The 115,343-nt window shown below is 59.5% G+C and carries 97 protein-coding genes (2 of these 97 cut by a window edge); 68 read left to right on the top strand and 29 right to left on the bottom strand.

All coding sequences use genetic code 11. From position 1 onward, the window contains the following. Nucleotides 1-385, top strand: the final stretch of a protein-coding gene (locus tag HMPREF2787_RS07485) for a class II 3-deoxy-7-phosphoheptulonate synthase (protein ID WP_005510339.1). The gene continues 1,001 nt to the left of window position 1, outside the view; only the last 385 of its 1,386 coding nucleotides appear in the window; its start codon lies beyond the left edge, outside the window; it ends in the stop codon at nt 383-385. Nucleotides 386-456: 71 nt separating this feature from the next. On the opposite strand, the gene HMPREF2787_RS07480 is transcribed toward HMPREF2787_RS07485, so the two are convergent. After that, nucleotides 457-2,829, bottom strand: a complete 2,373-nt coding sequence (locus HMPREF2787_RS07480; protein WP_070858911.1) for a Stk1 family PASTA domain-containing Ser/Thr kinase — start codon at nt 2,827-2,829, stop codon at nt 457-459. A gap of 79 nt (nt 2,830-2,908) precedes the next feature. Between HMPREF2787_RS07480 and HMPREF2787_RS07475 the strand changes: the two genes are divergently transcribed. After that, nucleotides 2,909-3,283 carry an Rv2175c family DNA-binding protein gene (locus HMPREF2787_RS07475; protein WP_070595616.1) on the top strand — a complete coding sequence of 125 codons (375 nt, stop codon included), beginning with the start codon at nt 2,909-2,911 and terminating at the stop codon, nt 3,281-3,283. Nucleotides 3,284-3,313: 30 nt separating this feature from the next. On the opposite strand, the gene HMPREF2787_RS07470 is transcribed toward HMPREF2787_RS07475, so the two are convergent. The 4 genes from HMPREF2787_RS07470 to HMPREF2787_RS07455 all read right to left on the bottom strand — a co-directional run bounded on the left by HMPREF2787_RS07470 (nt 3,314) and on the right by HMPREF2787_RS07455 (nt 8,835). Beyond that, nucleotides 3,314-4,294 (bottom strand): phytoene/squalene synthase family protein, encoded by a 981-nt coding sequence (locus HMPREF2787_RS07470; RefSeq protein WP_049170403.1) that lies wholly within the window; start codon nt 4,292-4,294, stop codon nt 3,314-3,316. A 6-nt stretch (nt 4,295-4,300) separates the two neighbouring features. Continuing rightward, nucleotides 4,301-5,917: an alpha-(1->6)-mannopyranosyltransferase A gene (locus tag HMPREF2787_RS07465; protein WP_048731201.1), complete on the bottom strand. Its 1,617-nt coding sequence runs from the start codon at nt 5,915-5,917 to the stop codon at nt 4,301-4,303. 86 nt (nt 5,918-6,003) lie between these two features. Further along, a complete protein-coding gene (gene crtI, locus HMPREF2787_RS07460; RefSeq protein WP_070858910.1) occupies nt 6,004-7,704 on the bottom strand; it encodes a phytoene desaturase family protein in 1,701 nt (566 codons plus the stop codon). Nucleotides 7,705-7,722: 18 nt separating this feature from the next. After that, the gene (locus tag HMPREF2787_RS07455) at nt 7,723-8,835 is read right to left on the bottom strand and encodes a polyprenyl synthetase family protein (protein WP_048731197.1); all 1,113 of its coding nucleotides are present in this window, start codon (nt 8,833-8,835) and stop codon (nt 7,723-7,725) included. 66 nt (nt 8,836-8,901) lie between these two features. Between HMPREF2787_RS07455 and metF the strand changes: the two genes are divergently transcribed. Beyond that, nucleotides 8,902-9,888 (top strand): methylenetetrahydrofolate reductase [NAD(P)H], encoded by a 987-nt coding sequence (metF, locus tag HMPREF2787_RS07450; RefSeq protein ID WP_048731195.1) that lies wholly within the window; start codon nt 8,902-8,904, stop codon nt 9,886-9,888. A gap of 3 nt (nt 9,889-9,891) precedes the next feature. Here the strand turns inward: metF and HMPREF2787_RS07445 are convergent, their stop codons facing one another. Further along, nucleotides 9,892-10,566, bottom strand: a complete 675-nt coding sequence (locus tag HMPREF2787_RS07445) for an LppM family (lipo)protein (RefSeq protein WP_016423011.1) — start codon at nt 10,564-10,566, stop codon at nt 9,892-9,894. Next, on the bottom strand, nt 10,547-11,137 hold the full coding sequence (locus HMPREF2787_RS07440) for a GNAT family N-acetyltransferase (RefSeq protein WP_048731193.1): 591 nt from the start codon (nt 11,135-11,137) through the stop codon (nt 10,547-10,549). Before HMPREF2787_RS07440 ends, HMPREF2787_RS07445 begins: the two co-directional genes overlap by 20 nt. A gap of 206 nt (nt 11,138-11,343) precedes the next feature. Between HMPREF2787_RS07440 and HMPREF2787_RS07435 the strand changes: the two genes are divergently transcribed. From HMPREF2787_RS07435 to HMPREF2787_RS07330, 22 genes are all read left to right on the top strand, one after another. Beyond that, a complete protein-coding gene (locus HMPREF2787_RS07435; protein ID WP_048731236.1) occupies nt 11,344-11,832 on the top strand; it encodes an SAV_6107 family HEPN domain-containing protein in 489 nt (162 codons plus the stop codon). A 230-nt stretch (nt 11,833-12,062) separates the two neighbouring features. Then, complete coding sequence (locus HMPREF2787_RS07430; protein ID WP_048731191.1) at nt 12,063-12,506, top strand: DUF3040 domain-containing protein; 444 nt, start codon at nt 12,063-12,065, stop codon at nt 12,504-12,506. A gap of 708 nt (nt 12,507-13,214) precedes the next feature. Further along, nucleotides 13,215-13,646: a division/cell wall cluster transcriptional repressor MraZ gene (gene mraZ, locus HMPREF2787_RS07425; protein WP_005510286.1), complete on the top strand. Its 432-nt coding sequence runs from the start codon at nt 13,215-13,217 to the stop codon at nt 13,644-13,646. Between the two features lie 260 nt (nt 13,647-13,906). Then, entirely contained in the window at nt 13,907-14,947 is a 1,041-nt protein-coding gene (rsmH, locus tag HMPREF2787_RS07420) for a 16S rRNA (cytosine(1402)-N(4))-methyltransferase RsmH (protein ID WP_016423007.1), read from the top strand. Between the two features lie 64 nt (nt 14,948-15,011). Then, nucleotides 15,012-15,827 (top strand): cell division protein FtsL, encoded by an 816-nt coding sequence (locus HMPREF2787_RS11085; RefSeq protein WP_016423006.1) that lies wholly within the window; start codon nt 15,012-15,014, stop codon nt 15,825-15,827. Between the two features lie 341 nt (nt 15,828-16,168). Further along, nucleotides 16,169-18,079, top strand: coding sequence for a peptidoglycan D,D-transpeptidase FtsI family protein (locus tag HMPREF2787_RS07410; RefSeq protein ID WP_048731186.1), 1,911 nt, complete (start codon nt 16,169-16,171; stop codon nt 18,077-18,079). Nucleotides 18,080-18,217: 138 nt separating this feature from the next. Continuing rightward, nucleotides 18,218-19,792, top strand: a complete 1,575-nt coding sequence (locus tag HMPREF2787_RS07405) for a UDP-N-acetylmuramoyl-L-alanyl-D-glutamate--2,6-diaminopimelate ligase (protein ID WP_016423004.1) — start codon at nt 18,218-18,220, stop codon at nt 19,790-19,792. 132 nt (nt 19,793-19,924) lie between these two features. Then, nucleotides 19,925-21,451, top strand: a complete 1,527-nt coding sequence (murF, locus tag HMPREF2787_RS07400; protein ID WP_070858909.1) for a UDP-N-acetylmuramoyl-tripeptide--D-alanyl-D-alanine ligase — start codon at nt 19,925-19,927, stop codon at nt 21,449-21,451. After that, nucleotides 21,452-22,558: a phospho-N-acetylmuramoyl-pentapeptide-transferase gene (mraY, locus tag HMPREF2787_RS07395; RefSeq protein ID WP_016423002.1), complete on the top strand. Its 1,107-nt coding sequence runs from the start codon at nt 21,452-21,454 to the stop codon at nt 22,556-22,558. Next, nucleotides 22,555-24,033 carry a UDP-N-acetylmuramoyl-L-alanine--D-glutamate ligase gene (gene murD, locus HMPREF2787_RS07390; protein ID WP_049190466.1) on the top strand — a complete coding sequence of 493 codons (1,479 nt, stop codon included), beginning with the start codon at nt 22,555-22,557 and terminating at the stop codon, nt 24,031-24,033. Before mraY ends, murD begins: the two co-directional genes overlap by 4 nt. Beyond that, complete coding sequence (ftsW, locus tag HMPREF2787_RS07385; RefSeq protein ID WP_070429549.1) at nt 24,026-25,834, top strand: putative lipid II flippase FtsW; 1,809 nt, start codon at nt 24,026-24,028, stop codon at nt 25,832-25,834. The genes murD and ftsW overlap by 8 nt, the downstream gene beginning before the upstream one ends. A 4-nt stretch (nt 25,835-25,838) precedes the next feature. Continuing rightward, the gene (gene murG / locus HMPREF2787_RS07380) at nt 25,839-27,011 is read left to right on the top strand and encodes an undecaprenyldiphospho-muramoylpentapeptide beta-N-acetylglucosaminyltransferase (protein ID WP_069359188.1); all 1,173 of its coding nucleotides are present in this window, start codon (nt 25,839-25,841) and stop codon (nt 27,009-27,011) included. Nucleotides 27,012-27,024: 13 nt separating this feature from the next. Then, on the top strand, nt 27,025-28,518 hold the full coding sequence (gene murC / locus HMPREF2787_RS07375; RefSeq protein ID WP_070858908.1) for a UDP-N-acetylmuramate--L-alanine ligase: 1,494 nt from the start codon (nt 27,025-27,027) through the stop codon (nt 28,516-28,518). A gap of 4 nt (nt 28,519-28,522) precedes the next feature. Further along, nucleotides 28,523-29,299, top strand: a complete 777-nt coding sequence (locus HMPREF2787_RS07370; protein WP_049192950.1) for a cell division protein FtsQ/DivIB — start codon at nt 28,523-28,525, stop codon at nt 29,297-29,299. Nucleotides 29,300-29,567: 268 nt separating this feature from the next. After that, nucleotides 29,568-30,887, top strand: coding sequence for a cell division protein FtsZ (gene ftsZ, locus HMPREF2787_RS07365; RefSeq protein ID WP_070566018.1), 1,320 nt, complete (start codon nt 29,568-29,570; stop codon nt 30,885-30,887). Nucleotides 30,888-30,893: 6 nt separating this feature from the next. Beyond that, on the top strand, nt 30,894-31,616 hold the full coding sequence (gene pgeF, locus HMPREF2787_RS07360) for a peptidoglycan editing factor PgeF (protein ID WP_070858907.1): 723 nt from the start codon (nt 30,894-30,896) through the stop codon (nt 31,614-31,616). A 122-nt stretch (nt 31,617-31,738) separates the two neighbouring features. Then, nucleotides 31,739-32,260: a cell division protein SepF gene (sepF, locus tag HMPREF2787_RS07355; RefSeq protein WP_070833944.1), complete on the top strand. Its 522-nt coding sequence runs from the start codon at nt 31,739-31,741 to the stop codon at nt 32,258-32,260. 63 nt (nt 32,261-32,323) lie between these two features. After that, nucleotides 32,324-32,623, top strand: a complete 300-nt coding sequence (locus HMPREF2787_RS07350) for a YggT family protein (protein ID WP_048731166.1) — start codon at nt 32,324-32,326, stop codon at nt 32,621-32,623. A gap of 398 nt (nt 32,624-33,021) precedes the next feature. Then, on the top strand, nt 33,022-34,035 hold the full coding sequence (locus tag HMPREF2787_RS07345) for a DivIVA domain-containing protein (RefSeq protein ID WP_049170271.1): 1,014 nt from the start codon (nt 33,022-33,024) through the stop codon (nt 34,033-34,035). A 420-nt stretch (nt 34,036-34,455) separates the two neighbouring features. Continuing rightward, a complete protein-coding gene (ileS, locus tag HMPREF2787_RS07340; protein ID WP_083276346.1) occupies nt 34,456-37,716 on the top strand; it encodes an isoleucine--tRNA ligase in 3,261 nt (1,086 codons plus the stop codon). A gap of 15 nt (nt 37,717-37,731) precedes the next feature. Then, on the top strand, nt 37,732-39,198 hold the full coding sequence (locus HMPREF2787_RS07335) for a DNA polymerase IV (RefSeq protein ID WP_070429553.1): 1,467 nt from the start codon (nt 37,732-37,734) through the stop codon (nt 39,196-39,198). A 66-nt stretch (nt 39,199-39,264) separates the two neighbouring features. Next, entirely contained in the window at nt 39,265-39,927 is a 663-nt protein-coding gene (locus HMPREF2787_RS07330; RefSeq protein WP_083326674.1) for a DapH/DapD/GlmU-related protein, read from the top strand. Between the two features lies 1 nt (nt 39,928). Here the strand turns inward: HMPREF2787_RS07330 and HMPREF2787_RS07325 are convergent, their stop codons facing one another. After that, a complete protein-coding gene (locus HMPREF2787_RS07325; protein ID WP_083326673.1) occupies nt 39,929-40,915 on the bottom strand; it encodes an asparaginase in 987 nt (328 codons plus the stop codon). A gap of 124 nt (nt 40,916-41,039) precedes the next feature. On the opposite strand from HMPREF2787_RS07325, the gene HMPREF2787_RS07320 reads away from it, so the two are divergent. Then, nucleotides 41,040-41,774, top strand: a complete 735-nt coding sequence (locus HMPREF2787_RS07320; protein ID WP_224433258.1) for a WKL family lipoprotein — start codon at nt 41,040-41,042, stop codon at nt 41,772-41,774. 171 nt (nt 41,775-41,945) lie between these two features. Here the strand turns inward: HMPREF2787_RS07320 and HMPREF2787_RS07315 are convergent, their stop codons facing one another. Next, nucleotides 41,946-42,974: a hypothetical protein gene (locus tag HMPREF2787_RS07315; RefSeq protein WP_242451342.1), complete on the bottom strand. Its 1,029-nt coding sequence runs from the start codon at nt 42,972-42,974 to the stop codon at nt 41,946-41,948. A gap of 90 nt (nt 42,975-43,064) precedes the next feature. On the opposite strand from HMPREF2787_RS07315, the gene lspA reads away from it, so the two are divergent. The 4 genes from lspA to rarD all read left to right on the top strand — a co-directional run bounded on the left by lspA (nt 43,065) and on the right by rarD (nt 46,428). Then, complete coding sequence (gene lspA / locus HMPREF2787_RS07310) at nt 43,065-43,634, top strand: signal peptidase II (protein ID WP_070858939.1); 570 nt, start codon at nt 43,065-43,067, stop codon at nt 43,632-43,634. Between the two features lie 68 nt (nt 43,635-43,702). Then, nucleotides 43,703-44,614, top strand: a complete 912-nt coding sequence (locus HMPREF2787_RS07305; protein ID WP_042389388.1) for an RluA family pseudouridine synthase — start codon at nt 43,703-43,705, stop codon at nt 44,612-44,614. Further along, complete coding sequence (locus tag HMPREF2787_RS07300; protein ID WP_049170281.1) at nt 44,611-45,336, top strand: hypothetical protein; 726 nt, start codon at nt 44,611-44,613, stop codon at nt 45,334-45,336. The genes HMPREF2787_RS07305 and HMPREF2787_RS07300 overlap by 4 nt, the downstream gene beginning before the upstream one ends. 123 nt (nt 45,337-45,459) lie before the next feature. Further along, complete coding sequence (rarD, locus tag HMPREF2787_RS07295; RefSeq protein WP_070858905.1) at nt 45,460-46,428, top strand: EamA family transporter RarD; 969 nt, start codon at nt 45,460-45,462, stop codon at nt 46,426-46,428. On the opposite strand, the gene HMPREF2787_RS07290 is transcribed toward rarD, so the two are convergent. The 3 genes from HMPREF2787_RS07290 to HMPREF2787_RS11080 all read right to left on the bottom strand — a co-directional run bounded on the left by HMPREF2787_RS07290 (nt 46,425) and on the right by HMPREF2787_RS11080 (nt 49,383). Then, entirely contained in the window at nt 46,425-47,852 is a 1,428-nt protein-coding gene (locus HMPREF2787_RS07290; RefSeq protein WP_070858904.1) for a D-arabinono-1,4-lactone oxidase, read from the bottom strand. The genes rarD and HMPREF2787_RS07290 overlap by 4 nt on opposite strands. Further along, the gene (locus tag HMPREF2787_RS07285; protein ID WP_070858903.1) at nt 47,849-49,138 is read right to left on the bottom strand and encodes an alanine racemase; all 1,290 of its coding nucleotides are present in this window, start codon (nt 49,136-49,138) and stop codon (nt 47,849-47,851) included. The genes HMPREF2787_RS07290 and HMPREF2787_RS07285 overlap by 4 nt, the downstream gene beginning before the upstream one ends. Nucleotides 49,139-49,218: 80 nt before the next feature. Beyond that, nucleotides 49,219-49,383 carry a hypothetical protein gene (locus tag HMPREF2787_RS11080; RefSeq protein WP_016422979.1) on the bottom strand — a complete coding sequence of 55 codons (165 nt, stop codon included), beginning with the start codon at nt 49,381-49,383 and terminating at the stop codon, nt 49,219-49,221. A gap of 243 nt (nt 49,384-49,626) precedes the next feature. Between HMPREF2787_RS11080 and dnaE the strand changes: the two genes are divergently transcribed. The 3 genes from dnaE (at nt 49,627) to HMPREF2787_RS07270 (ending at nt 58,323) form a co-directional block, all read left to right on the top strand. Continuing rightward, nucleotides 49,627-53,184: a DNA polymerase III subunit alpha gene (dnaE, locus tag HMPREF2787_RS07280; RefSeq protein ID WP_016422978.1), complete on the top strand. Its 3,558-nt coding sequence runs from the start codon at nt 49,627-49,629 to the stop codon at nt 53,182-53,184. Between the two features lie 56 nt (nt 53,185-53,240). Next, nucleotides 53,241-54,536, top strand: coding sequence for a threonine ammonia-lyase IlvA (gene ilvA, locus HMPREF2787_RS07275; protein ID WP_049190440.1), 1,296 nt, complete (start codon nt 53,241-53,243; stop codon nt 54,534-54,536). A 106-nt stretch (nt 54,537-54,642) separates the two neighbouring features. Next, a complete protein-coding gene (locus tag HMPREF2787_RS07270) occupies nt 54,643-58,323 on the top strand; it encodes a hypothetical protein (protein WP_070858902.1) in 3,681 nt (1,226 codons plus the stop codon). Here the strand turns inward: HMPREF2787_RS07270 and treZ are convergent. Next, nucleotides 58,320-60,236 (bottom strand): malto-oligosyltrehalose trehalohydrolase, encoded by a 1,917-nt coding sequence (treZ, locus tag HMPREF2787_RS07265; protein WP_070858901.1) that lies wholly within the window; start codon nt 60,234-60,236, stop codon nt 58,320-58,322. The two genes, HMPREF2787_RS07270 and treZ, sit on opposite strands and share 4 nt — an antisense overlap. 129 nt (nt 60,237-60,365) lie before the next feature. Here treZ and HMPREF2787_RS07260 point away from each other — a divergent pair, with 129 nt between their 5' ends. Next, nucleotides 60,366-61,067, top strand: a complete 702-nt coding sequence (locus HMPREF2787_RS07260) for a YigZ family protein (protein WP_371441144.1) — start codon at nt 60,366-60,368, stop codon at nt 61,065-61,067. A 6-nt stretch (nt 61,068-61,073) separates the two neighbouring features. Here HMPREF2787_RS07260 and HMPREF2787_RS07255 read toward each other — a convergent pair whose 3' ends face one another. Beyond that, nucleotides 61,074-61,820, bottom strand: a complete 747-nt coding sequence (locus HMPREF2787_RS07255; protein WP_016422973.1) for a helix-turn-helix domain-containing protein — start codon at nt 61,818-61,820, stop codon at nt 61,074-61,076. A 152-nt stretch (nt 61,821-61,972) separates the two neighbouring features. Between HMPREF2787_RS07255 and HMPREF2787_RS07250 the strand changes: the two genes are divergently transcribed. Beyond that, nucleotides 61,973-62,218 (top strand): hypothetical protein, encoded by a 246-nt coding sequence (locus HMPREF2787_RS07250; protein WP_005510313.1) that lies wholly within the window; start codon nt 61,973-61,975, stop codon nt 62,216-62,218. Then, nucleotides 62,219-62,611, top strand: a complete 393-nt coding sequence (locus HMPREF2787_RS10890) for an RNA-binding S4 domain-containing protein (RefSeq protein ID WP_080969602.1) — start codon at nt 62,219-62,221, stop codon at nt 62,609-62,611. Here the strand turns inward: HMPREF2787_RS10890 and HMPREF2787_RS07245 are convergent. From HMPREF2787_RS07245 to HMPREF2787_RS07235, 3 genes are all read right to left on the bottom strand, one after another. Then, complete coding sequence (locus HMPREF2787_RS07245; protein WP_070858900.1) at nt 62,559-63,725, bottom strand: GTP pyrophosphokinase; 1,167 nt, start codon at nt 63,723-63,725, stop codon at nt 62,559-62,561. The genes HMPREF2787_RS10890 and HMPREF2787_RS07245 overlap by 53 nt on opposite strands. Next, a complete protein-coding gene (gene treY, locus HMPREF2787_RS07240; RefSeq protein ID WP_070858899.1) occupies nt 63,715-66,177 on the bottom strand; it encodes a malto-oligosyltrehalose synthase in 2,463 nt (820 codons plus the stop codon). Before treY ends, HMPREF2787_RS07245 begins: the two co-directional genes overlap by 11 nt. A 113-nt stretch (nt 66,178-66,290) precedes the next feature. Continuing rightward, entirely contained in the window at nt 66,291-67,934 is a 1,644-nt protein-coding gene (locus HMPREF2787_RS07235; protein WP_070858898.1) for an exonuclease domain-containing protein, read from the bottom strand. Nucleotides 67,935-68,258: 324 nt separating this feature from the next. On the opposite strand from HMPREF2787_RS07235, the gene HMPREF2787_RS07230 reads away from it, so the two are divergent. Further along, complete coding sequence (locus HMPREF2787_RS07230; RefSeq protein WP_005510305.1) at nt 68,259-68,501, top strand: HigA family addiction module antitoxin; 243 nt, start codon at nt 68,259-68,261, stop codon at nt 68,499-68,501. A gap of 172 nt (nt 68,502-68,673) precedes the next feature. Here the strand turns inward: HMPREF2787_RS07230 and glgX are convergent, their stop codons facing one another. Further along, nucleotides 68,674-70,815, bottom strand: coding sequence for a glycogen debranching protein GlgX (gene glgX, locus HMPREF2787_RS07225; RefSeq protein WP_049193987.1), 2,142 nt, complete (start codon nt 70,813-70,815; stop codon nt 68,674-68,676). A 274-nt stretch (nt 70,816-71,089) separates the two neighbouring features. On the opposite strand from glgX, the gene HMPREF2787_RS07220 reads away from it, so the two are divergent. From HMPREF2787_RS07220 to HMPREF2787_RS07200, 5 genes are all read left to right on the top strand, one after another. After that, nucleotides 71,090-72,586, top strand: coding sequence for a methylmalonyl-CoA carboxytransferase subunit 5S (locus HMPREF2787_RS07220; RefSeq protein WP_049170291.1), 1,497 nt, complete (start codon nt 71,090-71,092; stop codon nt 72,584-72,586). Nucleotides 72,587-72,609: 23 nt separating this feature from the next. Beyond that, on the top strand, nt 72,610-74,223 hold the full coding sequence (locus HMPREF2787_RS07215; RefSeq protein WP_070858897.1) for an acyl-CoA carboxylase subunit beta: 1,614 nt from the start codon (nt 72,610-72,612) through the stop codon (nt 74,221-74,223). Next, entirely contained in the window at nt 74,223-74,528 is a 306-nt protein-coding gene (locus HMPREF2787_RS07210) for a hypothetical protein (RefSeq protein WP_016422965.1), read from the top strand. Before HMPREF2787_RS07215 ends, HMPREF2787_RS07210 begins: the two co-directional genes overlap by 1 nt. A 71-nt stretch (nt 74,529-74,599) precedes the next feature. Next, the gene (locus HMPREF2787_RS07205) at nt 74,600-74,959 is read left to right on the top strand and encodes a biotin/lipoyl-containing protein (RefSeq protein WP_016422964.1); all 360 of its coding nucleotides are present in this window, start codon (nt 74,600-74,602) and stop codon (nt 74,957-74,959) included. An 89-nt stretch (nt 74,960-75,048) separates the two neighbouring features. Beyond that, a complete protein-coding gene (locus tag HMPREF2787_RS07200; RefSeq protein WP_016422963.1) occupies nt 75,049-76,413 on the top strand; it encodes a Na+/H+ antiporter family protein in 1,365 nt (454 codons plus the stop codon). Between the two features lie 40 nt (nt 76,414-76,453). Here the strand turns inward: HMPREF2787_RS07200 and HMPREF2787_RS07195 are convergent, their stop codons facing one another. Further along, nucleotides 76,454-77,152: a TetR family transcriptional regulator gene (locus HMPREF2787_RS07195; protein WP_246824240.1), complete on the bottom strand. Its 699-nt coding sequence runs from the start codon at nt 77,150-77,152 to the stop codon at nt 76,454-76,456. A 161-nt stretch (nt 77,153-77,313) separates the two neighbouring features. On the opposite strand from HMPREF2787_RS07195, the gene bioB reads away from it, so the two are divergent. From bioB to nadC, 6 genes are all read left to right on the top strand, one after another. Continuing rightward, a complete protein-coding gene (bioB, locus tag HMPREF2787_RS07190) occupies nt 77,314-78,321 on the top strand; it encodes a biotin synthase BioB (RefSeq protein WP_016422961.1) in 1,008 nt (335 codons plus the stop codon). Then, on the top strand, nt 78,308-78,610 hold the full coding sequence (locus HMPREF2787_RS07185) for a biotin synthase auxiliary protein BsaP (protein ID WP_070858896.1): 303 nt from the start codon (nt 78,308-78,310) through the stop codon (nt 78,608-78,610). Before bioB ends, HMPREF2787_RS07185 begins: the two co-directional genes overlap by 14 nt. Before the next feature lie 75 nt (nt 78,611-78,685). Then, nucleotides 78,686-79,264, top strand: coding sequence for a hypothetical protein (locus HMPREF2787_RS07180; protein ID WP_070858895.1), 579 nt, complete (start codon nt 78,686-78,688; stop codon nt 79,262-79,264). 291 nt (nt 79,265-79,555) lie between these two features. After that, on the top strand, nt 79,556-80,632 hold the full coding sequence (gene nadA, locus HMPREF2787_RS07175) for a quinolinate synthase NadA (protein ID WP_016422958.1): 1,077 nt from the start codon (nt 79,556-79,558) through the stop codon (nt 80,630-80,632). A gap of 10 nt (nt 80,633-80,642) precedes the next feature. Further along, on the top strand, nt 80,643-82,202 hold the full coding sequence (gene nadB / locus HMPREF2787_RS07170; RefSeq protein ID WP_083326672.1) for an L-aspartate oxidase: 1,560 nt from the start codon (nt 80,643-80,645) through the stop codon (nt 82,200-82,202). Between the two features lie 6 nt (nt 82,203-82,208). After that, nucleotides 82,209-83,090, top strand: a complete 882-nt coding sequence (gene nadC / locus HMPREF2787_RS07165) for a carboxylating nicotinate-nucleotide diphosphorylase (RefSeq protein ID WP_070858893.1) — start codon at nt 82,209-82,211, stop codon at nt 83,088-83,090. A 35-nt stretch (nt 83,091-83,125) separates the two neighbouring features. On the opposite strand, the gene HMPREF2787_RS07160 is transcribed toward nadC, so the two are convergent. Genes HMPREF2787_RS07160 through HMPREF2787_RS07150 form a run of 3 tightly spaced genes read right to left on the bottom strand, consistent with a single transcriptional unit; the run spans nt 83,126 to nt 87,326 of the window. Next, the gene (locus HMPREF2787_RS07160; protein ID WP_049190032.1) at nt 83,126-83,701 is read right to left on the bottom strand and encodes a hypothetical protein; all 576 of its coding nucleotides are present in this window, start codon (nt 83,699-83,701) and stop codon (nt 83,126-83,128) included. 50 nt (nt 83,702-83,751) lie between these two features. After that, on the bottom strand, nt 83,752-85,578 hold the full coding sequence (locus HMPREF2787_RS07155) for a hypothetical protein (RefSeq protein ID WP_246824239.1): 1,827 nt from the start codon (nt 85,576-85,578) through the stop codon (nt 83,752-83,754). A 41-nt stretch (nt 85,579-85,619) separates the two neighbouring features. After that, the gene (locus HMPREF2787_RS07150) at nt 85,620-87,326 is read right to left on the bottom strand and encodes a hypothetical protein (protein ID WP_070858891.1); all 1,707 of its coding nucleotides are present in this window, start codon (nt 87,324-87,326) and stop codon (nt 85,620-85,622) included. A gap of 296 nt (nt 87,327-87,622) precedes the next feature. Here HMPREF2787_RS07150 and hisD point away from each other — a divergent pair, with 296 nt between their 5' ends. The 4 genes from hisD (at nt 87,623) to HMPREF2787_RS07125 (ending at nt 92,504) form a co-directional block, all read left to right on the top strand. After that, a complete protein-coding gene (hisD, locus tag HMPREF2787_RS07145) occupies nt 87,623-88,972 on the top strand; it encodes a histidinol dehydrogenase (protein ID WP_070858890.1) in 1,350 nt (449 codons plus the stop codon). Further along, on the top strand, nt 88,972-90,114 hold the full coding sequence (locus HMPREF2787_RS07140) for a histidinol-phosphate transaminase (protein ID WP_070858889.1): 1,143 nt from the start codon (nt 88,972-88,974) through the stop codon (nt 90,112-90,114). The genes hisD and HMPREF2787_RS07140 overlap by 1 nt, the downstream gene beginning before the upstream one ends. Before the next feature lie 45 nt (nt 90,115-90,159). Beyond that, nucleotides 90,160-90,798 (top strand): imidazoleglycerol-phosphate dehydratase HisB, encoded by a 639-nt coding sequence (gene hisB / locus HMPREF2787_RS07135; RefSeq protein WP_005510321.1) that lies wholly within the window; start codon nt 90,160-90,162, stop codon nt 90,796-90,798. A gap of 284 nt (nt 90,799-91,082) precedes the next feature. After that, nucleotides 91,083-92,504 carry an MFS transporter gene (locus HMPREF2787_RS07125; protein WP_049182106.1) on the top strand — a complete coding sequence of 474 codons (1,422 nt, stop codon included), beginning with the start codon at nt 91,083-91,085 and terminating at the stop codon, nt 92,502-92,504. A 105-nt stretch (nt 92,505-92,609) separates the two neighbouring features. On the opposite strand, the gene HMPREF2787_RS07120 is transcribed toward HMPREF2787_RS07125, so the two are convergent. Continuing rightward, on the bottom strand, nt 92,610-93,233 hold the full coding sequence (locus HMPREF2787_RS07120) for an arsenate-mycothiol transferase ArsC (RefSeq protein ID WP_070858888.1): 624 nt from the start codon (nt 93,231-93,233) through the stop codon (nt 92,610-92,612). 188 nt (nt 93,234-93,421) lie between these two features. Between HMPREF2787_RS07120 and hisH the strand changes: the two genes are divergently transcribed. The 12 genes from hisH to pyk all read left to right on the top strand — a co-directional run bounded on the left by hisH (nt 93,422) and on the right by pyk (nt 104,897). Continuing rightward, a complete protein-coding gene (hisH, locus tag HMPREF2787_RS07115; RefSeq protein WP_070858887.1) occupies nt 93,422-94,120 on the top strand; it encodes an imidazole glycerol phosphate synthase subunit HisH in 699 nt (232 codons plus the stop codon). Between the two features lie 148 nt (nt 94,121-94,268). Continuing rightward, a complete protein-coding gene (priA, locus tag HMPREF2787_RS07110) occupies nt 94,269-95,003 on the top strand; it encodes a bifunctional 1-(5-phosphoribosyl)-5-((5-phosphoribosylamino)methylideneamino)imidazole-4-carboxamide isomerase/phosphoribosylanthranilate isomerase PriA (RefSeq protein WP_016422946.1) in 735 nt (244 codons plus the stop codon). A 102-nt stretch (nt 95,004-95,105) separates the two neighbouring features. Beyond that, nucleotides 95,106-95,918 (top strand): inositol monophosphatase family protein, encoded by an 813-nt coding sequence (locus tag HMPREF2787_RS07105; protein WP_070858886.1) that lies wholly within the window; start codon nt 95,106-95,108, stop codon nt 95,916-95,918. Nucleotides 95,919-96,001: 83 nt separating this feature from the next. Then, on the top strand, nt 96,002-96,778 hold the full coding sequence (hisF, locus tag HMPREF2787_RS07100) for an imidazole glycerol phosphate synthase subunit HisF (protein WP_005510401.1): 777 nt from the start codon (nt 96,002-96,004) through the stop codon (nt 96,776-96,778). After that, a complete protein-coding gene (gene hisI / locus HMPREF2787_RS07095) occupies nt 96,775-97,173 on the top strand; it encodes a phosphoribosyl-AMP cyclohydrolase (RefSeq protein ID WP_070858885.1) in 399 nt (132 codons plus the stop codon). Before hisF ends, hisI begins: the two co-directional genes overlap by 4 nt. Nucleotides 97,174-97,286: 113 nt before the next feature. Next, entirely contained in the window at nt 97,287-98,831 is a 1,545-nt protein-coding gene (locus HMPREF2787_RS07090) for an anthranilate synthase component I (RefSeq protein ID WP_070566043.1), read from the top strand. A gap of 7 nt (nt 98,832-98,838) precedes the next feature. Beyond that, nucleotides 98,839-99,489 carry a TIGR02234 family membrane protein gene (locus tag HMPREF2787_RS07085; protein ID WP_070858884.1) on the top strand — a complete coding sequence of 217 codons (651 nt, stop codon included), beginning with the start codon at nt 98,839-98,841 and terminating at the stop codon, nt 99,487-99,489. A gap of 4 nt (nt 99,490-99,493) precedes the next feature. Then, entirely contained in the window at nt 99,494-100,300 is an 807-nt protein-coding gene (gene trpC, locus HMPREF2787_RS07080) for an indole-3-glycerol phosphate synthase TrpC (RefSeq protein ID WP_016422942.1), read from the top strand. Nucleotides 100,301-100,447: 147 nt separating this feature from the next. Further along, nucleotides 100,448-101,737 (top strand): tryptophan synthase subunit beta, encoded by a 1,290-nt coding sequence (trpB, locus tag HMPREF2787_RS07075; RefSeq protein ID WP_083296881.1) that lies wholly within the window; start codon nt 100,448-100,450, stop codon nt 101,735-101,737. Beyond that, nucleotides 101,738-102,517, top strand: coding sequence for a tryptophan synthase subunit alpha (trpA, locus tag HMPREF2787_RS07070; protein WP_070858883.1), 780 nt, complete (start codon nt 101,738-101,740; stop codon nt 102,515-102,517). A 7-nt stretch (nt 102,518-102,524) separates the two neighbouring features. Next, entirely contained in the window at nt 102,525-103,448 is a 924-nt protein-coding gene (gene lgt, locus HMPREF2787_RS07065; RefSeq protein WP_070858882.1) for a prolipoprotein diacylglyceryl transferase, read from the top strand. A 33-nt stretch (nt 103,449-103,481) separates the two neighbouring features. Continuing rightward, nucleotides 103,482-104,897 carry a pyruvate kinase gene (pyk, locus tag HMPREF2787_RS07060; RefSeq protein WP_070858881.1) on the top strand — a complete coding sequence of 472 codons (1,416 nt, stop codon included), beginning with the start codon at nt 103,482-103,484 and terminating at the stop codon, nt 104,895-104,897. A gap of 123 nt (nt 104,898-105,020) precedes the next feature. Here pyk and HMPREF2787_RS07055 read toward each other — a convergent pair whose 3' ends face one another. Both HMPREF2787_RS07055 and HMPREF2787_RS07050 read right to left on the bottom strand, forming a co-directional pair. After that, nucleotides 105,021-106,298 carry an amidohydrolase gene (locus tag HMPREF2787_RS07055; RefSeq protein WP_049182096.1) on the bottom strand — a complete coding sequence of 426 codons (1,278 nt, stop codon included), beginning with the start codon at nt 106,296-106,298 and terminating at the stop codon, nt 105,021-105,023. A 46-nt stretch (nt 106,299-106,344) separates the two neighbouring features. Further along, the gene (locus HMPREF2787_RS07050; protein ID WP_038625704.1) at nt 106,345-107,694 is read right to left on the bottom strand and encodes a DUF4921 family protein; all 1,350 of its coding nucleotides are present in this window, start codon (nt 107,692-107,694) and stop codon (nt 106,345-106,347) included. 111 nt (nt 107,695-107,805) lie between these two features. On the opposite strand from HMPREF2787_RS07050, the gene HMPREF2787_RS07045 reads away from it, so the two are divergent. The 3 genes from HMPREF2787_RS07045 to HMPREF2787_RS07035 all read left to right on the top strand — a co-directional run bounded on the left by HMPREF2787_RS07045 (nt 107,806) and on the right by HMPREF2787_RS07035 (nt 110,646). Then, the gene (locus HMPREF2787_RS07045; RefSeq protein ID WP_038625702.1) at nt 107,806-108,189 is read left to right on the top strand and encodes a hypothetical protein; all 384 of its coding nucleotides are present in this window, start codon (nt 107,806-107,808) and stop codon (nt 108,187-108,189) included. 255 nt (nt 108,190-108,444) lie between these two features. Further along, nucleotides 108,445-109,788, top strand: a complete 1,344-nt coding sequence (gdhA, locus tag HMPREF2787_RS07040) for an NADP-specific glutamate dehydrogenase (RefSeq protein WP_070858880.1) — start codon at nt 108,445-108,447, stop codon at nt 109,786-109,788. Between the two features lie 96 nt (nt 109,789-109,884). Next, complete coding sequence (locus HMPREF2787_RS07035) at nt 109,885-110,646, top strand: sulfite exporter TauE/SafE family protein (RefSeq protein WP_070858879.1); 762 nt, start codon at nt 109,885-109,887, stop codon at nt 110,644-110,646. A 51-nt stretch (nt 110,647-110,697) separates the two neighbouring features. Here HMPREF2787_RS07035 and ehuA read toward each other — a convergent pair whose 3' ends face one another. The 4 genes from ehuA to HMPREF2787_RS07015 all read right to left on the bottom strand — a co-directional run bounded on the left by ehuA (nt 110,698) and on the right by HMPREF2787_RS07015 (nt 114,804). Beyond that, nucleotides 110,698-111,471: an ectoine/hydroxyectoine ABC transporter ATP-binding protein EhuA gene (ehuA, locus tag HMPREF2787_RS07030; RefSeq protein WP_070858878.1), complete on the bottom strand. Its 774-nt coding sequence runs from the start codon at nt 111,469-111,471 to the stop codon at nt 110,698-110,700. After that, a complete protein-coding gene (locus tag HMPREF2787_RS07025) occupies nt 111,472-112,389 on the bottom strand; it encodes an amino acid ABC transporter permease (protein WP_371441145.1) in 918 nt (305 codons plus the stop codon). 63 nt (nt 112,390-112,452) lie between these two features. Next, complete coding sequence (locus tag HMPREF2787_RS07020; protein ID WP_070858876.1) at nt 112,453-113,346, bottom strand: ABC transporter substrate-binding protein; 894 nt, start codon at nt 113,344-113,346, stop codon at nt 112,453-112,455. 138 nt (nt 113,347-113,484) lie between these two features. After that, nucleotides 113,485-114,804 (bottom strand): NAD(P)-dependent malic enzyme, encoded by a 1,320-nt coding sequence (locus HMPREF2787_RS07015; protein WP_070858875.1) that lies wholly within the window; start codon nt 114,802-114,804, stop codon nt 113,485-113,487. A gap of 445 nt (nt 114,805-115,249) precedes the next feature. Between HMPREF2787_RS07015 and HMPREF2787_RS07010 the strand changes: the two genes are divergently transcribed. Further along, on the top strand, nt 115,250-115,343 hold the beginning of the coding sequence (locus tag HMPREF2787_RS07010) for an Ltp family lipoprotein (protein ID WP_083326671.1). It continues 605 nt past the right edge of the window; only the first 94 of its 699 coding nucleotides appear in the window; the start codon lies at nt 115,250-115,252; the stop codon falls past the right edge of the window.

Below are 115,343 nucleotides of genomic sequence, written 5' to 3'. Positions count from 1 at the left end.
TTCGCGTCTGGGCAATGACAAGGTTCGCTCCGTGCTGCCTCCCATCGTTGAGGCTGTGGAAGCTTCTGGTCACAAGGTCATTTGGCAGTGCGACCCGATGCACGGCAACACTTACTCGGCTTCCAATGGTTACAAGACCCGCCATTTCGACCGCATTGTCGACGAGGTTCAGGGCTTCTTCGAGGTGCACCGCTCGATCGGTTCGCACCCGGGCGGTATCCACGTGGAGCTGACCGGCGAAGATGTCACTGAGTGCCTCGGTGGCGCGCAGGACATTTCCGATGTCGACCTGCCAGGCCGTTACGCATCCGCTTGTGACCCGCGTTTGAACACTCAGCAGTCGCTGGAGCTGGCCTTCCTGGTTGCCGAGATGCTGCGCAACTAGTTGCAACCAGCTCAGCTAGGTACAACTAGCCCAGCTAGTGCAGCGCCGCACTCATTAGCGCGCCGCACTTTTTACAGAGTGCTGACCGAAATGCTGTCACCCGCCGTGGCCTTAGCGCCCGGTCGGGGTGACTGCAATACGATGCGATCGTTCTCGTTCGCAGAGCCGTCGATGTCGAGCTGAAGATGCTGTTTCTCCGCTTCACGACGTGCCTGCGCAACAGTTTTACCCAGCAGCTGCGGAACCTTCACTGCTCTGGATACGGTCAGCGTGACAGTCGCATCATTGGGGTTAACCAGACGACCTGCACTCGGTGAGACTGCGTCGACACGGCCGTAGTCGCGCGAGGAGGAGGACGCGTCCTTTACTTCGCTTACCTCAATGCCCTCGCGCTGCAGAATTTGGCGAGCAGTATCTTCCGACTTGCCCACTACATTGGGCACTTCGATGCCGTTGTTAATGGTCAACGTCACAGAACTACCGCGTTCGAGGCCAGTGCCTTCCTCAGGAGACACGGAAAGAACCTCTTCCGGCTCAGCAGAGGAGGAGAACTCCGCCGATACTTCTCGGACCTCCAGCCCGGCCTTGCTCAACAGCTCACGAGCTTCATCCTCTTGAAGCCCCACGATCTTTGGCACCTTCACCGGTGCTGGCCCCTTGGAGTAATGCACAGTCACAACTGAGCCAACCTCGACGGTCTGTCCTGGAGCAGGAACCGCAAAGACCAAGCCGCCGGTGGAGACATCATCGGAAAAGACGGGGTCTCCGACCTCTTCTTTCAACGTCCGCTTAGCTAGGGCAGCGCTGAACACTTCCTTTGAGTGGTTCGCGGGATATGCGGGCACAGTCGGGCGGCCGAGACTGACCAGTACGCGAACATCATCACCGCGGACAACCCGCGCTCCAGCCAGGGGGTCCGAGCCAATAATCTGGGACACTGCGACATCGTTGTCGTAGCGCTCATCAACCACCGGTTCAAAGCCCGCCTCACTGATTGCGGTCATCGCCTGTGGTTGCGACAGCCCAGTGATAGAGGGCACTTCGCCATAACGGCCAGAGCCCAGCCACCACGCGCCAAGCCCCATGCCCAACGTGGCAACCAGGGCGATAATCAGCCACAATGCACATCCACGGCGCGTCCGCTGTCGGGTAGCTCGACGGCTCTTAGGCGTCTGAGTCTGAGCAGATCGCGGCTGCGGATGCTGTGGGTGCTGTGGACCCCGAGTGTCCGGCGGCAGCGGATATTCCGGAGCGCCTGGAACGTCGGCTGGTACGAGAGCTCCACCAGACGGCTCCGGGGATTCCCAGCCGGTGGGGTTGTACTCGTCATAGCGATCGAAAGTGCGTGTCCGCCCCGCATCCGGGTCGTCGAAATCATCGAAAACGTTTGGTGGTCCCGGTGGTCGGGAAGAAACGGGGCTACCGGGTGCGTCCGTCGAGAAGCCATAGCCGTCGTGACCGAAGCGCTCGGGTGCCGTCTCTGAGGTGCCGTGTCTGTCATCGAAATGGTCGTTGCCTGGTCGGTGGAAGTCCTCTGTGAGCCCCTCCATGGCGGCAGCGTTGGCGGCTGCTGAATTGACGGGCGACGGCACGCGGAATGGTGGCAGCGCGAGTTTGTCCGCAATGTCTTCGAGTGCGTCACCGAATTCCTCGGCCGTTTCAAACCGATCCTCCGGCCTGCGGGAACAAGCGCGGGCGACCAACTCGTCGAACTCCTCGGGAACGCCGTCGATGAGCTCCGAGGGGGGCGGGACATCTTCGTTCAATCGCTTCATGGCAACGCCCAGCGAAGAATCGGCGATGAATGGAGTGGTGCCGGTAAGCAGCTCAAAGAGCAAAATACCCGCCGCATACACATCGGAGGCAGGGGAGATGGATTCACCCGTGACCTGCTCCGGAGCCAGATAAGCGACGGTGCCGACGATGACCGAGTTAGAGGTCACCTTGGCATCAGCGGCCGCGCGCACTAGACCGAAGTCCGCCAGCTTCACTCGCCCGTCCGAGGCAATCAGCACATTTTCCGGCTTGATATCGCGGTGCACCATGCCGCGGGAATGCGCCACCGATAGGGCGCGCAGAACCGAGCGCATTACGACGGCAGCTGCATGCGGAGGCATCGGACCGCGCTGACGGAGCAGTTCGCGGAGGGTCCCACCGTCGACGAATTCCATAATGAGGAAAACATGCCCCGCCGGGTCCGTGCCCTGGTCGTAGACGTTGACGAGCGACTCGTCATTGAGGTGCGCGACCGCGCGGGCCTCACGTTCGAAGCGGATGCGGAAAGACTCGTCGTCGACAAAACGCGGATCCATGACCTTTGCGGCCACCCTGCGATCGAGCCGCAAATCGGTGGCGCAGTACACGGTGCTCATGCCACCGTGTGCGATGGTGGCTCCGATGCGGTAGCGACCATCGAGAATCTGCCCCTCGACAAGCTGCGACATAAACCAGCCTTCCCTGTTCCAATCAGTTGCTTCTAATAAGTATATGGGGACGTACCTACTGCAAGGCCAACGCGCTAAAGTGACCAGTGTGAGAAAGATTCCAACTTGCCACGATGTCCTGAGCGCCGACGAACCCACTCTTGCGCTGCCCGATGCCGCTGACCTCATTGGCGTCACCGTCACCCGAATTCACGCGTTGCTGCAGGAGGGTCGCCTTATTGCAGTTCACCGCGACGGCATTGCACAAATTCCCGCCCTCTTCTTTGAAGATGATGAGGTCGCGCGTTTTGTACCTGGCGCACTCGCATTGCTTGCCGACGGCGGCTACACGCGAGAAGAAACGCTGGAGTGGCTATTCACCGAAGATGAATCTCTGCCTGGACGTCCGGTGGACGCCCTGCACGGTCACCTTGCACGCGAAGTAATGCGCCGCGCACAGGCTATGGCGTTGTAAAGACCCGGACGGCGTCCTACGCCCGCCGTCCTACGCCCGCGATAGCTCCTGTCGTAATCGCCCGGCCACTGCTGTGAAAAGCAGCGGGAGGGCGATTTTTGCTTTTCGAGCGCGTCCCACTTGAGCGCGTTGCGCAAAGACGTTGTAGTTCATGCGCTCAATTTCGCCGAGAATGTCTGAGTAGAGAATCTCCGCGGCACGGATAGCCTGACGCCCTGGCACCTCTAACATGTCCACGCCGCTGCTGGCTTCGGCATAGAGGGCGCGGTTGCGAGCGATGAAGAAGGCCAATGCCTGACGTACCGCCGGGGTCGTCTGTCCCGTGGCGGCACAGTAGCCGATCTCCTCGGTACCCACTCCGAAGGCCTCCCACTCATTCAGTGGTAGGTAAATACGGCCACGGCGAAAATCCTCGGCGATGTCGCGGAGGAAATTTGTCACCTGAAAGGCTTTTCCCAGGAGCTCTGCGTAGGGAGTGGCTTCCTCACGGGAGACCCCTGTGCGGGTGCCTAGGATGGGCATCATCTCAAGGCCGATGACTGCTGCGGAGCCCCACATATACGAGTCGAGTTGCTCCCATGTTTCAAAATGCGCAATGTGGCACGATGTGTCGGGCACGTCCATCAACATGGAGTGAACAAAGTCCGCAGAGAGCTGTGGATCGATGTCGTAGTCGCGAAAAGTCTGTGCGGCCGCCGAGATGACGGCACGGTCGCGGTCGCGGTGGACGTCGTCAAGCGAACCGATGACGACAGCTGAGTGGAAAAGCTCGCTTAAACGTGTGACCGTGGCTTCGATGTGCGTGGGGGAGCGGTCGGCGTCGGCGGGGCAGTCGACGTAGTCATCGACGATGCGTGCCCAGGCGTAGAGAGACCACACCGCACGCTGTTGGCGGGGTGCCAATAGTCGCGTGGCCAGGGAATACGTGCGACCGTGGGAGGCCATAATATCGCGGCAGAGCTCGTAGGACTGTGGCAGCGCGATGGTCGAGAGAGGCTGTGGGGTGGGCATGGACAACTATGCGACCTCGGTTGACCGCGACAGGGGTGCCACCGTGGAATCCGTGTCTGCGGCGGTTTTATCGTCGCGCCACGGGTACTTCCAGCTGAATTTTCCAGTGGTCAGCCAGCCGACGGCCAGCCAGCCGAGAACGGTAATGATAACCATCCAGGGCACGTCGTAGAAGCGGTGATTGCCGCCGCCGGCGAAGGACAGCGACAGGATGAATGTGAACAACACGGTGCCTTGAACCACCCATCGTGGCGGGCGAATCGTTCCCATGGGAGTCAATAAGCTGGCGTAGTACCAGGGAAGTGCCACGGCATTAAATACGCAGGCCACCACGTAGGCGGCAATCATGCCAGCGACATTGTTACGAGGGGTGGCTCGGAAGTAGAACCAGGAGATCACGAGTCCCACCAGCATGATGATAGAGGAGACCACGCGTGTGTGGCTGACGATGACATTGAAACCGATGTCGTCGTTGAACCACGCCATGACGCCCGAGATCACACCAGCGACCGCTGACGGTGCTGCCAGGGGGTTAATCACCTTGGTATTGCCACTGATCTCGGAAATCCAGCCCCAGCTCGAGCCGGTCAGCCACGTCACCACTGCAAGCGTGCCGACGCAGACTGCGACCAACACGATGCCCACACCGGCAATCGCCGGAATCTTGCGCAGCATCTCTTGAACCGTGGCGATGGGCTCGCGCCTGGTCAACACAATCCACACGACGAAGGGCAGCGCCAGGACAGCGGTGGCTTTCAGCGCGACGCCGATTCCGATGAGGACAGCAGCGACTAGGCCGCCCCGCATGTGCTCCATGTGCAGTGCGGCGACTAGTGCCAGGCTGACCAATCCGACCATCAGTGCCTCGTTGTGCATACCCGCAATCAGATGCAGTAGCACCAGTGGATTGAGCACACCGAGCCACTGTGCGAAAGCCGGATTTGCTCCAAGCTCCCGGGCGATTCGCGGGATCGACCAGACAATGGCGGCGAAGCCCAGCAGACACACAATGCGGTAGAGAATCACGCCGACGGTGATGTTGTCGCCGACAATCCGCGTGATGACCTCGCCAATTCCCAGATGCAGCGGGCCATACGGGGTGGTGGTATTCCGCCAATCTGCGGATACCTCCAGCAGCATCGGCCCTGGATTAGCTGCAGCTCCCTCGGTGTAGGGATCAAACCCATCGCGGACCATCGCGCCCTGCATGAGATACGAATAGACATCGCGAGAGAACAGCGGTGCGGCCAGCGCGAGGGGAATTGCCCAGGCCAACAGGATTGAATTGAACCGACGCAACGTGGACTCATCGCCGCCAGCGTTCGCTGGAACCGCAGCGTCTGCTGCGTCGCCAGCATGGGCAGAACCGGCCACAATGTCCCGGGTGGTCCCCTTCGAGAACAGCAGTTCCCGCCCGATGCGCAGCCACGAGATAAGCAGCAGGGCGATACCTACCCAAATCACAATCTCACAGAAAATCTGACCGTGACCGTAGGTGATCCAGTCGAGTCCCAGAGCGTGGACAAGGCCGCCACGGTAGCGATTCGCACCGGAACCGTAGGAGCCCAGAGCAATGAGGATGCCACCGTAGACACCCAGCTGAGCACTCCGCGATAAATTCATGTCAACCTAAACAATCGATACATTGCTGATGCATTAATCCTAGTTGGTCAGTGACCACCGGCAGACATCCGGGAGACATTCATGAGCTAAGGCGTTTCAAACCGCTGTGCCGCAAGTCGTCCCGAAATCATGACCGTCGGCACGCCAACCCCCGGCACCGTCGTCGATCCCGCCAGCGTCAGATTCTTTGGCATCTTCGGAGAGAAGTTGCGGGGACGGAACGGCCCCGTCTGTCGGAACAGATGCGCCAGCCCAAACGGCGAGCCAACGCCCATGTCGCGTTCTTGCCACTGCTGAGGGGTATCGATCCGACCGACTCGCCACTTCGTAGAAATCCCGGTCAGTCCGCGCCGCTCCAGCTCAGCGGTTATTTTCGCAACGTAGTCCCCACCGATTCGTGACCAGATCAGATTGGCCGACTGCAAGTTGGGGCACGGCGCGAGCACACTGACGGGCTCCCACTGCACGCCGTTCGCATCTGTGACAATACGCTCCGGCGCGCTCACCGCAGGCCGGGTGACCAGCAATGATGGGTCCGACATTAGCTTTCCATGGCGCGGTGACGAGATCTCCTCAAAGGTTTCGTTCCACTTTTCGCCAAACGAAATCAGGTGATGCCGCTTCGGCCACGTCGCAGTCTCCGAAACCGGAATCAGCCCGTGCGCCACCACCGCCGATGGAGAAAATCGAACTGGGAACAACCGTCGCGCTCCCGTCCGCTTTACGACGCTCCGAAGGCCTCGCCGCTTCGATGAGCTACCGGCGGCAGAGGTAGCCGCGTCGTGAAGCCAGCTCTGCACCACAGGTAAATCGGTCGTAGCGATGACGGCATCGGTGGGACGCTCGCCAGTTGCCGTGGTGATGGCGGAGACAAAGTCTGCTTCGTCAACTTTCAGCCCAGTGACATCAACGCCGAAGTCGATGGTTCCGCCAGCTCGACGGACGGCCTCGGCGAGCAACTCGCTGACGGCGCCTATACCCGAACCAAATGCGGGGGAGTGCGGATAGTAAACCCCCATCGAGGTATCCATGTGGGAAATGCAGCCGTAGACCGCACGGGCCTTAGCGGGAGGCACACCTGCGTAAAGCGCCTGGAAGCTGAAAACGCGAGCGAGATCATTATCTCCGAGGAAGGCACGAATCTTAGGTTCGAGGGCGCCGAAGGCACCGAGTCGGAGGAGCGTAGTGAGGTCGCGAAGCGCGCCGGGCCCGGTGAATAGGTCCGTAACGCGGTCAAAGCTGCGGGACATGAAGTTGTCGAAGCAGGCATTGAAGAGAGTTTGCAGCCACGTGCGAAGTTTGCGGTAACCGGCGACGGTGGAGTCAGAGGCACCGAAGCGCGCGAGTTCATCGGCCATCATGTCTTCGTTGGAAAACACGTCGAGTCCGCCGCGGGTGGCAAATTCCGCACGGTAGGTGGGCGTGATTGGGGAGGCCGAAAAACCCGGGTCGATATCGCGCGCGTAGAGGCCGACGGCGGCGAGGGCATCGTCGACAAGCGAGGGCATGGTCCATACAGTTGCGCCAGTGTCGAAGACTGCGGTGAGCGATTGCTCGTCGATATCGACTGTGATGGGTTCACTGGCGCAGCGTCCGCCGACGAAACTTCCCCGCTCGACAACGGTGACATCGTAGCCATCGGCGATGGCGTAGAGCGCGGCGGTAAGTCCGGACAGGCCTGCGCCGATGATGGTCAGTCGTGGTTTGGAGCCCTTATGAGGACGAGTGACCGCACGTCGCAGACGCGGGGAATTAATGGGGGCACGAGTGGGGGAAGCAGCGGGCATGACTACGCAACACCTGGTCTAATGCTGACGAGCGGTGGCGCGAACGCCCATAGCAATGAGGTTCTCGCGCGACGTTGCAGGCAGGTCGGCATTCTCGATAGTGGAGAAAGCGCGGCTGGTCAGGCGGTCAATTTCACGTTCGACGGCATCGGCAGCGCCGGAATCAGCGATGAGATTTCGTAGCTCATCAATATCTGCAGCAGACGAGACCGCTCCCAGGCGTTCATCGATAAAGCGGGCCTTTTCAGGTGCGGAATCGAGGTAGAGGCTTAAAGCCTGGCCGACCAGTACGGTTCGCTTGCCCTCGCGGAGGTCATCGCCGGCAGGCTTGCCCGTGACTTCGGGATCGCCGAAAACACCCAGCTGATCGTCGCGGAGCTGGAATGCCACACCGATATCGCGGCCGAAGCTGCGGTAGGCCTCAACCAATTCCGCTGGGGCGCCGGCAATCGCAGCACCAATGTGGAGCGGCCGCTCGATGGTGTAGGCGGCGGTCTTGAACAGATTGATTTTCTCAGCGGTCTCGACGCGACTGTCCCGGCTGGCTTCGGCCGTGATATCGAGCAGTTGGCCGCCAAGTACTTCAGTGCGCATCGCCCGCCAGGGGACAAGTGCGCGGGTTAGCGCCTCCGAGCTGAGGCCTGAAGAGTGCATCATGTCATCAGCCCAGGTCAGAGCAACATCGCCAATGAGGATTGCGGCCGAAATACCGAAGCGGTCGGCGGCTCCATTCCAGCTATTGGCCTCGTGCTTGGCCTCGAATACCTTGTGGATAGTCGGTGCGCCACGGCGCGTATCAGCGTCATCGATGATGTCGTCATGAATGAGTGCACAGGCTTGAATGAGTTCCAGGGCGCTCACCGCGTTCATCACAGCCTGGGAATCCTCGGCTGGGGAGAAACGGCCTTCGAGGCCGCCTGCTCCCAACCACCCCTGCCAGGCGAAGGCTGGACGCACGCGCTTGCCCCCATTGAGGACGAAGGAATGGAGCGAATCTATGGCCTCGGTGTACACCGCATCGACCGACGCGACATCGTCGCCACGGCTTTTGAGGTAGTTCTCCAGCGTTTTGGTAACAGCAGCTGGTACTTCGCGGGGCTGCAGCGCGGCCAAATCCAGTTCTTCGCTCATGTGAGCCTCTCGTCGATGACGGGTAATGCTGACTCAAGAATAGGACACCGCTTAGTATGAGTGACTATGTCCTCAACAATGCCACCGTCGCCAGGCCGCCAAGTGACGATCCGCCAGGCGCTTTCAATGCCGAGCGCGGGCAGTATTCCCTTCTCGGTCGAGTTCATGCCCCCGCGTGACGACGCCGCCGAGGAACGTCTTCTTCGAGCAGCTGAGGCTTTCCATGATCTTGGTGCCTCCTTTGCATCCGTGACCTACGGCGCCGGTGGTTCTAGCCGCGACCGCACCCTGCGAATCGCCCAGCGCGTTTCGAGGCAGCCGCTTACAACGCTTGTGCACCTGACATTGGTAGAGCACACTGTCGACGAGCTGCGGGAAATCCTGCGCTCTTATCTCAGCGCGGGGCTGACGAATCTGCTTGTTCTGCGTGGTGACCCACCGGGAGACCCGCTTGGTCCTTGGGTGGAGACCGAGGGCGGTCTGCACTACGCCAGCGAGCTGATTGAGCTGATTAAGGCCGAGCCGGAGTTCGAGAAGTTTGAAATCGGCATTGCGTCGTTTCCGGAAGGACACTACCGCTCGCCGGATTTGGACCATGATACGCAGTACACGCTGGCCAAGCTGCGCGCGGGAGCCGAATACTCGATTACGCAGATGTTCTTCGATATTGAGCACTACTTACGCCTTCGAGACCGCCTGGTGGAAGCCGACCCAGTGCACGGTGCCAAGCCCATCATTCCGGGGCTGATGCCGATTACATCGCTGCGCTCAGTGCGCAGGCAGGTTGAGCTCTCCGGGGCACAGTTGTCATCCGATTTGGAGGAACGCCTGATTAAGGCAGCAGATGGTGACGAGCAGGCCAATAAAGATGAGATTCGCAAGATTGGTATCGAGTTTTCGACCAACATGGCAGAGCGGCTCATCGCCGAAGGCGTGCCGGGGCTGCACTTTATGACTATGAACTTCGCTCGCGCCTCCCAGGAAGTTTTGCACAACCTCGGCATGGCGCCCGAATGGGGCACCGGCCAGGATATGCTGCGCGGCGGTTTTTAATTGCTAAAAGTCCTGCATGTCGCGAACTCTTCGCGCCCACAGGACACCTAGCACTGAGGCTAGGACACCGGCGGCTGTGGTCACACCGGCAAATAATAGGAATTGATTCCGCTTGGTGGATCCAGCCGGCGACGAAGCCCATACATTATGGTTCTCGCCACTGGCGAGCTGCCATTCCACCTTGTTCGGTTCGGTCTGGCGGCCATTGGAGTCAGTAACCTGCTCCGGGAACGCGACGACGAAATCAACCTTCGCGCCGGGCAGGTGAGTCAAATCCATGTGGCCGTTCATCGAAATCTTGCCGCCACCGGTACGGTCTAGGTCGATGTCTACGCGATCGTCGGAAAGCTGTCGGAGCGTATCGGTGAGTTCAATGAAGTGCAGCTCGTTGAACGAGACTTCCATCTTTCCTGTGGAGGAGTCGATTACTCCCTGCGAGACGCGGTCGGAGAGATCTTCCGGTACTTGCCACTGCTCAAATTGGGAACGGACTTCCTCCGTGGGTGTTACGTGAATTGTGCCCGAGACCCTGTCGTCGCCGGAAATGGTAATGCCAGCCTGTGCGTCAAAGCAGCCGCTGAGCGGCAAGATGGCGGCAATTCCGGCCATTGCTGTGGCAATGCGCAGAGGCGAAAGCCGTCGACGTGGTGTGGAAGGTTCACTCGGTGATGATGTCACGGGGAAGATCTACTCCTAGAACTGCGAAGGGACGGGAGTCCCCTGTGAAATAAAAGTTCCTTAAAACATCCTTGAAACCAAATTGGCGGTAGAGCTGCCATGCCCTATTGGCCTCATTCGGGTATTCCGGGGTTGACAACAGAACTCGCGTCTCTGGGCGGGAATCGACCAACTCGCGGAGCAGTCGTTTACCGAGTCCCCGCCCCTGAAAGCTGGGGTGTATGTGAATCTCAGACAGTTCGGCGTAGTTGCCCAAGAGCTTGACGACGTCCGGTAGCGAGCGCCCGTCCATGAGCAGTCCATCTCTTACCTGGCGATACCACCAGTGCGTGTCCAATCCTGTACGGCAGTAGCCGATGCCAACCAACCTGCAGCGCGGGTCGCGGAGAGCCTGGGCAGGGGAGAGCTCTTTGGGGTGAGCTATGGCTGCAGCAGCCATGAAGCCGGGTTGAGTGGTTTGCTTCTGCCATTCGTGGAGACGACCGGGCAAGATTGCGGGGTTGTACTGCATCGCGGTGATGTAGAGAGCCACTGCTTCTTGCAGGCGGAGATTGAAGTCTCCTGCTGTCATCGGAACCACGCTGTATTTCACAGTGACCAGATTAGCGACTTGGACGAACTTAGTTGTGAGATTACTGCAATAACATCGAGTCGAACAGGTGTGCGAAAGTGCGCATGGCGTAGTCCGGGCTTGGGGATAGATTGCAGTCAATCCCGCTAAGGAGAAGCGGAAAATCCGTGCTCATGTGAATGCTGTGTGAAAGGAGAAGCAGGGTGGTGGCAAGGTCGAACGTGGTGGAGTTTAGGGCGATTTCGCAGTCGGGTTCGGTCGCCCCGGTCGGTGTCTCAAGGCAATCGCTGGAGCTGCTGGGGCGGGCAGAGGCTCTGCTAGCGAATGCTCGGAATGCCAGCTCTGATGAGATGTTGGAGCTTTCCTACTGTGCGGCGCTGCGTTGCGCAGGCGCGCTGTTGAATCGCGACGATGTGTCGGTGGCTGGGGGTTCTGGCTCGGGCGCTCGTTCGGGCTCGGTAGTTAAGCGTCGTCGTTCGGCAACACAGAGTGCCTGGTTGCGTTTAAAGAAAGAGCAGCCCGAATTTGATAGCTGGGTCACCAAGTTTGAGCAGTTCACCGCGCTGCGTGAGGAAGTCCGGTTGGGTATTTCGCGTCGCATTGACTCTCGGCGGGCGCAGGAGTTGTGGGATTTAAGTTGTGCATTCTTGGGGGCTGTCCGGGCTGAGCTGGGTGTTCTGCCCGCAGCTGCGTAAGCCGGTGGGGGCGTGTTAGAGCGTTGCTTTCCTAAATAAATGGGGGATTGTTCGGATTCATGGAACAATAGAGGTGAGTCGCCCGTTGAAGGGGTAAGAATGAAGCTAACGGACGCCGCGTTAGCAGCACGTGGCCTGTAATTAACTTTGTTGTATCGGCATTGTTAGTTGAGGGGTCAAGGCTCGCCAGTATCGCGGTGGGCAATGCTCAAGTAGGCGATGGAGGAATTGTGGGACTATCTGAGCACGAACAGCGGATGCTCGACGAAATCGAGTCTGCACTCTACGCTGAGGATCCTAAATTTAGTTCGACGATGGCCGGAAATGCGTTCAGCTTTCCGGAGGAAAACAGCGCACCTCGTGGGTTTTCCATCCAGGTTTTTGCGCTCATGCTCCTCGGTCTGCTGATGTTGATTGGCGGCGTCGCTCTTTTCTCTGTGAGCAATTGGTTCATTGTGTTATCGGTTGCCGGCTTTGGCCTTATGTTCGGTTCCGGCGTTTGGGCTCTGACCGGCGCCGGTAAGCAGGAGAAGGCTAGTTCTGCTTCGGGGCTGAGCTTTGGAAAGACTAAGTCCGGGGCGGCAAAGAGTCGTCGAGGGACCTCGGGTAGCCGTGGCTCCTCTGGTGATTCCACGTTGGAATCGCGTTTCCGTGGCCGCTTCGAGGGGCGTTAGGGGATAAGCCTCAAGAATTAACAAGTGAGGGCAAGCCAGCGATGGCTTGCTCTCACTTTTTTGTTTTTCTAGACGTGAATCGTCTCCACAAGATCTCACCCACTTTGCCCCACCCCGAGTCTCCACTTTCCCCCACTTAGCTATTGGGATGGAGGAATTCTTATCTGCGGTCGTTGTTGGTATCTCCGAAAGTTTGGCTCTGGCGACATAAAATTGCAGGTCAACGCGCTAAGTCTGGCGACCAGGTTGAATCTGGATGGTTTTTAGCAGGTAAGTGGTGGGTAGTGGGGCGTAAACTGCTTTCTGTTAACAATGTGGTTGGTGTGGCGTCGTTATCGGCGTGGTTGCGGGTGGGTGCCCCACTTTTTATTCGCGCTTTAATTGTCGAGGTGATTCTTTAAAAGTCCAGGTCAATTGGGTTAAAGTGGATGTCCTGGCGGCGGGGTTGCGCTGATTCTGTGACTATTTTTCTTCTTCTTGTGTTGATAGTGGCAGATAGTGGGGTAAAGTGGGGCGTGATGTTGATTGAGGTTGGTCAACATTGCAGAAGTGAATATCCGATTTGCGCTTAAAGTTTGGCGAGATTTTGGCACTGCGGTAAAGCACAGCCCTCCGGCTCTGCTTGAAGGCAACGCCTAAATCCCTGAATTCGGTAAGCGTTTGTGCGTTGACATTGAGGTTGACACGGGGATAGGAGGCCAGTGACGCATGTTTCTGGGCACCTATACGCCGAAGCTTGATGACAAAGGGCGCCTGACGTTGCCAGCGAAGTTCCGTGAGGATCTCGCAGGTGGCCTGATGGTCACTAAAGGGCAGGATCATTCTCTGGCGGTGTATCCGAAAGAGGAGTTCGTCAAATTAGCTCAGCGGGCTACTAAGGCCTCTCGTACGAATGCCAAGGCGCGAGCTTTCATCCGAAATCTTGCGGCGAGCACCGATGAGCAGCGTCCTGATGGCTCGGGGCGAATCACGTTATCGATGGATCACCGTCGGTACGCGAATCTCTCCAAGGAGTGCGTGGTTATCGGCTCTATTGACTTTCTGGAGATCTGGGACAAAGAGTCCTGGGAGGCCTACCAGGCGGAGCATGAAGCTGATTTCTCCGAAGGTGAGGATGACTCGCTGTTCGGCGTTTTATAAACCGCTTGGAATAACCGAAAAGAGGGAATGTCCGCATGGACTCTGCCTGATAGCCCCTGGTGTACTTCCCCGATACCAGGTTCTGTCAGGCGGGGCCCTGTGAACATCCCCGCTTTTTGTTTTAAGCACCGATAGCAGCATTCCCAGTAGTGCTCATGAGGTGCGGTCTGGTTGCTGGCGCGGCACTCGTCGTTAAGCAAACCGGGAATACACTCGATAGATTCTCTGACCAGTGCGAACATACCCGGTGAGGAGGGGAAATGAACGGATCGGCACCTGCGGATGATCGCAAGTCCGGCGAGTTTGGTCATGTCCCCGTTTTGCTTCATCGAGTAACTGATTTGTTGCGCCCGGGCATCGAGGCACTGGGTGACGACGCAGTAGTTGTCGACGGCACTCTTGGTGCCGGTGGACACACGGAATACCTGTTGGAGCAGTTCCCGAAGCTCTGCGTTGTTGGACTCGATCGCGATGACAATGCATTGCGAGGGGCAGAAGAACGTCTCGCGCGCTTCGGTGATCGCTTTGTAGGGTTCCGTGTGCGTTTCGATTCGCTCGCCGAGGTGCTCAGTGGTGAAATTTCTGCAGCCGCGGGTGGAAGTGGCGCGGAGGACATTCTCGCCCGCGCCGCTGAGAAGGGCATTGCAGGTGCGCTTTTCGATCTCGGTGTTTCCTCGATGCAGCTTGACCAAGTCAATCGTGGATTCGCCTACCGAGTCGACGCCCCGCTGGACATGCGCATGGATGCAAGCCAGGGGATTACCGCAGCGGATGTGCTCAATACCTATTCGCACGGTGATATCGCGCGCATCCTATCGACTTACGGCGACGAGCGCTTCGCCGGCAAGATCGCCTCGGCAGTCCTGCGTGAGCGGGAGAAGGAACCGTTTACGACCTCCGGTCGTCTGGTCGAGCTGCTCTACGAAACCATTCCGGCGGCATCTCGCCGCAAGGGCGGACACCCGGCCAAGCGTACGTTTCAGGCTCTTCGTATCGAGGTAAATCGTGAGCTTGAAGCTCTGGAAAATGTACTGCCACAGGTCTGCAATGCACTCGCAGTCGATGGGCGTGCAGTGTTCATGAGCTACCAGAGTCTGGAAGACCGCATCGTCAAGAAGGACTTTGCGGAGCGCGTGAAGTCGACAACCCCACCGGGGCTCCCGATGGAGCTTCCGGGGCATGAACCGCACTTTGCTCTCATCACGAGAGGTGCGGAGAAGGCGTCGGCAAGCGAGATCGAAGACAACCCCCGAGCCGCACCGGTGAGAGTTCGCTGTATCGAGCGGATTCGAGCCGATTGACCCAAACCTTTCAACCGCACCAAACGCACCCTTAACGATCTAAGTACTGGGAGAACTTTCGAGCATGGCAACGACAATCACGGAGCACGCCCCCACCCGGCGCACCTCCCGCGGCGCATCTGCAACCGTCGCCGGTGCCAAGACGAAGACTCGTCAGCGCGGTCGCAGCGCCCGCACGAAACAGGATCTTTATCAGCGCCGGCGGTTTGGGCGCACAGGTTCTCAGCAGGTCATCTCGGTGCGTGGGCGTCGCGTTACGACGTCCTCGAGGGATAACCACAAGTTTGCCGGTGCGGCCGTGATGATCATTCTCGTCGTTGCCGGAATCGTGGCGGCGATGTGGCTGTCGGGTATTTCGACCTCGACATCCTTGCAGCTGGATGCTGCGCAGACCAAGGAAAAGGAGCTGCGTAACCAGCTGGAGGTGCTCGAGCGGGATGTTGCTTACATGAAGTCAACCGGTGCTATCGCGCAGCGTGCTGTGGAAGAGGGCATGGTCAATCCGGAGCAGCCTGCCGTTTTGACGACCGATCCGGAAGGCAAGGTCGTGGAAGTGCGACCGGGCGATGAGAAGCAGCAGAAGATTGTCGACCTCAATAACGAGTCGCCGAATATTCCGCATGCGCCGTCGTCGAACCCGAAGGACACCGAGAATGTTCCGGGGATGCAGGCACCGGCCATTGAGGAAGCGCACCCACGTCCGAACGGGTTGCCGGCAACCGCTCCGTATGCGCCGCAGAACCATGAGCCCGCACCAGCACCTGCGCCGGCTCCGGCACCCGCGCCTGAGGCTGAAGCGCCAGCGCCAGCCCCAGAAGCGCCAGCCGCGGCGCCGGAAGCACCGGAAGCTCCGGCACCCGAGCCAGCTCCAGCACCGTAGGAACTTAGAAAACAAACTGGGCCAAACTGGCCAACTGTCCGATATTCTGGCGGTTCCACTGTTTCTGGTCAGTCGACTGTAGACTAATTAATTCAGTACTCGCGATGGCAGGGAATACCGCCTAACGTTATCGCGCGCGGGAGAATCGACTTAGTAGAAAGCACTAGCGCATGATTCGATCTGAAGACGACTACCCCAACCGTGGAGGGGGGTATGACTTCGGCGAACGTGCTTACCGAATTACATCCCGTGAGCGCAGAGGCCAAAGTCGCGTTCGGGATGGTCAGCGCAGCCGGGGGCTCGATGCTAAAACCAACCGAAGCGTGCCCCCGCGCGAAAAAATGCGCATTAGTAATAAGGACTTCATCCGACGTCGCAACTGGCTGCAGTTTATAGGCGCTATCGCAGTTGTAGTGCTGGTCTCCCGTTTGGCTTGGGTGCAGCTCGTCGCAGGTCCTGACCTGTCGGCGGCGGCGCAGAATCAGCGCACGGTGGAAGTTGTTGATGCAGCTCGGCGCGGTGCGATTCTCGATCGTAACGGAGCTCAGCTTGCCTTCACTATGGAGGCACGCAGTATTACCGTTCACCCGAACACTTTGCGCAAGTGGATTGGGGACGCCCATAAGCAGCGCCCGGATGATGTCGCTACCTACGATGAACGCCTCGAGCAGATCGCCAAGGATTTGCCGAAGCTACTCGACGTGGCCGACATCGACGCGGAGAAGTCGGGAAGCAGTCGCCGTCGTCAAGCGGAACCCGAAACCGAGGAGAACTCGGTGATGAGCGCGCCGTCCCGGGTGAGCTCGAAGGACATTCTGGAGAAGCTGCGCAATGAGGACAGCACCTATGAGGTGCTCGTGCGTAATGTCGACCCGGACAAGGCCGCTGCCATCGTGGAAAAGTATCCGGAACTGGTGGCGGAGCGTCAGGATATTCGCCAGTACCCGAATGGGGCGACGGCGGCTAACGTCATCGGCAAGATTGGCATGGATGGCGTCGGCCAGTTCGGCTTTGAAGCCTCTCGTGATGCCACTTTGCAGGGTATTAACGGTGGCAAGACCATTGATATCGCCTCTAACGGTGTGGCAATCCCGGGATCCACGCGCGATGTCCACGCAGCTGTGGACGGTACGACTTACGAGCTGACCCTGGACCTCGACATGCAGTACTTTGTCCAGCAGCAGGTCAACCAGGCGAAGGCCAACTCGGGAGCGAAGGATGCGTCGGCAGTCGTGCTCGACGCGAAGACCGGCGAAGTGCTTGCAATGGCGCAGGCGGACACGGCTAACCCGAATAAGGATATGGGGGCCGAGCTCGAAGAGGGGCGCACTATCGGAAACTCCGCTGTATCGAACCCATTTGAGCCGGGCTCTGTAGCAAAGATCATTACCGCCGCGGCCGCTATCGAAGATGGCAAGACCACACCGGATGAGGTTCTGCAGGTCCCGGGCACGATTGATATGGCGGGTGTCACCGTGCGCGATGCATGGGAGCACGGCACGGAAGCTTTCACGACGACCGGTGTATTCGGCAAGTCCTCCAATGTCGGCACCCTAATGCTGGCAGAGCGTTTGGGTCAGGACCGCTTCGCTGAGATGCTGCATCTCTTCGGGCTGGGGCAGTCCACGGGTATCGAGTTGCCCAGTGAATCGTCCGGCTTTGTGCCACAGCGTCCGCAGTGGTCCGGCGGTACATTTGCGAACCTGCCCATTGGTCAGGGTATGGCCATGACACTGCTGCAGATGACAGGAGTTTTCCAGGCAATCGCCAACGATGGCGAGCGCATCCCGCCGCGTATGATTCGTTCGACAATTTCCCCGGACGGCACGAAGACGGCAACAGAGCGCCCGGAAACAGTGCGTGTGGTTAGCCCGGAGACCGCCCAAACTGTGCGCGCTATGTTTGAAGGCGTTATGCAGTCTGATCCCACGGGGCAGCAGTCGGGTACCGCGGCCGGCAATAGTATTGAGGGATACTCGCTCACAGGCAAGACAGGTACGGCGCAGAAGTTTGACCCCGACACCGGCGCGTACTCGAATTCCAAGTACCACATCACGTTTGCAGGCATCGCGCCTGCCGACGATCCCCGTTTTGTCATTGGCATTATGCTTGACGAACCCCAGCGTGGTGTCCATGGTGACGGCGGTCAGTCAGCAGCCCCACTGTTTAAGGACATCGCCGCTTGGGCGCTTAACCGCTACAACGTACCGCCGTCGCCACCCCGCGAGGGCAAGTTGTTGCTGCAGCCGTAACGAGGTCACCACCACAATGAAGTTACCGCGACAGCACTAATACACAGACTTTTATTACTTTGGTTTCTGCAAAGTGAATCTCTTGAATTTTTCCAACCTGTTGTACACCAACGACTGACTTGAAAGAGGGAACAGCCAATGACCGCCACCCTTGCGAAATTGTGTAACCTCGCGCATGGCCGACTTGACGGCATTACCGAATCCGCGGCGGCAGGAGCGGATATCGCCGCAATCGAACTCAACGCTGCCGAAGTGCCTGAAGGCGGAATGTTTGCTGCCGTCCCAGGTACTCGCACGCATGGTGCGCGCTACGCGCAGCAGTCGGCTGCTACAGCGATCCTGACTGATGAGGAAGGTCTGAAAATCCTGCGGGAAGCAGGGGAGACTCGACCAGTCCTGGTTGTCGACGATGTCCGGGCCGTCATGGGGCACGTTGCTGCAGAAATCTACGATCACCCCTCGGATTCACTGACCATCATTGGGGTTACCGGCACCTCTGGCAAGACCACCACGACCTACATGCTGGAGGGCGCGCTCCTGGCAGCTGGATGCTCGACAGGCATCATTGGTACTACCGGCACGCGCATCAATGGCCGTGCCGTTCCGTCGAGCCTGACTACCCCAGAGGCTCCAGCCCTCCAGCGCCTGTTCCACCAGATGCTCTCCGAGGGTGTGACGCACGTTGTCATGGAGGTTTCTTCCCACGCACTGTCGTTGGGACGTGTAGACGGAGTCAGTTTCGACGTCGGCTGTTTCCTCAACCTCTCGCAGGATCACCTGGACTTCCACAAGACCTTGGAAGAGTATTTCCAAGCCAAGGCCAAGCTCTTTGATCCTGAAGGTCCGACACATGCACCGAAGGCTGTCGTGTGCATCGACGACGACTGGGGTGTCCGCATGGCAGATATCGCTGCCGGCGACCCGGATGTCCAAGTCACCACTGTCCATACTCAGCATCGCGTAACCGACAAGACGCCAGCTGCCGAGGTCTTTGCAGAATGGCACGCCGCTGCAGCCACTGTCGCCACTAACGGTGTCCAGCATGTGGAGCTAACGCGAAACAACACTGACACAGTTGAGGTGGAAGTTCCTCTGCCGGGTGCTTTCAACGTTGCCAATGCCGCAGTCGCATGGGCTGTGCTCGATGCGATTGGGCATGCCAATGACGCGGCCAAGAGCGGTCTGGCACAGGTGCGTGTGCCAGGCCGCATGGAGCGCATCGATCGCGGACAGGACTTCCTGGCTGTGGTGGACTATGCCCACAAGCCAGCCGCAGTAGCTGAAGTGTTGGCCACCTTGCGTGCACAGACCGAAGGTCGCGTGCTGGTTGTCGTCGGCGCCGGTGGCGACCGCGATAGTGCCAAGCGTCCAATTATGGGAGCTGAGGCTGCATGCGGTGCCGATGTCGTCATCATCACCGATGACAATCCACGCTCCGAGGTGCCCTCTGAAATCCGTGCGGCCGTGGTCGCCGGTGCGAAGGAAGCGGTTGCCAGCAGCAAGGCCAGTTCTGACACGGTTGTTGAGGAAATCGGCGATCGCGGCCAGGCAATTCGCCGTGTCGTCGAACTTGCCCACAGCGGCGACAGCATCGTGGTGGCAGGCAAGGGACACGAAACCGGCCAGGATATCGGTGGCGTGATTCACCCGTTCGATGACCGTGAGCAGCTGGCCGAAGCACTCACACAGCGACTGGAGGGATCCGCTGATTGAGATTGCTGAAATCGCTGAGGAAGCGCACCACCTGACATGCCTACCGCGAACCATTCGCGGTAAGCGAATAGAATCAAGAAATCATCCTTTACTAGGCGCCTGGAACTCTAACCAACAAGGACTATAGACATCATGATTGCCCTGACCGCCGCGGAAATCGCTCACATCGTGGGAGGTGAACTCGCCCACGTCAATGATGACGCCACAGTGACTCAGCCCGCAGAATTCGATTCCCGAAAGATTCGCGAAGGCTCGCTCTTCCTCGCCCTACCGGGCGCGCGTGTCGACGGCCACGACTTCATCGATCAGGCTGTGGCAGCTGGAGCGACGATGGCACTGGCGGCACGAGATGTTGGGCAACCTGCGGTCGTCGTCAAGCCCCTTGGTAAGCAGGACTCCAATGCCGACGCATTTGCACACGATCCGGATGGTTCCGGGGCGGCGGTGCTGGAAGCGCTTGGTAAGTTGGCGCGTTACGTCGTCGACGAGCTGAAGAAGGATCAGCTGCATGTCGTCGGTGTGACGGGTTCGGCGGGAAAGACGTCGACGAAGGACATGATGGCGACGCTGCTGCGTACCGACGGTCCGACGGTGGCGCCGAAGGGGTCGTTTAACAACGAAATTGGACATCCGTACACGGTGCTGCAGTGCACTTCGGAGACGAAGTACCTGGTTGCGGAGATGAGCGCACGCGGAATTGGGCATGTGGCCCACCTGGCGCGCATTGCGCCACCGACTATTGGTGCGGTGCTCAATGTTGGCACGGCGCACCTTGGTGAGTTTGGCTCGCGCGAGGCAATCGCGCAGGCTAAGGGCGAGCTCGTGGAAGCGCTGCCGGCTGCGGAGCAGGGCGGTGTGGCCGTACTTAATGCCGACGATGACTACGTCACTGGCATGGCTCCGCGTACCCAGGCGAAGGTGGTGTTCTTCTCTGCAGATGAGAACTCCGAACGCCACGCAACCGCGGATTACCGCGCCACGAATGTGCAGCTCGACGATCTTGCTCGTGCATCTTTTGACCTGCATGTACCGGACGGGCGTACATTCCCGATCCAACTGCAGGTCTATGGTGCGCACCAAGTGGCCAATGCCCTGGCGGCGATTGCGGTGGCAGTGGAATCCGGTATTGATGCTGAGCAGGTCGCAAAGGCGATGGCCGCGCATGTGGCAGCGTCAGAGCGGCGCATGGATGTCCAGCAGCTCACTGGCAACATCGTCGTTATTAACGATTCCTACAATGCCAACCCTGATTCGATGCGTGCGGGGATTGATGCTCTGGCACGTACAGCAGCTGGCCCAACGCACCAGGACGCCTCATCGTGGGCCGTGCTGGGACAGATGGGTGAGCTTGGTGATTCCGCTGAAGATGAGCACTCGTCGCTTGGCGAGTACCTTGTGGGCCGCGGCATCGATCGACTAATTGCAGTCGGAGAGAGTTCTAATGTGCATGCCCTGGCCGACAAAGCGGAAGAGTTGGGGTTAAATACTTCTAGGGTGCCGGATACATCCACTGCCGCGGATTTGGTGGCGGCCGAGGTGCGTCCGGACGATGTGGTGTTAGTCAAGGCCTCCTATGCGGACGGTATGTGGCGGGTCGCGGACTCGCTGGCTGCCAAGGTTGGGACTACGCCCGAAGGTGAAAGCGGAGAGGAAAAGTAAGTGATTCAACTTATTCTCAGTGGTGCGATTGCATTTCTGGTGAGTGTCTTTTTAACACCAGTGCTTATTCGCAAATTCTCTGCTGAAGGTCTTGGCCAGGAGATCCGTGAAGAAGGGCCGAAGAGCCACCTGCGCAAGCGGGGAACTCCGACTATGGGCGGCATCGCCATCATCGCCGCAATCGTCGCTGGTTATTTCCTCTCACACCTCGTTACGTATATCCAGACTGGCGTGGGGCCGTCCGCCTCCGGTCTGTTGGTGATGTTCCTGGTTCTGGCGATGGGCGCATTGGGTTTTGCCGATGACTTCATCAAACTCTACAAAGGACGCAACCTGGGGCTGAACAAGACAGCGAAGCTGGTTGGGCAGCTGGCGGCAGCGCTGATTTTCGGCGTGCTGCTGCTGCAGTTCCCGGATGCGTCTGGCTTGACTCCCGGTTCGACGAGCTTGTCGCTGATTCGAGATATTCCGTTCCTGAATCTGGCACCGGGGCCTGTGTGGTTCGGCATGATTGTCTTCCTGGTATTTGTCTTCATCGTCATTGCCGCATGGACGAATGCCGTCAATCTCACTGATGGCCTTGACGGCCTGGCCGCTGGCGCCACCGCGCTGCTACTGGCCACCTACACGCTGATTTCCTTCTGGCAGTTCCGTAACTCTTGCGAGGCTTCGCTGGGCAGCGGTTGCTACAACGTCCGCGATCCGCTGGATATCGCCGTTATTTCCGTCGCGGGTCTGGGCGCCTGTTTGGGCTTCCTGTGGTGGAATGCAGCGCCGGCAAAGATCTTCATGGGAGATACCGGTTCGCTGGCTCTTGGCGGTTTGGTAGCGGGTCTGTCATTTGTCACCAAGACTGAGCTGCTGATGGTTATCATTGGCTTCATCTTCGTGATGGAAGTTGCTTCCGTGGCAATCCAGATCGCGGTTTTCCAGACGACTGGCAAGCGCGTATTCCGCATGGCTCCTCTCCATCACCACTTCGAAAACGGAGGTTGGGCGGAGACAACTGTTGTCGTTCGCTTCTGGCTACTCGCAGGCATTTTCAACATGATTGGCGCAGCCATCTTCTACAGTGACTGGCTCTCTCAGGTAGGCGTATTTCAATGATTAACTCACCAGACCCGACCAACCTCACCGATATCCGAAATCTCGACTTAGTCGCTACGGTGCGCTCTGGTCGAGTTCTGGTGGCAGGAGCCGGAGTTTCCGGTCGCGGTGCCATTGCGATGCTCAAGGACATCGGCTGTCCGGAAGTTGTCGTCGTGGACGATTCTGCTCTCGGCGCACTGGTTGCCGCTGACTTTTCGGTTCGGCATGTCACGACCGCAGACGCTCGCGACGAGCTTGCCGACGCGGTTGCGATTGTGACCTCGCCAGGGTGGCGTCCGACCAGTCCGCTGTTCGGCGCCGCCGCTGAGGCCGGTGTCCCGGTATTCGGCGATGTGGCGCTGGCTTTCGCCGGCGACTGTGCCCAGCTGTGGGGGCCGAAACGTACCTGGCTGGTAGTCACCGGCACTAACGGCAAGACCACAACCACCTCCATGCTGGCCGCCATGCTCGGGGAGCAGGGCGCAGCTGTGGGCAACATTGGTGTGGCTCTGTACGACGCACTGACTGCTGAGCCTCGTATCGAGGTCTTGGCCGCAGAGCTGTCCAGCTTCCAGCTGCACTGGGCTCCAAACATTCGCCCAGATGCGGGAGTACTGCTGAACCTGGCGGAAGACCACATCGACTGGCACGGTTCTTACGAAAACTACGGTCTGGACAAGACCCGTGCGCTGCGCGGTACTGTCGCAATCTACGGTGCGGATGACGCAGATGTCGTCGAGCACGTGGAAAAGATGCTGAAAAACGACGAGCTCGGCAACTCCGTCGTGGGCTTTACCGATGGTCCCCCGGAGGCACACCAGGTCGGAGTTCGCGACGGCATGATTGTCGACCGCGCTTTTGGCGGCGGCGATGCCGCAGCTGACGACTCTGGTCCGGGCATTGTCATCGCACCGGTAGCGGGAATTTCTCCTCCCGGCCGGGCAGGTGTTCTCGACGCGGTGGCCGCCACTGCGATGGCGCGCAGTATCGGTACCTCACCGGAGCAAATTGCAGCGGCATTGGAGACTTTCGAAGTTCGCGCACACCGCGGTCAGATTGTCCATAAGGCAAATGATGTCGTGTGGATTGATGACTCCAAGGCCACCAACCCCCACGCTGCCGACGCTGCACTGTCCGGTCATGAGCGTGTCGTTTGGATCGTCGGTGGTCAGCTCAAGGGCGCGGAAATCTCTCCGCTAGTGGCGAAGCATGCTCATCGCCTGCAGGCCGCCGTGGTTCTGGGCGTCGATAGGCAACTAGTCAGCGATGCGCTCTCCCGCATCGCACCTGCTGTGCCGGTCGTTGTCATTGATGACACCGACAAGGTTGATGCCATGGCAAAGGCCTGTATGGCAGCTAGTGAATATGCCAACCCTGGGGATGTGGTGCTGTTGGCACCAGCTGCCGCCAGCTTGGACATGTACTCCGGAATGGCTGAACGTGGCGACTTGTTCGCGCAATGGGCGCAGAAGGTGACGTCAACTGATGGATAACTCCCGCAAGGCTCGTAATTTAAGCGCTAGTGCCGCGACGGCACAAAAGGGGACGAAGGCTACCAGTTCACAGCGGCCCTCGTCGTCTAGCTCTAGTGCTCGAGAGCGGCCGGCGTGGGTGGAGCGTTTTAACGACTGGAAGTCGCGTCCGCTGTTCGACTACCACCTACTGATGATTATCGTCGCGCTGCTGACGTCAATCGGACTGGTGATGGTGCTGTCGGCATCCATGGCCAGCGCGGGTAATGACTCGGGCAGCGTGTGGTCGGTGTTCATCCGTCAGCTGGTCATGGTGGTGGCGGGTCTCATCTCCATGTGGATCGTGCTGCGAATGCGGGTGGAATTGATTCGCTCGCTATCGACAGCAGCGCTGATTTTGTCCTTTGTGCTGCTGGTTTTGGTGATTATCCCTGGTATCGGCATCGGCCTGGAGGAAACCGGTGCGCGTTCGTGGCTGAGTATTGGTGGTATCACCATGCAGCCGTCAGAAATCGCGAAGATCGCGCTGGCACTGTGGGGTTCGAAGCTGCTGGCTGAAAAGGTCCGCACTGCTGTGTCCTATACCGATTTGTTCGGGCTGTTCGGTGCGGTCAGCTTCGTGGTATTGGCACTGGTGATGCTGCAGCGTGACCTCGGCATGGTTGCTTCCATGGCGTTCGTCGTGGTGGCGTTGGCGTGGTTCGCTGGCCTGCCGCGCGTATTCATCACCGGGCTGCTTGCCGCTGCGGCTTTCGCCCTGGTGATTTTTACCGTCACCGCGGGTTTCCGTTCGGCGCGAATCAGGGTCTACTTGGACTCGCTGCTTGGTAACTTCAACGACGTGCAGGGCGATGCCTACCAGTCCTACCAAGGCTTTCTTTCGCTTGCCGACGGCTCTCTCACCGGTGTCGGTCTTGGTCAGTCGAGCGCGAAGTGGGGATACCTACCGGAGGCGAAGAATGACTTCATTTTCGCCATTATCGGTGAGGAGACTGGTTTCCTCGGCGCGCTGATGGTTATTTTGCTCTACGCAGCGCTCGGCTGGGTGGGACTTCGTATCGCCGGTCGCCAGAACGATCCGTTTCTCCGTTTGCTCGCGGGCACGATTACTGCTGCAACCGTGGTGCAGGCTTTCATCAACATCGGCTACGTCGTCGGTGCGTTGCCAGTGACTGGTCTGCAGCTGCCGTTGATTTCCGCCGGTGGTACATCGGCGATGGTGACGTTGTTCTCAATGGGCCTGCTGGCCACATGTGCCCGCCACGAATCGGAAGCAGTCTCTGCAATGCAGACTTCGGGACGTCCGGGGCTGGACAGGTTCCTGGGTATACCGGAGCCAATCCCGTATGACGAATCGCGTCGCCACGCGCCGAAGGTGCGTGCCCATCGCGATCCGCAACGCTTCGGTCCTCCCGTGGTGACCAGTGGAGCGCGTACTCCACGCGGCGAGGGGGCGCAGGTGCGGGAAACCTACAGTGGCCGAGCTGACCGACCCAATCGGGCCGGCCGTAGTGGAGGCAGCCGCAGTGGTCGAGGTGCCGCCCCGCAGCGTGGCTCCCGAACCTCCGGCAGCTCCGGAAACTCGGGCAGCGTTCGTGGCCGCGAAGTGGATTATTCCTCTCGTAGTGACAACGGACGGACGCGGGGATTTACAGCGAGGTCGCCGCGGGCTGGACGGTCACAGGGCTCCTGGTCGTCGTCAAGCTCAGGCCGGGGCAGTAGGATTCGGGGCGAAGGCCGTGGCGGACAGTCGCGTTCGCGCCAGCGCCCGGGCCGAAACAATAGGAACGGCGGTTCAGCACCGCGGAGGAGGAATCGATAACACCATGGCAGACAAGAATCTGGGCGCAGCCGCTGGGGCGAAAGGCGCTTCGGAGTCTGAGCAGTTTCTCAAGGAAGATGGCTCTGCTCCGACCATTGTGGTGGCCGGCGGTGGTACGGCTGGCCATATCGAACCCGCATTGGCTGTGGCGGATGCGATTTTGAACCTGCAGCCGGAAGCCCGCGTCATTGCACTCGGTACGAATCGGGGGTTGGAGTCAACCCTCGTACCGGCGCGAGGCTATGACCTGGAGCTGATTCCGCCAGTGCCGGTGCCGCGCAAGCCGACTGCGGATTTGTTCAAGCTGCCTCTCAACGTCGCTCGTGCGGTGCGTGAGACCCGCAAGGTTTTCAAGCGCATTGACGCTGATGCGGTCATCGGCTTTGGTGGCTACGTATCGGCACCGGCCTACATGGCGTGCCGTGCGGGGAAGAAGATTCCGTTCCTGGTTCACGAGGCCAACGCCCGTGCGGGCCTGGCCAATAAGCTCGGTGTCGCACTCGGGGGCGTCGGTTTGGCCGCCGTGACTGGCTCTGGTCTGAAGGCCGAGGTCGTTGGCAATCCCGTGCGTGCCAGCCTCGCGGCGCTGGACCGCGACGCCAAGCGTGCTGAAGCCCGCGAGTTCTTCGGTTTACCGCAGGAGGGACCGGTGCTCTTTGTCACCGGTGGTTCGCAGGGGGCACGTTCCATCAACGAAGCTGTTACCGGTGCAGCCGCAGAGCTCGCCAACGCCGGTGTATCTGTACTGCATGCCTACGGCAAGAAGAATCACGTCGAGGTCGAGGCTATCCGCGAGGACGCCCCCTATGTCGCTGTGCCGTACATCGACCGGATGGATCTGGCGTACTCCGCCGCCGACCTGATTTTGTGCCGTTCCGGTGCGATGACGGTGGCTGAAGTCTCAGCTGTCGGCTTGCCTGCGGTGTATGTACCGCTGCCACACGGAAATGGGGAACAGGCGCTCAACGCCACCGATGTCATCGATGCTGGTGGCGGTATTCTCATCGCCGACGAGTCGCTGACTGCGGCATCAGTTTCGGATATCGTGATTCCGCTGGTCACGTCCCCAGAAAAGCTTGCCGACGGGCGCCGCGCCCTGGCCAACATTGGACATGGTAACGCTGCGGAGAACATTGCCCGTAGGGTGCTTTCTGCGGCTGTGAACCCTAAGAAGTAAAGCGAGCATAAACATGAACGTTAATTTCGATGACTTTCAGCCGGTAACGGGAGAGCTGCCCGCAAGTGTCCACATGATTGGCATTGGCGGTGCCGGTATGTCCGGTATCGCTCGCATCCTGTTGGCTCGTGGCATTCGTGTTACCGGTTCCGATGTCAAGGAGTCCCGCGCGGTGGTGGGACTACGTGCGATGGGAGCCACCATCGCCATTGGCCATGACCGTGCGAATCTTGAGCTTGCTGGCGAGGGAGAGCTGCCGGACGCAGTGGTCATTTCCTTCGCTGCTATCCCGAAGACGAATCCGGAGCTGGCCGGTGCACATGAGCTGGACATTCCGGTGCTCAAGCGCTCCGATGTGTTAGCGCTGTTGATGCAGGACTCCAAGGCTCTCCTGATCGCCGGTACTCACGGCAAAACCTCGACTACATCGATGACCGTCGCCGCTTTGCAGGCAGCTGGTTTGGATCCGTCTTTTGCCGTTGGCGGTCTGATGAGCAAGGCCGGCGTCAATGCTCACCAGGGCAGTGGTGACGTTTTTGTTGCTGAGGCCGATGAGTCGGATGCCTCGCTGTTGACCTACCAGCCGGAAGTGGCCGTAATTACCAACATCGAGCCCGATCACCTTGACTTTTTCGGTGACGACGAGACCTACTACGCCGTCTTTGACGCTTTTGCAGAGCGCATTAAGGATGGCGGTCATCTGGTCATCTGTGCTGAGGATCCGCATGCGGCCGCATTGGGCGAGCGCGCGGTGGAGCGCGGCATTAACGTGCTGGCTTATGGTGGGGAAGAAGCCTTGGCTAAACACCCGACGCTGCCGGTCGGTGCCGTTTTGCACGGCTGGACTCCCGTCGGTGGTGGTGCCCGCGTGGAGGCCACTGTTGGCTCGACATCGGTGAGGTTTGAACTGCATCAGCCCGGCCGTCACATGGCGCTCAACGCGCTGGCTGCAATGGTTGGTGGCGACTGCGTCGGGGCAGATTTGGGGCGTATGGCGCGCGGTCTCGGTGAATTCACCGGTGTCCGTCGCCGCTTTGACTACCACGGCAGTATCGGCGAGGGGCCATTTGTTGGCGCTCGTATCTACGACGACTACGCGCATCACCCGACCGAGGTCTCCGCAGTTCTCGGCGCAGCTCGGGAGTTGGTCACCGAGGCCGGTCGTGGCAAGGTCATCGCTGTGTTCCAGCCTCACTTGTACTCGCGTACTCGCAACTTTGCCGACGAGTTCGCTGCCGCCCTGTCTCTGGCGGACAAGGCCGTATTGCTCGATGTCTTCGGCGCCCGCGAGGAGCCGCTGCCGGGCGTCGACGGCGCGCTCATTGCCAACAAAATGACCATCCCTGTGACGTATGAGCCGCATTTCACCAGCGTCCCGGCTCGCGTTCGCGAAATCGCCGAACCGCACGATGTCATTCTGACCATCGGCGCTGGCTCTGTGACGATGCTTGCCGACGAAATCGTGCGCGAGCTCAGCGGAGACAACGACGAACAGGTGGAGTCGTAGCACTGTGAAAACCAGCCGAAAGCAATCTCAGCAGACCGACGGTGCAGACCGGGGCACAACAGCGTCGCGGCGTCGGCGTTCAGCGCGCGCCCCGCGACGCGGCTGGCTCATCGGCGGTGGCCTGGTCGCGATTATCGCCATCGTTGCAGCGGTGGTGTGGTTTTCGCCGTGGCTGGTTGTGAAAAACATCGATGTTGAAGGCGTCGTCCACGGGGATAAAGACGCGATTGTCGAGGCCAGTGGTATCTCCGAGAATCAAAAGCTCATTCGCTTGGACACGGATGCCTCAGCGCGCTCCGTGGCGGGGCAGCCGTGGGTCGATAGCGTGACTGTCAGTCGTTCGTGGCCGCAGGGCGTGACTATTTCGGTACGGGAATTCACCCCGGTGGTGTTTGTCCGTGCCACTGACGGAGAGCATCTGTTTTCCGCAAATGGTCAGGAGTTCGTCACGGCAGCCCCGCCGGCGGGTGTCATCGAGGTTGTTGATGCACCTCGTGTGGATGAGCCAACAGACGGCAAAGTTGACCCCGAACCGCGCGTTATCAAGGCAGTTTTGAACGTCGTCAAGGCGTTGCCAGAACCCGTTGCACACCGTGTGGAGCGGATTAGCGCTCCTTCCGAGGCAGAGATCAAGCTATTTCTGACCGATGGATACGAGGTGTACTTCGGGTCCTCGGATAATGCGGCAGAAAAGGCACGCGCGACGGAGATTGTGCTGAACCGTGGCGAGAAGATTTGGAATGTCTCCAACCCCCGACTACCCGCTGCTAAGGGAGAGTAGAGAATGGTGGTGTCTGGAGTGATTTCTGTGGCTAAACACTATCCCTCAAGTGCAGGTTTAAGGTAGCGACACGCGCTAAAAGGTCGCTGAATTATTTGCAGTTTTCGACCACAATGGGGTCAACAGCTTTTCGGCCATGATGCACTTCTTCCGTGCGGTGTCATGGAGAGCTGTACTGCCCGGCGGTGCCAATGCTGTCGTGCGGCCCATGTGCAACGTGGCTAGATGAAATTATTTAGGACCTATAGGAAAGGGCGAGAAACGCGCAATGACCTCCCCGAATAACTACCTCGCCGTTATCAAAGTCGTCGGTGTCGGCGGCGGTGGCGTCAATGCTGTCAACCGCATGATCGAGGAGGGGCTGAAGGGTGTCGAATTTATCGCAGTCAACACCGACTCGCAGGCCCTGATGTTCTCCGACGCTGATGTCAAGCTCGACATTGGGCGTGAGGCAACTCGTGGTCTGGGAGCTGGCGCTAACCCCGAGGTTGGCCGCACTTCCGCGGAAGACCACAAGGACGAGATTGAAGAGACCCTCAAGGGCGCCGACATGGTCTTCGTTACCGCAGGTGAGGGCGGTGGAACCGGTACCGGTGCAGCTCCGGTTGTCGCGAGCATCGCCAAGAAGTCCGGTGCCCTGACTGTTGGTGTCGTAACCAAGCCGTTCGACTTCGAGGGCAAGCGCCGTGCACGCCAGGCCGCCGAGGGCATTGAAACCCTCAAGGAGGTCTGTGACACCCTTATCACCATTCCGAACCAGCGTCTGCTGCAGATTGGTGAGCAGGATCTGTCCATGATGGACGCGTTCCGCTTCGCCGACGAGATTCTTTACAACGGTGTCCAGGGTATTACTGACCTGATTACCATTCCGGGCATGATTAACGTTGACTTCGCCGACGTCCGCTCGGTAATGGCTGAGGCTGGCTCGGCTCTGATGGGCGTTGGTTCCGCACGCGGCGACGACCGTGTGATGAACGCCGCTACTCAGGCCATTAACTCCCCGCTGCTGGAGTCCACCATGGATGGTGCACAGGGTGTGCTTATTTCCGTCGCCGGTGGCTCCGACCTGGGCTTGATGGAGGTCAACGCCGCCGCGTCCATCGTGGAGGAAAAGGCTGATCCGGATGCCAACATCATCTTCGGTACCATCATCGACGACAACCTCGGTGACGAAGTTCGCGTCACTGTGATCGCTACCGGTTTTGAGCAGGGTAACGGCAACCCGCTGGACAAGCCAGCCGCAGGTGCCGCTGCACGTCCGGCTGCACAGGATGCCGAGGCGCGTCCGGCCGCTGAGCAGGCACCGCGACAGGGCAGCGCACTGCCGGGCGGTGACAACCTCGGCGCTCCGGCCCCGCGTGCGGAGGAAGAGCGCCCGGTCGCGCAGCCGCGCGAGCGTGAGGATCGCGACCGCTTTGTCCCGCGCACCAACCCGAACAGCGGTGGTCTGTTCACCGACAACCCGACACCGCGTACGCAGGAATACCGCAACTACCGTGGTGCTCACCGTTCCGAGGATCGCGATGACCGCGACGACCGTCGTGGCGGCTACCAGGCTTCCAGCGACCTGCCGGAGTGGGGCTTCTAAGAAATCATGACTGAATCCCGCCGCAGCCGAAAAATTCTGACGAATCGGCGCGGCGGGTTTTCGCTGCCACCATATGATTCCTTCAATCTTGGAGATCATGTCGGCGATGACCCGTCCGCAGTCGAACGCAACCGCCAGCGCTTGGCCGATTCTCTGGGAATCGACCGTGCCCGCTTCGTCTATATGGAGCAGCTTCACACCAACACGGTCACCGTCGTCAACGAACCACAAACTGAGCCTGTCCCGGCCACCGACGCCATCGTCACGACCACGCCGGGTCTCGCGCTGGTAGTACTCGTTGCCGATTGCGTTCCCGTCTTGCTTTCCGACGATCATGCGGGTGTCGCCGCTGCGGTACACGCGGGGCGAACCGGCGCCCGCAACGGAATCGTTCGTAAATCTGTCGAGAAGATGATTGAGCTCGGTGCCGTGCCCGAGAATATCCATGCGCTTCTCGGTGCGGCGGCTTCTGGCCACAATTACGAGGTGCCTGAGTCGATGGCCGATGACGTCGATAAGCATTTACCCGGAGCGAAGACGCGAACGAAGCAGGGGACTGACGGTGTCGACGTGCGCGCCGGCCTGATGCGTCAGCTCTATGACCTCGGTGTACGGCATGTCAATGTCGAGCCCAGCTGCACTATTGAAAGTGAGCAGTACTTTTCCTACCGGCGGGAGGGGAAGACTGGCCGTCAGGCGGGCATCGTAATCCTGCCTGAGCAGGGCTAAGTTTCAAAGTTGTAATTTTGGCGCGCCAAATTTGCGCGTGTCTATGCGATATTGCCAACCCAGCCGGTAGGTTGTGGGTAGCACAGACTTAAATTCGCACACTAAGAAGGACGTAGCAGAAGATGGCTGATTTCTTCCGTGGGGTTTCAAATTTCTTCGGTCTTACCCCGACTGATGACGCGGCTTACGACGAGCACTACGACGAGTTTGACCGCCGTGACGAGGAGCGTTTTGATGACTCCTATGCCGACTCGCGTCGTGCGGAGCGTCACCGCTACGAGCTGCGCGAAGAGGCTCCACGTGAGGCTGCAAGTGTGAACTCCCGCGAGGAGGACTACCGCTACGGCAACCTGCACTCCGTTGCTGAGACCAAGGAACCGGAGCAGGTCTTCATCAAGCCGGAAAGTGGTTTCCAGGACAAGTACTCCAAGGCTCCGGACATCGGTTCGCACTTCCGTGACGGTGACATTGTCACCTTCGACCTGAGTGAGCTTGACCCATCTGAGGCTAAGCGCTATGTCGACTTCGTTGCTGGACTGGTTTTCGGTCTGCGCGGTCGAATCAAGGCTGACGGCTCCGTGTTCACCCTGTACCCGCATGGCTGCGATGTCAACGAGGGCCAGTTCGACCGGATGTCCGGCTAGTCAGCCGGCTCGCATGGCTTGTTAGTGTTTCGTATTTCGATTAATTAGCTAGACTGTTTATTCGTGTCTTCACTACTGCTAGTTCTGCTAATCCTGCTGAAGCTTTTCACCTATCTGCTGTTGGCTCGCATTGTGATTGAAATGATTCAGTCATTTTCTCGCTCTTGGCGACCAGGCAGGGTGTTTTCGTCGATTGGCGAAGTTGTTTTTGTCATTACCGACCCGCCGGTGAAGCTGTTGCGCCGACTCATCCCGCCTATGCCGATGGGCAACGTGATGGTGGACATGTCTGTGCTTGTTTTGTTCTTCATCCTTATGATTCTGCGAATGGTGCTGCAGGTAGCTCTCGGCGCGGTGGCGTAAATATCGCTAACTGTTTGCTTGGGATCCACAATGTGGATTTCGGTGGAGCTGTGTTGTTTTGACTGTCCCGAATGCGATGTTCTCGGGCATTGAATTGCCGCCGGGGGTGTTAATCGGGGGCAACAATAGGAACCCGTTGGGGATTGTAATCCCCAATGGGTTTTTATTGTGTCGGGGGTAAAGTTCTGTGGCTAAAGGTGCAGGGTAAGGGCGAGGTTTAACGTTTTACTAGAACTTTGCCATTGGTTAGAACGTGGGGGATAGAGTCCTGCCCAAAATAAATGGGGTGAGGACTGTGACTAGAGCAGGTAGGATTGGCCGGGTAAACAGTACTACTGGAAATAATTCTCTTAAGATTTCTTAAGAACTGTCCGCTCAAAGTGTTAGGGGAACTCACCATGCCGTTGACTCCGGCTGATGTGCATAATGTGGCTTTCAGCAAGCCTCCGATTGGCAAGCGTGGTTACAACGAGGACGAGGTCGATCAGTTCCTCGACCTCGTGGAGGACGCACTGGGTGAGCTCCAGGATGAAAACGCTGAGCTGCGCCAGCGGGTTGAGGACCTTGAGGGTCAGCTAGAGCAGGGTGGCGGCGCAGACTACGCTGCTTCCGGTGCTGCCGCTGCGGCGCCGGCTGTCGATGAGGACAAGCTGCGCAAGGAAATTGAGCAGGAGCTGCGCGCTGAGTACAACGAGCGCCTGAGCGCTCAGCAGCAGGAGATTGAGGCTCACTACCAGGATCGTCTGGATGCTCTTGAGAAGCGTGCTTCTGAGGCAGAGGCTTCTGCACAGCAGGCTTCCTCCGCAGCTGCGGAGCAGCCGCAGGCAGTTGCAGCAAGCACCGGCACCGAGTCGCAGGAAGTTAGCCTCCGCGCTGCTCGTATCCTGCAGGCTGCTCAGGACACCGCTGATCGCGTCACCACTGACGCCGACGCTGAGGCCAACAAGCTTGTCACCGAGGCTCGTGAAAACGCTGACCGCACCGTGGCAGAGGCCAATGAAGAGGCCGAGCGCACTATCACCAACGCTCGCAATGAGGCAGAAGCAACTTTGGCTGATGCCAAGAAGCGCAGTGAGCAGCTGTTGGCTGATGCCCGTAACGAGTCTGAGTCGACCCTCACTGACGCTCGCCAGCGCAGCGAGCAGATGATCAGCGACGCAGACGCTCGCTCTAACGCCACCATCACCGCAGCGCAGCAGAAGGCAACCGCGCTGCAGGACGATGCAGAGCGCAAGCACCACGAGATCATGACCACCGTCAAGGAGCAGCAGACCGCTCTGGAGGGGCGCATCGAGGAGCTGCACATCTTCGAGCGCGAGTACCGCACTCGCCTGAAGACCTTCCTGGAGTCCCAGCTCGACGACCTGAACTCTCGCGAGTCGGCTGCCCCGGCCGACGGCTACAACAACTAATTACGTAGCCAACACGTAGAAAACCACCACGCTCGGCTCCCCAGGGAGGGGAGGCAGAGCGCGGTGGTTTTTGCTATCTTTCCCTGCGAACCAATCGCATTCTTTGTTCCGGTCAGGGTTGTAGTAGTTGCCTGAGACACTGCTATACTGACGACCATACGCGCAATGAGCCGGCCATCACCGGGGAGCGTTTCGGAAGAACAGTCCAGTAGAAAATGGGCCCAGTAGAACCGAACGGTTTGGCACCGTTACAAAGCCTTATTAAATAAGCGGGCTATCGCGTGAAGCCGCATGGTTCTTGTTCGCAAGAACCGTCGTAAAGCGTGATGCCAAGCGGGGTGGTACCGCGCGAGACTCCTTTTCAGCGTCACCAGTACCAACGCTGAAGGGGCTAGGCATGCGTCCCCGTGGTGAGTATTAATGATGTTCGACCACGGAAGTGACGTAGAAACGGTGTCTAATTCGAACGATGTAAATGCCTCTGCTGAGGCCACTCCGGCAGGTGGCGCGTATCCGCGCACTGCTGACTTTGGTAAGTACACCTCCAGCCCGAAGTTTCCGGAACTGGAGGAAAAGGTTCTGGAGTACTGGGGCAAGGACAGCACTTTCCAGGCCTCTATCGATCAGCGTAATGGTGCTGACGAATACGTCTTTTATGATGGCCCGCCGTTCGCCAACGGTCTACCGCACTACGGTCACCTGCTGACCGGTTACGTCAAGGACATTGTTCCGCGTTACAAGACCATGCGTGGCTACCAGGTTGGTCGCGTCTTTGGCTGGGACTGCCATGGTCTGCCGGCTGAGCTGGAGGCAGAGAAGCAGCTCGGTATTAAGGACAAGGGCCAGATCGAGGAAATGGGTCTGGCTAACTTCAACAAGTACTGCGCTGAGTCGGTGCTGCGGTACGCGGGCGAGTGGAAGGAATATGTCACTCGTCAAGCGCGTTGGGTTGATTTCGACGGCGGATACAAGACCATGGACATGAGTTACATGGAGTCCGTGATTTGGGCCTTCAAGGAGCTCTACAACAAGGGCCTGGTCTACCAGGGATTCCGCGTGCTGCCGTACTCCTGGGCAGAGCACACCCCGCTGTCCAACCAGGAGACCCGCCTGGATGACTCCTACAAGATGCGGCAGGACCCGACTCTGACCGTGACCTTCCCGTTCACCGGCGCCAAGGCAGGCTCGGCAGCGGAGAAGACGCTGGCGGACAACCCGGTGCTCGCTGACACTGCAGCTATCGCTTGGACCACCACGCCGTGGACGCTGCCGTCCAACCTTGGTCTGGCCGTGAACCCGAAGGTCACCTACGCCGTAGTTAAGGTCGGCGAGGATTCCTCCGTGCCGGAGTTTGCAGGTAAGACCTTCCTGCTGGCAGAAGCGCTGATTGGTGCCTACGCCAAGGAATTGGGCAAGGAACACGAGGTCGTGGCTACCTTCGCTGGTGCTGACCTGGAAGGTCTGACCTACCAGCCGATCTTCGACTACTTCGCAGATCACCCGAACGCTTTCCAAATCATGGTGGCCGATTATGTCACCACCGAGGACGGTACTGGTGTGGTCCACCAGGCGCCGGCCTTCGGTGAAGACGATATGAACACCTGTAATGAATACGGCATTGATGTCATCATTCCGGTGGACATGGACGGTAAGTTCACTTCGCAGGTGCCGGAGTACCAGGGCAAGTTGGTCTTTGACGCCAACAAGGACATCATCCGTGACCTGAAGGCCGCTGGCCGCGTCGTCCAGCACCGCACCATCGAGCACTCCTACCCGCACTCCTGGCGTTCGGGCGAGCCGCTGATCTACATGGCACTGCCGAGCTGGTTTGTGTCCGTTACCAAGATCCGCGAGCGCATGGTGGAGCTCAACCACAACGAGATTGAGTGGATGCCGGAGCACGTCCGCGACGGTCAGTTCGGCAAGTGGCTCGAGGGCGCACGTGACTGGAACATCTCCCGTACCCGCTACTGGGGATCGCCTATTCCGGTGTGGGTTTCCGACAACGACGAGTACCCGCGTGTCGACGTCTACGGTTCCCTCGATGAGCTGGAGGCGGACTTCGGCGTTCGCCCGACCACACTGCACCGTCCGGAGATTGACGAGCTGGTTCGCCCGAACCCGGACGACCCGACCGGTAAGTCCATGATGCGCCGCGTCCCGGATGTCTTGGATGTCTGGTTCGACTCCGGTTCCATGCCGTTTGCGCAGTTCCACTACCCGTTCGAGAACAAGGAGTGGTTCGAGTCCCACGCACCGGCCGACTTCATTGTGGAGTACATCGGCCAGTCCCGCGGCTGGTTCTACCTGCTTCACGTCCTGTCGGTTGCACTGTTTGACCGCCCGGCGTTCAAGAAGGTCGTCGCCCACGGCATCGTGTTGGGCGATGACGGCAACAAGATGAGTAAGTCCAAGCGCAACTACCCGGACGTCAACGAGGTCTTCGACCGCGACGGCTCCGACGCCATGCGCTGGTTCCTCATGTCCAGCCCGATTCTGCGCGGCGGCAACCTGATTGTCACCGAGCAGGGCATTCGCGAGGGCGTGCGCCAGGCGCTGCTGCCGATGTGGAACGCATACTCGTTCCTGCAGCTCTACGCTTCCAAACCGGCCGAGTGGTCGGTAGACTCCGACAACATCCTGGACAAGTACATCCTGGCCAAGCTTGCAGCAACCGTCCGTGCTGTTACTGAGTGCCTGGACAACACTGACATTGCTTCTGCCACCGATGAGGTCCGTCAGTTCTGTGACGCACTGACCAACTGGTACGTGCGCCGCTCCCGCGACCGCTTCTGGGCCGGCGATGTCAAGCACCCAGAGGCCTTCAATACCTTGTACACGGTGCTGGAGGTTCTCACCCGCGTGGCTGCTCCGCTGCTGCCGATGGCCACCGAGGTCATCTGGCGCTCGCTCACTGGCGGCCGCTCGGTGCACCTGGAGGATTGGCCGGACGTCGACAAGCTGCCGACCGATGACGAACTCGTTGAGTCCATGGACATTGTCCGCAATGTCTGCTCGGCAACATCGCGCATCCGCAAGGCCAACCAGCTGCGTAACCGCCTGCCGCTGAAGAAGCTGACCCTGGCATTCCCGGATGCCGAGCGTCTGCGTGAGTACACCGACATCGTTTCCTCCGAGGTCAACGTCGACAAGGTGGAGTTCACCTCCGACGTGGACTCGGTGGGACGATTCGAGGTCTCCGTCAACGCTCGCGTGGCCGGTCCGCGCCTGGGTAAGGACGTCCAGAAGGTCATTAAGGCTGTGAAGTCTGGCAACTATGAGGTTGTCGACGGCGCGGTTGTCGCCGATGGCATTCCGCTGCAGGAGGGCGAGTACACCCGCAACCTGGTCGCGATCTCGCCGGATTCCACCGCTGAGGTCGACGGCGTCAATGGCCTGGTTGTGCTCGACACTGAGCTCGACGAGGACCTGGAGTCCCGCGGTTGGGCCGCTGACCGCATCCGTGGTCTGCAGGATGCCCGCAAGAACGCTGGCCTTGAGGTCACCGACCGCATTTCGGTGAAGTTGCAGGTGCCGGCCGAGCGTGAGGAGTGGGCCAACCGCCACGCTGACCTCATCGCCCGCGAGGTTCTCGCAACCGCTTTCGAGGTCGTCGCTGGCGGAGAGTCGCTGAGCTACGACGTGGCGGACGGCTGCTCGGCGGATATTGCCAAGCAGTAGGGGAGAGTAATCTCTATGCCGACTTCCGGGCGGTGGGTTCTGCACATCGACATGGACGCGTTCTTCGCGTCCGTCGAGCAGCTCACCCGCCCGACTCTGCGCGGGCGGCCAGTCCTCGTCGGCGGACTGGGCGGTCGAGGTGTGGTCGCCGGTGCCTCCTATGAGGCCCGCGCGTACGGCGCGCACTCGGCTATGCCGATGGCTCGCGCACGTCGTCTCATGCCACCGACCGCAGTGACGGTCAGCGCGCGCAAGGGCATCTACGGGCCGGTGTCGCGCCGCGTGTTCTCTGTAATCCGCGAGCGCGTGCCCGTGGTCGAGCAGCTCAGCGTCGACGAGGCTTTCATGGAACCCGAAGAGCTTCAGGGAGCCTCGAAGGAGCAGGTCATTGCCTGGGCGGAGCAGCTGCGGGCAGATATCCGGCGGGAGACCGGCTTGGCTTCGTCGATAGGCGCGGGCGCGGGCAAGCAGTTCGCGAAAATTGCGTCAGGCCTGGCGAAACCCGATGGCGTGTACGTGCTGGACCCCGCACGCAATCACGAGCTTCTACACCCATTGCCGGTAGAGAAGCTCTGGGGTATTGGCCCTGTCACCGCTGCGAAACTGCACACGCTGGGCGTGGAGACGATCGGTGATTTTGCCGCCATGTCCCAGCGCGATGTCGAGGTTTCGCTGACATCCAAAACCGGTGTGATGCTGTGGCAGCTGGCGCAGGGGACAGATGACCGGCCGGTTAAGGAGCGCGATGTCGCCAAGTCTGTATCGGCGGAGTACACCTATCCTGAGGATTTGGAGTCGCAGGCCCAGCTCCACGCCGCCGTCGATCGCGCGGGTGAGTCCGCTTTTCGACGGCTCAAAAAAGATGGCCGTGGTGCCCGCACCATCACTTGCAAGGTGCGTCTGTCCGACCTGAGCATCCATACCCGATCTGAGACACTCGCCTATGCCACACAGGATTTCGACACCCTTATGGCAGTGGCGCACCGAATCGCGTTCACGCCCGCGGAGGTCGGCCCAGTGCGACTGGTGGGCGTCGGTTTCTCCGGGCTGGATTCGCACATACAAGAAGTCCTGTTTCCTGAGCTCGACCGCGCAATCACCGTCGAAGATCGAGTGCCAGCACCTGCGCTTTCCGACGCTCCCGCCGGCCTGGTCGAGCTATCTGGAACCGGTGCGTTGCCGACCGTTCGGCTTTCCGACTCCAAGTGGGCACCCACCTCGGACGTACACCACAGCGAGTATGGACATGGTTGGGTGCAGGGTTCGGGGCACGGGATTGTGACTGTCCGCTTTGAAAGCCGCACCAGTGGCCCCGGGCGCATGATCACGCTGAAGGAGGACGACCCGGAGCTGCGTCCGTGCTCCGCGGTGTGCAGTTTGGACTGGCCGGAGTGGCTGGCATCCGATGAAGCAGCAGCTCTCGACTTGCCGCAACCTGAACGGGAAAGCGAAGACGAACTCGGCCCCGACGCGGATGCTTGATGCGGTTGCCTGCCTCGATGCCGTTCGCAGCGCTCTGTTTATGCGCTGTCCGTAAACTGGGGCACTATGACTACCGCATCCCGCATTGCAGAGCTCGAGGCAGCTCGCCGCGCCTCGTTGCGCAACACCGATCGAGATCCGAATCCGTCGACCACACTTCCCGCCGACGGTCTGGATAACCGCCAGCGCATGCTGAACGGTCAGTGGTATATCGCCGATCATCCGGAATCACAGGCTCTGAATGTGCGAATTGGCCAGGTGGCCGCTGAATTTGAGGTCGCATTCCGCGAAGACCAGCAGGCAGCACAGCAAGTGCTAACACCGGCACTGGGGTCTTTCGGAGAGAGCAGCACCGTTCGCCCGCCGATCTACCTGGACTACGGCGATAACATCCACATCGGCGACAACGTTTTCATCAACTTTGGGCTCACCGCACTTGACGTGGTGAAGGTGACAATCTGCGACTATGCGCAGCTCGGACCCAACGTACAGCTGCTTCCACCAGTACACCCACTGGGAGCTGAGGCCCGCGCCGCTTATCTAGAGTCTGGAGATGGAATCATCATCGGACGCAATGCCTGGATCGGTGGCGGAGCCATCATCCTGGGCGGTGTTCACGTCGGCGACAATTCTGTGGTCGCCGCGGGTGCCGCGGTGACTAAGGACGTTCCCGCGGGCGTAGTTGTGGCTGGAAACCCGGCGAAAATCATCCGCATCATCGAGGCGTGAATTAGAACAGCGCCTGCGGATGCACATTCGCAGCCAGCGCGGCGGCGAGAATGATGCGCGCCTGCGGTGCATGCACGCAACCAGCGCTAATCACACCGTGCCGAGCCAGCGTCGCACCGCCACCGGCACCGCCGTAGGCGGCGTGGACATCACCGCGCGGAACGCGCGTTGCCATCACGACGGTCACATCAGCCGCAATGGCCCGGTCAATGGCAGCGGCAAACTCATCGGAGACATTGCCCGACCCCAGGCCCTCTACGACAATGCCGCGTGCACCGGCGGCGACTGCCGAATCCAGCAGTGATCCATCTGCACCCAAGTAGGCGGGGATAATCTCTACCTTCGAGCCCGCCAAAGCCGCCAGAGGCAGCGGATCTGGACGAACCGGCTCTTCCGGTGCATTAGTGGCAAAAGCCAAAGGATCGGTTGTGTGCCACTTCGTCGCACCTCGTACCGGCAAGACTGCGTGGCCAAAGACAATAAGAACGCCAATTCCCTGCGCAGAGGCATCGGAAGCAATGGTCACGGCCTCAAAGAGGTTCCCCGGTCCGTCGGTTTCCGGATGATCATAGGGAAGTTGTGCACCAGTAAAGACAACCGGACGCGAGTCAGCATGGAAAAATTCGGCAGCCATGGCCGTTTCCTCCATCGTGTCCGTGCCATGAGTTACGACGACACCGTCCACGGAGTCGTCGTCAAGCACTTCGTGAATAGTGGCGAGAATACGGTCAACGTCGGTGAACGCGAGATTCGACGAGTCCAGCATCCCGAGCTCACGAACCTCCAGCTCTAACATGCCCTCGGGATAACGCTGCGCGACCGCGGCGACGAGCTCCGTGCCCGAGATGGTCGGGGTTAGCGCACCGCTGCGATCCGTGGTGCAGGCGATGGTGCCGCCGGTGGTGATGACAACGATTCGGCGAGGGGAGGCCGTGCTAGACGAGGTCGAGCTAGCCGGGGAATGATCCTGAGTCGACATGTCCACCATCTTACCCAGGCGATGTTTTGGCCTTGTGTAGGATTATGGAAGGCGTGAAGCCAGCGAATCTTCATGCAGATTTTATTGGAGTAGTGCACATATGAAAGTCCCCTGCAACCAGCGCGTTAGCGGAATGCGTTGGCGCACAGCGCGTGGTGTGACAGTAGCGGCGATGGTCTCGGTCAGCGCACTTGGGCTAGCTGCCTGCGGTGGTGGCAATACTGCAGCGCCGACGACTGAATCGAAGACATCCAGCTCGGCGGAACCCGTCATCATGCTGCCGACGCGCGCAGAGCTTAACGACGTCCTCGCACGCCTTATCAACCCCGATTTACCTATCGAGGAAAAGGCGCTGACCATTGAGGACGGCGATACTGCCGGCGATTTCTTCGACATTGTCACCAATAGTGCCAATGAGCAGGAAATCAGCTTTGATGTCATTGATCCGATCACGCCCGGCTTCACGACGAAGCAGGCCGTAGCCGGTGTCAATATCCTCCGCCCGGAGGAAGATCCGATGCTCGTGGATCAGGTGGACTTCATTTACAGGGATGGCCGTTGGATGCTGAGCAAGGAATGGGCCTGCAACCTGGCATCGACGCTTGATCCGGAGCACAAGCCTGGGTTCTGCCTCGCGCCGGGCGAAACCCCTCCGCCGCCGCCTGAGCCGGAGGAAGAAGCCCCAGTTGAAGAGGCTCCGGTTGAGGAGGCCCCAGCACCGGTCGAGGAGCCAGCCCCGGCTCCGGCGCCCGAACCACCCGCTGAGGAAGTTCCGCCACCCGCGCCTGAACCGCCGGCTGAGGAGGTCCCGCCACCGCCAGCTCCGGCTCCGGCGGAGGACGCGCCTCCTCCGCCTCCACCGGCTTAGGTGCCGTTGGCCCAGACATCACAGCCTAGCCCGGTCGGGTGCACTGGGGCAGACAAAAGAAAGTGTCTAGGTTTATGACAGTTCCGCCCATTTTTTGGGAAGAAAAGTGACATAAACCTAGACACTTTCTCGTCTTCTAACCTTGCGCTGGCCAGAGCTATTTCTTCTGGGCTACTTCTTCGACCCGCTGCCGTCCTTAAACTCCAGCCCGCGGTGCGTCTGCTGAGTGATGCGCACATCGGAGTTGCCGTCGCCGTAGGTCACGGAGGTCACAAAGTCGATGTTGCCCTTCATCGGAAGCGGCTTAGTCAGGTCGATGGTGACGCGGTCGGCAAGCATGTCAGTCGTGGCCTCGACAACCTTCAGTGCACCCTCGCCGCCAGTGTCCAACTCGGTGACGGTCGGCACCTGCTTGACATCGACCTTCAAATTAACAATGTCGCCCGCACGGCTGAGCAGGGTATAGGTCACCTTCTGCGTCATCGTGGTCTGGCCTTCGACCTCGCTTTCGACCGTCCAGGTTGCATCCTTTCCGATGTCCTCGGAGGGGAAGACGATAGGTACGGAATGCAGCTGTTGCAGCGCCATCTCCACACCAGCGCGAGCGGTGTCGGTCGCCTTCTCCGGCGCTCCCAGTTTGAGTTCCTTGACCTCACCAGTGGCCGTTGTTGACCAATCAGAGATAAAGCCCTGCGCGGTCGCGATATCCTCATTCAGCTCATCGTTGGAGCCGTGTGGCTTACCCACCTCTGACGTCACCACACGAGTATCGTTATCGCTGGTAACAGTGCTGGTCAGGGGGATTTCCAGGCGGGTGTCCGGGAACGTCTGGTCGCTATCGGCGTTTCCGCCACGCTGCGCGAAGCCCTGCGTCACCGCCACGGTCGACTCCTGCTCTGCACCGTCGTCCTTCCAGCGCACGCTCGCCAGCTCACCGCTACCAGCACTGGTCAATTCGACCTTGGGTTGTGCAACGTCCACGGGTTGCGTTTCCACCGAGCTTTCCGACGAGCACGCGGCCAGTGACACCACAGTGGTAGCGGCAACAACAGCGGTGCCGACCCTCGCCAGCAGGCCATGCTTGGTGTGACCAGGTTGGTCGCTGCGGCTAGGTCGACGGAACCACGAGGAGGTGGATTCTCCTGCACGTCGTAAAGCAGAGGAGGCCGGAACAAACTGAGATTGGAAACGTCGAGTCACACCGGTTAGCGTACCGGTTTCGTGGTGGATAGGAACCACCCGGGCGGTGTCAGTTGGCTGAATATGGGTTTGTTAGGCCATTATGGGACAGTGACTAAGAAGGAAACGAGGACATATTTCCCGCGGCGGGGGATTCTCGCTGCGGTTATTGTGTCAGTTGCGATCATTGATCAGCTGACCAAGATTATTGCTTTGAAGACTCTCGATGGCCGTCCTGCGGTGCAGGTCATTGGCGATCTCTTCGAGTTGCGGCTCGTTTTTAACCCCGGTGCAGCCTTTTCCTTTGGCACGAACGCCACCTGGGTTTTTACCACGTTGCAGCTGGTTTACATCCTGGCTGTGATGTGCTTTTCCCATTGGTTGCGCAGTCCTATATCGGCGACTGCGGCGGGGCTTATTGCTGGTGGTGCGCTGGGAAACCTCATCGATAGGCTGTTTCGGGAGCCCGGTTTCTACGTCGGCCACGTCGTCGATTTCCTGTCGGTTAAGGGTTTTGCCGTATTTAATATCGCGGACTCCGCGATTACAGTGGGCGTTATTATCCTCGTTATCTGGATGGTTTTTTCCAAGGAGCCGGATCTCTTCGCTGATCAGATTGCGATGGAGAAGAAATCTTCCCAGACGGATCAGAAGCAGTCGGCGGAGGGAGGACAGCAGTGAACGACAATGCAGTAAATACCGGTGCAGCACTCGGGGGAGCGCACCAGCCCGACCGAGAAACCCGGCAGATGCCCGTTCCACCGGGCTTGGCCGGTATGCGGGTAGACGCCGGTGTGGCTAAGTTGCTGGGACTCTCGCGCACAGCGGTGGCTGATTTGGCAGCGGCTGGGGACATCACGGTCGATGGCGTGAGCGTTGGTAAGTCCGACCGATTGGAAGAAAACGCTTTCCTCTCAGTGTTGTTGCCGCCGGTGGAAAAGCCATTGGTTCCCAAAGAGGAACTCGTCGAGGGCATGGACGTGCTCTACCACGACTCCGATTTGGTGGCTGTTCACAAGCCTGTCGGTGTGGCCGCACATCCGTCGGTCGGTTGGGAAGGCCCAACGGTTATCGGCGGACTGGCGGCTGCTGGTTTCCGCATTTCTACCTCCGGTCCGCCCGAGCGAAAAGGCATCGTGCATCGCCTCGATGTTGGCACCTCTGGCGTGATGGTTGTCGCCTGCTCCGAACGGGGCTACTCCGTGCTCAAGCGGGCGTTCAAAAACCGTGAGGTGTCCAAGACCTATCACGCTCTGGTTCAGGGGCATCCGGATCCGCTGTCGGGGACAATTGATGCGCCGATTGGCCGTCATCCTTCGGCGGGTTGGCGCTTTGCCGTCCGCCAGGATGGCAAGCATGCTGTGACGCACTACGAAACGCTTGAGGCCTTCGCCCCAGCAACGCTGCTGAAGGTGAATCTAGAGACTGGGCGCACGCACCAGATTCGCGTGCACTTCTCTGCGTTGAATCACCCATGCTGCGGCGATCCCATGTACGGTTCCGATCCGGCATTGGCCAAGCGGCTGGGGCTCAACCGCCAGTGGCTTCACGCGGTCTCGCTTGGTTTCCACCACCCGGCAGATGGGCGCTGGATGGAAATCGAATGTCCATACCCAGATGATTTGAACCACGCATTGGAAGTTTTGAGGCAGAGCGCATGACGCAGACCCCATCGGGATCCAAGAACCCACCACGCCGTGAAACTCGCGCGAAAAGCACTGGTGACGGCAGTATTTCGCCAGTGATGGCACTGATCTCTGGTTTCTGTGTTGTCGTATTGGTGATTGTTTTAGCAGTCGCTTCGACCTCCGATCGGGTAAGCAAGCCGCAAAATCTCAACGGCGATGCTCTCGGCCCGGACCCGTGGGAAGCAACCGAGCAGTACGTAGAGCGTGCCGACGAGTCCCTCGCGAATATGAAGAAAGAGGACTACCGGCTAAAGACCGGCCAGCCAGTCGTGGAGGACCCGAAGTTCTGGGCGATGGTGACTTTTGACCGGCTGCTCGATGCGCAAGAAGCGGCGCAGGTCTATGAAAAAGAGCCCTCTCTGCGAGTATCGACTGCAATCATCGGCGGTGTGAGCACCCGGTATTTGCCGCAGCCGAGTAAAACAGCGAGCGAAGAAAAGCTGCTGCAAGATCAGCTGGAGTTAGCGGCTGCTTACGCAGACGTCGCGATTGACGACGAACGGCTCGGCTTCAACGGGTTACTGGTCTATGGTGACGCTGAATCGTTGATGGATGTCAAGAAAATGCCCGATGTGAAAGCTGTCGAGGCGCTGCCATCAGATGCGGCGCGTGGCCGTTTTGGTATTCGCCCGGTGCTGAGTTCCGGCTTCACGGATAAAGATCCGCTCTTTGCGCCGGGGCTGAGCCAGAACTAAGCGGCCAGACCTAATAGAAGCCAGGACTAAGCGGCCAAGTCCAAACGACTAGGATGAAGCGGCTAGAACTCTGCCGCCAGTACGCAGTTAGTTTCAACGAGAACGAAAAGGAGTCAGCCAACAGTGATTCAGGCATTCGGTGCGTACCTTTTGTGGGCGCTGTTTCCGCTCTATTTCCCCTTGCTGGAACCAGCAGGGGCCGTAGAGATTTTGGCGCACCGATTCGTCTGGACCCTTGTCTTTATGGTCATTGCCCTCAGCTTCATGCGCGCATGGCCAGAGCTGAAGGCCGCGAGTGCCAAGACCTGGGGCACTATTTTTATTGCCGCACTGTTGATCTCCGTCAACTGGGGGGTGTACGTCTACCTGGTCAACAATGGGCAGGTGGCGGAGGCCGCGCTCGGCTACTTCATCAACCCGCTGGTCAGCGTTTTGTTGGCGATGATTTTCTTCCGTGAAAGCATCTCGCGGTTGCAGCTCGGCAGTGTCATCCTGGCAACCATTGCGGTCATTGTTCTCACAATTGGTGTGGGACATCCGCCGTTGGGTGCGCTGGCGCTGGCGTTCAGTTTCGGTTTTTACGGACTAATGAAGAAGCGGGTATCGCTTTCCTCCGCAGCTTCGCTGACGGCCGAGTCCGCCGTAATCACACCGATTGCGCTGGCATACATCCTCTGGTTGACCTACAACGGGCAGAGCACCTTTACCTCCGAAGGAACTGGTCACGTGCTGCTCATGATGAGCGCCGGTGTTGCTACCGCCATTCCGTTGCTTCTCTTCGGCGAAGGTGCCAAACGCCTGCCGCTGGCCACCTTGGGTCTGATGCAGTACCTGACTCCAGTTCTCCAAATCACCCTGGCAGTCACTGTGCTGGGCGAGGAGCTCGAACCGGAGCGCTGGATCGGATTCTTCATCATCTGGGGTGCCGTCGCGCTGTTCATCTGCGACCTCATCCTGAAGATGCGCCGGCAGCGTCGGGTACGCCGGGAACTCCACAAGGCCGGTGTTGAACCGGCCCCGGTTTCCGCCGATGCCGCCGACCAGACGGATGGGGCGGTTACCCGGGACGTCGTAAAGCCGGCAGATAATTAGCAGAAAAGTTCGCGCAGGTGCTCGTTGAGGAAGATTCCCTGCGGGTCGACCTTTTCCCGTAGTGCCTGGACCTCGCCGAACAGCGGATAACGTTCCGCGAAATCCTCCGCGCGAAGCGTGTGCAATTTGCCCCAGTGCGGGCGACCTTCGTGGGCCTTGAAAATCGGCTCGATGAGGTTGAAGTACTCTCGGTAGTTTTCCTTCCAGTAGCGGTGGATGGCGATGTAGGCACTGTCGCGACCGTACGCAGTGGACAGGGCCACATCATCGGCTTTCGCGGAGCGCACCTCGATGGGGAAAGAGACTTTCATCCTCTTGCGGGCAATTGCGTCGTGGATTTCCCCGAGAACATCGGAAGCAGCCTCGAGCGGGACGGAGTACTCCATCTCGGAGAAACGCACTCGGCGCGGCGAGACAAAGACCTTGTGCGCCTCGTTGGAGTAGCGGCGCTCTGGCACGGTGTTGGTGGCAATCCGGTTGATGGTATCGGTCGTAGCGGGAATGGCCTTAGCAATCTCGCAGCACGCCAAGAGTCCCATGTTGTTGACGACTTCGTCGTTAAGATACGTACGCGCGCTGCCCAGGCGCTGCTTCAGGCTATTGCGGCTCGGGCGGCGGTGGCGCTGCGGTTCAATGCGAGTATTGTGCTTGACCAGCGTCTCGCGCTGTCCCGGGAACCAGAAAAACTCCAGGTGGTCAGCTTCTTTGCAGCGCTCGGCGAAACTCTTGCGCAGGGAATCAAACTCTTCGCGGTGCTCGTCGGCGTGCAAATCAAACGCTGGCACGACGGACATCGTGACCTCCGTAAGCACGCCGAAGACACCCAGTCCCAGCCGGCCGAGGCGGTAGAGCTCGCCGTCGATTCCCTCAGCGTCCGGATGGCAGTGCCTGACGACGCCATCCGCGGTGACAATCTTGAATCCTTTCACGGTGCCCGCGAAGCCGGTGAATCCAAGCCCGGTGCCGTGTGTGCCAGTAGAGATAGCACCGGCCAGCGACTGCGGATCGACATCGCCCTGGTTGGGAAGTGCCCAACCGAGCGGGCGCAGAATACCTGGAGTGTCGCGCAGGCGAGTGCCGGCACGCAGCGTGGCGGTCTGGTTGGCGGCGTCGAGTTCGACCAGACCAGAGCAGCGGTCGAGTTGAATGCGGTGCCCATCGGTGGTGGCCACGGAAGTAAAAGAATGACCGGCCCCCAGCGGGCGCACCGTAGTCCCTTCGGTCTTCGCCGCTTTAATTACCGAGATGACACCCTCATCATCGTGCGGCTGATGAGTGTAGGACGGGGTGCACGATTGCGTGTGCGCCCAATTGCTCCAATGCGAGTTGGCGACGGCTTTCGCCTGCGCACGCCGACGTACGCGTGGTACTCGGGACTCAACTGTAGAGACTGTGAAGCGGGCGTTGTTGTGTGAATTGCTCATGTGAAGATCAATCCCTTTCCTCGGTACGTGGGCCAGTGGGCGATGATGGTGCCATCTCGAACTGCAATGACTTCTTGTGTGTGTTCGGCTATTTCGCCGGCCTTGGCGTGGCGGAACCACACGGGATCTCCCAGCGAAATTGCGTCGGCGGTCTTGCCGAGCAGCGGAGTCTGCACCTCACCTGGGCCTTCCTCTGCCGCGTAGCGCAGGTCAGTGGGGTACCAGGGGGTTGGCAGCCGGTCAGCTCCCGCCGGCCCAGAGGCAATTCGACCACCGCCGGACACCGTGACCACGCCCTTCTTAGGACGTCGCGTCGCCGGCAACACAAACCAGGACGCCGGGCGCAGATTGAATGCACGATAGTTATCGAAGAGGGTTGGTGCCAGGAACCCCGACCCCGCCGCTGCCTCGGTGACTGCGGCCTCGGCGCACGTCGACTCCAGCGACCCCGTGCCACCACCGTTGACAAACTCCAGCGGCCCCGCCACTTTCTCGACTGCAGCGACAACTTTCTCGCGGCGCTTTGCCAACTCCTTCTTTGAGACGGCCTGCATCACTCGAATTGCGCGCGCACGCAGGGATTTTCCGGCATCGCCCACCCCGGCAATGTGCCCCTCATACATCATGATTCCGGCCAGCTGCAGCTCCGGGTGGGCAATGATCTGCTTGGCAAACGCAGCTGCCTGCTTCGGCGAGAACAGGCTTGAGCGCAGCGTACCGATATGCACGCCGGGGAGGGGACGAAAGGATGCGTCGACGTCCATGCACACGCGGATTGGCGCATTTTCGCTTGCCGACGACGCCAGCGCCTCCAGATGCTCGGGACGGTCAACCATGACGCAGATGGCGGCACGCGCTGCATCATCGTCGGCAAGCTCTGAGATAGCGCGGGCGTCAAGTGTTGGGTAGGCGACGACGATGTCGTCGCTAATGCCTTCTCGGAATAGGTACAGCGCCTCTGCCAGCGAATATGCCAGCACGCCCTGGAAACCGGGGAAGGCCAGGACGTGCGAAATAAGCTGTGGAATGCGAATCGATTTCGAGGCCACGCGGATAGGCATCCCGTTTGCACGGCGGAGCATATCGCGGGCATTGGCTTCGACCGCCGCGAGGTCGACGACGACTGCAGGAAGGGAAGTGCAGTTAAGCAGCGTGTCGGTAGCTAGTGGCGGGCGGGCTGTCTGGGGCGTCTGTGGCGGCAGCGCTTCAGGCAGGTGAGACATCGATGTCGGAGCCGGGCGGGATGTGTCCGAGGACTCCGGGGCAGAAGCTCGAGAAAGTTTCATGCCCTAAAACGTAATCATTGAAAACCTGTACTGTCTTTGATTTTGAAAAGAAAGTCAGAATTTTCCAGGTCTGCGCCCTTTTAGACCAGCCAGCTGTAGCGGGCGGCATCCATGTTGGAGGTGATGACATCGCCATCGATGAGGTAGCCGGCGGCAACTGGGCGGCGGTCGATGGTCGCAAGAACCTCGTCCAGCTCGGGCTTGGGGAAGTAGGTGAAGTGGCCATCGGAAAGTGGTGCGAACACTGTATTGCTCCTTTGGTTCCTTGCTCGAGGGCAGTGCGTTTCTTTGTGGCCGCGAGGAAATATGAGGACTTCCTCACGAACTGTGATGTCGAGTATTGTCAACTGGTTTTGAAAAGTAAAGGAAAAGTAAGAGTGATGTTGCACACGTCTTTAGCTATAACTGTGCAGGCATAAGGGGCTGCTTCATTTTGGGTGTTCGAAGGAATCTTGTTCAGTCCGGGGGATTGTCTACAATCTGGACTCATGGCTAACTCCTCCTTCGTGCACCTCCACAATCACACCGAGTACTCCATGCTCGACGGTATGGCGAAGATTGATTTGCTTGCCGACGAGGTTGCGCGACAGGGAATGCCTGCGGTCGGTGTCACCGACCATGGCAATATGTTTGGCTCGAATGCGTTCTATCGGCAGATGAAGTCCAAGGGCATCAAGCCAATCATCGGCATTGAGGCATATATGGCGCCGGAGAGCCGTTTTAATAAAAAGCGCATTCAGTGGGGTGAACCGCATCAGCGTCGAGACGACGTCTCGGGTCGTGGCTCCTACTTGCACCAGACCATGTTGGCTGCGAATGCGCAGGGTCTGCGGAACCTGTTCTACCTGTCGTCGATGGCATCGTATGAGGGACAAATTAGTAAGTACCCGCGTATGGATGCCGAGTTGGTGGCAGAACGCGCCGAGGGCATTATCGCGACCACTGGTTGCCCGTCGGGTGATGTGCAGACGCGTCTGCGTCTGGGCCAGTTCGACGAGGCTCTGCAGGCCGCCGGTATGTGGCAGGACATCTACGGCAAGGAAAACTACTTCCTTGAACTGATGGATCACGGGCTGGATATCGAGACCCGTGTGCGCAGTGAACTACTGGAGATTGGCCGGAAGCTGAACTTGCCGCCGCTGGTTACGAATGACTGCCACTACGTCACCCGTGACCAGGCCAAGGCTCACGAGGCCATGCTCTGTGTGCAGACGGGTAAGACGCTCAATGACCCGGACCGTTTTAAGTTCGACGGTGACGGTTACTTTATTAAGTCCGCCGAAGAAATGCGTGCGACCTGGGATCATCTAGTCCCGGGTGCCTGCGATAACACGCTGCTCATCGCAGAGCGCGTCGAGGACTACGACGAGCTGTGGGAGGAGCACCCGCACGATCGCATGCCGAAGGCGGACGTTCCGGAAGGGGAGACGCCGACGACATGGCTGCATCACAACGTGATGGAGGGGCTGCGCAAGCGCTTTGAAGGGCGCGAGGTACCGGAGGAGTACATCCGGCGCGCGGAGTACGAAATTGAGGTTATTGACGGTAAGGGCTACCCGTCGTACTTCCTTATCGTTGCGGAGTTGATCCGCCATGCCCGTGAGGTGGGCATCAAGGTCGGTCCGGGGCGTGGTTCCGCTGCCGGTTCCCTGGTTGCATACGCGACGTGGATTACCAATATCGACCCGATTGAGCACGGTCTTCTCTTCGAGCGATTCCTGAACCCAGAGCGTCCGTCCGCGCCGGATATCGATATCGACTTCGATGACCGCCGCCGCGATGAAATGATTCGCTACGCCGCCGATCGCTGGGGCGAAGACAAGGTGGCGCAGGTGGTCACCTTCGGTACGGTGAAGACCAAGCAGGCTCTGAAGGACTCGGCGCGTGTGCAGTTCGGTCAGCCGGGTTACCAGATTGCAGACCGCATTACTAAGGCGCTGCCACCTGCGATTATGGCTAAGGACATTCCGCTGAGCGGTATCGTCGACCCGGAGCACCCTCGCTACGGCGAGGCCGCCGAGGTCCGACAGCTTATTGAAACCGACCCGGATGTGGCTCGAATTTACGAGACGGCTCGTGGCCTCGAGGGCGTCGTTAGGCAGACCGGCGTGCACGCCTGTGCCGTGGTGATGGCGTCGGTGCCACTCTTGGATCACATCCCGATGTGGAAGCGACAGGCTGACGGCGCGATCATCACTGGCTGGGACTATCCGGCGTGTGAGGCTATCGGTCTGTTGAAGATGGACTTCCTGGGTCTTCGAAACCTGACGGTTATCGGTGACTGTATTGAGCACATCAAGTCCAACCGAGGCGAGACAGTTCTGCTCGATGACCTTCAGACCGATGATCCGAAGGTCTATGAGCTGCTGTCGCGCGGTGACACCCTCGGTGTGTTCCAGCTCGATGGTGGCGGAATGCGTGAGCTGCTCAAACGCATGCAGCCAACGGGCTTCGACGACATCGTGGCATCGCTGGCGCTGTACCGTCCGGGGCCGATGGGTGTGAACGCGCACTTTGACTACGCGGATATTAAGAATGGTCGCAAGCCTTATAACGCCATCCACGCGGAACTGGATGAGCAGCTGAAAGAAATCCTGGAAGAAACACACGGCCTGATCGTGTACCAGGAGCAGATCATGAAGATCTCGCAGAAGCTGGCGAATTACACCGCGGGCCAAGCAGATGGTTTCCGTAAGGCCATGGGTAAGAAGAAGCCCGAGGTGCTGGCCAAGGAGTTCGTGAACTTCGAAGGCGGCATGTTGGAAAATGGTTTCTCTAAGGATGCTGTCCAGAAGCTGTGGGATATTATTCTGCCCTTCGCCTCGTACGCGTTTAACAAGTCTCACGCGGCGGGCTACGGCCTGGTGTCCTACTGGACCGCGTATCTGAAGGCCAACTACACCGCTGAGTACATGGCGGCGCTGTTGACCTCGGTGGCGGATGATAAGAACAAGCTGGCTATTTATCTGTCGGACTGTCGACACCTTGGCATTAAGGTGCTGCCGCCGGATGTCAATGAGTCGGGTATGGACTTCGAGCCGGTCGGTGAGGATATTCGCTTCGGCCTTGGCGCTATCCGCAACGTCGGCCATGATGTGGTCGCGTCGATTGTGAAGACGCGCGAGGAGAAGGGCAAGTTCACGTCGTTCTCGGACTACCTGGACAAGATTGAGACGCTGCCGTGTAACAAGCGCATCACCGAGTCGTTGATTAAGGCCGGCGCTTTCGACTCGCTGGGGCACCCACGAAAGGGCCTTGCGCTCATTCACGAAGAGGCCATTGACTCGGTGCTGTCGACCAAGAAGGCTGCAGACAAGGGACAGTTCGACCTGTTTGCGGGCTTCGGTGGGGAAGAGGACACCGGATCGGAGAGTATCTTTGAAATCCGTGTGCCGGATGAAAAGTGGGATCGCAAGCACGAGCTGACCCTGGAACGAGAAATGCTGGGCCTCTATGTCTCCGGTCATCCACTCGATGGGTTCGAAGAATCGCTGGCCGCGCAGACCGATACCGCTTTGACCACGGTCGTCGGTGGGGAAGTCGCTAACAACACCGAAATCACTATTGGTGGCATTGTCTCTAGCGTTGACCGTCGCGTGAATAAGAACGGCCAGCCCTGGGCGATTATCGGTATTGAGGACCACAACGGCGCGCGCGTGGAAGTTATGGCTTTTGCGAGAACCTACGCGATGATTGCCACCAGCATTGCTGAAGACGCCATCGTGCTTATTCGTGCCCGCGTTCAGTACCGCGATGACCGCATGAGTGTGGTCTGTGATGACCTGAAGCTGCCGGACCTTGGTCGCAATGGCTCCACTTCGGCGCCGCTGCGTCTGACCATGCGCACTGATCAGTGCACTCCGGAGATGATTGCCAAGCTGAAGTCAGTACTGCTGGACAACCCAGGCGACTCCGACGTTTACCTCAAGCTTGTCGACGGCGATTCCCACACCACTTTGGTTCTCGGCGAGCACTTGCGGGTCGACCGGGACGCCAGCTTGATTGGTGATCTGAAGGCGACGATTGGGGCCAGCATTTTGGGGTAGCTTATCGCGGCCCTGATTGTCGCAACCGGTTGTATGACCGAGTAGAGTCATAGCTCATGAGTGAGAATTCTGTGCCTGCTTCCCAGACCGAACGCCGACTTGTTCACGCGGCCGATATTCAGATTGCGCAGGCACGAATTTCTTCGGTTATTGCGGCCACTCCGCTGCAGTTCAGCCCACGTCTTTCCGAAATCACCGGTGCAAAGGTATTCCTCAAGCGGGAAGACCTCCAGGACGTGCGCTCGTACAAGATTCGCGGTGCCTACAACGCCATGGTTCAGGTTACCGACGAAGAGCGAGCAGCAGGCGTCGTTGCGGCATCTGCAGGAAACCACGCTCAAGGCGTGGCATATGCCTGCCGCCAGCTGGGTATTAAGGGGCGCATCTATGTGCCCAATGCCACGCCGAAGCAGAAGCGCGACCGTATCGCTTACCACGGCCGCGATGCCGTTGAGATTGTCGTTGTCGGGGACTCCTTCGATGAGGCCGCCGCTGCGGCGCGTGCTGACGCACAGCGCACTGGTGCCACCATGGTGGAGCCATTCGACTCCTTCAACACCATCGTCGGACAAGGCACTGTCGCAGCTGAAATTATTGCGCAGCTCTCCGGTCAGGGGTTGACTCTGGATACCATCTGCGTACCGGTCGGTGGCGGTGGTCTGCTCAGCGGTGTCACCTCTTACCTGTCGGATATGTCGCCGAACACCCAGGTCATGGGTGTGGAACCTGCGGGTGCGGCCTGCATGCGCGCAGCCCTGGAGAACAATGGCCCGATTACGCTGGGGCACACCGATCCGTTCGTCGATGGCGCCGCGGTGGCCCGTTTCGGTGACCTGCCATGGCACATCCTGGAGGCCAACCGCAACCGCGTTCATCCGATGATTGCGCCGGAGGGCGCGGTCTGTGAGGCGCAGCTGGATCTCTATCAGAACGAAGGGATCATCGCTGAGCCGGCCGGTGCGCTGTCTGTGGCAGCTCTGGAGCAGATGCAGTTTGAACCGGACGAGGTTGTTGTCTGCATCATCTCGGGCGGTAATAACGACGTGCTGCGCTATGCCGAGATCATGGAGCGCTCGCTGGTCTACCGCGGCCTCAAGCACTACTTCCTGGTCAACTTCCCGCAGAAGCCCGGCCAGCTGCGTATGTTCCTCAGCGATGTTCTCGGCCCGGATGACGACATCTCGCAGTTCGAGTACCTCAAACGCAACAACCGCGAAACTGGCGCGGCTCTTGTCGGTATTGAGCTACGTCGTGCCTCTGACCTCGAGGAATTGCTGGCGCGCATGGATGCCTCGCCGCTGAAGTGCCGCCGACTGGTACCCGGCACACCAGAGTATGACTTTTTGACCTAGACTTGCTGGGTCCAGCTGGGAAACCTCCGAGGAAGTCCTCCCAGCTCCGTTAATTAAATGAATCTTTTCGAGCAAGCTTTGTAGCGAAGGGGAGCGTCCACCCACTATGACTGGGGCAAGCAGTGTCGACCAGGGTGTCCGAGTGGAAAATACCGTGATTGTCGAAATGTGGCTGGCTGCCGCAGAGCAGGACCTGGCCACCCGGATTCCGGGTCTGCTGGAATCCGCCACACAGGCCAAAGTTGAGCCACTGTTTGTCTGGTCAGGGCTGGCGATGGACGAGGTTGAGCGTATCGACCGCTTCCTGGGAACGCTCCTGGCCCATCATCTGGTGGGTGGTACTGCTGCCGATATTGAAGCTGCGAAGAGTGTCGTTGACAATCACCCGCTGGTCACCCTTGCCTCGCTGGTAGGACGCGCCGCGCGTGTTGCGTCGGCAAGCGAAATGTGGCTGGACTGGCCAGCCGCTCTGCAGCTGGATCCAGACGCTGACACTACCGGCGCGCTCATCGAGCACCTCGCCGCCGCAGTGCCGACAATGCTGGCCAATGCTGGTTTGCCTAACGACGTCGACAGCAGCCAGGCCGACGCGGATCCGCTGCAGCGGGCAGCGCAGGTGCTTCTTCTGCACGCGGGTGTGCAGCTATCAGTGATGCCACTGATTATCGAGCGCTGTGAGGATCTTGCGGGCGTATCGGAGCTATCCGACCCTTCATCAAATGACTTGGTACAGGCGCTGTCGAAGGTTCATCCGCTGCTCGAGGAGCTGCTGACCGAAATCGCAGAGGCGGAAGATGGTGTCTACCCGCTGGCGCTGCGTCAGTTGGCCAGGACGGCACCTCGTCAGGCGCACAAGTTGTTTAAGGCAACCCTCGGCTATGCCATTGCCACCGCCGCTGATCCGGCCAACTGGGAGGCTCGGGAAGAACTCGGCCAGCTCGATGCGGGGCTGCCGCCTATTCTGGTGGCCGCTGCGCGTGAAGAGCTGCGTATGCGTCCGGCGGGTACTGCGAATCGTCGTGAAGCCGTGGGCGTGGTGGCAACGACCGGCCGCCCGCAGCTGTACTTCGATGAGCTGACGCAGACCGTTGGCGTACAGCTACCGACGCCGCTGGATCCGGCGGGACGGACCTGGCGTGTCACCTTCGGCGGCACGGTAGCAACGACGCCGGTGGTGGGCCTGCAGGATTCGCTGCCGCGTCCAGTGGTGACCATCGATGAGCCGGTGCGCGATGTGCTGGTGGAAATCGGCGATGAGAAGCACTGGCGAGTCCCTGCGATTAGCACTGAGGACCCGATTCTCATTTTCGGTGCCGACGGTCAGTCGGTCACAGACAAGGTCTCGCTACACTCGACGTCCGCTACGGTGGTCTACCCGGTTGATGCCACGCTCGTTGACCCCGTCACGGGTGCTGAGGTGCCATTGCTATCGGACCCGCGCCCATTTAACTGGGAGTTGTGGCAAGTCGCTGAGATCGATCTTCGCGATGTTCATGCAGTTCAGGTTCGTCGGTCTGGGGCGGCAGGCGAGGTTCGCTCGGCATCACCGCAGCGTCAACCGCGAATGACCATGCCCCACGCGCGTCTCGACGGCACGGTGTCTGCCTACGGCACCCCGGTTTACGCCGGTGGTCCGGTCGCTGTGTTCCCGCCGACGCTGTCCGGTAAGGACGAGTCCTGGCGCGCCATCGTCACCGATTTTGGTGGCTATGGTGCGTTTACCACGGATTCCGTCATGGTCTATGACCTCGAGGTGCCCGCCGCGGGTGGCGAGGTTGAGATCCTTACCGATGACGATTATCCGTGGGTCGGCGAGTTCGTGGTTCGCCTGGTCAATCCGCGTGGCCGCAGCTTCCAGAAGCACTTCGCCATTGCGGAGCAGGCGGACCTCACGATCACTTACAGCGGTGGTGGTGACGGCTTCCGCATCCCAACCATCGACGGTCTGAGCCCCGCTGACATCCGCGTTGTCTCCGGCGACAAGCCGCTTGACGCCGAGCCCGCTATCGTGCGCCTCGGGGCGGACGAAGTCACAGGTACCGTCGAGCTTTCCACCGAGGAGGGCGCATGGCTGCAGTTGCAGGTCACGCCAGGAACGCTGCAGTTTGAGGTTCCGCTTGCCGACGAATCCGTCGCCCGCCGCACCACTACATTGGTCACCCGCCCGAAGCGTGTCGATGCCTTCGGCAAGATTGTCGTCAATGCCCCGGGCGAGCTGCGCCATGCGCATATTGCAGTTTCCAGCGGTGAGCGCGACATCTGTCGCGTCCCCATCAAGCGTTTCGGCGATACTGGCTACGCGGAGTTCGGCAAGTTTGCCGACCGTATCTCCCTGCTGAAGGCCCTGCGCATCAGTTTGGACTGGACACGTGTGACGGGACGGAAGCGCCTGTCTGTACCACTGGTGGAGGCTTCCTCCCGCGATGCCATCCGCCAGATTGCCTTCAACGATGAAGCCACTGACATCATCGAGGTTGATGTCGCTGACGACGTTTCGCACTTGCCGATGACCCTGTGGCTCTGGGCCGCCGGTCAGCCGTGGCGCGAACCCGTCGCCCTGGAAGTCGTAGAGGGCGAATGCGAGCTTCCCGCCGAACTCCGCGGCCTCGGCCCATTCGTCGCGCAGGTGACTCTCGGTGTGGAAAAGGAACGCCACCCGCAGTGGCCGGCGGCCGGGTCGACCATTCTGAATCATGTCGATGATGCAGAGGCTATCGACCTCGATGGCGAGGACACCGATTCCGTTGCTCGCGCGCAGGAACTGTGGGGCGAGCTAAATCAGGATCAGCTCGCACGTTTGTGGACGCTACTGGCGACCTTGCGGGCTGGTCGTGCAACCGACATGGCGCAGGCGAATCCGCTGCTGGCCGCACCTAGGTTGGGTGCGATCTTGTGTGCCGAACCACGCGCCGGTCTGGCAGCGTTGAACCGTTCAGTCATCGCGCTCGACGATCAGCCGGGTATGTTTATCGCCTCCGGACTCGTGCTGGGAGACTTCAGCGCTACTAAGCCAGTGCCGGGGCGTCGCCGTGTGCCGTGGCTCGGTGCATTGGCAGCATTGGCGGATCTCACTGATGAGAGCGTGGACCGTTCTCGTCAGCTGGACTACCTGCGCACAACTGGTGGCCAGGGACTGCTGGACATTGCTGCCAGCGGCCAGGACACCACCCTGGAGTCCGCTACTATCGACCAGAGCTCGGTGCAGATTACCTCGCTGCCGGAAGCACAGGCCAGCGCTATTCTGTCGCAGGTCTTTGATCCTTACCGCATGGTCCCGGGCCCGCTGACCGACGATGACGCTCGCTTCACCGCAATCTACGAAGTGGTACGCAATCGTGCTGAGATTGTGGAATCCGGTGTCATGACCCAGCTTGCCGCCGCCTCTCGAGTGTTGTTTAAGACGGTATCGAAGGCGTCTCCACGACTGCGCAAGGCGGTCAATGTGCGCTTCCACAAGCTCGACGGCATCGATGCGGATAATCCTTCGCTGCACTGGACTCTGGTGCCGGGAACGTCACTGCTTATTGCAGTGGCTGCCCGCGTATTGGCTCGTACTCAGGCTGAGAACTCTGATGCCAGTGTCGCCGCTGTCCGTGAGCTGATTCCGATGTGGGCTCAGCTGGCGGACCTGGTTCCGACGTTGGTGATGAGCGATATTCTCATCGCAGACGCGTTGGTGGCTCACGTCCTCCACGGTGATGTCACCGAGTTGCCGTGGCCAGCACCCGAGTCGGGTGCGGCGGATGAGGAAGAGTCCGACACCGAGGCTGAAAATCCGGCTGACTAGCTGAGCGAGACGACAGCGTAGCCCCACGCTGGAAGCGAGATTTCGGGACCAGCAGCTTCGTCATTGACGATGCTGGCTGCTGCGTCCTCAAAAGTGTGTAGCAGGTGGGCGGAACCGAACTCGGAATCCAGGCTGACGCTGGTTTCGGCGTCGGAGAAATTCGCCACCAAAGCGACAGTTTCAAAGGCATCCGAGTTTCGGGCACCCATTTCGCGCTCATCCTGGCTGCGCACAACGACGAGGCAACGATTGTCCTCGTCATACTCAGTCACCACAGATGCCGACCACGGAGTGCGAAGCGACGGGTGGGACTTCCGCAGCGCGAAGAGATCGCGGTAGGCCGCCAGAATAGTGGCGTGCGAGCCCTCCGAGACCTCCTGCCAATTGAGCTTCGAGCGGTTAAAGGTCTCTGGATCCGATGGGTCGGATACCTCCTTCGGATCCCACCCGGCACGGGCAAACTCACGTAGGCGTCCCTCGCGCGTGAGCCGCTGCAGCTCCGGATCTTCATGGGAACAGAAGAAAGCAAACGGGGTAGAGGCGCCCCATTCCTCACCTTGGAAGAGCATCGGGGTGAAAGGACTGCAGGCGATAACTGCTGCCTTTAAAACCTGCTGCGCCGGAGTGAGGTTCATCGACGGACGGTCACCGACAGCGCGGTTTCCCGTTTGATCATGTGTGGTCGTGTACGTTACGAAAGCATGCATGGGCTGTACAGACAGGTCGAAGAGACGACCATGAGTGCGACCACGGAACGTCGACATTGTGCCCGTATGCCAGAAGCCAGTTTCCAAAGCACTAGCTAGCGCTTCCACCGACCCAAAGTCTGAGTAGTAGGCGTGGTCCTCGCCAGAGACCAGCGTGTGCAGTGCATGGTGGACGTCATCATCCCACTGAGCGTTGAGGCCAAAGCCACCAGCGGCGCGCGGGCGGACCAAACGCGGATCATTCTGGTCGGACTCTGCAATCAAAGAACGCGGAATACCAGTCTCGGCTGCGACAGTGTCTGCGACAACCTGCATCTGCTCCAGAATGTGGAATGCCCCCTCGTCATGCAGGGCATGGACTGCGTCCAGACGAAGACCGTCGACGTGGTAATCCACCAGCCATTGGCGCACTGCATCCAAAATATACGCACGCACCTCATCAGAGTTGTCGCCAGTGAGATTGACAACCTCACCCCAACCCGTCGAACCACCAGCGGTGTAGGGGCCGAAAAATCCCACATAGTTGCCGTCTGGACCAAAGTGGTTAAAGACCACATCCAAGATGACAGCCAAACCCTTTCGGTGGCACGTATCAATCAGCTTCTGTAGACCCCGCGGGCCACCGTAGCCCTCGTGCACGCTGTGCCAGGACACACCGTCATAGCCCCAATTACGGTCACCACCGAAAGGCTGCACTGGCATCAGCTCAATATGTGTTACCCCCAGCTCAATCAGATGGTCTAGATGTTCCACCAAACCTTCGAAATCACCAGAATCGCTGAAGGTGCCCACATGCAGCTCATAAATCAGACCTCCTGGCAGAATCCGGCCCGACCAGGCCGAGTCCTTCCACTTATAGGCACCCAGGTCAACGACCTCGGAGAAACCATGCGGACCATCCGGCTGCGACTGGGAACGCGGATCTGGCAGCGGTATTGTCCAGTCACCGACAGCAGGGGAGGAGCCGTCCCCCGATTCGTCGTCAGGCGCGCCGAATCCCGCATGTGCCCGCAGCGAAAATGCGTAGCGATCCCCCGGTGTACGAGCCACATCAGCTTCAAACCAACCAGAGTTGGCGCCGTAGCCATCGGTGGCGTCAGCGATTGGATGCATATCAAAAATCGCTGGCGCGTCAGGATTGCCCAACAGCAGACGGACTTCGGAAGCGTACGGGGCCCAGACTCGGTAGTTGCTCATGGGCACCATGGTAGGTCAGTCAGCGGATTGGCACAGGGGAACCGTTTTCGAACACCGCGTATTTGAGGTGAGTCCAAGGTGAAGTCGAGATAGTAGCGAGCGACGGTGATTGGGTGTGCACGAAGCCCATACGCAACAATGGACACTATGACCACCGAGCCATCCACTTCGACCGAAGCGACGCAGAAGCAGCGCGACATCGAGCTGATTGTCCCCGCCGGCGGTGACATCGTCACGAATGAAATCGAGATTAAGAAATCTCGCTTCATCACGTGGATCGCGCGTGCTGACGACGAAGACAGCGCCCGAGAGGTCATCAATTTGGCCAAGGCGGAGTACCCGGATGCTCGCCACCACTGCAGCGCATACATTCATGAGGTCGTCGGAGGGAATCGGGTGGAGCGATCCTCAGATGACGGTGAACCTGGCGGCACGGCAGGGCGCCCAATGGTCGATGTGCTCCAGGGCTCTGGAATGACGAATGTCACCGCCGTAGTGATCCGCTATTTTGGCGGCATCAAATTAGGCACGGGTGGGCTTGTGAGGGCCTATTCGGATTCGGTCTCAGAGTGTCTAGAAAAAGTCACGCGCATGCGGCGCGTGCAAAGAGCCTTGAGAGTAGTGAGTGTCTCCGCCGCAGATGCCGGTCGCATCGAAGCGGAATTGCGTGCTCGTGGTTATGAGATCGTGGAAACGCGGTGGGGCCAGAACGTGGAGTTTTCCATCGCGGTGACTGCCGATGGGATTGCCCAGCTTGACGGCGAAATGCAGGCGCTGACTAAGGGAGCTAGCGAGCCGTCTACGGACGGTGGCGAAATCTGGTGGGAGCTGCGCGCTTAACAGCCACTAACCCTGGTTCGGGGATTCCTCGCCGTTGTGTGCGCCGCGATGGCGCTTGAGAATTTCCACCAGCTCGTCCTTATTTTCCGCAATCTTTTCTGGCCGACCGAAGACGCAGACTGCCGCGACAGTAGCACCGTCTTCCTCCACTGCGATAGAGACACCGTCAACGCCACCGCCTTCGGCAATACCCGGGGCAGCACAGACGCCGGTCTCTGCGATTTCCCCGGCCTGGCGGAGGAAATCATCCACATAGACCTGGTCTTCCGGCCGCGCGGAGTTCAGGTAGGACCACAGTTCGCGCTTTTCAAACCGACTCATCAAAACCCAACCTGCAGAGGTGCGCAACAGCGAGCGCGGCAGGAAGTTCTCCGTCAGGTACTGGTAGCGCATGGATTCACCGACGGTTTTGAGGTAGAAAAGCTTGCCACCAACCGGCAGTGCCAGCACGGTAATCAAGCCAGTTTCGTTGTGAATCGCCTCGAGCTCAGCCGTCGGAACGTTGACCATGCGACGACCGGCCATGACATTGAGCAGAAACGGCGCCATGCCGAGCGTGTAACGCTTGTTGGACTCGTCAAGGTAACCTGTCACAGTCAGACCGTTGACAAGGCCCTGCGTGGTACTGAGCGGATAGTTCAGCGTGTGGGCGATGTCAGTGAGGGTTAGACCTTCGTTAGAGCGCGCAACGAGTTCGAGGATCGCCGCAACGCGGTCGACCATGCGGTGGCGGGGGCGGACAGTTTCTGTCATAGGACTAACACTAGCAATCAACCTACGCCATTGTGTTAATTACCTACCCAAATAGGAATATCTAGCAGGTTTGCTATAGCTGTAGAAATTTTTCCCGAATTGTACGCCCTATCGACCTATGCGATGCGTCAGGGCGACCAGAACGCTCTAATATGTACTCCATGAGCTATCTTCAGCCCCAACCTCAGAACCCCATTGAGCTCCGCAAGAACGCGGTGCGAAAGTACTCCCGCAATGCCGTTGTATGGGCAGGCAGTGGTGTCGTCGGCGGTGCAGTGCTCGGACTTCTAGCCGGAAGCATGTCTCTATTCCTCATCCTGGCAGTAGTCGGCCTGGTCGGTGGTTTTCTCAATTGGCAAAAGGTTCAGCGGATTGTGAACTACAAGGATCCGCAGTAAATGCCTGCTCAGCAGCAATTGTCTACCGAGCCAGTGCGTATTGATGCCTGGATTTGGGCGGTCAGGTTGCTGAAAACTCGCTCATTGGCCGCAGATGCGTGCCGTGGCGGCCACGTCAAAGTCAACGGCGAAGCCGTGAAACCCTCAGTTCTGGTCGTTCCAGGGGATAGAGTGCGACTGTGGGCAAACCACCGCGAACACATTGTTGAGGTCACCAAGACGGTGAAGAAGCGGGTCGGAGCTCCGGTGGCCAGGCAGTGCTATATCGACCACTCTCCGCCGCCGCCCCCGAGGGAGATTCTCGCATCGATGCCGACGCGCGACCGCGGTGCCGGGCGGCCTACGAAGCGCGATCGCCGTCAGCTCGATCGTCTTCGGGGACGTCGCTCATAGGCATCCCGGCCTCCGCTAGTTGCTGCAACCGTGCGCGCAAACGGGCTGGTCGACGCTTCGGGTTATGGCTGGTATCTGCAGTGGCCTTGATGTGCTTTTCACCGCGAGCCGCTAGTAGTAGGTCATCGATAACACGCACATGGCCTGGGTTAAAGCGGTACTTCATGGCCTTGCTTACCGCGCTGAGGCGCTGCGGATTAAGTAGCTCTCGCAGCTGCCCGACAGTGCGAATGCCATTGCGCTCCAGCAGTTCTTCTGCCCAGCCGTAATGTTCTGATTTCGATCGGGGCGCATCTGGAAGCAGCATCGTCAGCACGCCGGGTAGGGTTTCCTCAGTCACCACAATGTCATCGGCTGTGGTCTTTGCCGGAGCTGAGGGCTGTTTGCCCTCTCCCTGCGCGGAATCGTCCGGCGTGGATTCCTCCAGCACGGCAACGACTTGGTCGAACTGCTGATCCGCGAGCTCAATAAGGCCAGCGGCCAGCGCAAAAGCTCGATCAATCCGCGGGTCTGTCGCTCCCTCAGGGGCCTTATAGCGAATATCGTGCTCAAATTCCGCCCACGCATGCTGCAGCACAGTGCGCAGTTGCACCTCAAACTGCATATCCGCATATGGAGCTAGCTCTGACGGCGCCGCCGTCGACACCTTGCAGATCAAGTGCTGGGAGCCGTATCCCAACCGGCCGCTGATTCGTGTCTCCGCGGTTTTGTCAATCCTACGCAGCACAGTCAGCGAATCTCCCAGCGCATCCATAATCGCGGGAATCTCCGTCGAATGGTACGTGGTTACACGCACACCGATGATGTCGTGGATACCGTGCCACGGGTCAGGGTAGACGTAGCTGCCATCCGCTTCACGACGCAGGGCCTTCTGCCGCAATGAGCGGAAGGACTTCACCCGCGCCGTGACATTGTCAAAGGCCAAACCGGCATCGGAGAGAATTTCTTTAATCGCATCGACAAAGTCCTGCGCGGCAGTGGGGTGCCGAGTTGCCCACGAGTCGTACTTCGACTGCAGCGCACGTGTAACCTCTCGATCCTCCGCCAACTGAGCCTTGCGGGTCTGCTCGCGGGAACCGTCGGCAAGCGAATCCTTCATTCGATTAATCGTCATCGTCCTCGCGTACCAGCAGTGCTACTGGGAAGGAGCTGAACAGAGAAGCCACGGCGATGGTGCCGGACCAAGTATGGCCAGTGAAACGGTCGGTCCAGAATCCCTTGGGAAGTGTCACTGTAGTGTCGCCCCAACCGCCTTCGCGCTGCAGTCCCAGCGGACGGCGCGTCACCAGCGCGATAACATCTTCCGGCTCGCCCTTCGGTCCACGTGCCGCGCCGACCAGATGACGCTCGCCGACACCGACGGCGAATACTGGCTGGTAGGCACCGCCGACGAAGGACTCCGGGCGTTCCGCACGCAGCTTCACTCCGTGGTGAGTCACCATCAGCTTTGCGACGTCCGCATCGGCATCCGTAAAGTCCTCCGGCAGCTCAGCTGGGTGCTCTGGACTCTTGGTCACCGACGTGACCTCATCGCGGGCAACCTTATCCAGCGCCGCGACTCGCGCATCGTAGTCGACGAAGCGGCGGTTGTCGGGATCAACCAGGGAGTCCTCTGTGAACTCCGTCCCCTGGTAAGTGTCGGGGATACCGGGGCCGACAAGCTGGAGGAGCTTGCGCGACAGAGACGTGGTCAGGGCAGCTGGCGCAATGGAGCGGACGAACTCCGTGATGGAGTCGGTCAGGGGGCCGTCGAGAAGCGCGTCGATCCAGCTGCGGATGCCGAGTTCGAACTCCTCGACCGGCTCCGTCCAGGAGGTGTGAACATCTGCCTCACGGATGGCCTTAATGGCGTAGTTGTGGAGGCGTTCGCGCAGTTCATCGGTAATTACGCCGTCGGTCGGCCAGACTCCGATGATGTTCTGCAACAGGAAGTAGCCGGTGGCATCGTCCGGGGCGGGGGTGATGGCCATCCAGTTGCGGACATTTTCAGCCCAGTCGCCGGAGACATCGGAGAGCTGGAGAATGCGGGCTCGGACATCTTCGCCGCGCTTGGTGTCGTGCGTGGACAGCGTGGTCATGGTTCGTGGCCAGAGGCGAGCACGTTCCGACTGCAACAGGTGGAACTCCGCCGCAGACATGCCGTAGCGACCGAGATCACCGCCGACTTCGTTTAGGCTGATCAGGCGGCAGGCACGGTAGAAGGTCGTGTCTTCGACACCCTTTGCCATGACCGCACCACAAACCTGAGCGAACCGCGTGGCGGCCTCACTACCGGCTACCAAACCTGCCGAAATGAGGTCGAGGGCAAAGACACGAGAGGGGAAACGCGCTGCCATTTCACCAATGACCGTGGAAGCCACTCGTGACAGGGAGACATAGTCCGAACGATAGACAGGCATGGCAGCGACCAGCTTGCAGATGGTGTCGATAAGTACCTCATCGCTGACGCTGGTACCGCTGATAGACCAGTTATCGCGGCGCAGGGCACGTGCTAGACGACGAACCTCCGCAGCCAACTCGTGAGCAGCGACATCGTGCTTGAGAGCCTGCGCAGTTGCCTGCACGGCAGTCTTGTCCCAGGTTGAACCGGACTGCTGCAGAGCCAACATGCTCATGGCGTCTCGGGAGTCGCGGTTGACGAAGACATTGTCGAACTCACGCAGGGCGTCGTAACCCGTGGTGCCGTCAACCTGGAGCCTCGGATCCAGTGGCTCTTCGGCACCCAGAATTTTCTCGATAACCAGCCACTTGTCATCGCCGAGTAGACGGCGCAGCTCGCTGAGGTATCCGAATGGGTTGCTGAGGCCATCTGGGTGGTCAATGCGGACACCGTCAATGATGTCCGCAGCTAGCAGCTCGCGGATGATGCGGTGTGTGTGCTCGAATACCACCGGGTTTTCCTGGCGGATGCCGGCCAGACCGTTGACGCTGAAGAATCGACGGTAGCCAATGACCCCGTCCTTCCAGTACATCAGGCGATAGGCCTGGCGATCATGTACTTCCTGCGGGGTGCCGTCCTCGGTGCCCGGGCGCACCGGGAATGTGTTGTCGTAGTAGCGCAGAAGTGGCTCGTCGCCAGAGGTGTCGAGCTCCAGCTTGTCGATATCCTCCGGGGAGCCCAGAATCGGCAACCCCATCTTGCCGTTGGCACCGTTGTCCTCGTGCCAGTCGATGTCGAAGTATGGCTCGAACTGAGAATCCTTGCCATAGGTCAGAACGTCCCACCACCAGGCATTGAGCTTGGGCTCCTCAACACCGAGGTGGTTCGGTACCAGGTCGATAATGATGCCCAGACCGGCCTTGTGCGCCACCTGCGCGAGCTTCTGCAGCTCTTCCATGCCGCCGAGCTCCGGGTTCACTGTCGTCGGATCGATGACATCGTAGCCATGGTTCGACTCCGGTACGGCGGTGAGGATAGGCGACAGATACAGGTGTGAAATCCCGAGGTCTGCCAAGTAGCCGACCTGTTCAGCCGCGTCAGCGAACGTGAAAGCGCGCCCGTTTGGGTCGGCCTTGGGGCCACGGAGTTGGAGACGGTAGGTGGACGTAATTGGTCGGCGACTCATGTTCCCCTTTATACCGCCCACCAGGAAAAGCTGCTGCCTGACCGCTGTGGAAGCAGCTAGCCCCAGAGTCTGCGCCCGCCGTCCGAATGCGAATTTCTTCTCGTGAACGTGGCCTAGAAGGGTGGCATTCCGTCATCGCCCGGCAGGGAAGTAGAACCGAACAACGGAACCGACTCACTGGAGTTGTTTCCGGCGCTGGCGCTAGGTGTCCCTTCCGCAGTGTCTCCCGCTTCGGACGCGCCATCCTCTTCCGGATTCAGCCCGAGTGCGGTGAAGAGCTCCTTCTCAGTCCAAATCTGGATTTCCTGGCCTTCGGCCTGCAGCTGTCGAGCCCTCTTCTCCTTCGACGTCACCGAATCCCACGGACCGGCGACCAAAATTGTCGTCTTCTTCGTGACACCCTTATTGATATTCGCACCTGCAAAGGCAATCTTGTCCCACAGAAAGCCCTTGTCATACGGTGCAAAATCACCGGTCAGTGTCACCCGCTGCTGGTACAGCAGGCCGCTTGGATCCGCGTCCGGATTCGGGTCTGGAATGGTGTCCGGTGTCTTTGCCGCATCCCATTTCGCATTGCGACGCGGCCGACGTGACGGCGCGGAACTGCCGGACTGCGCACCAGCACCAGCACCAGTGCCCGCGTTGGTCCCGGCACCAGTGCTGGCGACACCAGCCGGGTCATAGCGCACCATCCGCACTCGTCCACTGCCAATCTGGCCCAAGCTCAGCGAGACCTTCTGGCTCAAATCAGCCACCGATGTTGCGCGCTGCTGCTCCATCAACCACAGCGCTACCTCAGCACATGCGACCGCATCTGCCGTCGCATCATGATGATTCTCCAGCGACGCTCCCGCGGCCTCCGCCAACGTCGGCAGCTTCAAGTTGGGCAGCCCCAACTGCATCTGCCGAGCCCACATATAAGTACACGCAAAACTCAACTTCGGTGCTGGAATGCCTTCCGCCCGGCACGCCCGCGACAGGGCTGTGAAATCAAACCGCGCATTGTGAGCAACTACGTCCAAATCCCCAACGACGTCAACAAACTTCGCCAGCTGCTCCGGAAATGACGGCTCACCGGCCACATCCGCCGCCGTGATGCCATGAATCGCGACATTGGCTTCATCAAAATACTCCAGCCCCTTTGGCGGACGGCACATCCAGGAATAACGATCCGTCACCTTCCCGCCACGCACGACCGCAACACCAAGCTGAATAATCGAGCCGGTGTCTTCGTTCGCTGTCTCTACATCGAACGCCGCAAACGGTGCGATGTCTGACACCGCAACCTCATCCCCAGTAGGAAGCGGTGCAAAAGGCACAGAGTGCTTTACGACGTCGCCCGCGCCCTCAACCACACTCACGCCTTCGGTGACCGCCGCGCGCTGTGCCACCCACGGCATCAACGTGGAAGTAAAAGCATCTGCTGAGTTGTAGAACTCAGGATTCTTGGCTATCTCCGCCACGAGGTCTGCCAGCAACTGCGCTGCTGCCTGACGATGAGGCATCACACGGGCCTTTGGCAAAGCTACCCCGAGGTCTACCGTGCCGGGGAAAAAGCGGTTGGCCGGAGTGTAGACACCGTTTTTACTTGCCGATGCGACCTCGGCAACGTCGGCAAGCGGGAGGGGCTTCGCGGGGGCGGTGCTAGCCGTGTTGATGGTGTGGGTAAGGCGGAGCCCATCTGCGGTAATAGTCACCGTGTCGCCGGTGAGCTCGAAGACGACGGCGGGCTCGGAGGATGGCGTGGTCGTAGTCATGCACTAGATGGTAGCGCCGATGGCGGATTGAGCCTCATAGAGGCTGCGGTACCTGCGGCTGTCGCCGAGTACATGTGGCTTCCGACAATGTGGAAATGCCCACAAAAATAGGAATATTTATGGAGCGTTCGGACAGTGGGGGGTGTCTGCACCCCTGAAAACCACATGTTTTGGGGGGTTAAATGTCCGGATGCATTTTGAGCGGGCGCTCCTTATACTTTTCGACGAACGGCGGTAACTGGTCGTTCGAGCTTTCGAGCTCAAGCGAAGGGCAAAGCGGAAACAACGTATGCCAGTGAAGCGATGAAATAAGGAGTAAACATTTTGAGCACGCATCCTGTGCACCCTGGTTCTATCTTGAACGATAATTTCCTCGAGCCGCGACACCTCTCTATCTACCGACTGGCTCTTGCCATCGGCGTGCCAAGCTCAACTCTGGAGCGCTTTCGCACCGGCCGCACTGCGGTCACTACTGACCTCGCAAATCGACTGTCCGACTACTTTGACACCGAGCCGGAGTACTGGTTGAACTCTCAGGCGGAGTTCAATATGCGCGCATCTGCGTAAGAAGACTTCACGCCAGCTCGGCTCCCGCGGTGCTGTGTTGACCCAAACCCTGTTTTGAGTTGAACTCAGAGCCGAAAATCCCCTGTCAGTGGAAGAAAAGTCTTCCGCCGACAGGGGATTTTTGTGTAGGAACAAACCCAGGCCCAGGCCCCTACACCCAACGCGGACGCGGCTAGTGCCGCTCGATCAGCACGATGGTAGAACGGGCTGGCACGCGGAGCTCGCCTTCTGGCTCAACGATGCGCTCGCGGGTCGGGCGACCCGTGATCTCTGTGGTGTCGATGATGACTTCCCAGCTGTGTGCGTATTCGGTGCCCGGAATTTGGAACATGATGTCCTCGTGGTGGGCGTTGAAGCACAACAGGAAGGAGTCATCCTCAATCCTGTGACCTCGGCGGTCAGGCTCGGTGATGGCATCGCCGTTGAGCCAGACCATCAACGACTTGCCGAAGTCGAAGTTCCAGTCATCGGTAGTCATGACACGGCCCTCATAGGTCAGCCAGGCAATGTCACGATCGTCGGTTTCCGCACCGAGCGGGCCACCGCGCAGGAAGCGGCGGCGTCGGAAGACTGGGTGTTCCGCACGCAGCTCAGTCAGGAACTGGGTGTATTCGACCAGTTCAGAGTTGGTGCGAGTCTGATTCCAGTCGACCCAGGCCAAACGGTTGTCCTGGCAGTAGACGTTGTTGTTGCCCTTCTGGCCACGTCCCATTTCGTCACCGTGGCTAATCATTGGAGTGCCCTGGGACAGTAGGAGAGTGGTCAGGAAGTTACGACGCTGGCGAGCGCGCAGCGAAATGATGCGCTCGTCGTCGGTCGGGCCTTCCACACCGCAGTTCCAAGAACGGTTGTGGGACTCGCCATCGCGGTTGTCCTCGCCGTTGGCCATATTGTGCTTCTCGTTGTAACTGACCAAGTCATTGAGGGTGAAACCGTCATGCGCGGTCACGAAGTTAATCGACGCAGTTGGGCGGCGGTCATTGTTTGCATACAGGTCCGAGGAACCGGTGATACGTGAAGCGAACTCGCCGAGCGTGGATGGCTCACCGCGCCAGAAGTCGCGGATGGTGTCGCGGTACTTACCGTTCCATTCAGTCCACTGCGGTGGGAAGTTACCGACCTGGTAGCCACCTTCGCCGACATCCCACGGTTCTGCGATGAGCTTGACCTGGCTGACAATCGGATCCTGCTGTACCAAGTCAAAGAAGGCGGAGAGTCGATCGACATCGTGGAATTCTCGAGCCAGGGTGGAGGCCAAATCGAAGCGGAAGCCGTCGACATGCATCTCGGAGACCCAGTAGCGCAGCGAATCCATAATCAGCTGCAGCGAGTGTGGGTGGCGCACATTCAGGGAGTTACCGGTGCCGGTGTAGTCCATGTAGTGCTGGCGGTCACCCTCGACCAAACGGTAGTAGGCCTCGTTGTCGATACCTCGGAAGCAGATGGTTGGGCCCATGTGGTTGCCCTCGGCGGTGTGGTTGTAGACCACGTCGAGGATGACCTCAATGCCGGCATCGTGAAATGCGCGCACCATGCCCTTGAACTCGCTGACTGCTCCGCCTGGCTTTTGGGAAGCCGAGTAGTCCTGGTGTGGTGCTAGGAAACCGAAGGTGTTGTAGCCCCAGTAGTTGCGCAGCCCCTTTTCGCGCAGGTGGTCGTCCTGGAGGAACTGGTGGACCGGCATCAGTTCGATAGCCGTGACACCAAGGTCCTTGAGGTAGTCAATAATTGCCGGATGCGCGAGACCGGCATAGGTACCACGTAGCTCCTCCGGGATATCCGGGTGAGTCATGGTCATACCCTTGACGTGGGCTTCGTAAATCACGGTTTCGTTGTACGGCGTGCGAGGTGCGCGGTCAGCGCCCCAGTCGAAGAATGGGTTGATGACCACGGAGGTCATGGTGTGTCCCAGGCTGTCCTCGGTGTTGCGCTTCGAGTGGTCATGAATGTCATAGTTGAACAGTGATGGGTGACCGTCGAATTCGCCGTCGAAAGCCTTGGCGTATGGGTCGACCAGCAGCTTGTTGGGGTCGCAACGCTTACCGTTGGCCGGATCGAATGGGCCGTGTACGCGGTAGGCGTAGCGCTGGCCCGGCATGATAGACGGGATGTAGCAGTGCCAGATATGCGCATCGACTTCTTCCAACTCAATGCGTGTTTCTTCGCCTTCGGCGCTAATCAGACAAAGCTCAACCTTTTCCGCAACGTCGGAAAAGAGTGCAAAGTTGGTGCCAGCGCCGTCGTAGGTAGATCCGAGCGGGTAAGGCTCACCCGGCCATACTTGATAATCGCCGACTGTATTTGCTTGGTTCATGTGACTACCTTAACCGTTTTGTAAAAAACATGAGCCTTTTTCGGTCCCGTGTGGGCGCGCCATCCGTCCCATCTGTCGAGCGCACTTCGCAAAAACGACCCCCAAGGAAAAATTCGAGTCGAACGATTAAGAGCATAAACTTCGCGTGAAAATAAGTATTTAACCCTGCAAGTGGGCAATTTGACACTCTAAACGCACCTTGGCGGGCGCCGAATCCCCAATATTCGCGGTCACCAACGCGCGAAGATCCCCAAAGGCCTTTACTTTTGGAGTTATGAGTCCACGAACCATTGGTGTAACGGAAGTAGCGTTCCGAGACGCTCATCAGAGCCTCATGGCAACGCGAATGGCTATGGAAGACATGGTCGATGTCTGTGAAGAAATGGACAAGGCCGGTTTTTGGAGTGTGGAGTGCTGGGGCGGCGCAACCTTTGACGCCTGCATCCGCTTCCTTAATGAAGACCCCTGGGAGCGCCTGCGGACATTCCGCAAGCTGATGCCGAACAGTCGCCTGCAGATGCTGTTGCGCGGTCAAAATCTCCTCGGTTACCGCCACTACGAGGACATGGTGGTTGACAAGTTCGTCGAGAAATCCGCTGAAAACGGTATGGACGTATTCCGTGTTTTCGACGCCCTCAACGACCCACGCAATCTCGAGCACGCCATGCGCGCGGTCAAGAACGTCGACAAGCATGCGCAGGGCACGATCTGCTACACGACGTCTCCGCTTCACGACGTCGACGGGTACGTGAAGCTCGCTGGTCGTCTACTGGATATGGGGGCGGACTCCATTGCGTTGAAGGACATGGCAGCGCTGCTGAAACCCCAGCCGGCTTACGACATCATCCGCGGCATCAAGGAAACCTACGGCGAGGACACCCAGATTAACGTCCACTGTCACTCGACCACCGGTGTCACGATGGTGACTTTGATGAAGGCCATCGAAGCTGGTGCGGATGTCGTGGACACGGCAATTTCGTCGATGTCGCTGGGCCCGGGGCACAACCCGACCGAGTCGCTGGTGGAAATGTTGGAGGGAACCGACTACACCACCGACCTGAACATGGATAACCTGATCACCATTCGTGACCACTTCCGCAAGGTGCGTCCGAAGTACGCAGAGTTCGAGTCGAAAACCCTGGTCAATACCGACATTTTCATGTCGCAGATTCCTGGTGGCATGTTGTCGAACATGGAAAACCAGCTCAAGGCCCAGGGCGCGGGTGACCGCGTCGAAGAGGTCATGCGTGAGGTACCGATTGTCCGAAAGGACGCCGGTTACCCGCCGCTGGTGACTCCGAGCTCGCAGATCGTCGGCACGCAAGCTGTGTTTAACGTGCTGATGGGACGCTACAAGGTTATGACGGCTGAGTTCGCTGACCTCATGCTCGGCTATTACGGGCAGTGCCCGGGTGAGCGCAACCCAGAGCTGATTAAGCAGGCAGCGGAACAGACCAAGAAGGAAGAAATCACGGTTCGCCCGGCTGATCTCCTCGAACCAGAGTGGGACGACCTGGTCAAGCAGGCCAAGGAGCTCGACGGTTACAACGGCACCGCCGAGGACGTCCTGACCAACGCACTGTTCCCATCCGTCGCGCCGGGATTCTTCACCACGCGCGGCGAAGGGCCGAAGAACGTCGGTAAGACTGCCGAACAGCTCAAGCGCGAGGCGGAGCAGGCCTCTGGTGCTGCCAATGCCATTCGCGAGCCAATTCGCTACAAGGTCACCGTTGGCGGTCGCTCACAGACCGTCCAGGTGGAACCCGCCTAGGAACATCGGGAGAAGAGATAGCAATGTCGCAAAGTTCAGCAAACCAGCCGAATCCGGCGGGTGCCGTCGCGCCGGGCGTCGATGCCTCGATGGCGGAGCGCCTGGATTATTTGGATGCTCAGCGTCGTCGTGTTGAGGCCGGTGGCGGTGAGGCCCGCCAGGCCAAGCAGCACGAACGTGGGAAGATGACTGCCCGCGAGCGTATCGACAACTTCGTCGACGAGGGCACTTTCCGTGAAACCGGCATGTTTATGACTCACCGCACCACCGACTTCGGCATGGATACTGCCGACGCGCCTGCCGACGGCGTGGTCACCGGCACTGCCGCGGTTCTCGGCCGGGCAGTGCACGTGGCCTCCCAGGACTTCACGGTCATGGGTGGCTCCGCTGGTGAAACGCAGTCCCGCAAGGTTGCGGCCACCATGCGCGCTGCTGCCGACAACGGCACTCCGTTCGTGTTTATCAACGACTCCGGTGGTGCTCGCATTCAAGAGGGGATTGACTCTCTGTCGGGCTACGGCCAGGTCTTCTACAACAATGTCTGGCTTTCCGGTCTGGTGCCGCAGATTTCCATCATTGCAGGCCCATGTGCTGGAGGCGCTGCCTACTCGCCAGCGCTGACCGACTTCATCATTCAGACTCGCAAGGCACAGATGTTCATCACCGGCCCGGGCGTTATTAAGTCTGTGACCGGCGAGGAAGTCACCTCCGAGCAGCTCGGTGGCGCTGATGCGCACATGGCCAAGGCCGGCAATATTGACTTCGTTGCCGACGATGACGAGCAGGCCATCCTGATTGCGCAGAAGCTATTAAGCTTCCTGCCACAGAACAACACGGAAGAGCCACCAATCGTGGATCCGGTATTCGACGCCGAGCCGGATCCAGAGCTCCGCGACATCGTCCTCGTCGATGGCAAGAAGGGCTACGATGTCCGCGAGGTCATCATCCGTATCGCCGACAATGGCGATTTCCTCGAGTGCCAGGCGGGTTTTGCCACCAACCTGGTTGTCGGCTTTGGTCGAGTTTTGGGCCGTACCGTGGGCTTTGTCGCCAACCAGCCGAACGTGATGTCCGGTGTGCTGGACATCAATTCCTCGGACAAGGGCGCAAAGTTCATCCGCTTCTGCAATGCCTTTAACATCCCGCTGGTCACCCTGGTTGACGTTCCTGGCTTTATGCCGGGCGTCACCCAGGAGCATGGCGGCATCATCCGCCACGGCGCAAAGATGCTTTACGCATACTCCGCAGCGTCTGTGCCCAAGGTGACCGTCGTCATGCGTAAGGCCTACGGCGGTGCGTACCTGGCGATGTGCTCGAAGGACCTCGGCGCGGACTACGTATTCGCATGGCCGACTGCGGAAATTGCGGTGATGGGCGCAGAGGGTGCGGTCAACGTGGTCTTCCGAAAGGAAATTGCCGCCGCGGGCGACGAGGAAGAGCAGGCGCGCGTGCGCGACGAGCGTATCGCCGAATACAAGACACGCTTCTCGACGCCGTATGTCGCCGCCTCGCGCGGACTGGTCGACGACGTGATTGACCCGGCGGAAACCCGCCTGCGTGTGGCTGACGCACTGTCGGTTCTGCGTAACAAGCGCGAGGTTCGCCCGGCCAAGAAGCACGGATTGGGGCCACAGTAATGTCTGACGGCATCGGTGAGATTAAGGAGCTGCGAGCGCTCGTCGCTGAACTGACCGACCGGTTGGATGCGACCTCGACAAGCTTGCAGAAGGCCACGGCACGCCTGAATCAGGCAGAAAGCGAGTTGGCTGAACTGCGCAAACGCGTGGACGCAGATATCCCCGAGGATACTGTCATCGCCATTTCGGCAGCAGTGTCTGCGTACCTGGGCAATCGCGGCAAGGTGAAGGCAATTCGATACAACCGCCATAAGACGTGGGCTGCGCAGGGACGCCAGATCCAGCAGCAGCGCAACCTGCGTTAGTTGGAAATTTTCGATACCCGACTTAATTGAGTCTGACTCATTGACTTTTGCTACGTGAGGATTGTTGAGCCATGAAATTGAAAGTGACTGTCGGCGGCATTGCCTACGATGTCGACGTCGAAGTAGTTGAGGAGCCCAAGCGTCTTTCGCCCATCGTGTTGGGTGGATCGTCGAGCGCTTCCGTTGAGCCGGCCACCGCTAGTGTCTCGGGTGTCTCCGCCAATTCGGTGGTGGCGCCACTGGCAGGTTCGGTCAGCAAGATTTTGGTCGAGGAAGGCCAGAAGATTGAGGCTGGGGAGGTGCTGCTCATTCTCGAGGCAATGAAGATGGAAACCGAGATTACGGCCCCGGCTGCAGGCACCGTCGGCTCTATTCATGTCGAAGTCGGCGACGCAGTGCAGGGCGGCCAGGGACTCGTCTCGATTGATTAGCCGCATTAGCCGGGGTGTAAAGATTTTGGGGTGAAGTCTTTCTAGCCCCGGTTGCTGGAAATACTTAAGGTTGCCTTAATATTTTCCTTATGAATGCCGTTCTTCTCGCCGTTTTGGTGATGCTAATCCTGGCGGTCTGCCGGGTACACGTTGTGCTAGCGCTGTTTATTGGCGCCTTAGTCGGTGGTCTTTCCGCCGGTATGGGGCTCGATGCCACAATGGTTGCCTTCCAGGAAGGCCTCTCTGGTGGTGCGAAGATTGCCCTGAGCTATGCCATGCTGGGCGCCTTTGCCATGGCAGTGGCATCCTCTGGGTTGCCCAAATTGCTGGCCGATTGGCTGATTGCCAAGATCGGTACGGAGGATGAAGGCGCTAAATCTAAGGCAGAGGCATGGACCAAGTGGGGTATGGTCGCCGGCATTTTGGCCATGGCGATTATGTCGCAGAACCTCATCCCAGTTCACATTGCGTTTATCCCGCTGATTATTCCGCCGCTGTTGCCGGTATTTAACCGCCTCAACATCGACCGTCGAATGATTACCAGTGTGATGACCTTCGGTTTGGTCACCACCTACATGTGGGTTCCGGTCGGATTCGGTTCTATCTTCCTGAACGACATCCTGCTGGGGAACATCGAGAATGCTGGCCTTGATGTTTCCAATATCAACATCATGATGACGATGGGCATCCCGGCTCTCGGCATGCTGGCCGGTCTGGCCATTGCCGTATTTTTCTCCTACCGGAAGCCACGGCATTACGAAGATCGGCCGATTGCCCAGTCCTCACACGCAGAAACCCAGTCTGACGAACCGGTGTCGAAGTACCGAGTTATCGTTGCTCTCGTTGCAATCGTGGTGACTTTCGTCGTCCAGATTGTGATGAATTCTATGGAGACCGATGCCGATCCGTTGCTGATTGGTGCACTCACTGGTCTGGCAATCTTCATGCTCACCGGTGCCGTGCGCTGGCGTGAGGCGGACGACGTGTTCACCGCCGGTATGAAGATGATGGCCCTGATTGGTTTCATCATGATTTCCGCACAGGGCTTCGCCTCGGTGATGTCGGAGTCCGGCCAGATCGAGCCGCTGGTGACCGCTACTGCAGAGCTGTTTGCGGGCAACAAGCCTGCCGCTGCATTCGCCATGCTGGTCGTTGGTCTGGTGGTCACGATGGGTATTGGTTCGTCCTTCTCGACGCTGCCGATTATCGCCATCATCTATGTGCCGTTGTGTGTATCGCTGGGCTTCTCGCCGATGGCTACCGTCGCCATCATTGGTACTGCAGGTGCTCTAGGTGATGCTGGTTCGCCGGCATCGGACTCGACGCTCGGCCCGACGATGGGTCTCAATGCCGACGGGCAGCACGACCACATTCGCGATTCGGTTATTCCGACCTTCCTGCACTTCAACCTGCCGCTGCTGGCAGCTGGTTGGGTAGCAGCTCTGGTGCTCTAGCGCCGGGGCTTGACCGTGAGCGTGATTGTTTCAGCGGGGCTTACTGACCTGCAATCCCCTTAGTCTCCGCAACCCCCGCAATTCCGGCGATAAAGAGCTCGGTTCCCAGTGCAATGCGCTGGCGGCCGAGCTCTTTTGTCTGTGTAGCCGTATCTTCAGAGGAAGTCTCGACCTCAGCGTCCTTATCGGCGGTGTTCTCGCCACTGGCATCACCATTGTCGGAAACGCCCTTGGCGCCGTTCAGGTCAAGCGCGATGGCTGTCTGCTGGTCGACTGTCGCACCGAGAATGAAGTACACGAGGACAGACGCGGTATCAGCCGCTGATGGGGTGCTGATGGAGGTTTCGGGTGCATTCTCCAGGACGTCGGCAAGCAGTTGTTCGGGGCGAATCGTGGCGGTGCCCGTAGCGAGCGCGGCCGAGACGACCTCGGCGCCATCCCGATGAGCGGTGAGGCAGGAGTAGAGCAGCTCGGCGACGGCTTCGATGTCGGCACGCCAATCGCCTGTGGCGGAAAACTCTGTGCAGGGAGCCAAGATGCGGTCAGCGACGGCGCCCAGCAGTGCCTGCTTGGAAGGGTAGTGCCAGTACATTGCGCCAGCGGCGGTACCCAAGTGGCGAGTCAGGCGGCGGATCGTGAGATCGCCGAGTCCGTACTCGTTGAGAATGGTGAGAGCTGCGTCGACAATGATGTCCTTGGTCAATTGCACACTGCCTACCGTAGACGAAAGAAGAATCATCTGGAAGATGTCTCAAGGCTGAAATGGGGAGCGTAAATCCGCGACACGACGGGAATTGAACCCTGTTCGACATTCTGTAGCTGCGGTATTAAGTTTGATAACTGAACAACTTCTGAAACGGTGTTCAAGTTTTATCCCCAGCCTCAAGGAGCATCACCCCCATGACTCAACAGCAGCAGGACATTTTGGAACTCGCCCGAGAAAAGGTGCTCGGCCGCGGTGAGGGGCTGAACTATGAGGAGACCCTGGCAGTTCTGAACCTCGATGACGACAGCATCGAGGATCTGCTGGCACTGGCTCATGAGGTGCGCTTGAAGTGGTGCGGCGAAGAGGTCGAGGTTGAAGGCATTATCTCGCTGAAGACTGGCGGCTGCCCAGAGGACTGCCACTTCTGTTCGCAGTCGGGTCTGTTCGAGTCTCCGGTGCGTTCGGCATGGCTGGATATCCCGGCACTGGTGGACGCCGCCAAGCAGACCGCAAAGTCGGGTGCGACTGAGTTCTGCATCGTTGCTGCAGTAAAGGGGCCGGACGAGCGACTGCTCAGCCAGATGGAACAGGCCGTCGCCGCCATTCAGGCAGAGGTTGACATTAATGTGGCCGCCTCTATGGGCATTCTGACGCAGGAGCAGGTAGATCGCCTGGCCAAGGCTGGTATTCACCGCTACAACCACAACCTCGAGACCGCCAAGAGCTACTTCCCGCAGGTCGTGACCACCCACACTTGGGAAGAGCGCCATGACACCCTGCGCATGGTTGGCGAAGCCGGTATGGAGGTCTGCTGCGGCGGCATCCTGGGTATGGGAGAGACCCTTGAGCAGCGTGCCGAGTTCGCTCAGGACCTGGCGGAGCTCAACCCGACCGAGGTGCCGATGAACTTCCTCGACCCGCGTCCGGGCACTCCGTTCGCCGGTCGCGAGCCGATGCCAGCCAAGGACGCACTGCGCGCCATTGGTGCCTTCCGTCTGGCTCTGCCGAAGACCATCCTGCGTTTTGCTGGTGGTCGTGAGCTCACCCTGGGCGACCTGGGCGCAGAAAAGGGGCTGCTCGGCGGTATCAACGCTGTCATTGTCGGTAATTACCTGACCACGCTGGGCCGTCCGGCGGAGCAGGATCTGGACATGCTTGGCAAGGTACGACTTCCAATTAAGGCCCTCAATGCAACTGTCTAAGCCTCGGACATCTAGCCCGCGTGCGACGCGGGGTAAGAAAGTCGACTCCATGGAGCTGCTCCAGGCCATGGTGCTGGGAGACGATCCCAAGTTCGATCCTTTTACCGGCGCCGACCTCGAAGCTGGTGAAGTGCGCGAACGATCCTATGGTGCAAAAGCTGGACTGGAGGCGCCTCGATTCTGCCAGCTCTGTGGGCGCCGGATGGTGGTGCAGGTGCGTCCGGACGGCTGGATTGCAAAGTGCTCGCGCCACGGCGAAGTGGACTCCGTTATGTTGGAGCAGCGATAAAAGGCGCTGGTTGTGCTAGTGCGCCATTCGGGCACGCTAGTACTGGATGTGCGCCGTGAGGTAAGTTAGTCAACTATGACCATGAAAAATACCCGAGTCCCGCACGTTGAAAAGCAGAGCGTGGCAATGGCCTCGGGTATTGTTCTCTTCTCCGTTGTAACGGGAACGATAGCCGGAGTGGCCTGGGCATTCCTGCGCCCCAAGCAGCAGGTGCAAATGCTCCCAGATAACCAACTGGCGATTATTCAGGAAACCGTTGACGCTGGTTTTATCGGGCTGCTCTGGTTTGTTGCTGTCACTGCCATCAGCGGCCTGGTGCTGGGAATTACTACCTTCCGAAACCGTGCCATCACGACTCCTGTGCAGATGCTCACGGCAATTGGATGGGCAGGTTTCTCCGCGTTGATGAGCGCAGCAGTGACGTACCTCGTCGGTCAGTCGGTTGCGGCATTGCTCCAGCCGGATCTGGCGGGAATGCAGCCAGGCGATAAGTTCTCGGTGATTCCAGACTTCAAAAGCTATGTAGCACTGCTGGTCGCGCCACTGGTTGCCATGCTCGCACTGTGGTCCCGGGTGCTGTTCCAAACGGACTTCACGGAAGGCAACGAGAGCGCTGCAGACAATGCTACGGACGCAGATTCGGTCACTAAGTGAGACGGTGAGGTTCTGCGCGGGAGCCGTCGTAAAGCACTAATTCCTACTGAACAGGGGTAGTTATTGGGAAATAGGCTTATACAAGCCTTACAATTTTGGGAAATAGGTTCGTCCTCGATGTCAGTATTCGCCCCGATTAGGGGCTTTTTCGATATTGTGTGGCGAGCTTAGGTCTCTTGCACTTGCCCGTTTGAGTCCGCTGCGAATGCCTCCGGGGACCGTTGCCGGTAACGGTGACGGCGTTTTCTCCGGTCGTAGCCACAGCCCATTGAAGTAAGGACGTAGTTTTCCGTGAATACCAGCCTTGCGGCCAATGCTTCCAGCCTGCCGCGCCTTGAATCGGATCTGTACGAATCGGTAGTCGATAAAGATGGCCGCTACGGTGGCGTAATTGCAGATGAGCGCTGGGCCCAGGAGATTAAGCGCCTCGCCCGCGAACGCAATGCCGTAATTCTTGCGCACAACTACCAGCTGCCGGAGATTCAGGATATTGCCGATTACACAGGCGACTCCCTCGGACTTTCCCGCATCGCTGCGGAAACCGATGCCGACGTCATCGTCTTCTGTGGTGTCCACTTCATGGCGGAAACCGCCAAAATTCTGAGCCCAGAGAAGACCGTCCTTATTCCGGACGAGCGCGCCGGCTGCTCCCTGGCGGACTCCATCACCGCAGATGAACTGGCCGAGTGGAAGGCAGAGAATCCCGGCGCACTGGTAGTCAGCTACGTCAACACCACGGCAGACGTAAAGGCTCTGACCGACATCTGCTGTACTTCCTCCAACGCCGTCGACGTGGTCAAGTCCATCCCGGAAGACCAAGAGATCCTGTTCAACCCGGATCAGTTCCTCGGCGCACACGTCCGCCGTGAGACCGGCCGCGACAACATCAAGGTATGGGCTGGTGAGTGCCACGTCCACGCCAACATCAACGGTGAGGAACTCGCGCACCGCGCGGAGGAGAACGCCGATTCGCAGCTGTTCATTCACCCGGAGTGCGGTTGCGCGAACTCTGCGATTTACCTCGCAGGTGAAGGCACCATCGAGCCCGAGCGCGTGCAGATGCTCTCCACCGGCGAGATGCTGACCGAGGCGCAGAAGCTGAAGGAGAACAAGCCCAACGGCAAGGTGCTCGTGGCCACTGAGGTGGGCATGCTCCACCAGCTGCGCAAGGCCGCACCGGATGTCGACTTTGAGCCGGTCAACGACCGCGCTTCCTGCTCGTACATGAAGCTCATCACTCCGGCGGCTCTGCTGCGCTGCCTCGTTGAGGGCACTGATGAAGTCGATGTCGAGCCGGATGTCGCCGACAAGGCGCGCGCTTCGGTCGAGCGCATGATCGCCATCGGTAACCCAGGCGGAGGCGAGTAACACGTTTGGTCTGCGCCCATCATTCGACAGTTGGACACTGACGTGTGACTTCCTCGTCATCGGCGGGGGAGTCGCAGGGCTCAGTGCTGCGCGTCGGGCTCTTGAGCTCGGCCTCGACGTGCTGGTTATCGACAGCGTCGAGTGGCGCGTCGGTGCCCGCAAACAGCTGCGTTTCGCCGATGCTGCCACGAATCTCGCCCAGGGCGGGCTCGCGGTCGTCGGGCTTGACGACGACCCCAGCGGCCATGTGGCCAACGGGTTCGACGACACCACTGATTCCCATATCGCGGATACTCTCGATGCCGGTGCCGGACACGGCGATGAAGAGGCTGTGGCTTCCATCATCCGCGCCGGCGCTGCGGCGACCGAGTGGCTAATCGGGCTAGGCGCTACATTCGACCCGGCACCGGATAACCCGGCCGTTTATTCCCGCACTAAAGAGGGCGGACACCACGCGCGGCGCATCATTCATGCCGGCGGTGACGCCACTGGTGCTGAAATCGAGCGCGCCCTAGAAGCCTCAGTTACCGGCGTGCGAGTACTGCAAAACGCCACAGCGCGCCAGCTCATCGTTGGCAAAGACGGCCGCGTGCTGGGGGCGCTGGTAGCGGATCCCCGTGGCGGTGGCGCTATTCGCGCAGGCGCCACTCTGCTGGCTACCGGTGGCGTGGGCCATATTTACCGTGCGACCACGGCCCCCTCGGGCGCCCGCGGCGAGGCTATCGGCATGGCCTCCGATGCTGGCGCGGAGATTCGGGACATGGAGTTTATCCAGTTCCACCCGACGGTGCTCTATGACGAGCGCTCGGCATCAGATGGCACCGGCCGACGCCATCTCATCAGCGAGGCGGTCCGTGGTGAAGGAGCCATTCTCGTCGACTCCCGGGGCAACAGTGTGACCGCCGGCGTTGACCCTCGCGGGGACCTGGCTCCGCGCGATATCGTCTCGCGCGCCATCGCGACTCGCATGCGCGAGCTCGGCGAGGACCACGTCTTCCTCGACGCACGTCACATCGACAACTTCGCCGCCCGCTTTCCGACGATCACAGCGGGTCTGACCGCGGCGGAGATTGATCCGACCAAGGACCTCATTCCCGTGGCCCCGGCGGTCCACTACACCTGTGGTGGTATTGCCGTCGACCCATTCGGTGCAACTAGTGTGCCGGGCCTCTATGCGGCCGGCGAATGCTCCGCAACAGGGCTCCACGGTGCCAACAGGTTGGCCTCCAATTCGTTGCTGGAGGGACTGGTCGTCGGCAAGCGGGTGGCCGAAAAAGTCGCTGAAACACACGCTGTGCTGGTCGGGGACGAGGAATTCGCAGCGGCCGTTGAAAGCCTGCCGCAGCCACGGCCAGAACTGGAACCACGGCAGCTTTTCCGGTTGCAGACGGCGATGCAGGAAGGCGCTGGTGTAACGCGCAATGAGCAGAGTTTGCGGCAGGCGTTGGCGGTTATCGATCGGCTCCCGCAATCGGTTCAGGTCGTAGCCGCAAGGAAAGTCGTCGAAGCGGCATTGGCACGACCATATACTTTGGGGTGCCACACTTGGTTTGAAAAGGACGGGGATTAGCTAACCATGACTCTTGAGAAGGACACTCTGCGCGGGGTGCTGAACGAAAACATCACCCGTGGCCTCATTCGGACGGCACTACAGGAAGACATGAGCTTCGGGCCGGATGTGACCTCGCTGTCGACAGTCTCGGCATCTGCGCAGGCACGCGCCCGCCTGGTGGCCCGGCAAGAGGGCGTTATCGCGGCTATTGATGCGGTGGAGTGGACGCTGCAGGAGGTCATCTCGGGTGAGTTCACCGTCGAAAAGCACGTTGAAGATGGCACCCTGGTGCGTCCTGGCACAGTGCTGGCAACGATTTCTGCACCGACTCGGGGGTTGCTGACTGCTGAGCGGACAATGCTGAATATCCTCACGCACGCCAGTGGTGTAGCTACTGCGACGCGCCAGTGGGCTGACGCGATTGTCGGCACCGGTGCGCGGGTGCGCGATTCCCGAAAGACGCTGCCGGGGCTGCGCAACCTGGAAAAGTATGCTGTGACCTGCGGCGGCGGAATTAACCACCGCTACGCTTTGGGCGATGAAGCACTGATTAAGGACAATCACGTGGTGGCTGTCGGTTCCGTGTCCGGTGCGTTGAAGAGGGTGCGGCATCAGTACCCGGAGCTGCCGTGTGAGGTGGAAGTCGATACCCTCGCACAGCTCGATGAGATCCTGCCGATGAAGCCGGATATTGTCATGCTGGACAACTTCGAGGTCTGGGAGACCCAGATTGCGGTGCAGCGCCGATCGCAGATTTCTCCGGCCACGCAGCTTGAGTCCTCTGGTGGACTGACCATCGATGTGGCTCGTGAGTACGCGTCCTGTGGTGTCGATTACCTGGCTGTGGGCGCGCTAACCCATTCGGCCAAGGTGTTCGATGTCGGACTCGACTTCGACGAGCAGTAGCTGAATCAGCCCCCGGTATCGCTTCGCAGCTTCGCCTACAGGCGACGGGCGATTTCTGCGCCAATCTCGCTTAGTGCCGACCCCCAGCGCTCCCGCGATTGCTCATCACAGGTTTCCTGTGCGCGGTAAAGCGCCTTCTCCGCAGCAGCGACATCGCCCAAATGCAGGTGGCACTGTGCAATTTGTGCAAGCAGAGGCACGGCCTGGATATTGAGCTTGTCGGACTGGAAAAGTCCCGCCGCCAACTCCAGGTGATCAATGGCGCGCCCCTGATGTCCTCGACGAATCTCTGCCTGGCCGTTCAAGGTGTGCCACATCGCCCAGCGCAAGTGGCGCGGAGGGGTGTCCGCGGTCGGCTCGAAGCCGTCTTTCTCCAGGTTATCCAGCAAATCCAACCAGTCCGCGGCCTTGTCCATCAGCTTTGGTGCAGAGCCACGGATGGGGCGCCCCAGACTGTCGGTCTGCGGAGCATCCGCCTCGTCGCCGAGCTCCTCGAACCCCTGCATCAGAGTTAGGGCTGCTTCCCAGAGGTTGTTTTCCTCAGCCAATGCCGTGGCGGCGTCGAAAAGCTGCTGCGGGCTAGAAGTCGCGGAATCACCAGAAGTAGTCATGACCTAACACTCTACTTTGTGCCACCGCCAGCACCGAAGTGGGCGGGGCGCTAGTATTCGTCGTCAAGCGATTGAATGATGATGACGTCAAGGGCATCGAGAACAGGATGGCCTTCCCACACGTCGCGGGGCAGAAGCTCTTCGACGCGCCGAGCGTAGGCGGCGGCACCGTCGGAATCACCCGCGTCGAGACGGTAGCGAACCCCCGCCAGCAGCGCGCGGGCGGCTTCCTCGCCATCGCCGGACTGCAGGTAGCCCTTCGCGGCGGCTTCCACATGGTTGATGGCCAAAGTGTCCCGTCCAGCGGAGTAGAAGACGTAGGCGGCATCGTCGTGCCAGTCGGCGAGTGACCAGTCGTCGGAGATGAGCTTCTGAGAACGCAGCAGAAGGTCCTCAGCTTCGTTGAGCGTGTGGTCAATGGCGGCGGAAGCGTCCTCGGAGACGATCTCGGCGGTGAATTCGGAGCCCTCTTCGGAAATGACCAGATCAATGACATGAATGATGGAACGTGCAGCCTGGCGGTAAGCCTTGGCAGCGCCCTTGGTATCGCCGTTGCGTTCAAGGTGCTCGCCGTGTTCGATGAGCAGCTTTGCCGCCTGGCGGGGATTATTGCCGAGCCCCGCGGCTGCGGAGGCAATAGAAAAAGCCGCGTCGGTGCGTTCTTCATCGGCGGTAAATGCTGACCAGTGCGCAACTGGTTCGGCAAAGCGCAGCGCCTCGTCAACCTCATCGGCATCGAGGAGACTGCGGGCCAGAACGAGCTGGATATCCATGGTGATGGGGTTGACCGGCATGCCCTCGGCGCTGGCGAGCGCGCGGCGGGCAATTTCGGCGGATTCCGCGAAATCGCCGTGGGCGTTGAGAAGCGCACAGAGCAGACGCACGCTGCGAAGCACCGCGACCGTGAGTCCTGCATCGAGACCAGCCTGCACGATTGGGCGTAGCTGGCGGATTGCCTCCGCTTCCTCACCAGCTTCCAGAGAGAGGAAAGCCAGGAATTGGCGTGCTTCAATCGTCGTGGTGACGGGTTCCGACTGAGGGGCTGCCGCGACGCTGGCTGCGATGCGGGCGGCCCTGCGCAGCTCACCACGGCTGTGTGCGAGCTGCGCCTCCAACAGCTTGCGGTCGTCGAAACTGCTTCGCTTTGGTGCCCAGCGTGCGGACCATTCAGAGAGTTGACCGGCGATTTCCGCCCGGCGCGCCAGCGATGCTGCGGCGCCGGCAACAGCCGCGCTGACCAGGTAGTAATAGGCCTCGCCGGGCTGTGGAGTGGTGGCGACGATGTCCTTAGTAAGACTGATCAGCTCGGGGATTTCGGAGTCCTCGGGGCGCCGGCCGGTGATGGCATCACCTGGGTTGGCGTCGATGAAGGCCTCTGCCTCGGCGAATGCTCCGTAGGAGCGTGCGTGCAAGATCGCGGGGCGGATGTTGGCCTCAGTTGCCCAGCGCAGCCACTCGGCGCGTGCAGCAGCGGCTTCTTCTACTAATTCCAGTTGGTCGGCGACTGCGTGCCTGAGTGCGTGGAATTCGCCAACGACATCGGGGGAGTTGGTAGGCGCGTCGGCTAACCAGTGCGTGTGGGCGAACTTGGTGACAGCGCGCCAACTGGTGACGTGGTCGAGCGTGGCACCGGCCCTGCGGGAAATAACCAGCAGCTCTGGAAGTGAGTCCGGTAATGCCTTAAGCGGATTGGGCAGGGGAGGAAAGTCCAGGGGTTCGGACGAGTTCTCCGTTGCTGATGCGTTTTCTGAATTCCCTGACGCGTAGTCGGCCGCGATGCCGGTATCCCAATCGCCAACTTGAATTCCAGACTCAGAGTTTTCTTCTTCCCACCAGACCATTGGACTATCTTCGCCCGTGGCATCGGGAAGATGCAAAAACTGCTTTGTTTTTCAGACCTGTACAGCCGGATGCGCTGTTAATCCGGGTTTGAAAAGCTACGCATTAGTCCACGAACTTCATCGCGCACCGGGTGATCCGGGCCGACTAGGTCGCCGATGCGAATCGCGAACCGACGGGCGCGATCCTCATTATTATCACTAGCAGCAGCACGCACCGCGATGGTCAGTGTGCGGGCGGCGTCGGCAGGGGCGTGGGCTTCTAAGAAAAGCTCGGCAGCTTCGTCGGCGTACTTGTACACGCCGTCGTTGTCCCACACAGACCAGCACAACAGCGCCTGTGCTTCGTGCCACTTGGCCGATTCCCAGGACCCAACCACGTAGCCACGTGAGCGTTCCATCAGGTGGTCGGTCAGCTCACTTGTGGCGCCCACGTTACTGAGTGATAGTGCGGCATCCATCAGAGTTTCCGCAGGCGAAATCGGGGACGAGTATCCGGCACGAATATCGGCCAGTGCGTCGAAGAGCACTGCAGCATGCTCAGTATTGCCCTCTTGGACTGCCGATTCCGCCGCAATGGCACAGGAAAAATCAGTACGTGCGGAATCCTGGGTAGGCTCAGACCACTTTGCAACCGACTCCGCTTCCTGGCCGGCATGACGGAAATCTCCGAGTTCGTACAGTGCCGTTGCCTTCAGCAGCGCGATTTCCATGGTGACTTCACAGTTGGGGTAGTCTGCCGACACATCCTGGGCGCGCTGAGTCAGCTTTAGCATCTCCGCGGCATCGGGCTTGTTGTGTGCCACCTCGAAGTTGATGTCTGCCATCTCACGAACCGCGAGAATATAGTCAGTGTCCAGTCTATGCTGGTCCGCGACTGCCACGTTGTTTGACAGCATTCGGAACGCGGTATCGCTATTACCGGTCTCTATCGAGTACCGTGCCAAATTCTGCCTCAGCTCAAGGCCCGCGATTACGGAGCGGTTACCGATTGCATTGAGCTGTGAGGCGCAAAGTCGCGCTGCGTCGACGACTTTCCCGGCTCGGTGCAGCAGTGATGCCTCCGTCAGAGTCTTCGCCAGCGCAATCGACTCAAACTTATCCTCATTTGGCAGTGCACGAATCATCTCGTGCAGCTCCCGTGCCAAGTCCTCGCGGTTGACCTTTCGCAGGGCGCTTGCAATCCGAATCAGCGCGTCAGTCAGTGCCGCCCGCTTCTTCCACTGGCGTGGGCTAAACGGCTCCTCCGCTTCTTCGCTTGCCGACGATTCCTGCGGCCGCGGCCCATCCGCATCCGTGGTCACCGCGCTGTGACTGCTGGTTGGGGCATCCAGATCGTCGGCAAGCACGAGTGCCCGGTACGAGGTGATCTCCCTGCTCATGCGTGCGATGAGTGGGATTTCGGTCTCTGCGGCAGCAGAGGTGGGGCCATCGGCGATAAAGGTGGTGTAGCGGCGGGCTTCATCCGCCGCTAGCCGTGCCCGGGCGCGCCAGTACTCCGGGACGTTGTCGTTATCGGATGCCCATACCATCCAGTTCAGGGCGGCATCGTGCGCAGCCGTCATCATGCCGAGCGATTCGGTGACCTCGCGGACTATGCGGTAAAACGCGCCGACGTGTTCGGTAACGCCGTGGGCTTCCGGGTCAGAAAAGAGCTGTGGGTTGTAGAAATGATGCGCGAAAACTGATTCCAGTTGGCGCGTGGCCAGGGAATTGTCGGCTGCGGTCGCGTCTGCATAGGCTGCGACGAGCTCCGGCAAATCCGGGCTGTTTCCTTCCTGGTTCAACAGCTGACCTTTCTACGACTGGTTACTACTTTCCTTAACACTGTAATGGGTCACTGTGGCGGAGCTAACTTGCGCCACAGTATGAGGGGTTAAATGGGGCAATCGGTATGAACCTAGCGTGAGAAAGATATGCTTAGTTCATACTCAAGGGTGCCTTTAAGGGCGAATAGTAGCGAAAACCGTGGATAAAGTCTTTGGCTTTGACCCAGATTTTCAATACTTTGTTGTCATTTCTTTGTCACTCTGAAGTGCTCACGTATGAATCCATCGTGCGAATAGGCGGTTACTAATTAATTATGTTGTCCACTATTGATCTTCGCGGTCAGACTCCCACCACCGCCACTCTGCGTCGAGTGTTGCCGCGTGGTGCGGCAGACGTTGATTCGATGATTCCCACGGTCAAGCCCGTTGTCGATGACGTGGCAGCCCGTGGTGTGGAAGCGGCGATGGAGTACTCCGAGAAGTTCGACCGTATTCGTCCGGTATCCATGCGCGTTCCAGCTGAGGTTATCGATGCCGCGGAAGCTGCGCTGGAAGACGATGTCCGCTCTGCTCTGCAGGAGTCCATCGGGCGCGTGCGCGCGTTCCACGCTGCTCAGAAGCCGAATGATAAGACTGTTGAAATTCTGCCCGGCGGCATTGTCCGCGAGAAGTGGATTCCGGTTTCGCGCGTCGGTCTTTACGTCCCCGGGGGCAACGCCGTCTACCCGTCGTCTGTATTGATGAACGTCATCCCAGCTCAGGAAGCTGGTGTGGAGTCCCTCGTCGTCGCCTCTCCGCCGCAGGCCGACAACGACGGCTGGCCGCACCCGACCATCCTGGCTGCCTGCAAGCTGCTTGGCGTGACCGAGGTGTGGGCCGTCGGTGGTGCACAGGCTGTCGCACTGCTCGCATACGGCGATGAAAACGAGAGCCTCGAGCCGGTCGACATGGTCACCGGTCCGGGCAACATCTTCGTTACCGCCGCCAAACGCCTGTGCCGCTCGGTCGTCGGTATCGACGCCGAAGCTGGCCCGACCGAAATTGCCATTCTCGCAGATAACACCGCTGATCCTGTCTCCGTCGCCTACGACCTGATTTCCCAGGCTGAGCACGACGTCATGGCCGCCAGCGTGCTTATCACTGACGACGCCGATTTCGCCGCCACCGTCGACCGCGAGGTCGAAAACCGCTACGAGGTCACCATGAACGCCGACCGCGTTCGCGAGGCGCTCACCGGCGATCAGTCTGGCATCGTGCTTGTCGACGACATGAATATCGGCATCCAGGTTGCAGATGCCTACGCCGCTGAGCACCTGGAGATCCACACCGAAAACGCGCAGGCCGATGCCGAACGTATTACGAACGCTGGCGCAATCTTCATCGGTCGCTTCTCGCCGGTGCCACTGGGCGATTACTCGGCCGGCTCTAACCACGTGTTGCCGACCTCCGGCACCGCCCGCCACGCCTCGGGCCTGTCAACGCACACCTTCCTCAAGTCGGTCCACATGATTGACTACAACGAGGCCGCGTTGAAGGAAGTTGCCGACAGCGTGGTAGTCCTGGCCAACGAAGAACGACTGCCAGCGCACGGCGAGGCCATCCGTGCCCGCTTTGAGACGCTTCTCGGCTCTGAGATCAATGGCGCAGAAAAGGGGAACAACTAATGAGCAACCAGCCTGAGAATCAGCCACAGCCGTCGGTGGCCAAGTTGGCGCTGGCAGATTTGCCACTGCGCGACGAACTGCGCGGCGAGGAAGCCTACGGTGCTCCGCAGCTCGACGTCGATGTTCGCCTGAACACCAACGAAAACCCGTACCCGCCATCCGATGACCTCATCGCCGACCTGGTGGCGCAAGTGGAGAAGGTCGCCTCTGACCTCAACCGCTACCCGGACCGTGACGCAGTAGCACTGCGCAGCGCACTCGCCGACTATGTCACCCGCCAGACCGGCGTGGACATCACCGTCGACCAGGTATGGGCCGCCAACGGCTCCAATGAGATTCTCCAGCAGCTGCTGCAGGCATTTGGCGGGCCGGGGCGCAGCGCAATGGGCTTTGTGCCCAGCTACTCGATGCACCCGATCCTCTCGTCCGGCACGCAGACGGAGTTCATCGGCATCGACCGCGACCCGGAGACCTTCGACATCGACATGGATAGTGCGCTCGCGGTCATTGCCGAGCACCGTCCTGACGTCATCTTCATCACGACTCCGAACAACCCGACTGGCAACCTGACCACGCTCGCTGACCTGCGCCGCATTATTGAAGCCGCGCCGGGCATCGTCATTGTCGATGAGGCCTACGCCGAGTTCACTGAGGAGCCGTCGGCGACAACGCTGCTGGCTGAGTTCCCGTCGAAGCTGGTTGTCTCCCGTACGATGAGCAAGGCTTTCGACTTCGCCGGAGGCCGCCTCGGCTACTTCGTTGCTAACCCAGCATTTATTGATGCTGTGATGCTCGTGCGTCTGCCATACCACCTGTCGACGTTGACGCAGGCCGCAGCCACGGTTGCACTCCGCCACTCGGATGCGACGCTGTCGACCGTCGCAAAGCTTGCCGACGAGCGTGACCGCGTCGTAGCCGCCCTGAACAGCTATGGCTACGACGTGATTGACTCGTACTCCAACTTCGTCTTCTTCGGTCGTTTCGCCGATGCCGCGACGGCATGGCAGAGCTTCTTGGATGAGGGAGTACTCATCCGCGATGTTGGCGTGCCCGGTCGTCTCCGTGCCACTATTGGTCTGCCCAGAGAAAATGATGCGCTGCTGGCGGCGGCCAAGAAATTGGCAGCGACCGCGCTGGCTTAAGCGAAATGCTGCCGGTACATCCCACTACAAGGAGAGATCTGACTTATGCACTTCAGTGATAAGGACCATCTGGAGGCAGAGCGCACTGAGCGCGTTGGCCGTGTCGAGCGCGCCACCCGCGAATCGAGCATCGTCTGCTCGGTGAATCTCGATGGCACCGGCAAGACCGATATTTCGACCGGTCTGCCGTTCTTCGACCACATGTTGACCGCTTTCGGCTCCCACGGCAGCTTCGACCTGACTGTGCACGCCAACGGCGACACCGAGGTCGATGCGCACCACACGGTGGAGGATACCGGCATTGTGATGGGGCAGGCCTTCGCCCAGGCGTTGGGGGACAAGTCTGGTATTCGTCGCTTTGGTGACTGCTATATCCCGATGGATGAAACGCTGGCACACGCAGTGGTTGATGTGTCTGGTCGCCCGTACTTCGTTGGCACTGGCGAACCAGAGCAGATGTTGACTGCCGTTATTGGTGGTCACTACGCAACGGTTATCAACGAGCATTTCTTTGAGTCCTTCGCCCTAAATGCCCGTATTGCGCTGCATGTTCGCTGTCTCTACGGGCGCGATCCGCACCACATCACCGAGGCTGAGTACAAGGCTGTGGCCCGTGCCCTGCGTGCTGCCGTCGAGGACGACCCGCGCGTCCACGGTGTGCCGTCGACCAAGGGCACTCTGTAGGTCGCAGCTGAAGTAGACGGCCGCTGTAGGAAACCGGAAAATCCGCCTTAGCTGGCATTTTAGGGGAATCGATGGTAACAACGTCTGTAGACGTGCTTTTAGCGCAGGTGTCTACCGCATCGACGCTGAGCACTTATTTTTTGTTCATTGTCGCTGGTCTGCTGGTGGGCGGAACATGGTCACTCTATAAATCCGGATCGAGGGTCGGAACAATTGTCCTTGGTCTCTTATCTGTGATCGCGCTCGCCGGCGCAATTTTGTGGTTGATAGGAGTGATGGAGTAAATGGCGTCCCGGGTGATGGACCGCAGGCAGTTGGACGAACTGGACAGCATGTGGAAAGCGCCCGGACTAGTACCTACGCTAGTCGCCGTGATGGCCGCCTTCGGTGGCTGGTCACTCCTCATGCCTGTCATTCCGCAGGCAATTCTTGACGATGGCGGTGGAACCTCGCTCGCCGGTGCCTACACCGGTGTTTTTATGGCCGCTACCGTTCTCACACAGACGCAGACTCCACGTATGTGTCGCCGTCTTGGCTACGGCATGACCATGCTGATTTCAGGTCTGTTTCTGGGCTTGCCGACGATTCTGCACATCTTTGGCACCGATGCTGCTTTGGTGCTCATCATTGCGGTTCTCCGCGGTATGGGCTTCGGTGCGTTGACTGTCGCCGAGTCCGCATTGATTGCCGAGCTAGTGCCAATGAAATTTCTGGGTAAGGCCTCTGGCGTTCTCGGTGTGGCAGTTGGTTTATCTGAGCTCATTTTCTTGCCACTAGGACTAATCATTGCGGACAAGACGGGTTCTTACACCCCTGTTTATGTCCTGGGCGCCGTCATCTCGCTTGTCGGTTCGTTGATGGCACTCTTTATCCCGAAGATTAAGCCAGCGCCGAAGGAGGGCAAGGGCGGCAAGGAAGACGTCGGCGATCCTGTGCCCGGATCTGCAGCAACTCAGCCGAGCCCCGTTGAGCACGTTGCCACATGGAAGCTGGTGGCCATTCCCGCGCTCGCAATTTGCACGATTGCGATGGGCTTTGGTGGTATTTCCGCATTCCTTGCCCCGGCAGCTCGCGAAATTGATCTGGTCTCCGGTGCGGTTGTGGCTGGCCTGTCGCTGTCTGTTCTCGGTGGCGCGCAGATGGTGTTCCGTTATTTCGCAGGAATCTACGCCGACCGGAAGTCGGAGGCTGGAATTCTGCTGATTCCGGCATTGATCAGTGGTTTTATTGGCCTGCTGATGATGTCCGGCGTGGTTCTCTTTGATCTGTCGGCCTGGCTGCTGCTGGTTGCGGCCATTTTCTACGGCGCGGGCTTCGGCATAGTGCAAAATGAGGCTCTGCTGCTGATGTTTGCCCGCCTGCCGCGTGACCGTACTGCTGAGGCCAGTGCCTTCTGGAACATGTCCTTTGACTCGGGCACTGGTATCGGCTCGTTCGTTCTGGGAGCCGTAGCCGCGGCTGCACTCCGTCCGTACCCGGCTGTCTTTGCCTTTGCGGCAGCTCTGCTGGCAGTTGGCCTCATTGGTGCGGTGCTCGACCGAATCATCGGAAAGCACCGCGTGGCGGAATACCAGAACACCCGCGCTACGCTGCGTCGTCTGGGAGATGCCGTGAAGCGTCGTACGCCGGAGGCCGCTGTGCGTGTTGCCCGCCCGGCAAAGAATGCAGTGACGCGTTTGACGGTTCGGGACCGCAAGAAGAAGTAACTACACACAAAGAGACATTTGAAAAAGAGTGGCTGCGCAAGTTCTTGCGCAGCCACTCTTTTTGGTTATTAGATGCAACCCCCGGCGTGGGGCAGCCGTGCCTGTTTACGCGACGGCGACGTCCATCTCGGTGAAGAGAGCCCGCAGGCGGGTTTCGATATCGTCGATAAGCGACTGGAGCTCATCGTCTGTGAGACTGTCCGGATCTGCGACATCCCATTCCACGTAACGGTCGCCGGGGACTGCTGGTGTCTCGTCGATGCCCATGAGTACGACAACGTCGGCGCGGTGGGAAACGCGGGGAGTAATGGCCTTTTGGGTGAGGCGCGAGGTGTCCACGCCGCGGTCATGAAGAGCCGTGACGACGCGCGGGTTCAGGCCGTCTTCTGGATTGAGGCCGATAGTGCGGATAAAGACTTCGTCACCAACCAGGTGGTAGGCCAGGGCAGTGGCAATCTGGCTGCGGCCGGAACCGCGGCTATCGGCAAAGAGAATCTCTTGGCGAGGGGCGAAGTCCGCACAACCGCTTGCGGCCTTGATGCGTTCGGTGGCCTCGCGTTCGGCGAGGACCGGGAGGAAGTTAGTCACCTTCGCAGAGCTGGACAGCTCTTCAATGACGTCGTCGAGGATGGAATCGATAGTCGCAGCATCGCAGGCTGCACCGTAGAGCCGGTGAAGGTCCTCGCGGACAATGGCAAATGATTTACTAAGAATGGATGCGGTAGTCATAGCGTCGGAGCCTCTCTGTGAAAAGTAATCAGTGGTATTCGGGATAAATCAATAACTTAGTTAACCTGTTGTTAACCTTGAGTTTACCAAAGTATTCGGTAGTTGTATACCAGCGTTTTTGCCTGTCCAGGCAGTTTTCTTGGGGGAAGTGGCAAACATCGATTCCCAGCGCCTTAAAATGTCCAACTATGGAACAAGTCTCACCTTCGACGAAGACCCCGACCGTTGCCATCCTTGATTACGGCTCCGGTAATTTGCGTTCAGCTGAGCGCGCTGTGGCCACCATGGGTGCCGAGGTTATTGTGACCGCCGATCCGAAGACCGTGATGGAGGCCGATGGCCTGCTCGTTCCCGGTGTCGGTGCCTATGCCGCATGCATGGAGGGTTTGCATCGAGTTCAGGGGCCGCGCCTGATTGGCTCTCGACTCGCAGGTGGTAGGCCAGTGATGGGAATTTGCGTTGGTATGCAGGTGCTCTTTGATCGCGGCGTCGAGTACGCCGACGGCATCCACGCAGTGGAGACCGATGCTTCTACGACCGTGACCGGCACCCCGGGTTGTGGTGAATGGTCCGGTACTGTCGAACGTCTCGAGGCATCAATTCTGCCGCACATGGGCTGGAACACTGTTGAAGTGCCGGAAGGCTCAAAGATGTTTAAGGGGCTGGAAGATCAGCGTTTTTACTTCGTCCACTCCTACGGTGTGCGCAAGTGGGGCCTTGACACGGATTCTCGCATCGCTGCGCCGTTGGTGACCTGGTCTGCCCACGAATCCGATAGGTTTATCGCCGCCGTGGAAAACGGTCCGCTGTGGGCCACGCAGTTCCACCCGGAGAAGTCTGGTGAAGCAGGGCTGCAGCTGCTGCAAAATTGGGTAGACACACTGTAGTTGCCCTATCGGTAGTATCTGCCCTAACCGCACTACCTGGTAGGTGACGAAATTTAGCCACCTAGACCACCTATACTGAGATAACTAGCAACAAGCGTCATGGCGAGAATGGCCACGACGCCCAAAAGTCGAAGAGAGTAGAGCCCCCATGAGTTTGACCCTGCTGCCCGCTGTAGACGTAGCCGATGGCCAGGCTGTGCGCCTTGTTCAGGGTGCTGCTGGAACCGAGACTTCCTACGGTGCGCCACTGGAAGCTGCCATGAATTGGCAGAACGCAGGCGCTGAGTGGATTCACCTGGTCGACCTCGACGCCGCATTCGGTCGCGGTTCGAACTACGATTTGCTTGCCGACGTTGTGGGCAAGCTCGACGTGAAGGTGGAGCTCTCCGGCGGTATCCGTGACAACGCTTCGCTCGAAGCTGCGCTGGCAACTGGCTGCGCCCGCGTCAATATTGGCACCGCCGCACTGGAGAACCCGGAGTGGTGCCGCGAGGTTATCGCCAACTACGGCGACCGGGTGGCCATTGGCCTGGACGTCCTCAACGAAGAGGGCCAGTGGCGCCTGCGTGGCCGCGGCTGGGTCTCCGACGGTGGTGACCTCTGGGAGGTGCTGGAGCGCCTGGATGCTCAGGGTGCATCCCGTTTCGTGGTGACTGACGTCTCCAAGGACGGCACCTTGCAGGGACCGAATGTGGAACTGCTGCGCGAGGTCGCTGCTGCTACCGATGCTCCAATCGTCGCTTCCGGCGGTGTCAGCAGCCTGGACGACATTGCAGCTATTGCCACGCTGGTCGATGAGGGGGTTGACTCCGCAATTGTGGGTAAGGCGCTCTACGCAGGGCGTTTCACCCTGGAAGAGGCCCTGGCAGTAGCTCGCGGCTAAAGAGAACACTTTCGTGGCCGGGCCGGGGAGACGTCGTCAAGCGAAAGCGTTAACGAGCAAACGGCACCCCGGCTGAGACGGCGGATGAAGGACTTAGAAAGTATGGATGCCCTGGAACCGCGGGCGATGCTCGCTATTGCTGAAGCGGCGCTCGATGAGGTTGAAGGCCTGTTCACGCAGCAGGTGGGCGCGGACCCGGTTGTCATGAAGCCACGCGGGGATTTCGCGACGGAGACCGACCTGGAAATTGAGCGTCGTCTGCGCCAGCTCCTCACGCAGTATTCCGGCCTGCCCGTCTACGGCGAGGAATTCGGTGGCAAAGTCCCCGAGGAACACACCGCCTGGGTCATCGATCCGATTGACGGCACCACGAACTATTCCAACGGCTTTCCACTGTGTGCCATGCTGCTCACGCTCATGCATGAGGGGGAGCCGGTGGTCGGCATTACCTCCATGCCTCTGCTGCGCCGTCGTATCACCGCAGCTAAAGGTAGCGGCACATTTGTCAACGGCCGTCGCGTCAACATCGATGCCGAGGCCGGTCGCCCGGTTTCGATTGCCTTCGGCTCCGTCATTGCGAGTACCGACGGCACACTCCCACGTAAGTGGCGCCAACTGTTGCTGTCAAAGGTGGGCGAGCGCTATCCGACGATCCGAATTACTGGCTCTGTCGGAGTGGACTTGGGCTCCACCGCGATGGGGGCATTCGGAGGCACGGTGACTTTCTCACCGCATGTGTGGGATAACGCAGCTGGTGTACTGCAGATTTCTGAAGCTGGTGGCGTGGTCACAGACTTGGCAGGCAATCCCTGGCGGCATGATTCCGTAGGCGTGCTGGCGGGAACTCGAGACGTTCATGCCACACTGCGGTCGATTATTGACAAACTGGGCCCTCCGGAGACTTTCCGGAGCTAAACCGTGGGCGACGCCCCGAGCTGGGTGGTTGCGCAAACCGTAGAGCCACAACCTTGAGCTAACACGAGGAGAACTTAAAAACTATGTCTCTGGCAGTACGCGTGATTCCTTGCCTGGATGTCAACAATGGGCGGGTCGTCAAGGGGGTTAACTTTGAGAATCTCCGCGATGCCGGCGATCCGGTGGAGCTGGCCCGCCGCTATGGCGAGGAAGGCGCTGATGAGTTGACATTCCTGGACGTCACGGCTTCCAAGGATGGCCGTGGCACCATGCTCGACGTGGTGCGCCGCACCGCAAGTGAGGTCTTCATTCCGCTGACGGTCGGCGGTGGCGTGCGCAGCGTCGAAGATGTCGATCAGCTGCTTCGCGCCGGAGCCGACAAGGTCAGTGTCAACACCGCTGCGATTGCACGTCCGGAACTGCTCAGCGAGCTGTCGCGTCGTTTCGGTGCGCAGTGTGTTGTCCTGTCGGTGGATGCGCGTCGCGTTCCTGAGGGAGGCACGCCGCAGCCGTCGGGCTTCGAGGTCACTACGCATGGTGGTTCACGCTCAGCGGGGATCGACGCCGTCGAGTGGGCACGCCGCGGCGAGGAGCTCGGTGTCGGCGAGATTCTGCTGAATTCCATGGACGGCGACGGTACCAAGGACGGCTTCGACCTGGAGCTGCTGGAGAAAGTCCGCGCTGCCGTCGACGTCCCGGTGATCGCCTCTGGCGGTGCGGGTAAAGCGGAGCACTTCCCGCCGGCAGTGCGCGCCGGTGCCAACGCGGTGTTGGCCGCATCCATTTTCCACTTCGGCGAGGTCAGCATTGCTGAGGTTAAGGAAGAGATGGCCCGCGAGGGAATCGAGGTGCGCCAGTGACTGGTCTAGCCCCGGGCGCTGCAGCACACGGTGCAGGAGATGACCCGCGTGAGTACACACTCCCAGCGGATATCGCGAAGATCGCCAAGTTCAACGCTGACGGCTTGATTCCCGCTATTGTGCAGGAGGAATCAACTGGCCGCGTGCTAATGATGGCCTGGATGGACTCCCACGCGCTGGCGTACACCATTGCCACGAAGCGTGGCACATACTGGTCACGGTCCCGGTCGGAGTACTGGATTAAGGGGCTTACCAGTGGTCATTTCCAGACGGTGACTTCACTGGCGCTGGACTGCGATGGCGATACCGTACTGATGCAGGTAGTGCAGGACGGCGCGGCATGCCACACTGGCTCGCACAGTTGCTTTGACGTGCATCCCGTGTTCGAGGGCTAAGCAGCCAACCTTTGGCTGCCGAGGTGGGGATTTCGTCGTAAAGCGCGCCCACCTTCCGGCGAAGTCCGGGGTTGAGTGATGTGCAATCCGGGGTGCGTGGCACAATAGCGGCTATGACTCGTATCACCATGACTACGCGTGAGCGCTTTCGTGAACTGGCTGCACACCATCGGGTCGTGCCCGTGGTTCGCAAGGTTTTGGCGGACGGCGAAACGGCGCTGTCGGCCTACCGCAAGCTCGCGGCCGATCGCCCCGGCACTTTCTTGCTGGAGTCCTCCGATGTGGGGCAGTCGTGGTCGCGCTGGTCATTTATCGGTTGCGGCAGTCGTGCTGCGCTGACGGTGGATGATGCGGGGGAGGCAACCTGGATTGGCAATGCGCCGTCGGGTGCGCCAGAGGGCGGAAATCCGTTGGATGCTCTGCGTCGCACGCTGGAGCTGCTGCACACGGAGCTTCCGCTTGCCGACGATGCCTCGGTACCCAAGCTCACCTCTGGTCTCGTTGGCTACTTCGGGCATGACATTGTCCGCTACATCGAGCCACAGCTGCCGGATACCACTGACAATGATTTGCAGATTCCGGAGCTCATGCAGCTGCTGGTGGAGGATCTGGCTGCTTTTGACCACCACGAGGGTGTGCTGTGGCTGATTTCTAATGCAGTGAACTGGGACGGCTCGGATGAGCGGATTGACCAGGCGTATGACACCGCCTGTGATCGGGTCAATGCGATGGTGGAGCGGCTGTCGGGGTCCTCTGATCTGCGTCCGGCGGAAATTAGCTTCCCAGAGCCGGTGATTCGTCGCCAGCGCGCCGCCGACGACCACATGGATCGTATTGAGCGTTGCAAGGACCACATCCGAGCTGGTGATGCGTTCCAGATTGTGCTCTCGCAGCGGTTCGAGATGGACACGCAGGCGTCAGCATTTGATATCTACCGCATCCTGCGGGTTTCCAATCCGTCGCCCTACATGTTCCTGGTCAACGTTCCAACCAAGGACTTCTCCGCTACCGCTTTTCAAATTGTCGGTTCCTCCCCGGAATCACTCGTGGCAGTTCAGGGCAGTGAGGTCATCACCAATCCCATCGCGGGCACACGTCCGCGCGGTGCCACGGTGGAGCAGGACAATGCGCTGGAAGCTGATTTGCTGGCAGACGAGAAGGAAAATAGTGAGCATCTGATGCTCGTTGATCTTGGCCGCAATGACCTCGGACGTGTCTGCCGCCCGGGCAGTGTAGTTGTGCACGACTTCCGTCATATTGAGCGCTACAGTCACGTTATGCATCTGGTCTCTACGGTCACCGGCGAGCTTTCCAGCGACGCCACTGCCGTCGACGCGTTCGCGGCCACCTTCCCAGCGGGAACGCTGTCGGGTGCGCCGAAGCCTTCCGCACTGAGCATTATCGACAAGTTCGAAGACACGCGTCGGGGTGTTTACGGCGGCACTGTTGGATACTTTGACTTCCGGGGCAATACCGATCAGGCAATTGCCATCCGCACAGGTGTGAAGAAGGGCGATACGGTCTATGTTCAGGCTGGCGGCGGAATTGTCAGTGACTCTGACCCGGTGGCAGAGGATGAGGAGACCCGCAACAAGGCCGCGGCCGTGCTGCGAGCTGTCGCGGCAGCTGAGACACTAGTCCCAGCGGAAAGGAGCTAGGTTTTCGATGAAGTCGACAACGATGCTCTCCGGTGGCCTCATTGGTGTGGCCGCAGCGGGAATGTGGTTGTGCAGCCGTAGTGCGTGGCTGACGGTCGATACTGTTGATGACAAGTCCGGTCCAGCGACCACAGATTTGGTGGGCGCCGTCTGGGCTCCAGAGTTGACGTCGATTGCGCTGGCAATGGTAGCTGCACTGTTTGCCACCACCATTTTGGGCTCACTGGGGCGCCGGGTTGTCGGTGGTCTCGCGGCGCTGCTCGCAATTGCGGCGTCGTGGACTCCGATGACTCTGCTTGCCAGCGGAGAAGACGGTGTGGACTCCCAGCGGGCACTGGATTTGTTGACGTCGGGAAGCGCCTCACAGCGCGCCAGTGATGCGGTGACTGTGGCAGACTGGGCGCAGATCTCAGCGATTGAAGTGCATGCGATGGGGCCAGCCCTGGCCTTGCTGTGCTGCGCATTGGCGCTGGTCGGGGCGGTATTGTTGGTGCGTCGACCGGGTACTGTGAAGAAGCAGAAGTCCAGCGCGTATGAGACCCCGGAGGTACGCCGTCAGCGTATCGCTGAGGATCTGGAGGAAGACCCGCAGTCGGGTCGAGTTCTGTGGGATGCTTTGGATGCCGGTGTAGATCCTACGGATCTGGATAAGGAGTAAGGCTGTGGCTAACGTTCTGGACAAGATTATTGAGGGCGTGCGGGAAGATCTCGCTGCTCGGGAAGCCAAGATTTCCTACGGTGAAATCAAGGAGCTCTCGCTGAAGGCGCCGTCGCCGATTGATGCCGTGGCGGCACTGGCTAAGCCCGGGGTGCAGGTGATTGCAGAGGTCAAGCGTGCCTCTCCGTCGAAGGGAGAGCTGGCTGACATCCCTTCGCCGGAGGTCTTGGCGGCAGAGTACGAGCAGGGTGGCGCGGCTGTCATTTCCTGTCTGACTGAGGAGCGCCGCTTCCGCGGTTCGCTCGCCGACCTCGATGCCGTGCGCCGCGCGGTCAACATTCCAGTGCTGCGCAAGGATTTCATCGTCACTCCGTACCAGGTCCATGAGGCCCGCGCACACGGTGCCGACCTGGTGCTGCTGATGTGCTCCGCTTTGGATCAGCCGACGCTGGAATCCCTGCTGGATCGCACCGAGTCGCTTGGCATGAACGCTCTGGTTGAGGCGCACACCGAAGAAGAGGTCGAGCGCGCCGAGGCCGCTGGTGCCAAGATCCTCGGCATCAACGCCCGCAATCTAAAGACTCTCGACGTGGATCTCTCCGTGTACGAACGCCTTGCGCCGATGCTGCCGGATCATGTTGTGAAGGTGGCAGAGTCCGGTGTCAAGGGGCCGGAGGAACTGCGCTACTACGCCTCCCACGGTGCCGACGCGGTGCTGGTGGGCGAGGGCCTGGTCACCGCGGGCAAGCCGGGTGAGGCTTGCCGACGTCTCGTTGCCGCCGGTGTCCACCCGACACTCCGCAGCGAGTAGTGGTAGTCCGCGGTTGCGATAAGCAGCTGTACCACGCGGCGAACTTCGCCTCTTTGGGTTGCCAGCCACACCTGTTGTGCTGGCACGCCACAGTTTCTTAGGCCTTATGTCCCCGCAACGGGTGGGGATAGTCCACAATAGATAACTGTGAGTGACCAAGATTTCAAGAATCATGATGCCCGCGGTGACCGCCTGCCCACGATGGGTGAGGTAATCGCGGAGCCAACGAACCACGAGTCAGATGCCATTGGGCACTGGGGTAAGTGGGGCGGCCAGTTTGTGCCGGAGGCGCTGATGGCCGTTATCGGTGAGGTCACCGATGGCTACGCGAAGGCCCGCGTTGATCAGGATTTTCTCGATGAGCTCGACCGGCTGCAGCGTACTTATGTCGGACGTCCCTCGCCGCTGTACTACGCGGAGAAGTTCTCCGCTGATATCGGCGCTGACGTCTGGCTCAAGCGCGAGGATTTGAATCACACCGGTAGCCACAAGATTAATAACGTCTTGGGTCAGGTTCTGCTTGCTAAGCGCATGGGTAAGAAGAACATTATTGCCGAGACCGGTGCCGGCCAGCACGGTGTCGCAACCGCGACTGCCTGTGCGCTGCTCGGCCTTAACTGCCGTATCTACATGGGCAAGGTCGACGCAATCCGCCAGCGCCTCAATATCGCCCGCATGCGCCTGCTTGGTGCCGAGGTTATCGAGGTCGAGATTGGCTCGAAGACTCTCAAGGACGCAATCAATGAGGCCATGCGTTTTTGGGTTTCACACGCCGATGACACCTACTACTGCTTCGGCACTGCAGCCGGCCCGCACCCGTTCCCAACAATGGTGCGCGACTTCCAGCGCATCATCAGCGCCGAGGCACGCCAGCAGATCCTCGCGGAAACCGGCTCGCTTCCCGACGCTGTCGTGGCCTGTGTCGGCGGCGGTTCTAATGCGATCGGCGCGTTCCACCACTTCATCGATGATGAATCGGTTCGACTGATTGGCGCTGAAGCTGGCGGTGACGGTGTTGAGACCGGTCGCCATGCAGCACCGATTTCGGCCGCCGGTAATCCGGGTGTGTTCCAGGGCTCCTTCGCAGCCCTGATGCAGAACGAGGACGGTCAGATTACAGAGTCGCACTCGATTTCCGCGGGTCTGGATTACCCGGGCGTGGGCCCGGAGCACTCCTACCTGGCCGATATTGATCGCGCGTCCTACCTGCCGGTGACCGATACCCAGGCGATGCAGGCATTCCAGGACCTGACTCGGATGGAGGGCATCCTGCCCGCTATCGAGTCCGCACACGCGGTGGCTGCCGCCCGACTCATCAGCGATGATCTGAATGAAGAGCTGGGCCGTAAGCCGCTGATTATTGTCAATGTTTCCGGTCGCGGTGACAAGGATGTCGACACCGCTGCTAAGTGGTTTGATCTGATGGAGGAGTCCTAAATGAGTCTGAGTGACGTCTTTGACAAGGTCCGTGAGGAAAACCGCGCAGCATTTATCGGCTACTATCCAGCGGGTTTCCCGACCACCGATAAGTCGATTGAGAACATCAAGGCGATTGTCGACGCTGGCGCCGACATCATCGAGGTCGGTCTGCCTTTCTCCGATCCGATGATGGATGGCCCAACCATTCAGGATGCCGCCAACGTGGCTCTGGATGCGGGCTTCCGTACACGCGAGATTATGCGCGTGGTCCGCGAAGTTACCGAGCACGGCGGTACCTGTGTAGTCATGAGTTACTGGAATCCGATCCTCCAGTACGGGCCGGAGCGTTTCGCCGAAGATCTCGCTGCCGCCGGTGGTCGTGGCACTATCATCCCGGATCTCATCCCCGAGGAGGCCGGTCAATGGCAGCGCGCAGCTGAGGCCAACGGGCTGTCCAACATCATGCTGGTGGCCCCGTCATCGACCAATGAGCGTCTGCAACTAACTGCCACTGCGTCGACCGGCTTCGTCTACGCCACCAGCCACATGGGTGTCACAGGTGCCCAGGCCAGAGTCGACTCGGCCGCCGGCAAGTTGGTCGCCCGCACCCGCGAGGTCACTGATACTCCGGTGTGCGTCGGTTTGGGGGTCTCCAATGGGGCACAGGCCGCTGAGATTGCCGAGTTTGCAGATGGCGTAATCGTGGGCTCGGCACTGATTAAGGCCGCAATGAAGAGCACCGACGACCTGGTAACGCTCGCCCGCGAACTCGCCGCAGGTGTACGAGGAGAGAGCTAGCGCATTTATGAGTTCCACCCTAGTTCTCGCCGAAACTGCAACGACGTATCTTGCCAACATTCCTTCTCCGTCGCAGGGGGTGTGGCAGTTAGGGCCGCTACCACTGCGTGGTTACGCGATTTCCATCTTGGTGGGCGTACTAATCGGTATTTACTGGATGCAGCGCCGTTACGCGGCAAGGGGCGGAGACCCGGAGTTGGTTCTCGACATTGCCATTGCGGTGATTCCCGCTGGCATTATCGGCGGCCGTCTCTATCACGTCGCCACCGATTGGGAGAAGTACTTTGGCCCCGGTGCCAATCCCGCCGATGCACTGAAAATCACCAATGGTGGTCTCGGCATTTGGGGAGCTGTGGCTCTGGGAGTGCTGGCCGCGTGGGCGGTTGCTAAGTGGCGGAAGGTGCCGTTTGCGCCAGTTCTTGACGCGGCCGCACCTGCAATTATCCTTGGCCAGGCCATTGGACGTCTGGGCAACTGGTTCAACCAGGAACTCTACGGTGGCCCAACGTCGCTTCCGTGGGGTCTGGAGATTTACCAACGAGTTGATGAGTTTGGCCGGGTTGCCCCTGTCACCGGAACGTCGACAGGCGAAGTGCTGGCCGTGGTGCATCCGACGTTCCTCTACGAGATGGTGTGGAACGTCCTTGCCTGTCTGGTCATTGTCTGGGTGGACAGAAAGTTCAGGATGGGCGGAGGACGAGTCTTTGCGCTCTATGTCGCGGCCTACACTTTGGGCCGTTTCTTCATTGAACTCATGCGCGTCGATGACGCAACGCTGGTATTTGGTGTGCGTATTAATAGCATCACGTCGCTCGTGGTCTTTTTCTGCGCTGTAATTGCTTTGTGGATTCTACGGACCAAGAGCCGTGAAACCGCAGCTGAAGTCAGGGGAGAGTGCGAGGCTGCTGAAGCTCACAGTGTTTCCAACTGACGCATAGCCCGTTAAGGGACTAGGCTGGAGGCCGTGCTTAGACGAACGAAGATTGTATGTACCCTCGGTCCAGCAGTTGCTTCGCTGGAGGGGATTACCGGGCTGGTCAACGCCGGCATGGATGTTGCCCGTCTGAATTTCTCTCACGGTGAGCATGAGGACCACGCTCAGAACTACCACTGGGTGCGTGAAGCATCCGATGCTACGGGACGTGCGGTTGGTATTCTCGCCGATTTACAGGGGCCAAAGATTCGCCTCGGTCGCTTTAAGGAAGGCTCGACGTATTGGGCTGACGGCGAGATTGTGCGCATCACCGTCGACGATGTCGAAGGCACGCACGACCGCGTCTCCACCACGTACAAGAACCTCGCTGATGATGCCCGTCCGGGCGATCGCCTGCTTGTCGACGACGGTAAGGTGGGCCTGGAGTGCATCGAGGTAGATGGCAATGATGTGGTGTGCCGTGTCATCGAGGGCGGTCCGGTCTCTAACAACAAGGGTGTTTCCCTGCCGGGGATGAACATCTCGGTGCCGGCTCTGTCGGAGAAGGATATCGCTGACCTGCGCTTCGCTCTGAAGCTGGGGGTCGACTTCATTGCGCTGTCCTTCGTCCGTTCGCCTTCCGACGTCGAACTGGTCCATGCGGTCATGGATGAGGTTGGCCGTCGTGTCCCGATTATCGCCAAGCTGGAGAAGCCAGAGGCAGTCGAGTCTCTTGAGGCGATTATCCTGGCCTTCGATGCCGTGATGGTTGCTCGTGGCGACCTCGGTGTTGAGGTGCCGCTGGAAGATGTTCCGCTGGTTCAGAAGCGCGCTATTCAGATTGCCCGCGAGAACGCCAAGCCGGTCATCGTGGCCACCCAGATGCTCGACTCCATGATTTCGAATTCGCGCCCGACTCGTGCGGAGGCCTCCGACGTGGCCAACGCTGTGCTCGATGGTGCAGATGCCGTGATGCTTTCGGGTGAGACCTCAATTGGTAAGTACCCGCAGGCCACGGTGAAGACCATGGCTCGCATCGTTACCGCCGCTGAGCGCGAGGGGGAAGTTCCTGCGCTGACTCACATGCCGCGCACTAAGCGTGGTGTTATTTCCTACGCAGCTCGCGATATTGGTGAGCGCTTGAATGCCCGCGCTATGGTTGCTTTCACCACCTCGGGTGATACCGCTCGCCGTGTGGCACGCTTGCACTCTCGCCTGCCGCTGCTGGTATTCACTCCGAATCAGCAGGTTCGTTCGCAGCTTGCGCTGACGTGGGGCGCGGAGACCTTCTTGGTGCGCGAGGTTAACAGCACGGATGAGATCATGCAGGTCATCGATGAGCAGCTCTTGGCCATGGAAAACTACAACGCTGGTGACACGCTGGTCGTTGTTGCTGGTACCCCTCCAGGAAATGAGGGCAATACCAACATGATTCACGTCCACGTTATTGGCGAGGACGCACGCTAGCTCTTTGGCACATTTGAAAAGCCGGTAAGCCCTTTTGGGGCTTACCGGCTTTTTGCTAGAGCCTTTCAACCTGGGCTGTCTTTTTGTCCCTGTGCGCGGTGGCAAGTGGCCGACAAACAACCTTTACTTTGCCAGGTAGGACAGCACGGCGGCAGCGGCGGCAGAAGTCGCGGAGGTAGCCGTTGGCTTGAAGTCTGGCAGGAAGGTCGGCATGTGGTTCGATGGTACGTCTTCGACCACGCGGTCGGCAGCAACGGCGGCTTCCCACGTATCCCGAGGTGTGGCGCCAACTGTCCAGTAGACATACGGGCAGTTCAGGCCACGGGGAAGGTCTGAGAAGTCCTCCGACGCCGTCCACGGCACGGCATCGGTGGAGTCTTCGCCGAGAACAGCGTCCAAGACCGGGCGAATCGTGGCAAACGCGTCCGAATCATTGTCAGTGACTTCGCCGTGATCCGAGTAGTCAATCACAGGTTCAACCTCAGTACCGGAAGCCAGGCACTCGCCACGAACAACGCGCTCAATGCCCGCAATGAGCTTGGCGCGTACCTCGTTGGAGTAGTAGCGAATGTTCAGCACAATCTTGGCCTGACCTGGGATTGTGTTATTCGAATTGCCAGACTGCAGCGTGCCGACGGACAAAACACCAAACTCGTGGGGAGGAATCTCGCGCCCCACAATTCCTTGCAAGCGCAGAACGATCGCGGCGGCCAAGTACGTCGGGTCAATGGCGTTGTGTGGCATAGATCCATGCGCGGAGCGACCGGTCAGCGTGATGCTGATGGTGTCACAGCCAGCAAGTGCCGGGCCGGGCATGGTCATTACCTGACCTGCGGGGCCGGGAACAATGTGCTGGCCGAAGCACACATCTGGGGTGGGGATGAGGTCTGCCAGGCCGTCGTCAATCATGGCCTGTGCACCGCAGGCCAGTTCCTCGGCGGGCTGGAACAAGGCAATGAAAGTACCCGACCACTCAGACTTAGTCGCTGCCATCAGGCTAGCCAGGCCAAGACCAGCCGTCATGTGCATATCATGGCCGCAGGCGTGCATGACGGCGGTGGCGGAACCATCGCGGGCGGTACCGGTGGCTGAGGAAGCGAAGTCCACACCTGTTTCCTCGAAAACTGGAAGCGCATCGATATCAGCGCGGAACAGCACAGTGGGGCCGGGGCCATTTTCCATGACACCAACGAGGCCGTGGCCGCCGATTCCCTCATGCACTGTGTAAGTGCCCATGTCGCGAAGAGCACCGGCCAGATAAGCAGCAGTTTTCTCCTCTGCTTGAGACAGCTCCGGGTGCTGGTGCAGGTAGCGGTAGATTTCCCACTGCCTGTCCAACGGCACTCGATGGGTGGCGATGAGGTCGCGAATGCGGCTCAGTCGTGCTTCATTGTTGCTCACCTGGATTAAGACTCCTTACTTCTTTCTCTATTTTCTGCCCAGAGGCCTACAGTCGCGTTCCGTCCTCGACAAGCGGGTTGTACTTCAGGGAATTCGGCAGGCACTGGCACTCGGTCGCAATGTGAATGCTGTCCGAGATCTTCCCGGTCTCCCGTAGACGGTACATCTCTGGTACGACGCGGTCGCGCAGATCCCATGGGGAGATGGTGTTCAGATAAATCTTGGTGCCACCTTCAAAGCCGGCCAAGTTCGAGGTGCGCCACTTAATCATCACCCGCCATGGCATGCGGGCATCCAAATCGACAGGACGGTGATGCCATTCCTCATTGCATGGAATGGTGGGGCCGGCAGCGGCATGACAGGCGTGAATCAGATCCGACATGGCGTCGATTTCAGCGCGGGTTTGCAGCCACGGTTCGCAGATGTCCGACTTCGAGAAAATCTCCAGCGTGGGGTAGCGGTGTCCGAATCCGGCAAAAGCCACTGCATGCTCATTTTCCGCGATGATCAGATTGTGGCGGGCAGCATAGTCCACTGCGAATTCGTTGTAGATATTCGGGTTCTTGCGCACCGCTTGCACTTCGCGCTTGAGCTGCTCGCCGTGCTCATCGATGGCCACAAGCTGCTTGTGCAAGTGATCGAAGCTCGCGCCTGCCGGCTTCAGCCAGTTTTGGAAAGCGGCCACATAACGCACGTAGCGGTTCCGTCGGTACAGGTCAGCAATCGACTCGACGGTAAACGCAATGAGTGCGCGGTGCTCGGCAACGCTCAACGTGCCAGAAGAAGCCAGCTGGTTATCGTGAGTAGCGCCGTCCACAAAGTGACGACGGGCAACGATTACATCGTGGCCACCGGCGAAATAGCTCGGGGCTCGGCGCAGCAACTCCTCGTCGGAAAGCGAGCTGATTTCCTCTTCGCTGCGTCCAGCGGCGCGGTAGCGCGTGCGAATGATGTTGAGCACATGCTCGCGGCCCATCGGGTCGTCGAGGTAGGCCTCCATACGCTGCTGAGTCTCGCGGTCGGGCTCGAATCCGTAGTTGTCCGCCCAGTAGTCATACGAGACGATTTCGAACAGGTTGGGCACGCGGCGGAATTCCGCAGTGGTGTCGAAGAGCTGGTCAGGCAGTACTCCGGTCACTGTGGTGTAACCGCCGAATACTGAGTCATCGAGGACAACGCGGGCCTTCTCTGGTGGGGTTTGCAGCAGATTGTTCCAGCCGAAGGAATCGCGGGAACCAAAATCCTCCTCGCTCAGTGGCTGCGGATCCGTGTGCTTAATTCCCAGCGGCCGATTGCCACGACCGGGGACTGTCCACACCTGGGTGCCGGAAAAAGGATTGACTTGCTTCACCGTGCCGTCGGCAAGCGTGATGAGAGGATTGCTGAAAGCCTGCATAGGTTCAACACTACGTCTTTGCTGGCGGTCGGCGCGTCAACGTAGGGGGATAGGAGCTTGACGACGGTTAGTTATTGTCTGGCCGTCTCGCGTGGCTTAGCCTGTGAAGTTATGTCGAAGATTGTTTTTCACTGCCTGGTGAAGCCGACCGAATCGGAGGCGCTGGCCGAGGCATTTCGTACTAAGTTGAGTGAGTTTGACCGCGCCGGGCGAGTTAGTGATGTGGCTGTGTCGGTGGCGTCGGCGGACACTGACGCGCAGTTGGTGGAGCAGTGGGAGCGCGAGAACCCGAAGGAGCCGCTTGGAGAGAGGAAGGTATTCCGTTATCTCTTGAGCTTCGATCAGCACGGTGGTTCTCTCAATGAACTCGCTATGGACCTCTCGGAGCTACTGACTCCGCGTGCAGAATTGCCCCCGGATCCGGTGCTGCGTGAGTTCGACGAATTACTCGAATCTGTTGCGACGTATCCCTGGAATGTTGCCGTATTTAGGTAATTTCCTACCTAATTCGTGAAAAGCGGAGGCCTCCACGAAGCCGGTGCTTGGCTTGGCCAGCGGGTGTAGCGCGAAACGCTACGAGTTTTCCCAGCAATATGCCGTTGTATAATTATGTTCGCTTCAATATCTACAGTTGCCCAGTCCTTGTGCACACGACCTGTGCCACCGAGTTACGGCAACCGGGAAGTGGTCTACAACCGCTGACGGTTTGTTCTTCGTGGGCGCCATAATGGTTTCGCAGAGAGGTTTATTTTGAATATCGAGCAGAAGGTTTCGGGACTCTACGACCAGATTCTCACCCGAAACGCCGGTGAGCCGGAGTTCCACCAGGCAGTGGCAGAAGTTCTGGAGTCCCTGAAGGTCGTCCTGGAAAAGGATCCACACTACGGTGACTACGGCTTGGTTCAGCGTCTGTGTGAGCCGGAGCGCCAGATCATTTTCCGCGTGCCGTGGGTCGATGACCAGGGCCAGGTTCAGGTCAACCGTGGCTTCCGCGTTCAGTTCAACTCTGTGCTGGGCCCGTACAAGGGCGGTCTGCGCTTCCACCCGAGTGTGAACCTCGGCATCATCAAGTTCCTGGGCTTCGAGCAGATTTTCAAGAACTCCCTGACCGGCCTGCCAATCGGCGGCGGTAAGGGCGGCTCCGACTTTGATCCGAAGGGCAAGTCTGAGCTGGAGATCATGCGCTTTTGCCAGTCGTTCATGACTGAGCTGCACCGCCACATCGGCGAGTACCGTGATGTCCCGGCCGGTGACATCGGCGTCGGCGGCCGCGAGATCGGCTACCTGTTCGGTCAGTACCGCCGTATGGCCAACCAGCACGAGTCCGGTGTCCTCACCGGTAAGGGCCTGACCTGGGGCGGTTCCCTGGTCCGCACCGAGGCCACCGGTTACGGCTGTGTCTACTTCACTGAAGAGATGATGAAGGCCAACGGTGCTGACATCAATGGTGCCAAGGTCATCGTTTCCGGTTCCGGTAACGTCGCCATCTACGCCATCAGGAAGGCTCAGGAGCTCGGCGCTACGGTCGTCGGTTTCTCCGATTCCTCCGGCTATGTCTCCACTCCGAACGGTGTCGACGTTGAGCTGCTGAAGGAAATCAAGGAAGTTCGTCGTGCTCGCGTCTCCGAGTACGTGGCCGAGGCTGAGGGCGCAGAGTTCCACGAGGATGGTAACATCTGGGAGCTCAAGGCCGACGTCGCACTGCCGTGTGCAACTCAGAACGAGCTCAACGGTGAGTCCGCTAAGCTGCTGGTCGAAAACGGCTGCCGTTTCGTCGCAGAGGGCGCAAATATGCCGTCCACCCCGGAGGCCATTGAGATCTTCAAGTCTAACGGTGTCCACTTCGCACCGGGCAAGGCTGCTAACGCTGGCGGTGTTGCTACCTCCGCTCTGGAGATGCAGCAGAACGCGACCCGCGATTCCTGGTCCTTCTCCTACACCGATGAGCGCCTGAAGCGCATCATGACCAACATCTTTAAAAACTGCGAGACCACCGCAGCTGAGTACGATCACGAGGGTAACTACGTGCTCGGTGCCAATATCGCAGGTTTTAAGAAGGTCGCTAACGCAATGCTGGCTCAGGGCGTCATCTAGTTCGCATCGAGTCCGCTAACGTCTCCGCTTTACGACGGGTTCCCGGAGACCCCGCCCGTGGAGTAGCCAAAAAGCCCACGCTGTAAACTCCCTCCCATGGAGTTATCAGTGTGGGCTTTTGTCTTTATCGTGGCAACGATTTTCATCGGGGCACTGATGCAGCGAGTAGCTGGCATGGGACTCGGTCTGCTGGGAGGGCCAGTCCTCTCACTGATTGCAGGCCCAGTAGCAGGTATTTTGATTATCAACGTGCTCGCCACCGTCAATGCGGTCATGCAGACTATCTCGGTGCGAGAAAACGTCGACTGGAAGAAGTTCTGGCTAATTGGTCCGGTGATGGCTTTTGGGGCGCTGCCAGGCGCCTGGGTGGTTCACAACACGCCCAGCGGGCCACTCCAGGTTCTGGTCGGTGGGCTAGTGCTGCTTGCGCTGCTGGTGACATCCTTTATGCCTCAGCGCATGCGTGTTGACGGCCCACAGTACGGCGTTGCCTCTGGCGTTGCCGGCGGCTTTATGAATACCTTGGCCGGCATCGCGGGCCCGGCCATTACCGTTTACGCGCAGGCCTCTCGTTGGCCAGCGCAGACGTTTGCGGCCACCTTGCAGCCGCTTTTCTTTGTCTCCGGCGCATTGTCCTTGCTGTTCAAGGAAATCAGCGCTGACGTCTCCGTCTTCTCCACCACGCCGGTTATACTCTGGCCGCTGTGTCTGGCTGCCATGGTGGTGGGTATATTTTTGGGCACTCGCGTTTCTCGGCGAGTGCCCATTGTGCAAGCCCGAAAGCTCGCGGTCATTCTGGCGACTACCGGCGCGGCAGTCACTATGCTTCGCGGAATCTCCGCAACTTTTGGCGCGTAGCAGCTACTACTCCAGTAGCTGTTACTTCAGCAGCAGTTACTCCAGTAGCTGTTACTTCAGCAGCGATGACAGGAAGTTGCGGGTGCGCTCGTGCTGCGGATTGCCCAGCACCTCATCTGGGGTGCCCTTTTCCACGACCACGCCGTCAGCCATGAATACGACCTGGTCGGCGACTTCGCGGGCAAAGCCCATCTCGTGCGTCACCACGACCATGGTCATGCCCTTATCGGCCAGACCACGCATGACATTGAGAACCTCACCGACGAGCTCCGGGTCAAGAGCGGAAGTCGGCTCATCGAAGAGCATTAGCTTCGGCTCCATGGCCAGTGCGCGAGCAATGGCAACACGCTGCTGCTGGCCGCCCGAGAGCTGGACCGGGTAAGCATCGGCCTTGTGTGCCAGACCGACAGTTTCCAGAAGCTCCATGGCACGCTTTTCAGCCTGTTCGGGGGGGACACCCTTTACTAGCACTGGTGCCTCGGTGATATTTCCCAGCACCGTGCGGTGCGGGAACAGGTTGAAGTTCTGGAACACCATACCGATATCGCGACGCTGACGTGCAGCTTCTGCCGCAGAGATCTCGTAGAGGCTGCCATTTTTCTCGCGGTAGCCAATCAGGGAACCGTCGACGTAGAGACGTCCGGCATTGACCTTCTCCAGGTGGTTGATACAGCGCAGCAACGTGGACTTGCCGGAACCCGAAGGGCCAATCAAGCAGGTAACCGTACCCCGTGGAACCTCCAGGTCGATGCCCTTGAGGACCTCGAGACGGCCGAAGTTCTTCCGAACCTTTTGCGCCTCAACCATCAAATCTTTGGTAGTCATTTACTGCGGATCCTCTCGGTAGAAGTGCTCTTCGTCCTTATCGACAACGCGAGCATTTGCAAGCGGCACACCTTCGGCGTCGGCAAGCGCGGCCAGCTGGCGGGCAGTGAGCTGACGTGTGGCGCCGCGGGCGAAGTAGCGCTCAAGGTAGAACTGGCCGACCATCAGAATCGATGTGATTACCAAGTACCAGGTGGCGGCGACGAGCAACATCGGCACCGGTAGGAACAGCGCGTTGGCGATGTCCGTGGAGCGACCGTAGAGTTCCAGCGAGAACGGCACTGCGATGACCAGGGAAGTGGTCTTCAGCAGGGAGATGAACTCGTTGCCAGTTGGCGGGATGATGATGCGCATGGCCTGCGGCAAGATGGTGCGGCGGACGGTCTGCCACCAGCTCATACCCAGTGCCTTCGACGCTTCGGTCTGCCCCTCCGGGACAGCCTGAATGCCGGCACGGACAATTTCCGCCATGTATGCGGACTCGTTCAGGCCGAGACCGACGAATGCCAGCACAAAGGTATTGGACAGGACCGTGCTGAGATCTAGCTCGGCAACGCCCAGGTCAATCGTCGAGTAGATAGTGCCGAGGAGACCCCAAAAGACTAGCTGCACGTAGACCGGAGTTCCTCGGAAAACCCACAGGTAGAACCAAGCAACTGTGGACAGCACGGGGTTGTCCGACATGCGGAGTACGGCGACGATGGCACCGCCGACGACACCGATGAGCATGGCCAAGACCGTCAGTGCAATGGTCCAGCCTGCGGCGGCGGCAATTCGTGTATCAAACAGGTACTGGAAGTAGACATCCCAGTGGTAGGCCTCGTTGCGGGCGGCACCGATGATGAACCACAGGAAGAGTACCAGCAGAATCGCTGCGGTAATCCAGCGACCCGGGTGCGGCAGTGGTTTGGCCTTAATTTCTTCGTTGAGTTCCGCCTGTGTGGCCTCGTAGCGGGCGCCAGACGCAGATGAGTCGCTCACTTAAAGTTCCTCTCCGTTAATAGTGGCGCGTTCCAAAGCACCGTCTTCCAAACCCCATGTGGTCAGGATTTGCTTGTACTGGCCGTTGTCAATGAGGTACTGCAGCGCCTGTTGTAGGAGCGGGCCGAGTTCTGAATCCTTCGGAATGGCGAAGCCGAACGGGGCACCATCGTAGATGTCCCCGGCAAGTTCGAGCTTGCCCTCAGACCGGTTGACCGCGTAGGCACTGACTGGTGAGTCAGCTGCGAGCGCGTCAGCACGTCCCAGCACCACAGTGGTAGCGGCGGTGCCAGCATCCTGGTAGGCCAGCTTGTTAATTGGTGGCAAACCGCGATCCAGACAATCCTGACTCTTTACTGGTAGATCCTCCATGTCAGCGACGGTATTGCGCTGAACGGCGACAGTTTTGCCACAGTAGTTATCGGAGCTGGCTTCGCTGCCCGGGCGGCGGGCCCACTGCAGGCCGGTATCCAGGTAGTCGACGAAGTCGTAGGTCTTGCGGCGCTCCTCGTTTGAGGTGAAGCCGGAGGCACCAACATCAACTGCGCCGGCCGACAGAGCCGGCAAGATCAGTGCGAAATCTTGTTCTTGGATTTCAAGCTTCAGGTCCAGGACACTGGCCATGGCCCGCATGAGGTCAATGTCGAAGCCGATGATGGAACCGGCAGAATCCTTAAACTCTGCCGGGGCGAATGTCGGGTTGGTACCGATGCGCAATACTTCGCGCTTACGAAGGTCAGCCGGGACCTGTTTCGCCAGTTCGGGGACCGCTGCCGGTTTGATCTCCGACCAGCCCTCGGGGTTACCGCTTTCGTCATTGGTGACGCAGCCTGTAAGCCCTAAGAACAAGGTCGCAGTCAGCGTGGCAGCCGCCAATGCGATGGGTCTTTTCATATCTGAATATGTTACCCAGGCGCAGTAATACCTTAAATTCCGGTACCCCTATTCAGCTGCGCCCTAGGCTGGTACGGGAAACCCCACTCTTTCCAGGCTTTCGGGGCCAACTTGCGGGGAACTAATCGGTGCCGGCTACTAGTTTGTTTCAGCTGCGGCAAATCCGTTGCCGGTGACGTCGAGCGGGCCGACCGCTCCCGATGCCGGGTCACTCAGCGCGGCATCGCGGACTGCCTTCGCCACGGCCGGCATAACGCGCGGGTCCAGTGCCGACGGAATAATGCGGTCGGCACTCAGGTCTTCTACACCAACACTTGCAATGGCCTGGGTTGCGGCCAGCTTCATGGCTTCGGTGATGCGCTTGGCACCCGCCTCCAGCGTGCCACGGAACAGACCCGGGAAGGCCAGCACATTATTAATCTGGTTCGGGTGGTCCGAGCGACCGGTGGCCACCACGGCTCCGTACTTGCGCGCGACTTCCATTGGGATTTCCGGAATTGGGTTGGCCAGCGAGAACAGAATGGGGTCAGCGGCCATCTGGCTAATTGCATCCTCGCCGATACGGCCAGCAGAAACGCCGATGAACACGTTAGCGTCGACAAGCGCATCGTTGATGGAGCCGGTGATGCCGCGCGGGTTGGTCATACCGGCGACCCACTGCTTGATGTCGCTCAGCGGCTCGCGGTCCGGATGGATAATGCCGCGCGAATCGACGACGACGATGTCGGACACGCCAGCGGACAGCAGCATCTTCGTCGCAGCGACACCAGCGGCACCAGCACCGGAGATGACCACGCGGAGATCCTGGAAGCTGCGGCCAGTCAGCTTGCAGGCGTTGATTAGGCCGGCGGCGATGACGATGGCGGTGCCGTGCTGGTCGTCGTGGAAGATGGGGATGTCGAGCTCTTGGTCGAGACGCTGCTCAATCTCGAAGCAGCGAGGCGCGGAGATATCTTCGAGGTTTACACCGCCAAACGACGGCGCCAGCGCCTTGACCGTCTGGATGATTTCCTCCGTGTTGAGGGTATCCAGGACGATCGGCACAGCGGAGATGCCAGCGAACTGCTCGAAGAGCTGGGCTTTTCCTTCCATTACTGGAAGTGCGGCCTTGGGCCCGATGTCGCCGAGGCCAAGCACTGCAGTGCCGTCGGAGATTACTGCGACGTTCTGGCCAGTCCAGGTGTAGGTGCGTGCCAGGGCCGGATCTTCGTGGATGGCCTCACAGACGCGGGCGACACCTGGGGTGTAGCCGATGGAGAGGTCACGAATCGTCTCGAGCTTCATGGTCGAGTGGGAGCGGAGCTTGCCACCTCGGTGAGCCTCGAAGATTTCCGCATCCGTGATAGTGGACGGATCAGTGGGGGCGGTGTCTTCCGGCACGGTGTGAAGCGGCGTCTTAGGGGAGTTCGCGTTCGCAGAGTGGGCGGAGGAGCTAGAAGAAGAATTCGCAGCAGGCATGATGACAGTCCAAAACGTGTTGAGTACTGAGTACTTTGTACTTTGAGGAAACTCGACCGCGGCGTGAGCTGCTGGTGGGCAGTGCGTAAAGCCGGGAGCAATCGCTGGAATGAGATACGTAGTGGTGTGCGTAAAAACTAAACCAGTCTTGCTATACGGGATTGGTATCTCATTATATGGACAGTGGGGTGTGAAAATAAAATCTTTTAGGAAAGTCTGCGTGAATTGGGGAGTGTGGTGGGGTTAAAGATTGGGGAGCTGGGGCTGTGGTGGGCTAGTAGTCGGGGTGGGGGCGGGGCTTCTTATTGCTGGTGGCATTTTATGGTTCGTGAATCGAAAATATTTGTGGACTGCGGAAAACTGAATCCGGGGTTCCTGGGATAGTTCCAACTGACGACAGAGAGCTGTTCGTTTATTGCAACTTCTACACAGGAGGCTTCTTACGATGTCCGATTCCACTTTTCCCCAGAACCCGCAGAGCCCACAGAACCCGTATGGCTCCCAGAATCCGCAGGATCCGCTCGGCCAGCAGCCCTACC

It is taken from the genome of Corynebacterium sp. HMSC061H03 (genome assembly GCF_001838215.1).
GTDB classification, from domain to species: Bacteria; Actinomycetota; Actinomycetes; order Mycobacteriales; family Mycobacteriaceae; genus Corynebacterium; species Corynebacterium jeikeium_D.
This window is presented reverse-complemented; position numbering and strand designations above follow the sequence as displayed.

Bases quoted from the DNA above. Each gene is read 5' to 3' on its own strand.
- HMPREF2787_RS07455 (WP_048731197.1), bottom strand. From the start codon at position 8,835: ATGAGCGAAGAACTGGATTTGGCCGCGCTGCAGCCCCGCGAAGTACCA.
- HMPREF2787_RS07185 (WP_070858896.1), top strand. From the start codon at position 78,308: ATGCAACTGTCTAAGCCTCGGACATCTAGCCCGCGTGCGACGCGGGGT.
- rsmH (WP_016423007.1), top strand. From the start codon at position 13,907: ATGAACGGATCGGCACCTGCGGATGATCGCAAGTCCGGCGAGTTTGGT.
- mraZ (WP_005510286.1), top strand. From the start codon at position 13,215: ATGTTTCTGGGCACCTATACGCCGAAGCTTGATGACAAAGGGCGCCTG.
- pgeF (WP_070858907.1), top strand. From the start codon at position 30,894: ATGACTGAATCCCGCCGCAGCCGAAAAATTCTGACGAATCGGCGCGGC.
- HMPREF2787_RS07140 (WP_070858889.1), top strand. From the start codon at position 88,972: ATGAGCAACCAGCCTGAGAATCAGCCACAGCCGTCGGTGGCCAAGTTG.
- HMPREF2787_RS07085 (WP_070858884.1), top strand. From the start codon at position 98,839: ATGAAGTCGACAACGATGCTCTCCGGTGGCCTCATTGGTGTGGCCGCA.
- HMPREF2787_RS07335 (WP_070429553.1), top strand. From the start codon at position 37,732: ATGCCGACTTCCGGGCGGTGGGTTCTGCACATCGACATGGACGCGTTC.
- HMPREF2787_RS10890 (WP_080969602.1), top strand. From the start codon at position 62,219: ATGCCTGCTCAGCAGCAATTGTCTACCGAGCCAGTGCGTATTGATGCC.
- HMPREF2787_RS07440 (WP_048731193.1), bottom strand. From the start codon at position 11,137: ATGACAGCAGGAGACTTCAATCTCCGCCTGCAAGAAGCAGTGGCTCTC.
- HMPREF2787_RS07290 (WP_070858904.1), bottom strand. From the start codon at position 47,852: ATGAGCAATTCACACAACAACGCCCGCTTCACAGTCTCTACAGTTGAG.
- HMPREF2787_RS07050 (WP_038625704.1), bottom strand. From the start codon at position 107,694: ATGCAGGCTTTCAGCAATCCTCTCATCACGCTTGCCGACGGCACGGTG.
- HMPREF2787_RS07210 (WP_016422965.1), top strand. From the start codon at position 74,223: ATGTCTGACGGCATCGGTGAGATTAAGGAGCTGCGAGCGCTCGTCGCT.
- HMPREF2787_RS07405 (WP_016423004.1), top strand. From the start codon at position 18,218: ATGACCGCCACCCTTGCGAAATTGTGTAACCTCGCGCATGGCCGACTT.
- crtI (WP_070858910.1), bottom strand. From the start codon at position 7,704: ATGCCCGCTGCTTCCCCCACTCGTGCCCCCATTAATTCCCCGCGTCTG.
- ftsZ (WP_070566018.1), top strand. From the start codon at position 29,568: ATGACCTCCCCGAATAACTACCTCGCCGTTATCAAAGTCGTCGGTGTC.
- HMPREF2787_RS07320 (WP_224433258.1), top strand. From the start codon at position 41,040: ATGCGTTGGCGCACAGCGCGTGGTGTGACAGTAGCGGCGATGGTCTCG.
- HMPREF2787_RS07480 (WP_070858911.1), bottom strand. From the start codon at position 2,829: ATGTCGCAGCTTGTCGAGGGGCAGATTCTCGATGGTCGCTACCGCATC.
- HMPREF2787_RS07250 (WP_005510313.1), top strand. From the start codon at position 61,973: ATGTACTCCATGAGCTATCTTCAGCCCCAACCTCAGAACCCCATTGAG.
- HMPREF2787_RS07125 (WP_049182106.1), top strand. From the start codon at position 91,083: ATGGCGTCCCGGGTGATGGACCGCAGGCAGTTGGACGAACTGGACAGC.
- bioB (WP_016422961.1), top strand. From the start codon at position 77,314: ATGACTCAACAGCAGCAGGACATTTTGGAACTCGCCCGAGAAAAGGTG.
- HMPREF2787_RS07160 (WP_049190032.1), bottom strand. From the start codon at position 83,701: ATGACTACTTCTGGTGATTCCGCGACTTCTAGCCCGCAGCAGCTTTTC.
- glgX (WP_049193987.1), bottom strand. From the start codon at position 70,815: ATGAACCAAGCAAATACAGTCGGCGATTATCAAGTATGGCCGGGTGAG.
- HMPREF2787_RS07220 (WP_049170291.1), top strand. From the start codon at position 71,090: ATGAGTCCACGAACCATTGGTGTAACGGAAGTAGCGTTCCGAGACGCT.
- murG (WP_069359188.1), top strand. From the start codon at position 25,839: ATGGCAGACAAGAATCTGGGCGCAGCCGCTGGGGCGAAAGGCGCTTCG.
- murC (WP_070858908.1), top strand. From the start codon at position 27,025: ATGAACGTTAATTTCGATGACTTTCAGCCGGTAACGGGAGAGCTGCCC.
- HMPREF2787_RS07300 (WP_049170281.1), top strand. From the start codon at position 44,611: ATGACGCAGACCCCATCGGGATCCAAGAACCCACCACGCCGTGAAACT.
- priA (WP_016422946.1), top strand. From the start codon at position 94,269: ATGAGTTTGACCCTGCTGCCCGCTGTAGACGTAGCCGATGGCCAGGCT.
- HMPREF2787_RS07215 (WP_070858897.1), top strand. From the start codon at position 72,610: ATGTCGCAAAGTTCAGCAAACCAGCCGAATCCGGCGGGTGCCGTCGCG.
- HMPREF2787_RS07260 (WP_371441144.1), top strand. From the start codon at position 60,366: ATGGACACTATGACCACCGAGCCATCCACTTCGACCGAAGCGACGCAG.
- HMPREF2787_RS07205 (WP_016422964.1), top strand. From the start codon at position 74,600: ATGAAATTGAAAGTGACTGTCGGCGGCATTGCCTACGATGTCGACGTC.
- HMPREF2787_RS07345 (WP_049170271.1), top strand. From the start codon at position 33,022: ATGCCGTTGACTCCGGCTGATGTGCATAATGTGGCTTTCAGCAAGCCT.
- nadC (WP_070858893.1), top strand. From the start codon at position 82,209: ATGACTCTTGAGAAGGACACTCTGCGCGGGGTGCTGAACGAAAACATC.
- HMPREF2787_RS07020 (WP_070858876.1), bottom strand. From the start codon at position 113,346: ATGAAAAGACCCATCGCATTGGCGGCTGCCACGCTGACTGCGACCTTG.
- HMPREF2787_RS07200 (WP_016422963.1), top strand. From the start codon at position 75,049: ATGAATGCCGTTCTTCTCGCCGTTTTGGTGATGCTAATCCTGGCGGTC.
- hisH (WP_070858887.1), top strand. From the start codon at position 93,422: ATGGAACAAGTCTCACCTTCGACGAAGACCCCGACCGTTGCCATCCTT.
- hisB (WP_005510321.1), top strand. From the start codon at position 90,160: ATGCACTTCAGTGATAAGGACCATCTGGAGGCAGAGCGCACTGAGCGC.
- HMPREF2787_RS07235 (WP_070858898.1), bottom strand. From the start codon at position 67,934: ATGACTACGACCACGCCATCCTCCGAGCCCGCCGTCGTCTTCGAGCTC.
- dnaE (WP_016422978.1), top strand. From the start codon at position 49,627: ATGGCTAACTCCTCCTTCGTGCACCTCCACAATCACACCGAGTACTCC.
- metF (WP_048731195.1), top strand. From the start codon at position 8,902: ATGTCCTCAACAATGCCACCGTCGCCAGGCCGCCAAGTGACGATCCGC.
- HMPREF2787_RS07285 (WP_070858903.1), bottom strand. From the start codon at position 49,138: ATGAAACTTTCTCGAGCTTCTGCCCCGGAGTCCTCGGACACATCCCGC.
- HMPREF2787_RS07410 (WP_048731186.1), top strand. From the start codon at position 16,169: ATGCGCATTAGTAATAAGGACTTCATCCGACGTCGCAACTGGCTGCAG.
- HMPREF2787_RS07465 (WP_048731201.1), bottom strand. From the start codon at position 5,917: ATGAATTTATCGCGGAGTGCTCAGCTGGGTGTCTACGGTGGCATCCTC.
- lgt (WP_070858882.1), top strand. From the start codon at position 102,525: ATGAGTTCCACCCTAGTTCTCGCCGAAACTGCAACGACGTATCTTGCC.
- HMPREF2787_RS07195 (WP_246824240.1), bottom strand. From the start codon at position 77,152: ATGATTCTTCTTTCGTCTACGGTAGGCAGTGTGCAATTGACCAAGGAC.
- HMPREF2787_RS11085 (WP_016423006.1), top strand. From the start codon at position 15,012: ATGGCAACGACAATCACGGAGCACGCCCCCACCCGGCGCACCTCCCGC.
- ftsW (WP_070429549.1), top strand. From the start codon at position 24,026: ATGGATAACTCCCGCAAGGCTCGTAATTTAAGCGCTAGTGCCGCGACG.
- HMPREF2787_RS07090 (WP_070566043.1), top strand. From the start codon at position 97,287: ATGACTCGTATCACCATGACTACGCGTGAGCGCTTTCGTGAACTGGCT.
- HMPREF2787_RS07180 (WP_070858895.1), top strand. From the start codon at position 78,686: ATGACCATGAAAAATACCCGAGTCCCGCACGTTGAAAAGCAGAGCGTG.
- sepF (WP_070833944.1), top strand. From the start codon at position 31,739: ATGGCTGATTTCTTCCGTGGGGTTTCAAATTTCTTCGGTCTTACCCCG.
- murF (WP_070858909.1), top strand. From the start codon at position 19,925: ATGATTGCCCTGACCGCCGCGGAAATCGCTCACATCGTGGGAGGTGAA.
- HMPREF2787_RS07325 (WP_083326673.1), bottom strand. From the start codon at position 40,915: ATGGTGGACATGTCGACTCAGGATCATTCCCCGGCTAGCTCGACCTCG.
- HMPREF2787_RS07255 (WP_016422973.1), bottom strand. From the start codon at position 61,820: ATGACAGAAACTGTCCGCCCCCGCCACCGCATGGTCGACCGCGTTGCG.
- HMPREF2787_RS07045 (WP_038625702.1), top strand. From the start codon at position 107,806: ATGTCGAAGATTGTTTTTCACTGCCTGGTGAAGCCGACCGAATCGGAG.
- hisF (WP_005510401.1), top strand. From the start codon at position 96,002: ATGTCTCTGGCAGTACGCGTGATTCCTTGCCTGGATGTCAACAATGGG.
- ehuA (WP_070858878.1), bottom strand. From the start codon at position 111,471: ATGACTACCAAAGATTTGATGGTTGAGGCGCAAAAGGTTCGGAAGAAC.
- ilvA (WP_049190440.1), top strand. From the start codon at position 53,241: ATGAGTGAGAATTCTGTGCCTGCTTCCCAGACCGAACGCCGACTTGTT.
- HMPREF2787_RS07105 (WP_070858886.1), top strand. From the start codon at position 95,106: ATGGATGCCCTGGAACCGCGGGCGATGCTCGCTATTGCTGAAGCGGCG.
- treZ (WP_070858901.1), bottom strand. From the start codon at position 60,236: ATGGTGCCCATGAGCAACTACCGAGTCTGGGCCCCGTACGCTTCCGAA.
- treY (WP_070858899.1), bottom strand. From the start codon at position 66,177: ATGAGTCGCCGACCAATTACGTCCACCTACCGTCTCCAACTCCGTGGC.
- HMPREF2787_RS07330 (WP_083326674.1), top strand. From the start codon at position 39,265: ATGACTACCGCATCCCGCATTGCAGAGCTCGAGGCAGCTCGCCGCGCC.
- trpA (WP_070858883.1), top strand. From the start codon at position 101,738: ATGAGTCTGAGTGACGTCTTTGACAAGGTCCGTGAGGAAAACCGCGCA.
- HMPREF2787_RS07245 (WP_070858900.1), bottom strand. From the start codon at position 63,725: ATGACGATTAATCGAATGAAGGATTCGCTTGCCGACGGTTCCCGCGAG.
- HMPREF2787_RS07120 (WP_070858888.1), bottom strand. From the start codon at position 93,233: ATGACTACCGCATCCATTCTTAGTAAATCATTTGCCATTGTCCGCGAG.
- HMPREF2787_RS07270 (WP_070858902.1), top strand. From the start codon at position 54,643: ATGACTGGGGCAAGCAGTGTCGACCAGGGTGTCCGAGTGGAAAATACC.
- HMPREF2787_RS07305 (WP_042389388.1), top strand. From the start codon at position 43,703: ATGCCCGTTCCACCGGGCTTGGCCGGTATGCGGGTAGACGCCGGTGTG.
- HMPREF2787_RS07035 (WP_070858879.1), top strand. From the start codon at position 109,885: ATGGAGTTATCAGTGTGGGCTTTTGTCTTTATCGTGGCAACGATTTTC.
- ileS (WP_083276346.1), top strand. From the start codon at position 34,456: ATGATGTTCGACCACGGAAGTGACGTAGAAACGGTGTCTAATTCGAAC.
- HMPREF2787_RS07470 (WP_049170403.1), bottom strand. From the start codon at position 4,294: ATGCCCACCCCACAGCCTCTCTCGACCATCGCGCTGCCACAGTCCTAC.
- HMPREF2787_RS07015 (WP_070858875.1), bottom strand. From the start codon at position 114,804: ATGCCTGCTGCGAATTCTTCTTCTAGCTCCTCCGCCCACTCTGCGAAC.
- hisD (WP_070858890.1), top strand. From the start codon at position 87,623: ATGTTGTCCACTATTGATCTTCGCGGTCAGACTCCCACCACCGCCACT.
- murD (WP_049190466.1), top strand. From the start codon at position 22,555: ATGATTAACTCACCAGACCCGACCAACCTCACCGATATCCGAAATCTC.